This is a genomic window from Massilia sp. BKSP1R2A-1 (assembly GCF_050586525.1).
GTDB lineage: Bacteria > Pseudomonadota > Gammaproteobacteria > Burkholderiales > Burkholderiaceae_D > Telluria.
In genome coordinates, this window is sequence record NZ_JBOBRE010000003.1 from 112,341 (window position 1) to 225,395 (window position 113,055).

At 66.8% G+C, this 113,055-nt stretch carries 97 protein-coding genes and 1 riboswitch (2 of these 98 running past the window's edge); of the genes, 57 read left to right on the forward strand and 40 right to left on the reverse strand.

The genetic code is table 11. The annotated features are described in order from the left end of the window. Positions 1 to 132, forward strand: the 3' portion of a protein-coding gene (locus ACQ7JA_RS06115) for a VOC family protein (RefSeq protein ID WP_430895594.1). Its footprint begins 351 nt before the window's first position; the window shows 132 of its 483 coding nt (coding positions 352-483); its start codon lies beyond the left edge, outside the window; it ends in the stop codon at positions 130 to 132. Between the two features lie 15 nt (positions 133 to 147). Here the strand turns inward: ACQ7JA_RS06115 and ACQ7JA_RS06120 are convergent, their stop codons facing one another. Continuing rightward, the gene (locus tag ACQ7JA_RS06120; RefSeq protein ID WP_430895596.1) at positions 148 to 1,566 is read right to left on the reverse strand and encodes a PLP-dependent aminotransferase family protein; all 1,419 of its coding nucleotides are present in this window, start codon (positions 1,564 to 1,566) and stop codon (positions 148 to 150) included. 114 nt (positions 1,567 to 1,680) lie between these two features. Between ACQ7JA_RS06120 and ACQ7JA_RS06125 the strand changes: the two genes are divergently transcribed. From ACQ7JA_RS06125 to ACQ7JA_RS06140, 4 genes are all read left to right on the forward strand, one after another. Beyond that, positions 1,681 to 2,589, forward strand: a complete 909-nt coding sequence (locus ACQ7JA_RS06125) for a DMT family transporter (RefSeq protein ID WP_430895598.1) — start codon at positions 1,681 to 1,683, stop codon at positions 2,587 to 2,589. A gap of 76 nt (positions 2,590 to 2,665) precedes the next feature. Next, a complete protein-coding gene (locus ACQ7JA_RS06130) occupies positions 2,666 to 3,127 on the forward strand; it encodes a RidA family protein (protein WP_209586060.1) in 462 nt (153 codons plus the stop codon). A 162-nt stretch (positions 3,128 to 3,289) separates the two neighbouring features. Further along, positions 3,290 to 4,483, forward strand: coding sequence for a PLP-dependent aminotransferase family protein (locus tag ACQ7JA_RS06135; protein WP_430895600.1), 1,194 nt, complete (start codon positions 3,290 to 3,292; stop codon positions 4,481 to 4,483). Between the two features lie 179 nt (positions 4,484 to 4,662). Continuing rightward, positions 4,663 to 6,027 (forward strand): diguanylate cyclase, encoded by a 1,365-nt coding sequence (locus ACQ7JA_RS06140; protein WP_430895602.1) that lies wholly within the window; start codon positions 4,663 to 4,665, stop codon positions 6,025 to 6,027. An 89-nt stretch (positions 6,028 to 6,116) separates the two neighbouring features. Here ACQ7JA_RS06140 and ACQ7JA_RS06145 read toward each other — a convergent pair whose 3' ends face one another. From ACQ7JA_RS06145 to ACQ7JA_RS06155, 3 genes are read right to left on the reverse strand one after another with little or no spacing between them, the layout of a single operon-like run. After that, on the reverse strand, positions 6,117 to 7,682 hold the full coding sequence (locus ACQ7JA_RS06145; RefSeq protein WP_430895604.1) for an FGGY-family carbohydrate kinase: 1,566 nt from the start codon (positions 7,680 to 7,682) through the stop codon (positions 6,117 to 6,119). Beyond that, positions 7,672 to 9,219 (reverse strand): glycerol-3-phosphate dehydrogenase/oxidase, encoded by a 1,548-nt coding sequence (locus ACQ7JA_RS06150; protein WP_430895606.1) that lies wholly within the window; start codon positions 9,217 to 9,219, stop codon positions 7,672 to 7,674. The genes ACQ7JA_RS06145 and ACQ7JA_RS06150 overlap by 11 nt, the downstream gene beginning before the upstream one ends. Continuing rightward, on the reverse strand, positions 9,216 to 10,811 hold the full coding sequence (locus tag ACQ7JA_RS06155) for an FAD-binding oxidoreductase (protein ID WP_430895609.1): 1,596 nt from the start codon (positions 10,809 to 10,811) through the stop codon (positions 9,216 to 9,218). The genes ACQ7JA_RS06150 and ACQ7JA_RS06155 overlap by 4 nt, the downstream gene beginning before the upstream one ends. Positions 10,812 to 10,940: 129 nt before the next feature. On the opposite strand from ACQ7JA_RS06155, the gene ACQ7JA_RS06160 reads away from it, so the two are divergent. From ACQ7JA_RS06160 to ACQ7JA_RS06190, 7 genes are all read left to right on the forward strand, one after another. Then, complete coding sequence (locus ACQ7JA_RS06160) at positions 10,941 to 11,945, forward strand: AraC family transcriptional regulator (RefSeq protein ID WP_430895611.1); 1,005 nt, start codon at positions 10,941 to 10,943, stop codon at positions 11,943 to 11,945. Positions 11,946 to 12,155: 210 nt separating this feature from the next. Further along, positions 12,156 to 13,367 (forward strand): succinyldiaminopimelate transaminase, encoded by a 1,212-nt coding sequence (gene dapC / locus ACQ7JA_RS06165; RefSeq protein ID WP_430895613.1) that lies wholly within the window; start codon positions 12,156 to 12,158, stop codon positions 13,365 to 13,367. A gap of 39 nt (positions 13,368 to 13,406) precedes the next feature. Then, complete coding sequence (dapD, locus tag ACQ7JA_RS06170; protein ID WP_430895615.1) at positions 13,407 to 14,234, forward strand: 2,3,4,5-tetrahydropyridine-2,6-dicarboxylate N-succinyltransferase; 828 nt, start codon at positions 13,407 to 13,409, stop codon at positions 14,232 to 14,234. Positions 14,235 to 14,290: 56 nt separating this feature from the next. Next, positions 14,291 to 15,433, forward strand: a complete 1,143-nt coding sequence (locus ACQ7JA_RS06175; protein WP_430895617.1) for a PilT/PilU family type 4a pilus ATPase — start codon at positions 14,291 to 14,293, stop codon at positions 15,431 to 15,433. Continuing rightward, positions 15,433 to 16,317 carry a LysR substrate-binding domain-containing protein gene (locus ACQ7JA_RS06180; RefSeq protein ID WP_430895619.1) on the forward strand — a complete coding sequence of 295 codons (885 nt, stop codon included), beginning with the start codon at positions 15,433 to 15,435 and terminating at the stop codon, positions 16,315 to 16,317. Before ACQ7JA_RS06175 ends, ACQ7JA_RS06180 begins: the two co-directional genes overlap by 1 nt. 113 nt (positions 16,318 to 16,430) lie before the next feature. Beyond that, positions 16,431 to 17,765: a glucarate dehydratase gene (gudD, locus tag ACQ7JA_RS06185; RefSeq protein ID WP_430895621.1), complete on the forward strand. Its 1,335-nt coding sequence runs from the start codon at positions 16,431 to 16,433 to the stop codon at positions 17,763 to 17,765. A 362-nt stretch (positions 17,766 to 18,127) separates the two neighbouring features. Next, on the forward strand, positions 18,128 to 19,633 hold the full coding sequence (locus ACQ7JA_RS06190; protein ID WP_430895623.1) for a DUF6538 domain-containing protein: 1,506 nt from the start codon (positions 18,128 to 18,130) through the stop codon (positions 19,631 to 19,633). A 69-nt stretch (positions 19,634 to 19,702) separates the two neighbouring features. Here ACQ7JA_RS06190 and ACQ7JA_RS06195 read toward each other — a convergent pair whose 3' ends face one another. Continuing rightward, positions 19,703 to 19,948 carry a helix-turn-helix domain-containing protein gene (locus ACQ7JA_RS06195; protein WP_430895625.1) on the reverse strand — a complete coding sequence of 82 codons (246 nt, stop codon included), beginning with the start codon at positions 19,946 to 19,948 and terminating at the stop codon, positions 19,703 to 19,705. Between the two features lie 82 nt (positions 19,949 to 20,030). On the opposite strand from ACQ7JA_RS06195, the gene ACQ7JA_RS06200 reads away from it, so the two are divergent. Then, entirely contained in the window at positions 20,031 to 20,426 is a 396-nt protein-coding gene (locus ACQ7JA_RS06200) for a hypothetical protein (protein ID WP_430895627.1), read from the forward strand. Positions 20,427 to 20,488: 62 nt separating this feature from the next. Here ACQ7JA_RS06200 and ACQ7JA_RS06205 read toward each other — a convergent pair whose 3' ends face one another. Beyond that, entirely contained in the window at positions 20,489 to 21,463 is a 975-nt protein-coding gene (locus ACQ7JA_RS06205; RefSeq protein ID WP_430895629.1) for a hypothetical protein, read from the reverse strand. A gap of 185 nt (positions 21,464 to 21,648) precedes the next feature. Between ACQ7JA_RS06205 and ACQ7JA_RS06210 the strand changes: the two genes are divergently transcribed. Beyond that, positions 21,649 to 22,251, forward strand: coding sequence for a recombinase family protein (locus ACQ7JA_RS06210; RefSeq protein ID WP_430895631.1), 603 nt, complete (start codon positions 21,649 to 21,651; stop codon positions 22,249 to 22,251). Positions 22,252 to 22,584: 333 nt separating this feature from the next. Here the strand turns inward: ACQ7JA_RS06210 and ACQ7JA_RS06215 are convergent, their stop codons facing one another. Beyond that, positions 22,585 to 23,523 carry an STM4504/CBY_0614 family protein gene (locus tag ACQ7JA_RS06215; protein WP_430895633.1) on the reverse strand — a complete coding sequence of 313 codons (939 nt, stop codon included), beginning with the start codon at positions 23,521 to 23,523 and terminating at the stop codon, positions 22,585 to 22,587. Between the two features lie 185 nt (positions 23,524 to 23,708). Between ACQ7JA_RS06215 and ACQ7JA_RS06220 the strand changes: the two genes are divergently transcribed. From ACQ7JA_RS06220 to ACQ7JA_RS06235, 4 genes are all read left to right on the forward strand, one after another. After that, the gene (locus tag ACQ7JA_RS06220) at positions 23,709 to 24,068 is read left to right on the forward strand and encodes an ArsC family reductase (RefSeq protein WP_430895635.1); all 360 of its coding nucleotides are present in this window, start codon (positions 23,709 to 23,711) and stop codon (positions 24,066 to 24,068) included. Further along, positions 24,065 to 25,204, forward strand: coding sequence for a succinyl-diaminopimelate desuccinylase (gene dapE / locus ACQ7JA_RS06225; RefSeq protein ID WP_430895637.1), 1,140 nt, complete (start codon positions 24,065 to 24,067; stop codon positions 25,202 to 25,204). Before ACQ7JA_RS06220 ends, dapE begins: the two co-directional genes overlap by 4 nt. 28 nt (positions 25,205 to 25,232) lie before the next feature. Beyond that, entirely contained in the window at positions 25,233 to 26,123 is an 891-nt protein-coding gene (prmB, locus tag ACQ7JA_RS06230) for a 50S ribosomal protein L3 N(5)-glutamine methyltransferase (protein WP_430895639.1), read from the forward strand. Between the two features lie 123 nt (positions 26,124 to 26,246). Beyond that, on the forward strand, positions 26,247 to 28,220 hold the full coding sequence (locus ACQ7JA_RS06235; RefSeq protein WP_430895641.1) for an ATP-binding cassette domain-containing protein: 1,974 nt from the start codon (positions 26,247 to 26,249) through the stop codon (positions 28,218 to 28,220). 6 nt (positions 28,221 to 28,226) lie between these two features. On the opposite strand, the gene ACQ7JA_RS06240 is transcribed toward ACQ7JA_RS06235, so the two are convergent. From ACQ7JA_RS06240 to ACQ7JA_RS06260, 5 genes are all read right to left on the reverse strand, one after another. Continuing rightward, the gene (locus ACQ7JA_RS06240) at positions 28,227 to 28,688 is read right to left on the reverse strand and encodes a chemotaxis protein CheW (protein WP_430895643.1); all 462 of its coding nucleotides are present in this window, start codon (positions 28,686 to 28,688) and stop codon (positions 28,227 to 28,229) included. 97 nt (positions 28,689 to 28,785) lie between these two features. Continuing rightward, a complete protein-coding gene (locus tag ACQ7JA_RS06245) occupies positions 28,786 to 29,229 on the reverse strand; it encodes an SRPBCC family protein (protein WP_430895645.1) in 444 nt (147 codons plus the stop codon). Between the two features lie 88 nt (positions 29,230 to 29,317). Then, complete coding sequence (locus ACQ7JA_RS06250) at positions 29,318 to 29,680, reverse strand: hypothetical protein (RefSeq protein ID WP_430895647.1); 363 nt, start codon at positions 29,678 to 29,680, stop codon at positions 29,318 to 29,320. A 15-nt stretch (positions 29,681 to 29,695) separates the two neighbouring features. Next, a complete protein-coding gene (locus tag ACQ7JA_RS06255; RefSeq protein ID WP_430895649.1) occupies positions 29,696 to 30,325 on the reverse strand; it encodes an NUDIX hydrolase in 630 nt (209 codons plus the stop codon). A gap of 9 nt (positions 30,326 to 30,334) precedes the next feature. Next, positions 30,335 to 33,193, reverse strand: coding sequence for a PAS domain-containing protein (locus ACQ7JA_RS06260; RefSeq protein WP_430895651.1), 2,859 nt, complete (start codon positions 33,191 to 33,193; stop codon positions 30,335 to 30,337). Between the two features lie 192 nt (positions 33,194 to 33,385). Here ACQ7JA_RS06260 and ACQ7JA_RS06265 point away from each other — a divergent pair, with 192 nt between their 5' ends. The 3 genes from ACQ7JA_RS06265 to ACQ7JA_RS06275 all read left to right on the forward strand — a co-directional run bounded on the left by ACQ7JA_RS06265 (position 33,386) and on the right by ACQ7JA_RS06275 (position 35,318). Continuing rightward, on the forward strand, positions 33,386 to 34,228 hold the full coding sequence (locus ACQ7JA_RS06265) for a DUF817 domain-containing protein (protein ID WP_430896108.1): 843 nt from the start codon (positions 33,386 to 33,388) through the stop codon (positions 34,226 to 34,228). Between the two features lie 114 nt (positions 34,229 to 34,342). Continuing rightward, on the forward strand, positions 34,343 to 34,849 hold the full coding sequence (locus ACQ7JA_RS06270) for a nuclear transport factor 2 family protein (protein WP_430895653.1): 507 nt from the start codon (positions 34,343 to 34,345) through the stop codon (positions 34,847 to 34,849). Positions 34,850 to 34,997: 148 nt separating this feature from the next. After that, a complete protein-coding gene (locus tag ACQ7JA_RS06275) occupies positions 34,998 to 35,318 on the forward strand; it encodes a DUF1330 domain-containing protein (protein ID WP_430895655.1) in 321 nt (106 codons plus the stop codon). A gap of 148 nt (positions 35,319 to 35,466) precedes the next feature. Here the strand turns inward: ACQ7JA_RS06275 and ACQ7JA_RS06280 are convergent, their stop codons facing one another. From ACQ7JA_RS06280 to ACQ7JA_RS06295, 4 genes are all read right to left on the reverse strand, one after another. Continuing rightward, a complete protein-coding gene (locus tag ACQ7JA_RS06280) occupies positions 35,467 to 36,114 on the reverse strand; it encodes a hypothetical protein (protein ID WP_430895656.1) in 648 nt (215 codons plus the stop codon). Positions 36,115 to 36,347: 233 nt separating this feature from the next. Further along, positions 36,348 to 36,683, reverse strand: coding sequence for a hypothetical protein (locus tag ACQ7JA_RS06285; RefSeq protein WP_430895658.1), 336 nt, complete (start codon positions 36,681 to 36,683; stop codon positions 36,348 to 36,350). A 193-nt stretch (positions 36,684 to 36,876) separates the two neighbouring features. Then, positions 36,877 to 38,784 (reverse strand): flagellar assembly protein A, encoded by a 1,908-nt coding sequence (locus ACQ7JA_RS06290; RefSeq protein ID WP_430895660.1) that lies wholly within the window; start codon positions 38,782 to 38,784, stop codon positions 36,877 to 36,879. A gap of 162 nt (positions 38,785 to 38,946) precedes the next feature. Continuing rightward, complete coding sequence (locus ACQ7JA_RS06295; RefSeq protein WP_430895662.1) at positions 38,947 to 39,318, reverse strand: hypothetical protein; 372 nt, start codon at positions 39,316 to 39,318, stop codon at positions 38,947 to 38,949. A gap of 283 nt (positions 39,319 to 39,601) precedes the next feature. Here ACQ7JA_RS06295 and ompR point away from each other — a divergent pair, with 283 nt between their 5' ends. The 6 genes from ompR (at position 39,602) to ACQ7JA_RS06325 (ending at position 44,347) form a co-directional block, all read left to right on the forward strand. Next, complete coding sequence (gene ompR, locus ACQ7JA_RS06300) at positions 39,602 to 40,303, forward strand: osmolarity response regulator transcription factor OmpR (RefSeq protein ID WP_051306146.1); 702 nt, start codon at positions 39,602 to 39,604, stop codon at positions 40,301 to 40,303. Beyond that, the gene (locus ACQ7JA_RS06305) at positions 40,303 to 41,676 is read left to right on the forward strand and encodes an ATP-binding protein (protein WP_430895664.1); all 1,374 of its coding nucleotides are present in this window, start codon (positions 40,303 to 40,305) and stop codon (positions 41,674 to 41,676) included. Before ompR ends, ACQ7JA_RS06305 begins: the two co-directional genes overlap by 1 nt. Positions 41,677 to 41,824: 148 nt before the next feature. Continuing rightward, a complete protein-coding gene (locus tag ACQ7JA_RS06310) occupies positions 41,825 to 42,472 on the forward strand; it encodes an exopolysaccharide biosynthesis protein (RefSeq protein ID WP_430895666.1) in 648 nt (215 codons plus the stop codon). Positions 42,473 to 42,525: 53 nt separating this feature from the next. Next, complete coding sequence (locus ACQ7JA_RS06315) at positions 42,526 to 43,500, forward strand: threo-3-hydroxy-L-aspartate ammonia-lyase (RefSeq protein ID WP_430895668.1); 975 nt, start codon at positions 42,526 to 42,528, stop codon at positions 43,498 to 43,500. Further along, positions 43,500 to 43,874, forward strand: a complete 375-nt coding sequence (locus ACQ7JA_RS06320; protein ID WP_430895670.1) for a RidA family protein — start codon at positions 43,500 to 43,502, stop codon at positions 43,872 to 43,874. The genes ACQ7JA_RS06315 and ACQ7JA_RS06320 overlap by 1 nt, the downstream gene beginning before the upstream one ends. A gap of 95 nt (positions 43,875 to 43,969) precedes the next feature. Then, the gene (locus ACQ7JA_RS06325; protein ID WP_430895672.1) at positions 43,970 to 44,347 is read left to right on the forward strand and encodes a DUF4124 domain-containing protein; all 378 of its coding nucleotides are present in this window, start codon (positions 43,970 to 43,972) and stop codon (positions 44,345 to 44,347) included. 102 nt (positions 44,348 to 44,449) lie between these two features. Here ACQ7JA_RS06325 and ACQ7JA_RS06330 read toward each other — a convergent pair whose 3' ends face one another. The 3 genes from ACQ7JA_RS06330 to ACQ7JA_RS06340 form a co-directional block, all read right to left on the reverse strand. Then, positions 44,450 to 47,332: a putative bifunctional diguanylate cyclase/phosphodiesterase gene (locus ACQ7JA_RS06330; RefSeq protein ID WP_430896110.1), complete on the reverse strand. Its 2,883-nt coding sequence runs from the start codon at positions 47,330 to 47,332 to the stop codon at positions 44,450 to 44,452. Positions 47,333 to 47,499: 167 nt separating this feature from the next. Beyond that, positions 47,500 to 48,297, reverse strand: coding sequence for an N-acyl amino acid synthase FeeM domain-containing protein (locus tag ACQ7JA_RS06335; RefSeq protein ID WP_430895674.1), 798 nt, complete (start codon positions 48,295 to 48,297; stop codon positions 47,500 to 47,502). A gap of 221 nt (positions 48,298 to 48,518) precedes the next feature. Further along, the gene (locus tag ACQ7JA_RS06340; RefSeq protein ID WP_430895676.1) at positions 48,519 to 49,382 is read right to left on the reverse strand and encodes a PhzF family phenazine biosynthesis protein; all 864 of its coding nucleotides are present in this window, start codon (positions 49,380 to 49,382) and stop codon (positions 48,519 to 48,521) included. Positions 49,383 to 49,527: 145 nt separating this feature from the next. On the opposite strand from ACQ7JA_RS06340, the gene ACQ7JA_RS06345 reads away from it, so the two are divergent. Together ACQ7JA_RS06345 and ACQ7JA_RS06350 are read left to right on the forward strand one after the other, a co-directional pair. After that, complete coding sequence (locus ACQ7JA_RS06345) at positions 49,528 to 49,815, forward strand: autorepressor SdpR family transcription factor (protein WP_430895678.1); 288 nt, start codon at positions 49,528 to 49,530, stop codon at positions 49,813 to 49,815. Next, positions 49,812 to 50,453, forward strand: coding sequence for an SdpI family protein (locus ACQ7JA_RS06350; RefSeq protein ID WP_430895680.1), 642 nt, complete (start codon positions 49,812 to 49,814; stop codon positions 50,451 to 50,453). Before ACQ7JA_RS06345 ends, ACQ7JA_RS06350 begins: the two co-directional genes overlap by 4 nt. Before the next feature lie 101 nt (positions 50,454 to 50,554). Here ACQ7JA_RS06350 and ACQ7JA_RS06355 read toward each other — a convergent pair whose 3' ends face one another. Continuing rightward, positions 50,555 to 51,448 (reverse strand): LysR family transcriptional regulator, encoded by an 894-nt coding sequence (locus ACQ7JA_RS06355; RefSeq protein ID WP_430895682.1) that lies wholly within the window; start codon positions 51,446 to 51,448, stop codon positions 50,555 to 50,557. 109 nt (positions 51,449 to 51,557) lie between these two features. Between ACQ7JA_RS06355 and ACQ7JA_RS06360 the strand changes: the two genes are divergently transcribed. Together ACQ7JA_RS06360 and dkgB are read left to right on the forward strand one after the other, a co-directional pair. Continuing rightward, entirely contained in the window at positions 51,558 to 52,763 is a 1,206-nt protein-coding gene (locus ACQ7JA_RS06360; protein ID WP_430895684.1) for an MFS transporter, read from the forward strand. A 23-nt stretch (positions 52,764 to 52,786) separates the two neighbouring features. After that, positions 52,787 to 53,587, forward strand: coding sequence for a 2,5-didehydrogluconate reductase DkgB (gene dkgB, locus ACQ7JA_RS06365; protein ID WP_430896112.1), 801 nt, complete (start codon positions 52,787 to 52,789; stop codon positions 53,585 to 53,587). On the opposite strand, the gene ACQ7JA_RS06370 is transcribed toward dkgB, so the two are convergent. Further along, entirely contained in the window at positions 53,588 to 54,295 is a 708-nt protein-coding gene (locus tag ACQ7JA_RS06370) for a glutathione S-transferase (protein WP_430895686.1), read from the reverse strand. A gap of 286 nt (positions 54,296 to 54,581) precedes the next feature. Here ACQ7JA_RS06370 and ACQ7JA_RS06375 point away from each other — a divergent pair, with 286 nt between their 5' ends. Then, entirely contained in the window at positions 54,582 to 55,604 is a 1,023-nt protein-coding gene (locus tag ACQ7JA_RS06375) for a DUF535 family protein (protein WP_430895688.1), read from the forward strand. Between the two features lie 22 nt (positions 55,605 to 55,626). Next, positions 55,627 to 56,058: a GNAT family N-acetyltransferase gene (locus ACQ7JA_RS06380; protein ID WP_430895690.1), complete on the forward strand. Its 432-nt coding sequence runs from the start codon at positions 55,627 to 55,629 to the stop codon at positions 56,056 to 56,058. Here the strand turns inward: ACQ7JA_RS06380 and ACQ7JA_RS06385 are convergent. After that, positions 56,022 to 57,626, reverse strand: coding sequence for a methyl-accepting chemotaxis protein (locus ACQ7JA_RS06385; RefSeq protein ID WP_430895692.1), 1,605 nt, complete (start codon positions 57,624 to 57,626; stop codon positions 56,022 to 56,024). The two genes, ACQ7JA_RS06380 and ACQ7JA_RS06385, sit on opposite strands and share 37 nt — an antisense overlap. A gap of 204 nt (positions 57,627 to 57,830) precedes the next feature. Continuing rightward, positions 57,831 to 57,939, forward strand: a riboswitch (TPP riboswitch). A 96-nt stretch (positions 57,940 to 58,035) separates the two neighbouring features. On the opposite strand from ACQ7JA_RS06385, the gene ACQ7JA_RS06390 reads away from it, so the two are divergent. Beyond that, on the forward strand, positions 58,036 to 60,171 hold the full coding sequence (locus ACQ7JA_RS06390; RefSeq protein WP_430895694.1) for a TonB-dependent siderophore receptor: 2,136 nt from the start codon (positions 58,036 to 58,038) through the stop codon (positions 60,169 to 60,171). A gap of 153 nt (positions 60,172 to 60,324) precedes the next feature. On the opposite strand, the gene ACQ7JA_RS06395 is transcribed toward ACQ7JA_RS06390, so the two are convergent. Continuing rightward, positions 60,325 to 61,287 carry an HDOD domain-containing protein gene (locus ACQ7JA_RS06395; RefSeq protein ID WP_430895696.1) on the reverse strand — a complete coding sequence of 321 codons (963 nt, stop codon included), beginning with the start codon at positions 61,285 to 61,287 and terminating at the stop codon, positions 60,325 to 60,327. A 267-nt stretch (positions 61,288 to 61,554) separates the two neighbouring features. On the opposite strand from ACQ7JA_RS06395, the gene ACQ7JA_RS06400 reads away from it, so the two are divergent. Then, a complete protein-coding gene (locus ACQ7JA_RS06400; RefSeq protein WP_430895698.1) occupies positions 61,555 to 63,807 on the forward strand; it encodes a TonB-dependent receptor domain-containing protein in 2,253 nt (750 codons plus the stop codon). A 23-nt stretch (positions 63,808 to 63,830) separates the two neighbouring features. Next, positions 63,831 to 64,976, forward strand: a complete 1,146-nt coding sequence (locus tag ACQ7JA_RS06405; protein WP_430895700.1) for a hemin-degrading factor — start codon at positions 63,831 to 63,833, stop codon at positions 64,974 to 64,976. Positions 64,977 to 64,980: 4 nt separating this feature from the next. Here the strand turns inward: ACQ7JA_RS06405 and ACQ7JA_RS06410 are convergent, their stop codons facing one another. Then, a complete protein-coding gene (locus ACQ7JA_RS06410; protein ID WP_430895702.1) occupies positions 64,981 to 65,505 on the reverse strand; it encodes an AAA family ATPase in 525 nt (174 codons plus the stop codon). Continuing rightward, the gene (gene pnuC, locus ACQ7JA_RS06415) at positions 65,502 to 66,095 is read right to left on the reverse strand and encodes a nicotinamide riboside transporter PnuC (RefSeq protein WP_430895704.1); all 594 of its coding nucleotides are present in this window, start codon (positions 66,093 to 66,095) and stop codon (positions 65,502 to 65,504) included. Before pnuC ends, ACQ7JA_RS06410 begins: the two co-directional genes overlap by 4 nt. A 202-nt stretch (positions 66,096 to 66,297) precedes the next feature. Between pnuC and ACQ7JA_RS06420 the strand changes: the two genes are divergently transcribed. Genes ACQ7JA_RS06420 through ACQ7JA_RS06445 form a run of 6 tightly spaced genes read left to right on the forward strand, consistent with a single transcriptional unit; the run spans position 66,298 to position 73,472 of the window. After that, positions 66,298 to 67,545: an efflux RND transporter periplasmic adaptor subunit gene (locus tag ACQ7JA_RS06420; RefSeq protein ID WP_430895706.1), complete on the forward strand. Its 1,248-nt coding sequence runs from the start codon at positions 66,298 to 66,300 to the stop codon at positions 67,543 to 67,545. 18 nt (positions 67,546 to 67,563) lie between these two features. Continuing rightward, positions 67,564 to 68,226, forward strand: a complete 663-nt coding sequence (locus tag ACQ7JA_RS06425) for an ABC transporter ATP-binding protein (protein ID WP_430895708.1) — start codon at positions 67,564 to 67,566, stop codon at positions 68,224 to 68,226. A gap of 10 nt (positions 68,227 to 68,236) precedes the next feature. Next, a complete protein-coding gene (locus ACQ7JA_RS06430) occupies positions 68,237 to 69,484 on the forward strand; it encodes an ABC transporter permease (protein WP_430895710.1) in 1,248 nt (415 codons plus the stop codon). A gap of 50 nt (positions 69,485 to 69,534) precedes the next feature. After that, on the forward strand, positions 69,535 to 70,683 hold the full coding sequence (locus tag ACQ7JA_RS06435; protein ID WP_430895712.1) for an ABC transporter permease: 1,149 nt from the start codon (positions 69,535 to 69,537) through the stop codon (positions 70,681 to 70,683). An 18-nt stretch (positions 70,684 to 70,701) separates the two neighbouring features. Next, positions 70,702 to 72,099 (forward strand): sigma-54-dependent transcriptional regulator, encoded by a 1,398-nt coding sequence (locus tag ACQ7JA_RS06440; protein WP_430895714.1) that lies wholly within the window; start codon positions 70,702 to 70,704, stop codon positions 72,097 to 72,099. Then, complete coding sequence (locus ACQ7JA_RS06445) at positions 72,096 to 73,472, forward strand: sensor histidine kinase (protein WP_430895716.1); 1,377 nt, start codon at positions 72,096 to 72,098, stop codon at positions 73,470 to 73,472. The genes ACQ7JA_RS06440 and ACQ7JA_RS06445 overlap by 4 nt, the downstream gene beginning before the upstream one ends. A 52-nt stretch (positions 73,473 to 73,524) precedes the next feature. On the opposite strand, the gene ACQ7JA_RS06450 is transcribed toward ACQ7JA_RS06445, so the two are convergent. The 10 genes from ACQ7JA_RS06450 to ACQ7JA_RS06495 form a co-directional block, all read right to left on the reverse strand. Continuing rightward, positions 73,525 to 75,660 (reverse strand): S46 family peptidase, encoded by a 2,136-nt coding sequence (locus ACQ7JA_RS06450; RefSeq protein ID WP_430895718.1) that lies wholly within the window; start codon positions 75,658 to 75,660, stop codon positions 73,525 to 73,527. Positions 75,661 to 75,746: 86 nt separating this feature from the next. Beyond that, positions 75,747 to 77,147, reverse strand: a complete 1,401-nt coding sequence (locus ACQ7JA_RS06455) for an efflux transporter outer membrane subunit (protein ID WP_430895720.1) — start codon at positions 77,145 to 77,147, stop codon at positions 75,747 to 75,749. Continuing rightward, positions 77,147 to 80,425, reverse strand: coding sequence for an efflux RND transporter permease subunit (locus ACQ7JA_RS06460; protein WP_430895722.1), 3,279 nt, complete (start codon positions 80,423 to 80,425; stop codon positions 77,147 to 77,149). Before ACQ7JA_RS06460 ends, ACQ7JA_RS06455 begins: the two co-directional genes overlap by 1 nt. Continuing rightward, entirely contained in the window at positions 80,422 to 83,520 is a 3,099-nt protein-coding gene (locus ACQ7JA_RS06465; RefSeq protein ID WP_430895724.1) for an efflux RND transporter permease subunit, read from the reverse strand. Before ACQ7JA_RS06465 ends, ACQ7JA_RS06460 begins: the two co-directional genes overlap by 4 nt. Positions 83,521 to 83,617: 97 nt before the next feature. Then, the gene (locus ACQ7JA_RS06470; protein WP_430895726.1) at positions 83,618 to 84,952 is read right to left on the reverse strand and encodes an efflux RND transporter periplasmic adaptor subunit; all 1,335 of its coding nucleotides are present in this window, start codon (positions 84,950 to 84,952) and stop codon (positions 83,618 to 83,620) included. 269 nt (positions 84,953 to 85,221) lie between these two features. Next, complete coding sequence (gene sppA, locus ACQ7JA_RS06475; RefSeq protein ID WP_430895728.1) at positions 85,222 to 87,078, reverse strand: signal peptide peptidase SppA; 1,857 nt, start codon at positions 87,076 to 87,078, stop codon at positions 85,222 to 85,224. Positions 87,079 to 87,108: 30 nt separating this feature from the next. After that, positions 87,109 to 88,578 (reverse strand): sodium:solute symporter, encoded by a 1,470-nt coding sequence (locus ACQ7JA_RS06480; RefSeq protein WP_430895730.1) that lies wholly within the window; start codon positions 88,576 to 88,578, stop codon positions 87,109 to 87,111. 235 nt (positions 88,579 to 88,813) lie between these two features. Then, a complete protein-coding gene (locus ACQ7JA_RS06485; protein WP_430895732.1) occupies positions 88,814 to 89,254 on the reverse strand; it encodes a hypothetical protein in 441 nt (146 codons plus the stop codon). A 125-nt stretch (positions 89,255 to 89,379) separates the two neighbouring features. Beyond that, positions 89,380 to 90,822, reverse strand: coding sequence for an NYN domain-containing protein (locus tag ACQ7JA_RS06490; protein ID WP_430895734.1), 1,443 nt, complete (start codon positions 90,820 to 90,822; stop codon positions 89,380 to 89,382). A 133-nt stretch (positions 90,823 to 90,955) separates the two neighbouring features. Next, positions 90,956 to 91,375 (reverse strand): DUF1810 domain-containing protein, encoded by a 420-nt coding sequence (locus tag ACQ7JA_RS06495; RefSeq protein WP_430895736.1) that lies wholly within the window; start codon positions 91,373 to 91,375, stop codon positions 90,956 to 90,958. Between the two features lie 63 nt (positions 91,376 to 91,438). Here ACQ7JA_RS06495 and ACQ7JA_RS06500 point away from each other — a divergent pair, with 63 nt between their 5' ends. From ACQ7JA_RS06500 to ACQ7JA_RS06520, 5 genes are all read left to right on the forward strand, one after another. Then, entirely contained in the window at positions 91,439 to 91,657 is a 219-nt protein-coding gene (locus tag ACQ7JA_RS06500; protein WP_430895738.1) for a DUF3820 family protein, read from the forward strand. A 92-nt stretch (positions 91,658 to 91,749) separates the two neighbouring features. After that, positions 91,750 to 92,148: a response regulator transcription factor gene (locus ACQ7JA_RS06505; RefSeq protein WP_430895740.1), complete on the forward strand. Its 399-nt coding sequence runs from the start codon at positions 91,750 to 91,752 to the stop codon at positions 92,146 to 92,148. A gap of 31 nt (positions 92,149 to 92,179) precedes the next feature. Continuing rightward, entirely contained in the window at positions 92,180 to 93,217 is a 1,038-nt protein-coding gene (locus tag ACQ7JA_RS06510) for a HEAT repeat domain-containing protein (protein WP_430895742.1), read from the forward strand. Next, positions 93,214 to 94,638, forward strand: a complete 1,425-nt coding sequence (locus ACQ7JA_RS06515) for a glycosyltransferase family 2 protein (protein ID WP_430895744.1) — start codon at positions 93,214 to 93,216, stop codon at positions 94,636 to 94,638. The genes ACQ7JA_RS06510 and ACQ7JA_RS06515 overlap by 4 nt, the downstream gene beginning before the upstream one ends. Then, positions 94,635 to 96,320, forward strand: coding sequence for a hypothetical protein (locus ACQ7JA_RS06520; RefSeq protein WP_430895746.1), 1,686 nt, complete (start codon positions 94,635 to 94,637; stop codon positions 96,318 to 96,320). The genes ACQ7JA_RS06515 and ACQ7JA_RS06520 overlap by 4 nt, the downstream gene beginning before the upstream one ends. A gap of 67 nt (positions 96,321 to 96,387) precedes the next feature. Here ACQ7JA_RS06520 and ACQ7JA_RS06525 read toward each other — a convergent pair whose 3' ends face one another. Next, positions 96,388 to 99,360: an ATP-binding protein gene (locus tag ACQ7JA_RS06525; protein WP_430895748.1), complete on the reverse strand. Its 2,973-nt coding sequence runs from the start codon at positions 99,358 to 99,360 to the stop codon at positions 96,388 to 96,390. Positions 99,361 to 99,513: 153 nt separating this feature from the next. Between ACQ7JA_RS06525 and ACQ7JA_RS06530 the strand changes: the two genes are divergently transcribed. From ACQ7JA_RS06530 to ACQ7JA_RS06540, 3 genes are all read left to right on the forward strand, one after another. Further along, positions 99,514 to 100,476, forward strand: a complete 963-nt coding sequence (locus tag ACQ7JA_RS06530) for an alpha/beta fold hydrolase (RefSeq protein WP_430895750.1) — start codon at positions 99,514 to 99,516, stop codon at positions 100,474 to 100,476. Positions 100,477 to 100,547: 71 nt separating this feature from the next. Continuing rightward, a complete protein-coding gene (locus ACQ7JA_RS06535) occupies positions 100,548 to 101,054 on the forward strand; it encodes a GAF domain-containing protein (RefSeq protein WP_430895752.1) in 507 nt (168 codons plus the stop codon). After that, entirely contained in the window at positions 101,047 to 101,457 is a 411-nt protein-coding gene (locus ACQ7JA_RS06540) for a response regulator (RefSeq protein WP_430895754.1), read from the forward strand. Before ACQ7JA_RS06535 ends, ACQ7JA_RS06540 begins: the two co-directional genes overlap by 8 nt. Here ACQ7JA_RS06540 and ACQ7JA_RS06545 read toward each other — a convergent pair. After that, the gene (locus tag ACQ7JA_RS06545; RefSeq protein ID WP_430895756.1) at positions 101,454 to 103,742 is read right to left on the reverse strand and encodes an ATP-binding protein; all 2,289 of its coding nucleotides are present in this window, start codon (positions 103,740 to 103,742) and stop codon (positions 101,454 to 101,456) included. The two genes, ACQ7JA_RS06540 and ACQ7JA_RS06545, sit on opposite strands and share 4 nt — an antisense overlap. 123 nt (positions 103,743 to 103,865) lie before the next feature. Here ACQ7JA_RS06545 and ribA point away from each other — a divergent pair, with 123 nt between their 5' ends. The 7 genes from ribA (at position 103,866) to ACQ7JA_RS06580 (ending at position 111,032) form a co-directional block, all read left to right on the forward strand. Next, positions 103,866 to 104,552 (forward strand): GTP cyclohydrolase II, encoded by a 687-nt coding sequence (gene ribA, locus ACQ7JA_RS06550; protein ID WP_430895758.1) that lies wholly within the window; start codon positions 103,866 to 103,868, stop codon positions 104,550 to 104,552. An 87-nt stretch (positions 104,553 to 104,639) separates the two neighbouring features. Further along, positions 104,640 to 106,100 carry a S1 family peptidase gene (locus ACQ7JA_RS06555; protein WP_430895760.1) on the forward strand — a complete coding sequence of 487 codons (1,461 nt, stop codon included), beginning with the start codon at positions 104,640 to 104,642 and terminating at the stop codon, positions 106,098 to 106,100. Then, positions 106,097 to 107,053 (forward strand): FHA domain-containing protein, encoded by a 957-nt coding sequence (locus ACQ7JA_RS06560; RefSeq protein ID WP_430895762.1) that lies wholly within the window; start codon positions 106,097 to 106,099, stop codon positions 107,051 to 107,053. Before ACQ7JA_RS06555 ends, ACQ7JA_RS06560 begins: the two co-directional genes overlap by 4 nt. A 70-nt stretch (positions 107,054 to 107,123) precedes the next feature. Further along, a complete protein-coding gene (locus tag ACQ7JA_RS06565) occupies positions 107,124 to 108,185 on the forward strand; it encodes a sensor histidine kinase (RefSeq protein ID WP_430895764.1) in 1,062 nt (353 codons plus the stop codon). Then, complete coding sequence (locus ACQ7JA_RS06570) at positions 108,173 to 108,919, forward strand: LytR/AlgR family response regulator transcription factor (RefSeq protein ID WP_430895766.1); 747 nt, start codon at positions 108,173 to 108,175, stop codon at positions 108,917 to 108,919. The genes ACQ7JA_RS06565 and ACQ7JA_RS06570 overlap by 13 nt, the downstream gene beginning before the upstream one ends. A gap of 164 nt (positions 108,920 to 109,083) precedes the next feature. Continuing rightward, positions 109,084 to 109,623, forward strand: coding sequence for a GNAT family N-acetyltransferase (locus tag ACQ7JA_RS06575; RefSeq protein WP_430895768.1), 540 nt, complete (start codon positions 109,084 to 109,086; stop codon positions 109,621 to 109,623). Positions 109,624 to 109,811: 188 nt separating this feature from the next. Next, entirely contained in the window at positions 109,812 to 111,032 is a 1,221-nt protein-coding gene (locus tag ACQ7JA_RS06580; RefSeq protein WP_430895770.1) for an acyltransferase family protein, read from the forward strand. A gap of 25 nt (positions 111,033 to 111,057) precedes the next feature. On the opposite strand, the gene ACQ7JA_RS06585 is transcribed toward ACQ7JA_RS06580, so the two are convergent. The 3 genes from ACQ7JA_RS06585 to ACQ7JA_RS06595 form a co-directional block, all read right to left on the reverse strand. Next, complete coding sequence (locus ACQ7JA_RS06585; RefSeq protein WP_430895772.1) at positions 111,058 to 111,627, reverse strand: phasin family protein; 570 nt, start codon at positions 111,625 to 111,627, stop codon at positions 111,058 to 111,060. A 136-nt stretch (positions 111,628 to 111,763) separates the two neighbouring features. Beyond that, positions 111,764 to 112,654, reverse strand: a complete 891-nt coding sequence (locus ACQ7JA_RS06590; RefSeq protein WP_430895774.1) for an ion transporter — start codon at positions 112,652 to 112,654, stop codon at positions 111,764 to 111,766. Continuing rightward, a protein-coding gene (locus ACQ7JA_RS06595) for a VOC family protein (RefSeq protein ID WP_430895776.1) crosses the window boundary here: on the reverse strand, positions 112,651 to 113,055 show its 3' portion. It continues 18 nt past the right edge of the window; the window shows 405 of its 423 coding nt (coding positions 19-423); its start codon lies off the right edge, out of view — the gene reads right to left on this strand; the stop codon is at positions 112,651 to 112,653. The genes ACQ7JA_RS06590 and ACQ7JA_RS06595 overlap by 4 nt, the downstream gene beginning before the upstream one ends.

The following is a 113,055-nucleotide window of genomic DNA, read 5'->3' on the forward strand; positions in this document are numbered from 1 at the left end:
GACCGTTACGGCCAGTTCGTCGATCCCTTCGGCCACCGCTGGGCCGTCGCGACCCACATCCGCGACATGACGGTCGACGAGATCCAGCAAGCGATGGCCAGGGAGATGCCGCCCGAGTGCGGCGGCGCATGAACCTTTGACTTTGATTCAGGCCGCCAGGGCGCGCTCCAGCAGGCGGATCGTGCCCGCATCCTGCAGCGCCGCGACGTTCAGGCGCATATGGGTCGAGGCCAGCTGCTTCGGCGAAAACAGGCTGCCCGGCGCCAGCAGCAGTTCCTCGCGCATGGCGCGCGCCGCCACCGCATTGGTGTCGCGCCCGGCGTCGACCCAGACGAACATGCCCGCGCTCGGCGCGGGATCGGGGCGCAGGCCCAGCGCCTCCAGCTGGCGCAGCGCCTTGGGACGCGCCGCGTCGAGCCGGCCGCGCACCCGGTCGAGGTGCTTGCGGTACAGGCCCTCGGACAGGATTTTATAGACGACGCGCTCGCCGATGTCCGAGGTGGACAGGGTGCACAGCATCTTGCGGTCGGCCAGGCGCTGCGCGCGCTCCTGCGAGGTCGCGATGAAGCCGACGCGCAGGTTCGGCGCCATCGACTTCGAAAAGCCGCCCAGGTAGACCACGCGCTCCAGGCCATCCAGCGCCGCCAGCCGGGTCGCACCGCCCGGGTGCAGGTCGGCATAGATATCGTCTTCCACCACCGTGAAGTCGAACCGCTCCGCCAGGCGCAACAGGCCATAGGCCTTGGCCGCGGACAGCGAGCTCGAGCTCGGGTTGTGCAGCACCGAGTTGATCACGAAGAGCCTGGGATGGTAGAGGGCCGCCAGCTCGGCCAGCTGCTCCAGGTCCGGCCCGTCGGCCAGGCGCCGCACCCCCACCACGTTCAGGCCCAGCGCGGCAAAGGAGCCGAACATCAGGAACCAGGCCGGATCGTCGACCAGGATGGTGTCGCCGGGGCGGCAGAACTCGCGCGCCACCAGGTCGAGCGCCTGAGTCACGCCCAGGGTGGTGACGATGTTGTCCGGCGGCGCCTCGACCTCGATGTCGAGCAGCTTGTGCTGGAGCTGCTGGCGCAGGGGCAGGAAGCCCTGGGGCGCGCCGTAGCCCAGCAGGCCGGCGCTGTTCTGGCGGCTCAGCGAGCGCATGGCGTTCGCGACCGCCGGGCCGTCGAGCCAGTCGGCCGGCAGCACGCCGGCGCCCGGGGACAGCTGCATCGGCGCCTGGCGGAACAGGTTGCGCACCAGCCAGGCGATGTCGAGGGTGGCCGTACTGCTGGGGCCGGGCGCGGCCACGTGCCGGGCCGGCTGCGGGCGTTCGCGCACGAAGAAGCCGGCCCCGCGCCGCGAATCGAGGTAGCCCTGGGCCACCAGGCGGTCGTAGCTGGCCACCACGGTGAAGGGCGAGACGCCGTGCGTGGCCGCGAACTGGCGGATCGAGGGCATGCGCGCGCCGGGACGCAGCAGGCGCTCCTCGATGCGGCCGGCCACAAGACGCACGATCTGGTCGCCCAGCGGCTCGCCGGAGTCGCGCGAGAGGCTCAGGCTGCCTGAGGCGGGTGTATTGGTCATTTCGCCATCACAGTGAATGAATTATATAGGCAAGTGTACTGGGACTGTATTGGTGCGCATCGCTAGCATAGGCCTGTCGTCCTGACTATGCAATTGCCAACACGAAGGAAGTCCATGAGTATCGCTTTCTGCTCCCGCCCCGCCGCTCCCAGCCATACCGGCCGCGCCATGCTGCTCGGCCTGCTGGGGGTGGCCATGTTCAGCCTGACCATGCCGTTTACCCGTATCGCAGTGGCCGAACTCGACCCGATGTTCGTGACCTTCGGCCGGGCTCTGGGTGCGGCCATGCTGGCGGCGGCCTGGCTGGCCTTCAAGCGCGCGCCCCTGCCCCCGCGCGACGCGCTGGCGCCCCTGAGCGCCGTGGCGGCCGGCTGCATCGTCGGCTTTCCCCTGCTGACCTCGTTCGCACTGCGCACCCTGCCGGCCTTCCACGGCGCCCTGCTGGTCGGCGTGCTGCCGCTGGCGACCGCCCTGTACACGGCCCTGCGCGGGCACGAACGGCCCTCGCGCGGTTTCTGGGGCATGGCCGTGCTGGGATCGAGCCTGGTGGCCGCCTATGCGCTGGTGCAAGGCGGCGGTTCGCTGCACATGGCGGACCTGCTCGTCTTCGGCGCCGTGGCCTGCGCGGCGATCGGCTATGCCGAGGGCGGACGCCTGTCACGCAGCCTGGGCGGGCCGGAGACCATCTGCTGGGCCCTGCTGCTGTCGGCGCCCGCCTCCCTGGCCCTGCTGCTCTGGCATGGGCTGCCGGCGGCAAGCGGCGTCGGCCTGCGCGCCTGGCTGGCCTTTGGCTACGTCACCGCCATTTCGATGTTCATCGGCTTCTTCTTCTGGTATCGCGGCCTGGCCCTGGGCGGGGTGGCGCGGGTGGGGCAGGTGCAGCTGCTGCAGCCATTCCTGAGCCTGCTCGGCGCGGCCCTGCTGCTCGGGGAGGCGCTCACGCTCGGCAACTGCGTGTTCGCCCTGGCGGTGGCGGCCGTCGTGTTCGCCGGGCGCAAGATGGCCGTGCATCAGCAGAAATGAGCAGCAGTAAAACTGTATCGCACATGGCTGGCTGGACTTACAATATCGGCTTCCATCAACGCAAGGTATCGAAACCATGTCCGTCTACGACAAACTCAAAGAACTGAACATCACCCTGGCCGCGCCGGCCACCCCCGCCGCCGCCTACGTCATGTACGTGCAGACCGGCAACCTCGTGTTCATCTCGGGCCACATCGCCAAGAACGCCGACGGTTCGCCGAACGCCGGCATCCTGGGCCGCGACAAAACCACCGCCGATGGCCAGGCTGCTGCGCGCTCGGTCGCCATCGACCTGATCGGTACCCTGCAGGAAGCCGTGGGTGGCGACCTGAACCGCGTCAAGCGCATCGTCAAGGTAATGAGCCTGGTCGCGTCGACTCCGGAATACAACGAACAGCACCTGGTCACCAATGGCTGCTCGGAACTGATCGGCGAAGTGTTCGGCGAGGCCGGCAAGCACGCGCGCTCGGCATTCGGCGTGGCGTCGCTGCCGCGCGGCACCTGCGTCGAGATCGAACTGATCGCCGAAGTTGCCTGAACATTTGTTTTCAATTAGATAACATTTGTTGTAAAAGTACCGCTTGCGGGCCGGGCCTACCCGGCCCGGTCCATCCCCGAAGCCGCTACCCGCGTGCTTTATAATGGTCCGGCACTACCCGTGCGGTCCCTTCCAGTGAGAGGCGTCGAGCCTGAGATCAATATGAAAATCGAAAATCCAAACCCCATCCAGTGGCAGTTTTCGGAGCGCGCACAGCAGCTGCAAAGCTCGTTCATCCGCGAAATCCTGAAAATCACCCAGCGTCCGGAGATCATCTCCTTCGCCGGCGGGCTGCCATCGCCAGCCACCTTCCCGGTCGACGTCATGAAAGCGGCCTACGACAAGGTGCTGACCCAGACCGGTAAAGTCGCGCTGCAGTACGGCCCGACCGACGGCTACGGTCCGCTGCGGGAATGGATCGCGAACTCGCTCTCCACGGAAGGCTCGCGCATCCTGCCGGAACAGATCCTGATGACCTCGGGCTCGCAGCAGGCCCTGGACCTGCTGGGCAAGGTCCTGATCGACGAAGGCAGCCGCGTGCTGGTCGAGACCCCGAGCTACCTGGGCGCCCTGCAGGCCTTCTCGGTCTACCGTCCCGAATTCAAATCGGTCGTCACCGACGACCACGGCCTGGTGCCGTCGTCGATCGACGCCATCGCGCAAGGCGCGCGCCTGCTGTACGCGCTGCCGAACTTCCAGAACCCGACCGGCCGTTCGCTGTCGATCGAGCGCCGCCAGGAGCTGGTGGAAACCTGCGCGCGCCTCGGCCTGCCGCTGATCGAGGACGATCCTTACGGCACCCTGTCCTACCGCGGCGAGCCGATGCCGAAGATGGTCGCCATGAACCCGGACGGCGTGATCTACATGGGCTCCTTCTCGAAGGTCCTGACCCCGGGCATCCGCCTCGGCTACGTCTGCGCCCCGCTGCCGCTGGTGCGCCGCCTCGAACTGGCCAAGCAGGCCGCCGACCTGCACACCGCCCAGCTGACCCAGATGGTCGTGCACGAGGTGGTCAAGGACGGCTTCCTGGACCAGCACATCCCGACTATCCGCAAGCTCTACGGCGACCAGTGCCAGGTCATGCTCGACGCGATGGCCGAGCACTTCCCGGCAAGCGTCACCTGGACCAAGCCCGAAGGCGGCATGTTCATCTGGGTCACCCTGCCGAAGAGCATCGACGCGATGAAACTGCTGGACCAGTCGCTGGCCGCACGCGTGGCCTTCGTGCCGGGCGCGCCGTTCTACGCCAACGAGCCGGAAACCAACACCCTGCGCCTGTCCTTCGTGACCGTGCCGCCGGAACGCATCCGCGAAGGCATTGCCATCCTGGGCAAGCTGATCAAGGACATGCTGTAATCCACGCCGGGCGGCGTCCCCGCCGCCCGCTTCCACCGCCGGTTTCGGCCGGCGCGTGACCCAAGGTTGTTTTGCTGCAACATTTGCATGTTTCGTGGATAAAAGGCAACACTCGTTGCCGCAAGCGATGATGATCGGAGTATGATTTCCGGTCACACTCAGCCTTATCCAGCGACTGTATGAATCCCCCCACCTTCGCGATCCCGGCGCCCGCGCGCCAGGCCGCGATCCTGATCGTGGACGACGCGCCCGCCAGCCTCGGACTGCTGCAGGACATGCTGCGCGGCCAGGGTTATCGCACCTTCGTCGCCACTTCCGGCGAACGTGCGCTGGATCTTGCCGAGCGAGTCCAGCCCGACCTGATCCTGCTCGACGTGATGCTGCCCGGCCTCGATGGCCTGGAAACCTGCCGCCGCCTGAAGGCCCAGCCCACGACCGCCGACATTCCCGTCGTTTTCGTGAGCGCCTGTTCGGCGTCCGAGGACATCGTCGCCGGCTTCGACTGCGGCGCTGCCGACTATATCGCCAAGCCGCTGCGCCTGCCTGAAGTCTGCGCCCGCGTGCGCGCCCAGCTGCGCTTGCGCTCCGCCAGCCAGAGCGACACCCGCCAGGCGCGCCACCTGCGCATGATCGTCGAGGGCATGGACGAAGGCCTGATGCTGCTCGGCCTGGACGGCCGCATCCAGTACGCCAACCCGGCCAGCGAGCGCTGCCTCGGCTACAGCGGCAGCGAGCTCGCGGGCCGCCAGCTGGCGGCGCTGCTGGCCGAGCCGGCCGCCAACGACTACGCCGCCTTCTTCGAGCACAGGAGCGGCACCCACGACGGCGCGGTGCTGGAGCGCTGCCGCGGCACCCGCGAAGTGCTGCTGCAGCAGCGCGACGGCACGGTGCGCGCCATGGACCTGAGCCTGTCGCCGATGGCCTCCGGCGAGCAGCTCTTCGTCGCCCTGCTGCACGACATCGCCCACCACAAGCGCTCCGAGGACGCCCTGCAGCGCGCGGCCCTGGCCGACCCGCTCACCGGCATCGCCAACCGCCGCCACTTCGACGCCTGCCTCGACCGCGAATGGCAGCGCGCCATGCGCAACGGCCAGCCGCTCTCGCTGCTGGTGCTCGACGTCGACCATTTCAAGCGCTACAACGACATGCTCGGCCACGCCGCCGGCGACCAGTGCCTGCAGGCGATCGCCAGCACGGTGCGCGCCCAGGCCCTGCGCGCCACCGACCTGGCAGCCCGCTACGGCGGCGAGGAGTTCGTGCTGCTGCTGCCCGAAACGCCCTATGAAGGCGCTGCCAAGATGGCCGAAGCGCTGCGCGCCGACATCGAGCGCCTGCGCGTGCCGCACCCGGGCGCGGACGCCGACTTCGTCACCGCCAGCGTGGGTGCGGCAACCATCGTGCCGACCCAGTTCGACGCCCTGGGCTCGCTGTTCGTGGCGGCCGACCGGGCCATGTACGAGGCCAAGGCGGGCGGGCGCAATCGTGCTCGCGCCGTGCGCGCGGGGTATGCCTGGGAATCGGTACAGCACGCGCTGGCTCGGTAGGGTGGTCGGCTTCGCCGCGCGTTCAGCCAGTTCAGGCGCCGCCACAACGCATCCGTGAGTTGAACGCGCGGACGGGGAACCCGTCCACCCTACAGTTGCTCCGGATAGCCGGTGATGCGGGCGATGTCGCGGTACATCGGCTGCAGCCGCCTGTACATCTTCAGGTACACCTCGCGGTAAAGGCGCTCGTAGATGCGCCGGCTATCTGCGTTCGGCGTGAACACCTTGCCGACCCGCGTCATCGCCCCGATCGCGGCATCGAAATCCGGGTGCAGCCCGAGACCGACGGCGGCATCGATGGCGGCGCCCAGCCCCGAGGTTTCGTACACATGCGGCCGCGCGGTCGGCAGGCCGAAGATATCGGCCGTGAGCTGCATCGCCGCGTCGCTCTGGGAGCCGCCCCCCGAAACGCGCAGTTCCGTGATGCGCACCCCGCCGCGCCGCTCGATGCGCTCCTTCCCTTCGCGCAGCGCATACGCCAGCCCTTCCAGGATCGCCCGGTACACGTGGGCGCGCGTGTGCACGTCGCCGAAACCGATGATGGCGCCCTTGGCTTCGCGCCCCGGCACCCGGATGCCCGGGGTCCAGTAGGGCTGCAGCATCAAGCCCATGGCGCCGGGCGGCACCGCGTTGGCCAGTTCGTCGAACAGGCGCTCGGGCGCCACGTCTTCCAGCAGGGCGCGCGACTGCTCGTGGTGGCCGAACTGCTCCTTGAACCAGTTGACCATCCAGTAGCCGCGGAAGACCTGCACCTCGGTGTTGTAGGCGCCCGGAATCGCGGCCGGATACGGCGGCACGAAGGGCGTCACCTCGACGTAGCGTCTGGTCGTCGTGTTGATGGTGGCGGTGGTGCCGTAGCTGAGGCACCCCACGTGCGGCGCACTGCAGCCGGCGCCGATCACTTCACAAGCCTTGTCGGCGGCGGCGGCCAGCAGGGGCAGGCCGTGGGGGATGCCGGTCTGCTGCGCGGCGTCCAGGCTGATCGCGCCGAGACGGGCGCCGGGTTCGAGCAGCTCCGGCAGCATGCGGGGCAGCACGGCGAGGGCCTGCCATTTCCAGTCGCGCTTCCCGGCCCACCTGCGGCGCCGGTAGTCGAAAGGCAGGTAGGCTACCTGCGAGCCCGAGGAATCGGCGAAGCGCCCGCACAGGCGGTAGTTCAGCCAGCCCGACAGCAACAGGAGCTTGTGGGTGGCCTCCCAGACCTGCGGCTGGTGGGCGCGGATCCAGTTGATCTCGGCCTCGCCGCGGAAGTAGTCGATGGTGGCGCTCACGCGCGCCAGGGTGAAGGCGCCGCGCCACAGCGGTCCGATCGGCGGCACGGTGTCGGTGCGGCGCTGGTCGAGCCAGGTGATCGCCGGACGCAGCGGCCGGCCTTCGGCGTCGACGTTGACGATGGTGCCGCGCTGGGTGGTCACGGCCACGCCCGCGATGCGCGCGCGGTCGGCGCCGGGCTTGCTCCACAGTTCCCGGCAGGCGGCGCACAAGGCTTGCCAGAAGCCTTCCGCATCGTGTTCGGCCCAGCCGGGTTCCGGGCTGCGGTAGTCCAGCAGCGGCACTTGGGCCTTGGCGACGATGTCTCCGCGCAGGTCGAACAAGAGCGCGCGCACGCTCTGGGTGCCGTTGTCGATGGCGAGGATCAGCGGGTCAGTCGTCATGGCTGTCGAGTGGACTGTAATGCGAGCGCCACAGGGCGAGATAGTCGCGCTGTTCGGCGTCCCAGCGCGCATCGTTCCAGCCGAGTTCCGGCTGGCAGATGGCGCGGATGCGGGCCAGGTGCGCGGCGCCGCCCGCCTGCAGCTGGATGCCCAGGCGGGTACGGCGCAGCAGCAGGTCCTCCAGGCGGTGCACGCTTTCAGCACGCGCGGCCCAGCGCAGCTCGGCCCAGGGCGTCAGCGTGCCGGGGATGAGCTCCAGTTCGCCCTCGCGGGCGGCATCGACCAGCTCCTGCGCATGGCGGCCATGGCGCCCGGCGAGGCGCTGCAGCAGCGCGGCCGGCACGCGATGCGTACCGGTGGGAGGCGCCCGGTGCGCGAACACCGGCTGCGGGGCCAGGACGGGCCGCCAGTGGGGCAACTGGCGCGCCACGTGGGCCAGCGTATCGAGGGCGATGGCGCGGAAAGTGGTGAGCTTGCCGCCGGTGACGCCGACCAGGCCCGGCTCCTCCCACACCAGGTGCTCGCGCGTCGCCTTCGAAGGCGCCCCGTGCCTGCCGCTGTCGAGGACCGGGCGCACGCCGGCGTAGGTGGCCACGACATCCGCGCCGCTCAGGTCCAGCTGCGGAAACTGCGCACGCAAGGCGGTCATCAGGTAATCGAACTCGGCGCGGGTCACGCGGGCTTCGTCATGCAAGCCTTCCCCATGGTCGACGTCGGTGGTGCCGGCCAGGGTCACGCCCTCCCAGGGAAAGGCGAACACGGGACGGCCGTCGATCGGGTGCATCAGGCTCACCGCCTGCGCCAGCGGCAGGCGCCAGCCCGGGATCACCAGGTGGCTGCCGCGCAGCGGCCGCAGGCGGGGACTTGTGCCCTGCCCGGCCAGGCCGCCCGCCCAGGCGCCGGTGGCGTTGACGACGACGCGCGCCAACACATCGACCGTGCTTCCGCCACGCGCATCGCGCAGCCGCGCACCAATCACCCGCCCGTCGGTGCGCAGCAGGGACTCGACCGCCACATAGTTGCGCGTCTCGGCGCCGTGCGCGCGCGCCTCGTCCAGCACGCGCAGCACCAGGCGCGCGTCGTCGGTCTTGGCATCCATGTAGCGGATGCCGCCCTGCAGCCCCGCCTGCGCGATGTTCGGCGCCAGCATCGCGAAGCGGTCGGCGTCGAGCCAATGGGGCTCGCGCCGGCCGGCGAGGAAATCGTAGACGGCCAGGCCGGCGAGGAAGCTGCGCCGTTTGCGCCGGCTGGCGCCATAGTCGGCAAAGGCGAAGCCCTGCGGCTCGACCAGGCCGGGCGCGTCGCGCAGCAGGGCTTCGCGCTCGCGCACCGATTCGCGCGTCAGGCGCAGTCGCCCCTCTGCCAGGTAGCGCAGGCCACCGTGCACCAGCTTCGAGGACCGGCTCGAGGTGCCCCAGGCAAAATCGCGCTGCTCGACCAGCAGCGAGCGCAAGCCGCGGCGCGACGCCTCCAGCAGGATGCCGGCGCCGGTTATCCCGCCGCCGATCACCAGCAGGTCCCAGTCGCCGGCCTTCATGAGGCGAGCAGCTTGCCCGGATTCATGCGGCCGTCCGGATCGAACTGGCGGAACAGCGCCGCCATCGCCTTCATCCCGAGCTCGCCCTTCTCGACCTCCAGCCAGGGCGCATGGTCGACGCCCACGCCATGCTGGTGGCTGATGGTGCCGCCGGCGGCGACGATCGCTTCCGACACCCGGTCCTTCAGGCGGCGCCAGCGCAGCATGTCGGCCTCGAAATCGCCCGTCAGACGGAACACGAAGGTCGAGTACACGCTGGCGCCCTGGGGATAGATGTGCGACAGGTGGGTGTAGGCGTGGACCCGCTCGCCGGATGCATGCAGGGCGTTGGCGGCGGCGCGCTCGATGCCTTCCATCGCCTGCGTCACGCGCGGCCAGTCGACCGCCGTTTCGACGGTGTCGATCGCATAGCCCTGGGCCCAGGCCGCGTTGCGCAGGTAGACGTTGCGGAAGCGGTTGCGGCGCCAGCGCTCGCCCAGGCCGCGGCCCACGTGCACGCCGCGGTGACGGCGCGCCAGGCCGAGCGCCGCCCGCAACGCCGGCAGGGCCTGCGCCCGGTCGCCGCTCACCCCGATCATCAGCATGCATTTGCCCTGGCCGCAGCCGCGCAGGCGCAGCCATCCCTCCAGCAGGCGCACCAGCTTCGCGTGGCCGGCGAGGGTCAGCGTGGTCGTGGTCTCGACCGCGTTCGACAGGCGCAGCATCGACAGCGGCAGCCGCGCCTGCGCCAGTTCGCGCACCGCGTTCAGCGCACGTTCCCAGTCGGGGAAGAACACCGCATGGAAGGCTTCATGCCGCGGCAGGCGGCTGATGCGCACCGTCGCGTGGGTGACGATGCCGAGGCGCCCTTCGGAACCGAGCACCATCTCGCGCAGGTCGACCCCGGCGCTCGATGCCGGGAAGGTCGGGATGTCGAGGGTGCCCGCCGGCGTCTCGACCCGGCCGCCGGCGAACAGCTGCTCGATGCGGCCGTAGCGCAGCGACTGCTGGCCAGAGGAGCGCGTCACCACCCAGCCGCCCAGGGTCGAGTATTCGAAGGATTGGGGGAAGTGGCCGAGGGTGTAGCCGTGGGCGCGCAGCTGGGCTTCCAGGTCGGGACCGGCCACGCCGGCGCAAAAGGTGGCCAGCTGGGCCTCGCGGTCGAGCGAGACCATGGCGCGCATGCGGCTCATGTCGATGCTCAGCACCGGCCTGGCCGCATCAATCACGCCGAGGTGGCCGGCCACGCTGGTGCCGCCGCCATAGGGGATGACGTCGGCGCCGCTGGCGGCGGCGAAGTCCAGCAGGCTGCGCACCTGTTCCGAGCATTCCGGGTAGCCGACGCCATCCGGCGCCGCATGCACGCGGCCGTGGCGCAGGCGCAGCCAGTCGGGCAGGCTCTGGCCGAGCGCGTGGCGCAGCCGGGTTTGCGGCGTGGCGTCGACCAGCGGGTGAGCCGGAAGGCGGCCGGGCTGCAGTGCGGCGCAGGCTGCGTCAAAGCTGGCGTCCTGCGGCGCCGTGCCCGGACCGATCCGGGAAGTCAGGAAGGCCAGCGCCTCTTCGCCCAGCGCCATGTCGATCCCATCGTCGCCCCAGCCATTCCACCGCCGCATTGCCATCCCTCTTATATATACTGTTGATTGTCTTTCATGCCAGAGTAAGCATTCGTTCCTCAACCGTATTGCGCTTTCATGACACAGCCTTGCTCCATTGCGTCAACTTTGCCCCCGGATGGCGGCCGGGTGACGGGTTCCTACCTGCAGCCGCTCGTGGAGACGGCCGCGGCGCGCGGCATCACGGCCGAGCGCCTGGCCGCTGCCGCGGGCCTGCCGGCCGGCGTCCTGAGCCCCCTGCCCGACTCGCTCGCCGCACGCGACTACATCGCCCTGCTGGATGCGGGCGCCATGCTGACGAACGACCCGCATTTCGGCCTGCACGTGGGCGAACGGGTCCGTCCCGGCACCTACACGGTCTACGGCCTGGTCCTGATGGCCTGCCGCGACGTCGGCCAGGCGCTGGAACAGACGCAGCGCTACGAAGCGCTGGCCCATGACCTGGGCCGCACGCGGCTCGGCGTCGACGGCGCCGACGCGCTCTACGCCTGGATCAGCCATTACCCCGCCGCCTCGCGCCACCTGGTGGAAAGCGTGTTCGCCGGCATCCGCATCTTCGGCAGCTGGCTGGCCGGACGCCCGCTCAGCCCGCGCCATATCGCCTTCGTTCACCACAGCGACGCGCCACCGGACGAGTACGAGCGCGTGCTGGGCGTACGCCCGCAGTTTGGCGCGGCCGGCAACGTAGGACGTTTCGACGCCGCCATCCTCGCCATGCCGGTGCCGGACGCCGATCCCAGCCTGTATCCGGTGCTGCGCCAGCACGCCGAGCGCCTGCTGGGCGCCCGCAACGCCGCCGGCGACGGCATCCTGGCCCAGGTCCGCTCGCTGCTCATCGGACAGCTCCCGCAAGGTGGCGCGCGCCTGCCCGCGGTTGCGGCGGAACTCGGCATGTCGCCCCGCACCCTGCAGCGCAAGCTGGCCGATGCCGGTTCCAGCTTCCAGGACCTGCTCGACGGCGCCCGCTACGAGCTTGCCCGCGACTACCTGCGCCAGCGCGAGCTGGGCCTGGTCGACATCGCCTTCCTGCTGGGCTACCAGGAACAAAGCGCCTTCACCCACGCCTTCCGCGAGTGGTCCGGCGTCAATCCCGGCGCCTGGCGGGAACATTTCCAACTCCGGTGTCAGGTCTGACAAACAACTCCGGTGTCAGGTCTGACAAATGGACACGAGCTCAGCGCTATGCCCGCCTAATGTTCAGTTCGTGTCCGAATGTCAGACCTGACACCGAGTTTGGACACCGAGTCTGGCCCCAAATCAGGCAGCCTGAGCAGCCGTCCATCGCCCCTTCGTGCAAGGGCTATAATTGCCAGAATATCGAAAGCGCACATACCGGTTACCGACGTGAATCTCCATCTCGACCAGCTCCACCCCTACCCCTTCGAACAGCTGCGCCAGCTCTTCAGCGGGGTGACTCCGAACGCCGCCTACAGCCCGATCAGCCTGGGCATCGGCGAACCCAAACACCCGACCCCGGGCTTCATCGAAAAAGCCCTGGTGCACGCGATGTCGGGCCTGTCGAGCTACCCCAGCACCCACGGCAACGAGGCGCTGCGCGTGGCGATCGCCGGCTGGCTCGAGCGCCGCTACGGGATTCCGGCGGTCGATGCGAACACCATGGTGCTGCCGGTGAACGGCTCGCGCGAGGCGCTGTTCGCCTTTGCCCAGTGCGTCGTCGACGGCTCGCAGGGCGATGCGCTGGTGATGAGCCCGAACCCCTTCTACCAGATCTACGAAGGGGCGGCCCTCCTGTGCGGCGCCCGGCCTTACTACGTGAACTCCGAGCCGGGCCGCAATTTCGCGCCCGACTACGGCAGCGTGCCGGATGAGGTGTGGTCGCGCGTGCAGCTGCTCTACGTCTGCTCGCCCGGCAATCCGACCGGGGCCGTGCTCACGCTGGAAGACTGGAAGCAGCTCTTCGAACTCGCCGACCGCCACGGCTTCGTGATCGCATCGGACGAGTGCTATTCCGAGATCTATTTCGGCTCCACGCCGCCGCTGGGCGCGCTGGAAGCGGCGCACCAGCTGGGCCGCAGCAGCGGCGAGCGTCCCTACGCGAACCTGGTCGTGTTCTCCAGCCTGTCGAAGCGCTCCAACGTGCCCGGCATGCGCTCGGGCTTCGTGGCCGGCGACCCGCAGTTGATGAAGAAATTCCTGCTCTACCGCACCTATTGCGGCGGTGCGATGTCGCCGCCGGTCCAGGCGGCTTCCGTGGCCGCGTGGAGCGACGAGCACCACGTGCAGGACAACCGCGCGCTCTACCGCGAGAAGTTCAACCTCATCACCCCGCTGCTCAAGCAGGTGATGGACGTCGAACTGCCGGACGCCGGCTTCTACCTGTGGGCCGACGTGCGCCGCAGCGGCCTTTCCGACACCGAGTTCGCACGCCGCCTGTACGACGAATATAATGTGACGGTTTTGCCGGGAAGCTATCTTGCACGCGAAGCGCACGGCCTCAACCCGGGCCGCAACCGCATTCGCATGGCGCTGGTCGCGAGCGTCGACGAAGGACTCGAAGCCGCCAACCGCATCGTCGAGTTCTGCAAGAGCCTCTGAGGCAGCACCACTGAAATATCCTAACCAGAGAATCGCATCATGACCCAACAACTCCAGAACATCATCGACACCGCGTGGGAACAGCGCGCGGAGATCAGCCCGAGCAGCGCCAGCCTTGAGGTGCGCGACGCGGTCGCCCACGTGCTCGCGGGCCTCGACGCCGGCACCCTGCGCGTGGCGCAGAAAGACAGCGGCAGCTGGGTCGTGAACCAGTGGATCAAGAAGGCCGTCCTGCTGTCCTTCCGCCTGGAGAACAACGTGCCGGTGCCGGCCGGCGGCGGCATGCAGTTCTACGACAAGGTCCCGACCAAGTTCGCCGACTACACCGCCGAAGACTTCGCCAGGGGCGGCTTCCGCGTGGTGCCGCCGGCCGTCGCCCGTCGCGGCAGCTTCATCGGCAAGAACGTGGTCCTGATGCCGTCCTACGTCAACATCGGCGCCTACGTCGACGAAGGCGCGATGGTCGATACCTGGGCCACCGTCGGCTCCTGCGCCCAGATCGGCAAGAACGTCCACCTGTCGGGCGGCGTCGGCATCGGCGGCGTGCTGGAACCGATGCAGGCCAACCCGACCATCATCGAAGACAACTGCTTCATCGGCGCGCGTTCCGAGATCGTCGAAGGCGTGATCGTGGAAGAGAACTCGGTGATCTCGATGGGCGTGTACATCGGCCAGTCGACCAAGATCTACAACCGCGAAACCGGCGAAGTCACTTACGGCCGCGTGCCGTCGGGCTCCGTGGTGGTGTCGGGCAGCCTGCCGTCCGCCGACGGCAAGTACAGCCTGTACTGCGCCGTGATCGTCAAGCGCGTGGATGCACAGACCCGTTCGAAGACCGGCATCAACGAGCTGCTGCGCGGCGACTGAGCATGACCCGGCCGGCCATGTGAATGGCCGGCCACACGACCAAAGGAGACGATGCCATGGCCATGGACCGCCTGTTCCAGCTGATGAAGGAGAAGAACGCTTCCGACATGTTCTTCGCCGTGAACTCGCCGGTGCACATCAAGATCAACGGGAACCTCATCCCGATCAACCAGCATCGTCTCGAACCGGAAAACATCCTCTCCCTGCTGTCCGAGATCGCCACGCCCGAGCAGATGCAGGAGCTCGAGCGCGAGAACGAACTGAATATGGGCGTATCAAGGCCGAACCTCGGCCGCTACCGCCTGTCGGCCTTCCGCCAGCGCGGCTCGATCTCGGCCGTGTTCCGCTTCGTGCCGGCCACCATTCCGCCGCTCGGCGAACTGGGCCTGCCGCCCGTGCTGTCCGAGCTGATCATGGAAAAGCGCGGCCTGCTGCTGATCGTCGGCGCCACGGGTTCCGGCAAGTCGACCACCATCGCCTCGATGCTGGACCACCGCAACGAACAGCGCACCGGCCACATCCTGACGCTGGAAGACCCGATCGAGTACCTCTTCAAGAACAAGAAGTCGATCGTCAACCAGCGCGAGATCGGCAGCGACGCCACCAGTTTTGCCACCGCCCTGCGCAACTCGATGCGCCAGGCGCCGGACTGCATCCTGATCGGCGAAATCCGCGACAAGGAAACCATGGCGGCCGCGCTGGCCTATGCGCAGTCGGGCCACCTGGTCCTGGCCACGCTCCACGCCAACAACAGCTACAACGCGCTGAACCGCATCATCAGCTTCTACCCGATCGAGAACCGCGCCGCCCTGCTGCAGGACCTGGCATCGAGCGTGAAGGCGATCGTCTCGCAGCGCCTCGTGAAGTCCGCCGCGGGCGGCCAGCGCCAGGCCGCGGTCGAGGTCATGCTGAACACTCGCTACATCGCCGACCTGATCGAAAAGGGCGAAATCGGCCAGATCAAGGACGCGATGGACAAGAGCCTGTCGCCGGGCTCGCAATCCTTCGAGACCGCCCTGCTCAAGCTGGTCAAGGACGGTCTCGTGACGCAGGAAGAAGCGCTGGCGAACGCCGACTCGGCCACCAACCTGCTCTGGCTGCTCAACAACGGGCCGGAAAGCCAGGTCCAGCCCGAGGACGAAAACAAACCGGCCGAACCGCAGGCCACCTCCTTTACGGAGTTCACCCTCAATCCCTGATGTTCGAGCTCAGCCAGCTGCGCTGCTTCGTCGCCGTCGCCGAGGAGCTGCATTTCAGCCGCGCGGCCGAGCGCCTGAACATGACCCAGCCGCCGCTCAGCCGCCAGATCCGGCTGCTCGAGCACCACGTCGGCGTCCAGCTCCTCGAACGTAACAGCCGCACCGTCAGCCTCACGGCGGCCGGCAAGGCCTTCTTCCCGGAGGCGGCGCGCATCCTGCGCATCGCCGAGGAAGCGACCTTCGCAGCCCGCCGCGCCGCCAAGGGCGAACAGGGCAACCTCGCCATCGGCTTCACGTCCGCCTCCGGCTACAGCCTGCTGCCGGAAGTCGTGCGCCGCCTGCGCGAATGCGCGCCCGGGGTGTCGCTCACGCTCAAGGAACTGGTCAGCACCGCGCAGGTCGAGGCCCTGAACGCGGGTGAGCTCGACCTCGGCCTGCTGCGTCCCCACCCCATGAACGGCGAGCTGGAAAGCCGCCTGATCGCCACCGAGTCGCTGATGCTCGCGATTCCCGAAGGCGAGGCCGATGCCTGGCCGCTCGAGCCGGCCTTGGGCGACCTGCACGGCAAGCCCTTCGTCATGTATTCGCCCTACGAGGCGCGGCCCTTCTACCTCATGCTGAGCGAACGCTTCGCCCGCGCCGGCGTCGTGCCGGATATCGTCGAACACATCGGCCAGGTGCACACCATGCTGGCCCTGGTGCGCGCCGGCGTGGGCGCAGCCCTGATCGCGGAAGGCGCCTCGCGCCTGAAATTCGACGGCATCGTCATGCGCCGCCTGGCCACCGAGCCCGTCGAGATGGTCTGCACCTGGCGCCGCGACAACGACAATCCGGTGCTTGCGCTGTTCAAGCAACGCATCCTGCCTGGTTTCGACAGCAACTAACCCCCGATTGATTCAATCAGTGAATCGGTCGCAACACTCTTTGATTTGGTCTTGAATCGATCGGCGCCTATGATCGCTGATAACGAAGCCACCCTTTCAAAGCCAGCGAGATCATGAAACATACCGGCACCCCCATCGTCACCAGCCTGCGCGTCGTCCCCGTCGCCGGCCAGGACAGCATGCTGCTCAACCTCTCCGGCGCACACGGCCCCTGGTTCACCCGCAACATCGTCATCCTCACCGACAGCGCCGGCAACACCGGCCTGGGCGAGGTGCCGGGCGGCGAGAAGATCCGCCAGACCATCGAGGACGCGCGCGAACTCGTCGTCGGCAAGTCGCTGGGCGACTACAACTGCGTGCTCAACGCGATGCGCAAGGCGTTCGCCGACCGCGACGCCGGTGGCCGCGGCCTGCAGACATTCGACTTGCGCACGACCATTCACGCGGTCACCGCGGTGGAATCGGCCCTGCTCGACCTGCTCGGCCAGTTCATGAACGTCCCGGTCGCCGCCCTGCTGGGCGAAGGCCAGCAGCGCGACGCGGTCGAGATGCTGGGTTACCTGTTCTACGTGGGCGACCGCAAGAAAACCGGCCTGGCCTATCGCAGCGAAGAGGATGCGGACAACGCCTGGATCCGCCTGCGCAATGAAGAAGCCCTCACGCCGGAATCCATCGTGCGCCTGGCCGAGGCGACGCGCGAGCGCTACGGCTTCAACGACTTCAAGCTCAAGGGGGGCGTACTGAGCGCGGATGAGGAGATGGAAGCCATCGTCGCCCTGCACGAACGCTTCCCCGAAGCGCGCGTGACGCTCGACCCGAACGGCGGCTGGCTGCTCAAGGACGCGATCCGCGTCTGCCGCGACAAGCACGGCATCCTGGCCTACGCCGAAGACCCCTGCGGCGCCGAAGGCGGCTTCTCGGGCCGCGAAGTCATGGCCGAGTTCCGTCGCGCCACCGGCCTGCCGACCGCCACCAACATGATCGCCACCGACTGGCGCCAGATGGCCCACTCGATCCAGCTGCAATCGGTCGACATCCCGCTGGCCGACCCGCACTTCTGGACCATGCAGGGCTCGGTGCGCGTGGCCCAGCTATGCGAGATGTTCGGCCTGACCTGGGGCTCGCACTCGAACAACCACTTCGACATTTCGCTCGCCATGTTCACCCACGTGGGCGCGGCGGCGCCGGGCAAGGTGACAGCGATCGATACGCACTGGATCTGGCAGGACGGCCAGCGCCTGACCAAGGAGCCGTTCAAGATCGAAGGCGGCATGGTGCACGTGCCGAAGAAGCCGGGCCTGGGCATCGAGCTCGATGCGCTTGAGTTGGAGAAGGCGCTCCAGGCGTACAAGAACATGGGCCTGGGCGCCCGTGACGACGCGGTCGCGATGCAATACCTCGTTCCAGGTTGGAAATTCGACAACAAGCGTCCCTGCCTGGTGCGCTGATCTTGTAGGGTGGTCGGCTCCGCCGACCGCGCGTTCAGCCAGTTCGAGCGCAGCCACAGCGCATCCGTGAGTTGAACGCGCGCACGGCAAAGCCGTGCACCCTACCCCTTCTGTGTACAATCTTCCCCTGCGAAGCTTGTGCTATCCTCGCGCGTTTCCAAATTTTAAGACCCGCGCCCATGACCATCACCCTCTACGGCATCCCCAACTGAAGGACGTCGTCCACATGAGTTGACGCTACTCGCCTAAGCCCTTGATAATGCTTGAGTTTTCAACTCCACCTTGTACCACAACGCAAGCGCAATACATGCCGAACCGATGCGTACGGCACGTCCATGCGGTTGCTACACGTGGTCTATCGAATGTCCGACTATCTCATCAGGCGCGGCGGGCGCTATAGCTTCCGCAGACGGTACCCAACAGACGTGGCAGCAATTCTTGGCAAGGTCGAATTCGTCAAGGCACTTGGCACTGCCGACCGTCGAGAAGCGGAGAAGCTCGCCCGCCTAGTTAATGTCAAATTTGACAACATTTGCGAAGAGAGTCTGATCAGCCTCGCGAGAGAGCCTGCTGAGCCGTCGAAGACCGCAGATGACCCTGTGCCGCCCCAAAGTGACGAAGAGGCCACACGGAGCGTTCTGGCACGTCTGCCGGGCATTATCCGAACCATGACTGAGTCTGTGATTGCCGAGCAATCCCGGAATCGGGCTGGATGGGCCGATGCCCTATCTTGGCAGAGACGAGCGTTGAAGGCCCAGATCGCGGGTCAAATGCCAGCCAGCATAGCGATGGTCCCAGTTGAAGCGCGCGCTGCGCTTGAAGCGCTGGAAGCCGCAGCTCGCGGAGAGCCGATGAATGTGGCCGCTAACCTCCCCTCACCTCCATTAGTCGCCGGAACCCCATCTGTTCGCCCAGTCGAGAAGGAGTCGCTATTGGACCGGGAGATGCTGAATGCTGCCTTTGAAGAATACTCGCTCGGCAAGTCTCCTCGTCGCGTAGCACTCGCACTACGCCAGGCGAACAAGGTCTTGCACCTTCCGTGTAGTCGAGAGGAAGCGGTTGCCGCGATCTCAAAGCGGTGTACTGATGAGCTGTTAAAAGACAAGAAGCGCGCATCTGTCTGGACCGAAGCCTCGGCAGTCATCGCAGTGCTAAAGCAGGTGCCAGGGTGGCACAACTTCGAGGTTCCCAAAGTAGGCGCGCTGAAGCAGCTCAAGGGCGCAGGCAGGGCTAGCCAAGACGCGCGCTCGCCTATGCCGGTTTCTGTCCTTCACACGATACTGGGAAACCTACCCAAGAACTTGCCCCGTGGTGGTGGCTATTGGCATGCCACGCTGCTGTTGTGCGCCCTTTACGGTCTACGTCCCGGTGAATTGCTTCGGTCTGGGCCGGAAGCACTACAAGTCCGCAAGGACGTGTTCGACGTTGAACGCTTGGTGTTCAAGGTGGGATTGAACGGTGCGAAGAATGTTGCTAGCAAACGAGACCTGCCTATCTCGGATGAGGTACGGCCTTTGTTTGAGCTTGCGCTAAGCATGGGCAGCTGCTCATCCGAGACTGCGAGAACTCGGGTTGAGCGCCTGAACGGACTGGTCAAGAAATCCCAGCCGTGTAGCGCTTTTACGCATACGTTGTATAGCGTCCGCCATCTATTCGCTGACGTGGCTCGGTCATGCAACTACAGCGAGGATCAGTTCGGCCCTCTGCTAGGCCATGCATCGAAGGCCGACATTACGCGAGTGTATGGAGGAAAAGCCCCGCTGGACTTCAACTCAGAACTGTTGAGTGCGGTACAGCGCAAGCTGTTCCCGCTTGGCTTAGCCGACTTCTGGCCTGCCGAGCTACGTCGGCCTAAACCCACACCTTAAAATTTTTTATCTCATGCGAGGGGGGTCTCTCTGACTCTCGCGCCTGATCGCCCCCTACTCCCGTCCTGCTTAAAGGCCCGCATCGAGAAGCAAGTCTGAGGGCCGACACGATAACGCTACCGCCAGCTTAGCCACATTGAGCATAGTGACGTTTCGTTCACCGCGCTCGATCTTCCCCATGTGCGAGCGATCGATTCCAGCGTGATCGGCTAACGCTTCCTGAGACAGATTCAATGCCTTCCGACGCGCGCGCACCGCCTCACCTAGTGAAACTAGGAGGTGGTTCTTGTCAGTCGTTCCCGATACCCTTGGCATACTGCCAATGGTCGCGTTATGATGGGTCTATGACCACGGCATTTACGACCCATCCGGATCGATGCTCGGTTAGGAGACTAAATTGAAAGCTGTAAAGCGGCTATGTGCAATTGCTATTCTCACGTTACCTCATCATGCGAACGCGGCGGGTCTAACCGAGATGTGTACGGCAGTCGGTGGGCTGTTCAGGGACGCACTCCTAGCTGAGTCACTCAAGATCGCATTCGATGAAAACCATGAGTGGAAAGCTAAGCTCTATCATAGCCTTCCTCCGAGCTGGAAAGAGCAGCTCGACAAAGACATTGCAGAGATCAAACCTAAGCTGATCCCAGCAACAGCGCTCATCCTAAAGCAAGTACCAGCGTGGAATGAGCAAGGACTAGATGGAATGCGCAGAGCACGGCAGGAAATCTTCACACGGCTCAGGCCGATGGAGGATGCTTATCTCATCGGATGCATTAAGAGGCTGCAAGACTAACCACTATAGTTGCGCGCTTACTCATCGACAATCGCACCTTCGCCACTGGCCTACACGCATGCTCAAACTGGAGTCTCGTCTTCCTCTTCAAGGACAACGGACTCCCACCCACACCCCTGGCAGACGTTTACATACGGTGGCTCGACGTCAAGCTCGGGCACGTAGAAGCTACTTAGTTGGTAAGAAGCGCACTGCGGGCAGCGTTCAGGACGATCCGACTCCTTGCGGATGACAGCAGTAGAGAAGATGTCTAAGACATGACGCGTCGCATCCATCGTCAGTTCCGCGTCGATTAGCAGAGCATTTGATGTATGGGTTAGCCAGTTCGCTAGTTGCCATGCTGAGTTCGATACTTGCTTCAAGTGCGCCCGAATGTCTTTCAAATGTGGGCCAGGTACAGCCCAATCCGCAATCAAGCTGGCCCACTGCGTAAAGTCCCCGCGCTTAGGTTGAGCGACGTTGTCCGGAAGCTCAATGTAGTCGGGCGCAGACCGTACAAACGCCAGCATGCACTCCCTGCATTTCATGCCAACGGCTTGAAAGTCTTCGGCCTCAGCGGCGCTATCAATTGTTGCAGCAGCCTGTTCCCACCGCCGCCAGGCAGGGGCAAAGCGGTGCTTGTTTGGGCTTACGGAAGTCCTCGCATCTCGCGCAGCGACGCGTGCCATGAGGCCGACATGGAATGAAAACAGGTAGTCAAGACTAGGAAACTCGAACTGGGAATACAAGTTGGTAGGGTTCGTGATCACCCACCACCGACCGTTTGAGGCATGTATGTCCCATGCCACGTACTTCCTACCGAAAACCACCTCGGTTTTCATTCGCTCAAGGTGGAGTACCTGTACCTGTTCTCCTCCTTCGATGCCCTTGTTCACTTGCCATTCAAAGTAATCGATGATCTCGCGTTCTTCCCTCTCGGACCGACCTAGCACAACCTGTCGAAGATTTTCAACTGCAGGCCTTGACGGCAGAGTGCATTCACTGTCGCCGTCAATCCCCTCTTGAGTTTCGCGGTCAATGCGTTCGTTGTCGGTCATTGCAGTTCCCCAGAGTAGTCGCGCAGCCGATAGCTTACCTCATTGGCAACACGCAGCTACCGCCCAAAAGTTCTAACTTCTGCACCATAGCGCCAGAGCGCTCACCAATAGCTCACAAGATACTTGACTAGAGTTATGGACTAGGCCACAATGGACACCCTATCTTCTGAACAGTAAGTGAGTACATGAGCCACATTGGGTACTACCGGGTATCAACCCTCGATCAGAGCATCGAATCTCAACGTGCCGCCCTATCTCAAGGCCATCAGATCGACCGCGAGTTCGTGGATGAAGGGGTGTCTGGTGCAGTGCTTGCAGCGGAGCGCCCAGGGTTTCGCGCACTGCTCGATTACATCCGAGAGGGCGATACATTGCATGTCTACGCGGTTGATCGACTAGGCCGGGATGCAATCGACGTTCAAACCACAATTCGGGGTCTCATTACTCGGGGAGTTGTCGTTGAGATTCGCGGGCTCGGTAGGATTGCTAAAGGAGTCGGCGAGCTGATCATTGCCGTGCTCGCACAAGTAGCGGACATGGAGCGTCAACGCATCCGCGAAAGAACAACGGCAGGTCGTGAAGTCGCGCGCAAGTCTCTTGAACTTACGGGGAAGACCCATCGGGGGAAAGTTAGTTTGGGCCGACCAGCGAAGTATGATCCCGGGGTAGTACGTGAATGGCGCATGAAGCATAGCGCTAGCATTCGCAAGACAGCTGAACACTTTGGTCTCTCCGATTCCACGGTCAAGCGGTACTGTTTAGGCTTACCTACGGCAATGTCGTCCTAAGTCTTAAAGAATAAGAGTCGGGTAAAATGGTAAGACCATGGAGCGTTGCGACAAGGGCGTACCGTGAGGCGGGTCTAATCCCGCCATCGACCCAGGTCGCATCCCACCGAAATTGTGAAGCCCTAAAGCCGTAGCAACGCTCCCACTCGATAGCCCGCGCATTTCGTATTGCTTTAAGCCTAACGAAGGCTACACTTAGAGTCGGATAAAGTGATAGAAGATCACAACCGAAGGGCAGGGTCTGAACGAACGGGGCGGGTCCAATCCCGCTTGCTGTTCAATGTTCAGACGCTACAACAGTCGGCGCGTGCGGTATCTGTCTCTTTAATTACGTTACAGCGCGCGCTCCGCATCTGCTAGGAAAACAATCGCAGCTGCAGTCTGATGTAAAGCGAATGCAACGAAGTGATCAGGCACGTCCACTACCTCGCTTCCTTGCCCGTGCCCACTCAACCGATTCCGAGCAGTCGGCACTCCACTTTCCAACATCGAGCGCAATCCAGTGTATTGAGAAGCCCACATGGGCGGGATAAGTTCCTTCTCGAATAAAAGATCGAACAGGTGCTTTGCTGTGGCCTTGGCACTGTATTCCCAGTGATGCTTCTGAGCTATGGTCTTCGCCATGCTTTCCAATGACTTAAGCGCATCAACTAGCGCCTCCTTCGGGCGTTGATGTCGATAGTGTTCGTATGCGCTCAGAAATTCCTCCTGAACTCCACGGTACGCCGGGTCGGCAAGGAGCGCCAAGGCAGGTTTGATGACCTCACTGTGGATGAGTTCTGAATCGATACGAACAACTTGCTTGGATGGCACATCGTATCGATAGCCGACCGCATGCTGTTTGAAACGAAGGTTAAGCTCGTCTAAAGCACTCACCGCTCGCGAGGGGCCGTCGTATCGCCCCAGATAGCTATGGTCTCTAGAATGAACGCTGATTACCCTGCACGCTAACTCAACCGCATCTAACACATGCTCAACATTGAACTCATGCAGAATGAATTCTCGCAGTTCGGTGATTGTATTCCTGCGGCGACGTGTCGAAGGAGGTAACTCAAATACTCCATACTCGCGGCGCAACGTCGCGACAATAGCACCGTAGGCATTCTGTACACTGACCCGCCGATCATAGTCAGTCTCGCTACCCAGAACGTCATTAAAGATGTGTACGATCTGGACGCGAAGAGGCTCCGGCATTTCGTCATACCTAAGAACATCATTGGATAGTCCGCGCTCGTCGCTTTGCCGTCGTGAGAATAGTGCAACTGGGCTCATGGGGTATTAGGCTTAAAATTGTCGGGTGAACGTTCTGATCGATGATAGCACTCAACCTTCATTGCTGAGAACGTCGGAATTTGGCTTAGGTGAATGTGTTATTCTGCCGAGCCTTCTGTACCACAGGTATCGAACATGCGATACATACTGGACAGATCACGATCATCTAAGTGCTTGATTCTACTATGTCTTTTACCCTCTACGGCATCCCCAACTGCGACACCGTCAAGAAGGCCCGCACCTGGCTGGCCGACAATGGCCACGACTTCGCCTTCCACGACTTCAACAAGCAGGGCCTGTCCCGCGACCTGGTGGCCGGCTGGCTCGGGCAGCTCGACTGGGAAGTCCTGGTCAACCGCAAGGGCACCACATGGCGCAACCTGCCTGACGAGCGCAAGGCGCAGATCACGGACAAGGACAGCGCGCTGGAGCTGATGCTGGAGAACCCTTCCGTGATCAAGCGCCCTGTCCTGCAGGGTGTCGGCCCGGTTTCGGTCGGATTCTCCGCCGACGCCTACACGGCCAAGTTCCAGGACGCCGCATGAAACCCTCCCGTACCCTCCTGCTGACCGAAGAGCTGATCGCCCTCGATTCCGTCACGCCCCACGACAAGGGCTGCCAGGAGCGCCTGAAGGAGCTGCTCGCGCCGCTGGGCTTTCATTGCGAGACCATCGAATCGAACGGCGTCACCAATCTGTGGGCGCGCAAGGGTACGACTTCCCCGGTGTTCGTCTTCGCCGGCCACACCGACGTGGTGCCGTCCGGTCCCGAGCACCAATGGCATTCGGCGCCCTTCGTGCCGACCCGGCGCGACGGCAAGCTGTACGGCCGCGGCGCTTCCGACATGAAGACCTCGATCGCCGCCATGGTCGTGGCCTGCGAAGAGTTCATCGCCGCCCAGCCCGACCATAAGGGCTCGATCGCCTTCCTGATCACCAGCGACGAGGAAGGCCCGGCCGTGGACGGCACCGCGGTCGTCTGCGAGCGCCTGGAAGAGCGCGGCGAGACCCTCGACTACTGCCTGGTGGGCGAACCCACCTCCTCCCACGTGCTGGGCGACACCATCAAGAACGGCCGCCGCGGCTCGCTCTCGGGCCACCTGGTCATCAAGGGCATCCAGGGCCACATCGCCTACCCGCACCTGGCGCGCAACCCGATCCACCAGGCCGCGCCGGCGCTGGCGGAGCTGGCCGCCGAGGTCTGGGACGAGGGCAACGAATACTATGCGCCGACCACCTGGCAGATCTCCAACATCGCGGCCGGCACCGGCGCCAACAACGTGATCCCGGGCAGCATGAGCCTCGACTTCAACTTCCGCTTCTCGACCGCCAGCACGGCCGACGGCCTGGAAGCGCGGGTGCACGCCATCCTCGACCGCCACGGCCTGGACTACGAGCTGCAGTGGACGCTGTCCGGCCAGCCCTTCCTGACGCCCAAGGGCACGCTGTCGGACACGCTGTGCAATGCGATCCGCGACGAGCTGGGCGTGCAGACCGAACTGTCGACCACCGGCGGCACCTCGGACGGCCGCTTCATCGCCCGCATCTGCCCGCAAGTGATAGAATTCGGGCCGCCGAACGCCAGCATCCACAAGATCGACGAACACATCGAGCTGCGCTACATCGATCCCCTCAAGAATATCTACCGCCGCACGCTGGAGCAGCTGCTGGCGCCGCAGTAAACAACGACTCAACCGGGAGCCCAGTGCCATGACCAATACCACCTTCAGCACGCCACGCGACCTGCTGCGCTATGCCATCACCCGCTTCAACGGCGCCAAGCTGTTCTTCGGCCATGGCAGCGCCGAAGCCTTCGACGAAGCAGCCTACCTGATCCTGCACACCCTGCGCCTGCCGCTGGACCGCCTCGACCCCTTCCTGGACGCACGCCTGCTGCCGGAAGAAGTGATCCAGGTGATGGAAGTGATCGAACGCCGCGTCAGCGAGCGCGTGCCGGCCGCCTACATCACCAGGGAGGCCTGGCTGGGCGAGTACCACTTCTACGTCGACGAGCGCGTGCTGGTGCCGCGCTCCTTCATCGCCGAACTGATCCCGCAGACCTTCAGCCCCTGGGTGCAGGATCCGGAAGGCGTGGAGAACGTGCTGGAACTGTGCACGGGCAGCGGCTGCCTGGCGATCATGATGGCCGACGCCTTCCCGAACGCCGTCATCGACGCCGTCGACATCTCGAAGGATGCGCTCGCCGTGGCCGAGCACAACATCCGCGAATACAAGCTCGAAGGCCGCGTGAACCCGATCGAATCGGACCTGTACACCAATGTGCCGTTCAAGAAGTACGACCTGATCGTCACCAACCCGCCCTATGTGAACAGCACGTCGATGGGCAAGCTGCCGCCGGAATACCTGCGCGAGCCGCAGATCGCCCTGGCCGGCGGCGAGGACGGCATGGACCTGGTGCGCAAGATCGTCGCCGGCGCGGCCGAGCGCTTGAGCCCGGAAGGCGTGCTGGTGGTCGAGATCGGCAACGAAGCGGAGTATGCGGAAGCGGCGTTCGGTCATCTGGGCCTGACGTGGCTGAGCACCAGTGCGGGTGACGATGCCGTGTTCCTGCTGACCGCTGAACAACTCCAATCGCAGTAAACCGCAGGGTGGTCGGCTTCGCCGACCGCGCGTTCAACTCCCGGATGCGTCGTGGCTGCGCATGATCCGGCTGGACGCGCGGTCGGCACAGCCGACCACCCTACATAACACCAGAAATTTGCAATGATCCGCTTCCAGAACGTCAGCCTGATGCGCGGCACCAAGCCGCTGCTCGAGGACGCCGACCTTACTCTCAACCCGGGCGACAAGATCGGCCTGATCGGCGCCAACGGCGCCGGCAAATCGAGCCTGTTCGCCATGCTGCGCAACGAGCTGCATCCTGACCAGGGCGCGATCGACTTCCCCGCAAAATGGCGCATGGCCTACGTGGCGCAGGAGACCCCGGCCCTCGACCGTCCGGCGCTGGAATACGCGATCGATGGCGACGCCAACCTGCGCAAGCTCCAGGCCGAGCTCGACGAGCTGGAAGCGCACCCGGACCACGCCGCCCACGGCATGCGCCTGGGCGAACTGCACAGCCTTCTTTCCGACGCCGACGCCTATACGGTGCAGTCGCGCGCCGAACAGCTGCTGCTGGGCCTGGGCTTCTCGCTGGAGCAGATGAAGCAGCCGGTGGCCAGCTTCTCGGGTGGCTGGCGCATGCGCCTGAACCTGGCGCAGGCGCTGATGTGCCCTTCCGACCTGCTGCTGCTGGACGAGCCGACCAACCACCTGGACCTGGACGCGATCATCTGGCTGGAGGACTGGCTCAAGCGCTACCCCGGCACCCTGATCATCATCTCGCACGACCGCGATTTCCTCGACGAGATCGTCAACGTCATCGTCCACATCGACGAGCGCAAGCTGAAGCGCTACTCGGGCAACTACAGCGGCTTCGAGCGCCAGCGCGCCGCCAGCCTGGTGCTGGCCGCCGCGGCTTTCGAGAAGCAGCAGCGCCAGCGCGCCCACCTGCAGTCCTTCGTGGACCGCTTCAAGGCCAAGGCCACCAAGGCGCGCCAGGCCCAGAGCCGCATGAAGGCGCTGGCCAAGATGGAAGAACTGGCCCCGCTGCGCGCCGCCGCCGAGTTCTCCTTCGAGTTCCGCGAACCTTTGTCGGCGCCGAACCCGCTGCTGGTACTGGAGGACGTCGACGCCGGCTATCCGATCCTCGATGGCCACGGCGACAAGGTCGGCGGCAAGGCCATCGTCAAGCGCGTCAACTTCTCGCTGCAGATCGGCCAGCGCATTGGCCTGCTGGGTGTGAACGGCGCCGGTAAATCCACGCTCATCAAGACCGTGGCCGGCGAGCTGATGCCGCTGGAAGGCAAGGCGACGCTCGGCAAGGGCCTGTCGATCGGCTACTTCGCCCAGCATCAGGTCGAGATGCTGCGCCACGACGAGTCGCCGCTGTGGCACCTGATGAAGATCGCGCCGAACGTGCGCGAGCAGGAGCTGCGCAACTTCCTCGGCAGTTTCAACTTCCCGGGCGATATGGTGACCAGCAAGATCGCCCCCTTCTCCGGCGGCGAGAAGGCGCGCCTGGCGCTGGCCCTGATCGTCTGGCAGCGTCCGAACCTGCTGCTGCTCGACGAACCGACCAACCACCTGGACCTGGAAACCCGCGAAGCCCTGACCATGGCGCTGGCCCAGTTCGAGGGCACGCTGGTGCTCGTCTCGCACGATCGTCACCTGCTGCGCGCCACCACCGACCAGTTCATCATCGTCGCCGACGGCAAGCTGCAGCCTTTCGACGGCGACCTGGACGACTACAAGGAATGGCTGTTCCAGACCAAACTGGGCAAGGGTACCGACACCCTGCCCGCGCCGGCACCGGCGAAGGAAGCAAGCACGGCTCCGGTCGCACCGGTCGACCGCAAGGAGCAGAAGCGCCTGGAAGCGGAAGGGCGCCAGCGCCTCGCCGCCCTGCGCAAGCCGCTCGAGAACCGGGTCAAGCGCCTGGAAGAGCAGATGGCCAGGCTGAACGCGAAGAAGGCCGAGATCGACGCCCAACTGCTGGAGCCGGGCATCTACGAAGCCGAGAACAAGGAGAAGCTCAAGACCCTGGTGGCCGACCAGGCCTTCGCCTCGCGCGACCTGGAGCAGCTCGAGTCCGAATGGCTGGAGCTGCAGGAGCAGCTCGAAGGCCTGGCCGCCTGAGCGGCATCAAGCCACCCTGGCGTCCTCGCTGGGCGCCAGCGACATCAGGCGGTCGATGTCGATCAGGATCATGCGCCGGTCCTTCATGATCCCCAGGCCGATGAGGTAGTCGGCCTCGCCGCTCGCCCCCGGCAGCGGCGCCACCTGCTCCGGGCGCAGGCGTACGACGCCCGTCACCCTCTCCACCACCACGCCGACGATCCCCGCCGAGACCCGCACGACGATCACGTCGAGGCCCGGCTTGGGCAGGGAGCGCTCGGCCGTGAATGCCACGCGCAGGTCCACCACCGGCATCACCACGCCGCGTGAAAGGGCGACGCCGCCGATGATCCCGCCGTCATTGGAAAAGCGTTCGAGCGAACTGTAGGCCTTGAGTTCCTGCACGGCGGCGTAATCGAGCCCGTATTCGAGCCCGCCCAGGCTGAAACCGAGGAACTGCTGGGGTGCGGCGAGGATATGCTGGTGCATGGCGTTTCCTTTCATGGGCAACGCCTATGCTAAGGGTGTGAACGATTGGAATGTTGACTGCAGTCAACTAACGCACCGTAGCAGGGCGCTTGCCGCCTTACTCCTTGATGTCGGGTTCGACAAGCAGGGCCAGCTGCGCCAGCGACTCCTGCCAGCCGAGGTAGCAGCTTTCGACCGGGATGAAATCCGGAATGCCTTCCTGCGTGATCCGCACCTCGACGCCGCAGGCGACTTCGCGCAGGGTGACGCTGGTCTGCATGTGGCCCGGCATGCGCGGGTCTTCGAATTCGGCCGAGTAGCGCACGCGCCTGCCCGGCTCCAGCTCCAGGTATTCGCCCCCGAAAGCGTGGCTGCCGCCCGTCGTCAGGTTGGTGAAGGACATCCGGTAGCGGCCGCCGACCCGGCTGTCCATCTCGTGGACGATGCCGAAGAAGCCGTAGGGCGGCAGCCATTTCGCGAAGGCGCCGGCAAGGGTGAAGGCGCGGTAGATGCGGTCGGGGGTGGATTTCAGCATGCGGTGCAGTTCGACGGTATTGGACATGGCGGTCTCCTTGTTTGATGTGGCAGAGGACGTCCCTCTGCCATGACGACGAAGAAGCAGGCCGGCTTTCGACATCCGGCGCCGTTTTTTACCCCGGGGCGCTCGGGGGCGCATGGTAGTTGTCGCCCAGCGCGGCCCTGGCCGAGGCCTGGTCGATGTGCTTGAAAAAGGGCCGGCCCGTCCCCTCGGACATGAAGTAGAAGTATTCGCCGTGGGCGTTGCGGGCGTAGCGCGTGACGCGCAGGACCGTGACCATCGCCTTGTCCCGGTACTCGATGTGTTCATGGACGAGCTGCGCGCTGCCGCCGTCGAAGCGCCATGCCGGGTGCTCGGCATCGATGCGAAGCTGGCGGAACTCTTCGGCCGCCAGTTTCAACACGCGCCGGGGATCGACGTGCCGGTTGCTCCACAGGTAGCAGAACAACAGGGCCGCGCAAGGTAGGACAAACACGAGTATTTCCATGGACTACACCAGCAATGCCAGCAGCGGCGCATCGTTCGGATTGACGAGCATGTCGGAAAGCCGGGCGCGCGGCACCAGCGACACGGCCTGGCTCTCCCATCCCATGTCGGCCGGGCAGCCGCCGACGCGGCGGCCGCGATAGTAACGGGTCTTGCTGCGGCTGCGCACCAGGTCGCACAGGAAGCCGCCGAGCACCACACGCAGCCCGCTTTCTTCCCAGGCTTCCCGGATCGCCGTGGCGCGCAAGGACATACCGGGGTCGCGCGTCCCTTTCGGGAAGGTGGCGGGATAGCCGCCGAAGGCGTTCGAGGGATGGACCACCCAGACCCGCCCGTCGGGCTCCTCGACCACGACGCCGGCGGCCACGCGCTTGCCGGGCATTGCTTCGAATGCGGGCTCCGCGAAAGGCGCCTCCTGTCCCTCGACCGCGCTCCAGCCGGCGTTGTCGGCCGGCGCCCCGCTCCATGGCTGGAATGCGATGCCGTTCAAGGAAGCCGGCATGGCCCCGCCGGGGACCACGGTGGCCGTCCGCAGCGGGTCGATCCAGCTGCCGGGTGGCGTCGGCGCGTGTGGCAGCGCGATGCTGACCGGCTTGCCGTTTTCGTCTTGCTTGGGATGGATGGTGGAGGGCATGCGGCCATTCTAGCCGAGCAGCGCCAGCAGCTCGCGGATGTCGACCGGCTTGACCAGGTGGTGGTCGAAGCCGGCGGCCAGCGACGCCTCGCGGTCCTGCGGCCTGCCGTAGCCGGTGACGGCGACCATCAGCGCGCCCGCCATGCCGGGCAGCGCGCGCAGGCGGCGCGCCAGTTCGTTGCCGTCCATGCCGGGCAGGCCGATGTCGAGGATACAGGCGTCGTACGCCGCCCCTCCCTGGGCAGCCACGTAGTCGAGGGCGCTGTGCGAATGGTGTTCGATGTGCACCCTGTGCCCGGCGCTTTCCAGCATCATGCCGAGCAGCTCGGCCGCGTCGACATTGTCGTCCACCACCAGCACCTTGCGCCCGCGGGCCACAGGCTGCAGTGCATCCGGGCCAGGCACGCCGCCGGGGACCGGCTCCACGGACGCCGCCATGCGCGGCAGCAGAACCGAGAAGCGGCTACCCTGCCCCGGCCCTGCGCTGTACACCGACACGCTCCCGCCATGCAGCTCGACCAGGCTCTTGACCAGGGCCAGGCCGATGCCCAGCCCGCCCTGCGAGCGGTCGGCGCTGCGCTTGGCCTGGATGAACAGGCCGAATACATCGTCCTGCACGTCCCGCGTCATGCCGATGCCGTTGTCGCCGACCGAAAGCAGCACCTGCGTTTCCTGCACGTCCATCTCCACCACGATGCGCCCGCCGTCCGGCGTGTACTTGGCCGCATTGTTGAGGAGATTCGCCAGCACCTGCACCAGGCGCTTGCGGTCGCCGGCGACCACGGCCTGCTCCGGCGCCAGGTGCACTTCCAGGCGATGGCGCCGGCCTTCGACCAGCGGACGCACCTGCTCGACCGCGTCGGCCACGGCGTCCTTGACGTCGACCGGCGCGTTCTCGAGCGCCACCAGGCCGCGCGTGACGCGCGAGACATCCAGCAGGTCGTTGATCAGGCTCGTCATGTGGCCCACCTGGCGCGTGACGATAGCGCTCGTATGGCGCACGCCCTCAATATCCAGGCGCCCGAGCGCCAGCAGTTCGGCCGCGGCCCCGATCGGCGCCAGCGGATTTCTCAGTTCGTGCGCCAGCATGGCCAGGAACTCGTCCTTGCGCTGGGCCTCCAGGCGCAGCTGGTCTTCGGCCAGGCGGCGCTTCGTGATGTCGCGGAAAAAGACCGCCAGGCCGCCGTCCATGGCCGGGTACGCCCGCACTTCCATCCAGCGCGGCTGTCCGTCCGCGAGCGGAAACGGATATTCCACGGAATCCGGGGTGCCCGACCCCATCGCGGCGCGCAGCAGGCGCTCGACCTCGGTCCCGAGCGACTCGGGAAAAGCCTCCCAATGATTGCGGCCGACCACCTCATCAAGACTGCGCTCGATCAGCTGCAGGCCGGTGCCGTTCATGCGCGTCACCGTCCACGCGGGGTCGACGAGGGCGAAGCCTTCGGTCATGGTGTCGAAGATGTATTGCGACTGGTCGCGCTCGGCGCGCAGCTCGGCCTGGGCGCTGGCGGCCACCACGGCGGCCCAGGTGCGCTCCGCGGTCTCGCGCGCCATCCGGATGTCTTCCTCGGTCCAGTCGCGCACCGTGTCGTCGTGCAGGCTGAGCACGATGCGCAATGTCCCAGTGTTGACGAGGGGCAGCGTCAGGTGGGCGCGCAGGCCGATGGCCTCGTAGGCCTCGACGCTGGCGCTGCCGCGTTCGTCCCGCGCGACATCGGCGACCACCAGGTCCTCGCCGGCACGCAGGGCGCGCGCGATGCCGGCCCCGAAGGCGTCGAGGGTCGTGACGATGCCCGCGACACTGTCCACGCCGGGCCGGCACCAGTCGCGCCGGATCACCAGGGCGCCGGTGGGTTCACGCACTTCGGCGAACAGCACGCGCGCGACCCGCAGCCATTCGCCGAGCAGCGCGCCGGCCGCGCCGATGATGTCCTCGACCGCCATCTCGGGCCGCAAGCTGTCCGTCAGCGCCAGCGCGAAGGCCTGCTTGCGCTCGACCTGGCGTAGCATCGCCACCTGCTCCTCGACCTGGCGGCGCGCCAGGTGCTGCTCGGTGACGTCGGTGCCCTCGGCGAAGATGCCGGCGATGACGCCGTCCTCCACGATCGGCTGGTAGATCACGTTGATGTAGCGCCGTTCCAGCCCGTCGGCGCCGCGCTCGACGCGGATCGGAATGTCGTAGCCGAGGAATTCCTGGCCGCTCGCGAACACCTGGTCGAGCACCTCGAACAGGCGCTGGTCGGCCAGCTCCGGCAGCACCTCGCGCACCGGCCGCCCGACATAGGCGCGCTCGCCGAGGAGCGCCACGCTGGCCTCGTTGACGAACTCGAAGACGTGCCGGGGACCGCGCAGCACCGCCATGAAGCTGGGCGCCTTCAGGAACAGGGTCTTGAGACGCTCGACGTCGGCCTGCAGGTGCAGGTTGGCGCGGGAAACGTCGCGCGCGCGCTCGAGCAGGCCGCTTTGCTGGGCCAGCATGGCCCTGTCCTGCCCCTCGCCGGTGCCGGCCGCCTGGCGCCGGCGTTCGACCTCGGTCACATCGATCGGATGCTGCAGCACCAGCTCGACCTCGCCGGCCGCGTCGAACACCGGCGTGTGCGTGATGGTCCAGTAGCGCAGCAGGGCCAGGGTGTCGGGCTGGCGATGATGAATCACGCGCTCGATCGAGGCGACCATCTGGCGCTCGGTTTCCGGATCGGTCGGGAAGGCTTGCATGGCCCAGCGTCCTTCAATGTCCTCGAGCAGGCGGCCGGTCGCGGCCAGGTAGGCCCGGTTCGCACCGACGATCATGAGGCGGCGGTCCATGACCAGGTAAGGGTTGGGCGACGCGTCGAACAGCGTGCGGTAGCGGTGGTCAAGACTGGCCATGTCTGGAGTGGAAGGATGATGTATCCCACCATTCTACCGGTGTCCACCTGGACAAGTTTCCTGTTACATCGGAGCATCGCTGCCCGGCCTGGACATTGCTTCCGCCAGCCTTCTGTGACAACATCGGCTGACCTCCCGGATGGGGCATCATCACAGGCCAGAACAATGAACAAGACGCCCGGCTCCTCGCCCATGACCCTCGCGCTCGACAACGTCCTGCTGGACAGGCGCCCGCGCCAGCTCGGCGGCTGGCGCCGCGGCGGCGCCGAATTCCTCTATTTCGGCTTCAAGAACGCGCGCGCCTGCCTCTTCGTCGGCCTGTTCTTCGCCGCCATGATGCTCACGCCGCGCGCCGGGGTGTTCGGCATTCCGCGCTACGACCTGCTCCTGCTGGTGGCTCTCGCCATCCAGCTGTGTATGGTGAGGTCGGGCCTGGAGACCATGGACGAGCTGAAGGCGATCTGCCTGTTCCACGCGATCGGCTTCGTGCTCGAGGCCTTCAAGGTATCGAGCGCCATCCAGTCCTGGGCCTATCCGGACTTCGCATACACGAAGGTGATCGGCGTGCCGCTGTTCTCGGGCTTCATGTATGCCGCCATCGGCAGCTACATCGTGCAGGCCTGGCGCCTGTTCGACCTGCGCATCCGCCACCATCCGCCGCACTGGATGGCGTGGACGATCGCGATCCTGATCTACCTGAACTTCTTCACCCACCACTACATCGGCGACTACCGCTGGTACCTGGCCGCCTGCGCCCTCGGCCTGTACTCGCGCACCACCGTGGTGTTCCGGCCGCTCGACCGCGACCGCAAGATGCCGCTGCTGCTGTCCTTCGTCCTGATCGGCTTCTTCATCTGGCTGGCCGAGAACATCGGCACCTTCTGGGGCGTGTGGCGCTACCCGAACCAGCTGGGCGCCTGGTCGGTCGTGCACGTGAGCAAATGGAGCTCCTGGTCGCTGCTGGTGATCATGACCTTCACCATCGTGGCCAACCTCAAGCACATCAAGGAAAAAATCCACGTTGCGCGTGCCTGAGCAACACTGCACCGGATTTACCGCGCAGAAGCCCTTCGAGAGCTGTCCGGGCCGTTCAGGCGCTGCTATGATGAATGCATGCGGCATGCTCGCGTCCGCATGGAAGGAAGCACCATGAAACCGCTCACCGGCATCGCCCTGTGCCTGGCGATCCAGCTCCTGCCGGGCGCCGCCCATGCGGGCTTGCAGAACGACCGTCCGGCCTTGTCTACCGACACGCCCGCCCACGTGCAGAGCGTGCTGCAGTCGCTTGAACGGCAGCGCTCGAACGCCATCCTGCAGCGCGACATTCCCACCTTGCGCAACCTGATGGACCGCCAGTATTCCCACATCGAAAGCCGCGGTCGCGCACGCAGCAAGACCGAGCTGCTGACCGCCCTCGATCGTGGCGACATCCGCTTCAAGGTGTACGAGAACGAATCAAGCGAGGTGCAGCTGCTCGACAATGGCGAGGCGGCGCTGGTGACCGGGATCTTCCGCAGCGTGCTGGCACAGCCCAATGCGAAGATGTTCCGGGGGCGCTTCGTCCGGGTCTGGGTGCGGCAGCCGGACGGGTGGAAGAATACCTATCACCAGGCGACCGAGATCCGGCCGGCGCAGACCGCCTGCCCCTGCGATTAAGCCCGGCCGGCGTCATCTTGATTACCTACGAGGTAATTGTCGCGGATGACAGCGAAACCGATACTCCAACCGTGACGACTTCCCGACAGGTTTCTTATCTCCTGGACGGGAGTCGCGGTCCCCTTTGCCAACCCACGAGGAGAACGGAATGAGCGCGTATGCAGTCGGTCTGCTGAAGGAAGTCGGCCTTGGCCCTGACATCGTCAAGTATCTTGAACGCATCGACGAGACGATGAAACCGTACGGTGGCCGTTTCCTGATCCATGGCGAAAAGCCCGAAGTCCTGGAGGGAAGCCTGCAGCAGGATCTGGTCGTCATCGAATTTCCCGATATCGCGCATGCCCGCGAATGGTACCGGTCACCTGCTTATCAGGATATCCTGCCCTTGCGCACCAGGAACTCATCCAGCGTCATCTTCCTAGTTGATGGACTCCCGGCAGGCCATCTGGCAACTGATATCTTGAGATAGTAAAGAAGAGCCCCCGAGGTAAAACCTGAAATTTGACTTGCGCTCAGCCTAGATCCATCCACCGAGCGTGGTTTAGGCCCGAAATAGAGCCTGGTCAGCACTCTTGCCTGGACAACGCATCGTCGAGATGCTTGATGTAGCTGCACGACTATTGGCATGCTTCAGGCAAAACGCCATCATGCAGAGAACACAATATTCCATTGTGTAGCCGCTTGAATATATCGCCAGGACTGTCCTCGCCCTGCGTCGACTGCGCGACCACAAAATTTCCTTGCCCGTAGAAATGACCGTGTACGATTCCCAGGACCTCGCAAGCTCCATATTCATTTGGAACCTCGTTCTTCCGGCAGCTGTGCTCAGAAATCACCTGCGAAACTTCGAATGCTCCACCGCGCCGCACATGATACTCAGCGAAATAGTCTCCCATGTTCACCTCTACGATTTGCGCACGAATGTTTCGTTGTCGGCTCATCTTCGTTCGGTAGACAATTGATTCGACAGGTAGCCATCCAATTATCCGCTCGTCTTTACTTCTGCGAACATAGCCGCCAACCAGCACCCATCTTTTCCCAGCAATATCCTTGGTCGCCAGTACGCAGGTACGATCGCCGAAGGAAACACGGCTTATCGTAGAGGTGCGATCATCAGGAACAGCCAACAGTTCAGATACGTTTGCGCTCACGTAAACGGCTGCGGCTGGATTGAATCGAAAGCAGTCAATTTCAGCAGCAATGACCGCGGGACTAAATCCCAACTGGACTAGAACAAGTAGGCACAGCAGGGTACGAATTTTCATATTCATTTTCGCTTTTGCTTCAGTCCTGAAGTCGCATAGAATTCGAGCCAATCGGCGAGCCATCATGCACACCCCAGAAAGCACAAACTCTTCTGCACCGCATTTGGCGCTACCGCCTCTGTCTGCACACAGAGATTTTGCTCTGCTCGCGTTGCACGTGCTCGCCTTGCTTATCCGAGCCGGCAAGTCTCGGTTTGTACAGGCTCAGCCTTGAGTCGACCCGGCAGCTCGGGTCATTGTCGGGCTTTTGACCGCCCACGGATGCTCTGTGCCGACACTGTGCGATTCGCGGCATTCCCGAGTATGCCGACGATGATGAAAAAAGTGAGCAGCCCCAAGGTCGGCAACAGGATCAGCAGATACCGCACGAAGTCCGGCCGATCCGGCGGCAGCACGTCGACGATGCGGCCCGACCTGCGATGAACCCAGGTGGGCACGACGTCGCCTGTCCGACGACGCCTGAAGTACGGGCTGGCCAGTTCGAAGGGCGCGTTCGAATTGAACTCCTGCGGCTGCGCGCCCGGGCGATCCAGGAGACGCACCGTCAGTACCATGGTGGCCATCCGCATAGGAACGCCTCCAACCCCAACCTGGTTGTACCGGATCGCCTCGATGACGCCGCGCCGCTGCTTGAGAGCGTCATACGAGGCGCGCTGCAGGTGGTAGACGTACCCCGCCTACGCCGCGCTGTGCACCAGTGCGGCGAAGGCGCCCCAGGCAAACGCCCGCTTTGCCCAGGGTTCAATCATCGGTCTGTCCGCATCAGGAAGCGACGACGTCCGCCGTGCTCCAGCTGAAGCTCCCGCTGCTGCCCGCAAACAGCAGCTCCGCCCCGCTCGCCTCGCGCAGCCTCGCCTTGATGGTCCGCGCCGGCAGGTCGTAGGGCTTGGCCTCGCTGCCCGAGGTATCCGGCTCGACATTCAGCGCCCGCACCGTGATATCGCCGGCCACCGCCAGGATGCCCACGCTGACCGCGCCATCGTGCGCCGCGCGCTGCGTTTCCAGCCGGCCCAGCACCTCCATCCCCGCCTTCTGTTCCAGCTCGATGTCCTTGACCTCCTGGTTGAGAAGCGCCATCTGCTTGAGGGCCGGCGCCACCGCCGCCGCCATTTTCTTGAATGCCGGCTGCTGCTCGGGCGTGAGCACCAGCTCGCCCTTGCGCACGCGGCCGGCCAGCTTCACGTAGTTCGCGACTTCCGGCTGGGCCGTGAGCGAGGCGATCGCGGCGCGGCGCCCTTCGACCAGCTGGCCGAACTGTCCCACGCGCTCGCGGATCATGCCGATGGCCTTGTCGATGCGCGAGCAGTCCGGACACAGCACGAACACGCGCATCTCGCTGTGCCCGCGCGGCAGGGCGCATTCGATCGACACGCGGCGCGCGGCGATCGCGCAGCCTTCGGCCTGCCCTACTTCGACTTCGTCGGCCATGATGTCGCAGTTGATGGCTTCGACCACCGTCACCTTCGCGCCCGAGATGATGCAGTTCTCGGCGCGCTGCAGTTGCACATTGCCCCTGGCGCTCTGGATCACGGCGCCGGAGGCCACGCCATGCACCACGACCGGCCCGTCGGCATTCTTCGCGCTGCCGCCCATCAGGTTGCGGTTCAGGAGCACCGTGCCGCCGCGCGAGGCAATGTGGCCGTAGACGTCGGCATGCACGGTGATGCTCTCGCCCTCCACCACGCGGTTTTCCTGCACCTCGCCGAATTCCTCGAAGTCGCCGGACAGGTCCAGGTTGCCCGTGGTGCGCACGCTGACGCCGTCGTGGCTGACGATCTTGTCGCCCACCGACACCCGGTTGCTGCCCCGTTCCACGTTGATGAAGCCATCCTGCAGCGCGACCAGGAATTCGCCCTCGGCCAGGCGGTCGATGATGGTGCCCGGCCCGCACCAGCCGTTGAAATCGAGGTCTTCCGGGAGCTCGGGCGGGAGCACGATGCCGGACAGATCGAAGCCCGACTCGCCCGCCACGCGCGGCAGCTTCTGCAGCAGGCGCTTGCCGCGCTGGACCTGGGGGAAGCGGTTCTGGAAGCTCAGCAGGTCGAGCTTGCCGTTGGCGAGCTGGCGCGGCGCGTCGCTGCGGTGCAGGTCGCCCGTGACCTCGACCACGCGCGCATCCTCACCCTGCTTCGGCGGCAGGCGGCGCGCCACCACGATGCGGCCGGCGGCGTTGCTGGAGATGGCGCCACGCACGGCCTCGAGGTCGATGCCGAAGCGGATGCCCTTCATCCACATGTCGGCGACGAATTCGTCGAGGTCCAGGGAGGTGGCCTGCTCCTCGCCCTCCTCGTCGCGCATGAAGACCGGTTCGAAGTAGTACTCGGCCTGCCCGTCGGCGATCTTGGCGGCGCGGTACAGCAGGCGCCGCGCCGGGGAGAAAGGCAGGATGTCGTCGGCCAGGCGCACAAGGGGCTCGCCGCGCGGATGGCGCGGCAGATCGGGGCCGTGGCCGAACAGGGCCTTGACCAGCACCGGATAGTCGAGGCCCGCGAAGTACTGGTTCTTCAGGAAGATGGCGTCGACGGCGGCGACCAGGGCCGGGCCGACGGCGTTCAGGTCGGCATACACGCCGTCGTCCTGGCGCACGATGCAATGGGCAGGCGCCGCGGGGGGCGCGGAAACGCGTGCGGCCGGGCTATCCGGCGAGATGCTTGCTGCGGAGTTGGACACGTAGGCGCCCTCCAGTCTGGTCTAGTGGGCGTACGATAGCATGTTGCGCAATGTAAATAAACATATAGCAACAAGATTTCTCTTAAGAAACGCCATGCGAGCGGGCAAGCCGAAATGAGAACGGCGCCCGCAGGCGCCGTTTTTCCAGCCAGGGCCGCGCGATCAGCGGCGGCGGGCGTTGGGGTAGAGGTCGACGTTGGCCTCGTTGATCTGGCGCTTCAGCTCGCGCCGCTCGTCGGGCGTCAGCCGGCCGCGGCGGCTTTCTTCTCCGCGGCGCATCTGGTCCTCGATCTGCTCCTGCCTGCGCGCATTGTCGCGCATTTCGTAGGCGCGGGGATCGAAACGCTGGTCCTGCGCGCGAGACTCATATCGGTCGCGCATCTGCTGCTGCTGCATCTCGTCGCGGCGCGGGCCGCGGTCTTGCGCCATGGCGCCGGCCGCGGTGCAGGCCAGAACGCAGGCCACGACGCCGGTACGCACCAGGCCCAGTGCCCCGTCTTTTACTGCCTGAATTGTATTGAGCGCGTCGTTCATGGTGTCCCTCTTCCGCGATGCCATATAAACAGATAAGCTGTGTTGACCACTTGCTGCCAGTGTATGTGCATACCGTCCGAGGAGTAAGACTGATTGGGTAAAGTTTGTAACACAATGTAATGCATGAGCAATTCGCGCGCGATGCTCAAGCCATAAGACGTTACCATAGCGACATGCTTCTGACAATTCTGGAATCCATATGAACGCATCGACGAATAACTCGAACAATAGCGCTGCAAATACTGCGAGCCCGGGCGCCACGGGCGGCCACTCCGCCAAGATCATGGTGGTCGACGACGACGTCCGCCTGCGCGACCTGCTGCGCCGCTACCTCACCGAGCAGGGCTTCCAGGTGGTGACCGCGGAAAGCGCGCCGGCCATGAACAAGCTGTGGCTGCGCGAGCGCTACGACCTGCTGGTGCTCGACCTGATGCTGCCGGGCGAAGACGGCCTGTCGATCTGCCGCCGCCTGCGCGGCGCCGGCGACCAGACCCCGATCATCATGCTGACCGCCAAGGGCGAGGACGTGGACCGCATCGTCGGCCTCGAGATGGGCGCCGACGACTACCTGCCGAAGCCCTTCAACCCGCGCGAGCTGGTGGCGCGCATCGGCGCGGTCCTGCGCCGCAAGGGGCCGGACGAGATCCCGGGCGCCCCGAGCGAGACCCCGCAGACCTTCGAGTTCGGCGACTTCGTGCTCGATCTCGGCACCCGCACCCTCAAGAAGAACGGCGAGACCGTACCCCTCACCACCGGCGAATTCTCGGTGCTGAAGGTGTTCGCGCGCCATGCGCGCCAGCCGCTGTCGCGCGAGAAGCTGATGGAACTGGCGCGCGGCCGCGAATACGAAGTCTTCGACCGCTCGCTCGACGTGCAGATCTCGCGCCTGCGCAAGCTCATCGAGCCCGATCCTTCGAGCCCCCTGTACATCCAGACCGTCTGGGGCCTGGGCTATGTGTTCATCCCTGAAGGACAGCCGCGCTAGTGTTCGCACCATTTTCCGCGGCGCGCCGCGCCGCGCGTTTCGCCTGGTACCGCAGCGGCCTGTTCTGGCGCACCTTCCTGTTGATGTCCCTGCTGACCGCGGCCTCGATGGGCTCGTGGATCGGCATGCTCAACATGTTCCAGCGCGGGCCGCAGGTGCAGCAGACGGCCGAGCTGGTGGGCTCGGTGGTAACCCTCACCCGGGCCGCCCTCACCCACTCGGCGCCGGACCTGCGCCGCGAGCTGCTGCTCGAGCTGGTGTCCAACGAGGGCATCCGCATCCTCACGATGAACGACTACGACGTGGTCGAGCCGCCGCCCAATACGCCGCTGATGGCGGACATCGCCACCGCGGTGCGCGAGCGCCTCGGCAAGCAGACCCGCTTTTCCAGCAGCGTGAATGGCGTGCCGGGCTTCTACATCAGCTTCAACATCCAGGAAGACGAATACTGGCTGATGCTCGAGCGCGAGCGCCTGGCGGGCCTCACGCGCGTGCAGTGGCTGGGCTGGGCGACCCTGGTGGGCCTGCTGTCGCTGGTCGGTGCGGCCTTTGTCTCCTCGCTGGTGAACCGTCCGCTGGCGCGCCTGACGGCGGCCGCGCGCGCGATTGCCAAGGGCGAGCGCCCGACCCCGCTGCCCGAGAAGGGCTCGCAGGAGATCATCGAGGCCAACCGCAGCTTCAACCAGATGGTGGAAGACCTGGCCCAGGTCGAGAAGGACCGCGCCGTGATTTTGGCGGGCATCTCGCACGACCTGCGCACGCCGCTCGCGCGCATGCAGCTGGAGGTCGAGATGGCGCACCTGCCGCAGGATGCGCGCGAAGGCATGCAGTCGGACATCAATCAGATGGACGCCATCATCGGCCAGTTCCTCGACTTCGCCAAGCCGACCGACGCCGCCACCTTCGTCGCCGTGAACCTGTCGGAGATGCTGTCCGAGGTCGGGCGCGAGGCGGGCCGCATCCGCGACCTGAAGGTGTCGGTCGACCTGATGCCGGGCATCCACGTGATGGGCAATGCGACCGACCTGCGGCGCGTGGTCAACAACATCATCGAGAATGCGCGCAAGTACGGCAAGACCCCGGGCCAGGACATCACCGAGATCGCGATCCTCCTGCGCGTGAAGGCGACCGGACACGGAAGGCGCGCCGTCATCGAAATCTGCGACCATGGCGTGGGCGTGCCGGAAGACCAGATCGCCCAGCTGCTCAAGCCGTTTACGCGCCTGGACAGCGCGCGTGGACAGGCCAATGGCGCCGGCCTGGGGCTGGCCATCGTCGAACGCGTGCTGTCGCGCCACAATGCCGAGCTGTCGGTGCGTAACCGCGAAGGCGGCGGCTTGTTGCTGCAGATCGCATTGCCGCTGGCAGGTTGAGGGCTCGCCCGTCATTACATAGTAAACTCGTAGGGTGGACGGGTCTCCCGTCCGCGCGTTCAACTCCGGCATGCGCAGTAGCGGCTCGACCGGGAGTCGAACGCGCGGTCGGCATAGCCGACCACCCTACCAACCCGGTACCTCGATCATGAACCACGAACAAGAACAGCTCCTCGACAGCATCCCACTATCCCAGAAAATCCGCGCCATGGTGCGTTCCCTGCCGCGCACCGGCATCACCCTGAGCGAGCTGATCCAGCTGGTCGGCAAGGACGGCCTCCTGATCCTGGCGGGCCTTCTGACCCTGGTGTTCCTGATCCCGGTCTCGATCCCCGGTGTCAGCACCGTGTTCGGCGCGGCCATCCTGCTCATCGGCCTCTCGCGCCTGTTCGGCCGCGAACTGTGGGTGCCGGAGCGCCTGAAGCACCGCGTGATCGGCACCCGCAAGCTGCGTCCCCTGCTGCGCAAGGCCCTGCCCTGGATGGTGAAGATCGAGAAGGTCAGCCGTCCCAACCGCATCCAGTGGCTGGTGGCCAAGGGGCCGATCCAGTACCTGAACGACGCGGCCCTGGTGCTGGGTGCGGTGCTCCTGATGATGCCCTTCGGCCTGATCCCATTCAGCAATACCTTCCCGGCCGTGGCCCTGCTCTTCCTCGCCATCGGCCTCTTGCAGCGCGACGGCGTGTGCGTGCTGCTGGGCCACATCAGCAATCTGCTCACCATCCTCTATTTCAGCCTCCTGATCGGCGGCGGCGGCCTGGCGGCGCGCGAGGTCTTCCAGCGCATGAACGGCTGAGAAGCCGGGCCCGATTCGCTATACTCGGTGCTTTCGACCCAACCGAGAGCGCCATGACCGTCACCGCACCGACCTACCACGACATCGAACTGGCCGCCGAGCGCCTGAAGGGCGCGGCGCACCGCACGCCGGTGCTGACCTCGACCACCGCGAATCGCATCAGCGGCGGCGAGCTGTTCTTCAAGTGCGAGAACTACCAGCGCATGGGCGCCTTCAAGTTCCGCGGCGCCTATAACGCGATCGCGAAATTCGACGACGCCCAGCGCGCGGCCGGCGTGCTGACCTTCTCCTCGGGCAACCACGCGCAAGCCATCGCCCTCTCCGCGAAACTGGCGGGCATCAAGTCGACCATCATCATGCCGCACGACGCGCCGGCGCTGAAGGTCAAGGCGACCAGGGAATACGGCGGCGAAGTCATCACCTACGACCGCTATACCGAGAACCGCGAAGAGATCGGCCGCCGCCTCTCCAGCGAGCGCGGTATGACCCTGATTCCGCCCTACGACCACCCGGACGTGATCGCCGGCCAGGGCACGGCGGCCAGGGAACTGTTCGAAGAGACCGGGCCGCTCGACATCCTGCTGGTCTGCCTGGGCGGCGGCGGCCTGCTGGCCGGCTGCGCGCTGGCTGCGCGCGCGCTGTCGCCGGAATGCAAGGTGATCGGCGTCGAACCGGAAGCCGGCAACGATGGCCAGCAGTCGCTGCGCAAAGGGGAAATCGTGCACATCGCCGTGCCCAAGACCATCGCCGACGGCGCCATGGTGACCCATATCGGCGAGCACAATTTCGAGGTGATCCGCCGCAACGTGGACGACATCGTCACTGTGAGCGACGCCCAGCTGGTGCAGACCATGGCCTTCTTCGCCGAGCGCATGAAGATGATCGTCGAGCCGACCGGCTGCCTCGGCGCAGCCGCGGCCCTGCACGGCGTGGTGGACGTCAAGGGCAAGCGCGTCGGCATCCTGATCTCCGGCGGCAACGTCGACCTGTCGCGTTTCGCCGAGCTGGTATCTAGCGTGCAAGCCTGATGGAATTCGTCCAGGCGCCCGGCCTGCCTCTGCCTGCCGGCCATTACTCGCAGGCCGTCGTCACGCGCGGCGGCCTGGTCTTCGTGTCGGGCGTGCTGCCGGCGCGCGACTTGTCCGACACTTCCTTCGAGGCCCAGTGCGCGTCGGTGTTCGCGCAGTGCGAGCAGATCCTGGGCGCGGCGGGCTGCGGCTTGCATGACGTGGTGCAATGCACGGCCTACCTCGCCGGGGTCGAGCACTGGCCGGCCTTCAACGCCGCGTACGCGGCCGTGTTCGGGGAACACCGGCCGGCGCGGGCGGTCGTGCCGGTACCGACCCTGCATTACGGTTGCCTGGTGGAAGTACAGCTGGTGGCGGAACAGCCGAACGGCTGAGAGATTTTCGAATGCATGCTGCGCACACGTGAGGCAGCGAACAGAGCATTGTAAGACAGACACGGACACTGGAGGCTCCAGAAAAGGAGTCGACCATGAAACGTCATCTCTGCCTCAGCATTCTTTGCGCGGCCCTTGCCTCATTTGCCCCCGCAGCCTACGCCGGCACCGACATCGTCAAGTGCGTGGACGGCGCAGGCCGCGTCACCCTGACCGACCAGCCCTGCGACGGCGGCGCCGCCACGGTGCGCCTGGCCAGCATGCCCGCGGACGAAGCAGTCAACCGCGTACAAGCTTATCCGCTGGCCGTCGAGCACAGCGTGCTGCCGCCTCCGCCCGCCCAACGGCGCGTGATGGCGCCGCGGGCCAAGGCCAAGCCCTTGATGCGCGATGTGGCGACCCTGAAAGCCGCCAGGGCGAATTTCCTGCTGATGGATGCGGGTGGCAGGCAGGCGCTGGCGACCCTGAATTGAATCATCGGCTGAGTTGGAGCCGGTTGAACGCCCACCCTGCCGTAGGGTGTTCGGCTGCGCCGAACGCGCGTTCGACTCACCGTTGAGCAGCCCGAGCGCCGCTCAGAACAAATCGCGTATCTTCTGCACGCTCGCCAGGTGCGGCGTCATCGGCGTGCCCAATACCTTCACCAGTTCCTGCACCGCCGGATCCGTAATGAAATCCGCCGCCGAACGCGCTTCGAGCATGCGCTCGGGCGGCAGCGAACGCGCCACCGCCCAGCCCTGCACGTAGTCCACGCCGATTTCCGACAGCGTCTGCACGGTGGCGGCATCTTCCGCCCACTCCGCGATGGTCTTCATGCCCAGGTTGCCGGCCAGGCTGACGATCGCCTCGACGATCGCCACATTGGCCGGGTGGGCGTTGATGTTCTTGATGAAGTTCCCATCGATCTTGAGCACGTCGGCCGGCAATTCCTTCAGGTAGGAGAAGGAGGTGTAGCCGGCGCCGAAGTCGTCCAGCGCCACTTTCACGCCGAAGCTGCGCGCCTGGTCGATGAAGCGGCGCGTGTTGTCGAGGTCGTGCAGGGCCACGCTCTCGGTGATCTCCAGGCACAGGCGGCTCGCCACGTGCACGAAGCGGCCGAGGATCTCGAAGGTGTCCTGCACGAAGCGCTCGTCGTTGAGCGAGGCGCCCGACAGGTTCATGCACACGAAGCGGGTATTGCCCAGCTGCTCGGCATGTTCGGCGATCCAGGACAGGGTCGTGTTCATCACCCAGCGGTCGATCACGCTCGCGCGGCCGCTTTTCTCGGCGGCCGCGATCACGGCGCCGGCCGGCACGATGCGGCCGTCCGGCTCGCGCATGCGCAGCAGTACTTCGAAGTTCAGCGATTCGCGCGGGTGGCTGAGCGACATGATCGGCTGCATTTCCAGCAGGAGGCAATCGGTCGCGTTGGGACCGGACAGACGCGCCACCATGTCGAGTTCGGCCGCGCGCTGGCGGAAGGCTTCGGCGCCGCGCTCGTAGACCACCAGCCCCTCGCCCTGCCCCGTCTTGGCTTCGCGGCAGGCGCGGTCGGCGGTCGACACGGCGTCCTTCATGGCGATGCTGGGTTCGACTTCGATCAGGCCGACCGAGCCGCGCACGTGGAAGGCCTTGTCGCCCACGCGGTAGGGCGTGCTGCCGAGGCGGTCGACGATGCCGCGGCAGATGATCGAGGCCAGCGGGATGGCCGTCTCCGGCATCAGGATCACGAACTCGTCGCCGCCCACGCGGCCGATCTGCTGGCCGCCGGCCAGCATGGTGGCCATGCGTTCGCAGACCTGCTTGAGCACCTCGTCGCCGGCCGCGTGGCCGAACAGGTCGTTGATCAGCTTGAAGCGGTCGAGGTCGACGTAGGCCAGCGCCATCGGGCGGCCGCTTGCCAGGCCGGCGGCGGCGAGCTGGAATTCCTGCTCGATGCCGCGGCGGTTGAAGACCTTGGTGAGCGGGTCGTTGTTGGCCATGAACTGCAGCTGCTCGGTGGCCTTGTGCTTCTCGGTCGTGTCCTGCAGCACGCCTTCGATGCGCGAGCGCGCGAGGGTCGCGGACACCAGGAAGCGCTGGCTGCCGTCGCGGCTGGTGAGTTCCATCTCGGCCTCTGCCTTGGCGTGCACCTGCTCATGCAGCTCGGTCCAGGTGCTCTCGGTGAAGAACTGGCGCCAGGCGGTGCGGCCGGCATTGAAGCTCGAGATGCCCAGCATCTTCTGCAGGGCCGGGTTCACGCTCAGGAAGTGGCCGTACATGTCGAGCGTGAACAGGCCCACCGGCATGGCCTGGTAGGCGTGCTCCAGCTCCTGCTGGGCCGCTTCGCGCTGCTCGGTCTCGCTGCGCATCTGCTCGGCCACGGCCAGGGCGGCCAGCAGGCTCGAGGCCAGCGCGGCGGTGACGCTGTTGATGATGCCGAGCAGCTCGCGCATGCCCAGCGCGGCCGACGCGACTTCGGCGATGGTGGCGAGGAAGCTGACCACGAAGGACGCCGCGAACCAGGAGGCGACGCGGTTGCGCGACTCGGCGATGATCTTGACCAGGCCCACCGTCATCACCGAGAAGCAGCAGGTACAGATGATCCACAGCAGCGGCAGGTAGACGCCGTAGGGGAGCAGGATGGCGGCGGCCAGCATCGGCATGCACAGCCACTGCATGATGCGGAAAGGCAGTACGTAGCGCAGGGCCGCGATATGGTCTTTCAGCAGCGCTTGGTACAGCGTCAGGGTGGCGATGCCGTACAGGGTGATGCCCACCGAGCGGCTGCGCAGCAGCCAGTCGGCGGGGATGGTCTGGCCCAGCCACTGGATGTCCCAGCCGGCCGACAGCGCGGCCACGCGCAGGTTCAGGACCAGCCAGCCGGCGAACAGCACGTAGACGGGCTGGCGGTTGATCAGGGCCGTGATCAGGATGAACAGGGCCAGCACCACCATGCCGCCGTCCAGCAGGCCGGACTTGCGGTGGTACTGCTCGACCGACAGGGCGTACTGGTCGGCCGGCCACTGCAGCACCGTCAGGCGCGCGGGGCCGGCGAAGTCGGCGCGGCACAGCAGTTCCGACGGCATGGGCGCCATGCGCAGCGCGAAGCCGGCCTTCGAGCCCTCGATGAATCCGGCGCCGGCGCCGCGCACGGCATTGCCCAGCGGAGCCAGGCTGACGGCGTCCCAGCAGGCCACATCGAGCGCGTGGCGCGACGGGAACTCGATCACCTGGGCGCCGCTGCGCGGCATCGGCTCGAAGGCGAACCAGACCGGCGCTTCGGACAGGTGGGTGTCATGGCCGGTGACCAGGCTCGCGGCCTGCGCGCGTGCGAGCGCGCTGCGCGGATCGAGGGCATCCTCGGTTTGCACGGCGACGCGCATCGACAGCGGCACGTCGCCGCTGGTGCGGTACTGGTCGTGCCAGAAGACCAGGGCGATGACGGAAACGAGACCGATCCCGAGCGGGATCAGATAGTACGAAAACAACTTCAACACCCGTTCGACGGCCGCGTGCGCGGCGGCCGTGAACGAAGAACGACGTTGCGGTGTTGGTATGGGCATAAGGTGGTATCGGTGCGAACGAATGCCTTTACCTTTTTAAAGGCAAAGGCGTCAAAGCGCAAGGATACAACCTTACAGTGATGCCGTCATGCAATAACTGATCATGCAGCCGCGAATTCGCGCGACAACAACGGTGAATAACCTTCGACTTTAGTTCGAGGTAGAACCAGTGCCGGCGGAGGCGCTGCCGGACCGATATCGATATCCGGATGGTGCGTGCCGAAGAAGAAATTCAGCAGAGGATGGCGCGCTTTCACATAACGCTGCTCGAACGTCGCGATCTCGAAGGCCATGACGCGGTGGGGAATGTTGCCGACATGGCGCAGCGGCACCGGACCTTGCTCAGGGAACACGTCGGTGAACAGCAACTGCTCGTACTGGCGGTCCACTGGTGGGCGCCCGGTGGCGACCGAATAGTCGATGGCGTTGTCTTCGCAATACATGAAGCAGGCCTTGATCAATGCCACCTTGACCATACGTCCGACGCGGCCTTCGTCGATACCCAGGCGGGTGGCCTCGACCAGGCGGCGGCCTTGCAGCCAGTCAGGCAGCACGATCGATTCCTCGACGCCGAGCGGGCGGTAAAGGTTGGTGCGAATGCGGGTGCTGCCGAGGGCCGAACCGTCCAGCTTCGACTCGGCCAGCAGCACGATGGTGTCGGATTCGTAGTCGGCCGCTTCCGGCTCCGCCAGCGAGCGTGCGAACTCGGGGACGTGGCGCGCATATGCTGCATGACGGATCCGTACGGCTTTCAACAGGTCGGACTCGGTCTCGACCCGGCGAACGGTAAAGGGAAGCCGCTCGACACTGAGGCCGGCAGCGCGTGCCTCGCGCTTCTTGCGTTCAGTGCGCGCCGCGGCGCTGGCGGGAGTGGTTGCGACTGGGTCGAAGAGCGACATCGGGGTTTCCTTAGGATTGAAATTGTGAAACAGAACTTGCCTGCTTCAAATTATCAATCCGTTCAGAAATATTTTAACTGCTGAGCAAGCGTACTTTTTCCCTTCTATTTGTCCTACATCATTGAAAGATTTGTCCTACAACAAAGTACACTCGTGCGTAACTTTGTAGCCACAGTATTGCTTGCAGGCGCTTGGCCTATGCCACCCGCATATTCATGCGCTCACTGCATCGTGCGCGCGCTGCCGGAGACGCGGATCGAGCTGCCCGGTTCGTCGCCGATCTCGGCCGTCAGGCGCGAACGCATGCCCATGTCCTCGCCCTGCACCACCTCGATCCGTCCGCCGTGCGGCCACCCGATGTCGCGCAGGTAGCCGGCGAAGGCGGCGGTGCCGGCGCCGGTGGCCGGGTCTTCCAGTACGCCACCGGAAGCGAAGGGATTGCGGGTATGGAAGCGCTGCGGCGTCTCGGCCCAGGCCAGCACGATGGTGACCAGGCCGTGCCCGTTCATCAGGCGGCGTCCGGCTTCGAGTTCGTAATACATGCGCGCCAGGGCCTCGCGGCTGTTCAGGGCCAGCACCAGATGGTCGTTGCCGCCATGGGCGATCGCCGGCGGGATGCGCGCGTCGAGATCGGCGCGCGTGTAGCCGAACAGGGCCAGCGCGGCCTCGACCAGGGCGGCGGGGGCAGGGCTGCTCCGGGTCGGCGGCGACTGCAGGCTGGCGGCGACACGCTCGCCTTCCTTGCGCCCTTCGACCGAGATCTGCGCCGCATTCAGCGTGAGATCGAAGCGGCCGTCGCCGAAGCGGCGCGCCAGTGCAGCGCCCAGGGCGATGGTGGCGTGGCCGCAGAAGGCCACTTCGGATTCCGGCGAAAAATAGCGGACCCGCCACGCCTCGCCTCGCGGCGCCGCGAAGGCGGTCTCGGAGAAGCCGACCGCGTGCGCCACGGCCGCCATCTCCGCATCCGGCGGCAGGGTGTCGCCGATCCAGACGCCGGCGGGATTGCCGCCGACGTCGCCATCGGAGAAGGCGGCGATGCGCTCGACGTGTTGAAGCGAGCCATGCATATACTGGGCTTCTTTCATGACGGTCCTTTTTTTGTTGGAGGGCCGGCCATCATAATCCGCGCCGGCAAAGCTTGCCGGGACGCGCCCGATTCCTGTCCTGCTTGACCTTGCGGGACAGGGCCGCTAGTATTTAGACATTCATCTAATTAGAAAGCGATCTAACATGGCAGGACCGTTGAACGAGGTGTTCAAGGCCATCGCCGATCCGACGCGGCGCGAGATCCTGCGCCTGCTGCGTCACGAAGAGCTGAGCGCGGGCGAGGTGGCGGCGCATTTCGACATGAGCAAACCCACCATGTCGCACCACTTCGCGGTACTCAAGGGGGCCGGCCTGATCACCAGCCGGCGTGAGGGACAGACCATCTGGTATTCGCTCGACACCACGGTGCTCGAGGACGTGCTGGCCTGGTCGATGGACATGGCGCGCGGCGCCAGGAAGGGCAAACGATGAAGCGTTACCTGTTCGTGTTCGCGGCCGTGGTGCTGCTGGTGCTGGCGATGACCCTGGCCATCTATCCCGCGCTGCCGGCGCAGGTGCCGGTGCACTGGAATGCGGCCGGCGAGGTCGACGGCTGGGGGCCGCGTGTCGACGTGCTGATGCACTCGGTCTTCCTGCTCGGCCTGGGCCTGCTGTGGCCGGTGCTGCCGACGGTGTCGCCGAAGCGCTTCGCGGTGGAGGGTTTCGCGTCGACCTGGTGGTTCAGCGGCATGGCGGTGGTGATCCTGATCGGCTATATCCAGTGCATGCACCTGTGGGCGGCGCACCAGGGCGGCTTCGCGATGGACCGCGCCATCGTCGGCGGGCTCGGGATGTTCTTTGTCCTGGCGGGCAATGTGATGGGCAAGGTGCGGCGTAACTTCTGGCTCGGCGTGCGCACGCCCTGGACGCTGGCCAACGACCGGGTCTGGTATGCGACGCACCGGCTGGCGGCGCGCACCATGGTGGCGGGCGGCGCGCTGGCGGTGCTGGTCGCGCTGGCGGGCTGGCATGGGGTGCTCGGGATCGGGGGACTGGTGCTCGGGGCGATCGTGCCGGTGGTGTTTTCGCTGGTGTACTACAAGCGCCTGGAGAAGGCGGATGCACTGTAGGGTGTTCGGCTTCGCCGAACGCGCGTTCAACTACAGGGTGAAATGAGGCGCACCGCCTACTTTTGCGCCGCTTGGACGCGCGGACGGGGAACCCGTCCACCCTACGACAGTCTATCCTGCAGCCGCTTCGCTAGGAAGTCCACCAGGGCCGACACCCGCGGCGCCAGCGCGCCCTGTTTGTAGAACACCGCCCATACCGGCTGGGTCCAGTGCAAGGTCGCGTCTTCCAGCACCGGCAGCAGCCGTCCCGCCTCGACGTCGGCGCGGGTGAGAAAATCCGATAGCGAGGCGATTCCCGTCCCCGACAGCGCCAGGTGGCGCACCGTTTCGCCGCTCGAGGCCACCACCGAGGGCGTCACCGTCCACCCTTCCGCGCCGGCGTGCCGCAGCGGCCAGGTATTCAGGGACGCCGGCGCCGTGAAGCCGAGCGTGCGGTGGGCTTTCAGGTCCTCGGCCGTGGCAGGCATACCGTGCTTTTCCAGGTACGCGGGCGCGGCCAGCACGCGGATGTGCGATGCGCCGAGGCGCCGCGCGTTCAGGGTCGAATCGGGCAGCGCGCCGATGCGGATCGCCAGGTCGGCGCGTTCCTCGATCAGGTCGACATAGGTCTCGCCGCTCACCAGTTCCAGTTGCACCAGGGGATAGGCTTCCAGGAAGTCCGGCAGCAGCGGCGCGAGCAGGTGGTCGAGCGCCGGGGTGGCTGCGTTCACGCGCACCAGGCCCGAAGGCTGGGAACGGCGCGCGGCGGCTTCCAGCTCGGTGTTGGCCAGGTCGGCCAGCAGGCTGCGCGCCCGGCCCAGCAGCCAGGTCCCCTCTTCCGTCAGTTGCAGGCGCCGCGTCGTGCGGTGCATCAGCGTCATGCCCAGGTGTTCCTCCAGGCGCGAGATGGTGCGCGAGACGCCCGAGGGAGTCTGGCCCAGGCGCTCGGCAGCGGCCGAGAACGATCCTGTATCTATGACGGCAGCGAAGGCAATCAGCGCGTCGACATCGATCATTTGTGACTCCACGTCAAAAGTCAATTGTACGCTAAGGCATTTTTCTGCGCTTGGCAAGCGGGCACACTGCGGGCCTTGCTTCACATCGGCAGACCAAAAGGAGAACACCATGCCACTCGCACTCTGGGCGCTCACGCTGAGCGCCTTCGCCATCGGGACGACGGAATTCGTCATCGTCGGCCTGATTCCCACCATCGCGGCCAGCCTCGGCGTCTCGGTGCCGTCCGCCGGGCTGCTCGTCAGTCTCTACGCGCTCGGCGTCGCCGTCGGCGCACCGGTGCTCACCGCCCTCACCGGCCGCGTGCCGCGCAAGCAGCTGCTGATCGGCCTGATGATGCTGTTCACCCTCGGCAACCTGGTCGCCTGGATGGCGCCCGGCTATGCGGCCCTGATGGCGGCCCGCGTGCTGACCGGCCTGGCCCACGGCGTGTTCTTCTCGATCGGCTCGACCATCGCCACCAGCCTGGTGCCGAAGGAAAAGGCCGCCAGCGCCATCGCCCTGATGTTCACCGGCCTGACCGTGGCCCTGGTGACCGGCGTGCCGCTCGGGACCTTCATCGGCCAGCACTTCGGCTGGCAGGCCACCTTCCTCGCCGTGTCGCTGCTGGGCGTGGTCGCCATCGTCGGCAGCTGGATCCTGGTGCCGAAGGACATCGCCGGCAGCAAGCCGGCCAGCCTGCCGACCCAGCTGGCCGTCCTGAAGAAGCCGCGCCTGCTGCTGGTCTATGCCATGACGACGCTCGGCTATGGCGGCTCCTTCATCGCCTTCACCTATCTGGCGCCGATCCTGCAGGAAGTCTCGGGCTTCGCGGCTTCCAGCGTGAGCCTGGTGATGCTGGTCTACGGCGTCTCGGTCGCGGCCGGGAACATCTGGGGCGGCAAGCTGGCCGACCGCAAGGGCCCGCTGCCCGCGCTGCAGATCGTGTTCGCCCTGCTGGCCCTGGTGCTGCTGGTCCTGGGCTTCACCGCGCCGAACAAATGGCTGGTGCTGGCCACCGTGCTGGCCTGGGGCGCCGTCGCCTTCGGCAATGTGCCCGGCCTGCAGGTCTATGTCGTCCAGCGCGCCGAGCGCGATGCGCCGCAGGCCGTGGACGTGGCCTCGGGCCTGAACATCGCCGCCTTCAACGTCGGCATCGCCCTGGGTGCCTGGGGCGGCGGCCTGGTGGTGGCCCGCTTCGGCCTGATGGCCACGCCACCGATCGGCGCCTTGATCGTCGTCGGCGCCTTTGCTTTGACAACCCTGGCCGGCTGGCTCGACCGCCGCGACGGCCTGCCGGCAAAGGCAGCCGTGAAGACCGCCGTCATCACCCACTGAACACGAAAGGAATGAACATGACCATGACTATGCCCCAACTCGGCCTCGGCACCTTCCGCCTGCAGGGCCAGCAAGCCATCGACTCGGTCGCCGCTGGACTCGAACTCGGCTACCGCCACATCGACACCGCCCAGATCTACGGCAACGAGGAAGAAGTCGGCGCCGCCCTCGCGGCGTCAACGGTGGCGCGCGACGAGGTTTTCGTGACCACCAAGATCTGGACCGCGAACCTGGCCGGCGGACTGGTCGCGCCGAGCCTGAAGGAGAGCCTGCGCAAGCTGCGCCTCGAGCAGCTCGACCTGACGCTGGTGCACTGGCCTTCGCCCGGCGCCCAGGTGCCGGTGCGCGAGACCATGGAAGCGCTGCTGGAGGCGCGCGAAGCGGGCCTGAGCGCCGCCATCGGCATCTCGAATTTTCCGGTCGCCCTGATGCGCGAAGCGATCGATGCGGTCGGCGCGGCCAACATCGCCACCAACCAGGTCGAGCTGCATCCCTACCTGCAGAACCGCGGCGTGGCCGCCTTTGCGCGTGAGATGGGCATCCACGTGACGGCCTACATGCCGCTCGCCTACGGCAAGGTGATGGACGACCCCGTCATCCGTGGCATCGCCACGCGCCACGAGGCGACCGCGGCCCAGGTCACGCTGGCGTGGCTGCTGGCCAAGGGTTACGCGGTGATTCCCTCGTCGACGAAGCGCGCCAACCTGGCCGGCAACCTGGAGGCCCCGCGGCTGGTGCTGGACGCCGGCGACATCGCGGCGATCGATGCGCTCGATCGGGCCGGGCGCCTGGTCAGCCCCGAGTTCGCACCGACCTGGGACTGACTATTCGTCCAGCTCCGGATAGTGGCGGAAGATGCCGTTTTCGTTGAACGGGATGCGCCGGCCCGATGCCAGGTAGGCCGCGATGTTGGGCCGCGCCGCCACCCGGTCGCGCAGGCGGCCCAGGGCGGGATACTCGCCCTCGAGCCGCTTCATCGCGTTCGGGAAGGCGTAGCGCAGGCCCTCGATCACCTGGAACAGCGAGAGGTCGGCGTAGGTCGGCTTGTCGCCCACCAGCCAGTCGCGCGGCTCGGGGTTGCTGAGGATGCGCGAGAAGTAGCCGAAGAACTTCGGCAGGCGCGTCTCGATCAGGTCGGCCGCGCGGCGCAGCGCTTCCGGCTTCTGGTCTTCGTAGTAGAGCGAGGTGGCGATGGGATGGTGGGTGTCGTGGATCTCGGCGACCAGGTCGGCGATGGTCAGCTGCAGCTGGTGGGTCCACAGGCGGCCCGGATCGCTGCGCGGCGCCAGCGCATGCTGTTCGCCAAGGTAGAGCAGGATATTGGCCACCTGGCCGATGGTCATCTCGCCCGCCTTCAGGAAGGGCGGCGCGAAGGAGGGATGGGATTCGGTGTCCAGCGCCGACATCAGGAGGTCCATGCCGCCCTCGCGGCGCGCCAGGTCCACGTAGTCGGCGCCGGCTTCCTCCAGGGCAAGCCGGACAAATTCGCCACGGCCTTGGATACCGGGCCAATAAAAAAGTTCGTACGCCATGGGTTGCCTCCGGGGTGGTTCGGTCTGGCGCAATTATTGACGATGAAAGCCAAGCGTGTCGCCGCACAAACATGGTAATCTTATAGTGCCTGTCAGGCGAAAACAAAAAGTCGCAAATTGGCAAAAAAGCCGATACCGAGAGAGAGACCTATGAACGCAAGCCTTCGCCGTGCTTCGCTTCGAAAATTCCTGACCCACCCCGGCGCCAGTTAGCTCCCGGCCCTTCATGGCAGAATGTCGTTTCTGCCGTGCTAGCCCGTCCTTGTGCGGGCATCCAAGATAAAGAATGTGGCGCCGCACCAAGCGCCCGCAACTTTACGCCGAATGGAGCAGCACCGTGATCTTCGCTCACTTATCCAGAAGTTGGCTGGCCCGCCGCGGCCAGTACACGCCCGCCTCGTGGATGCTCAGCATCGTGCGCAGCCTGCGCGTGCTGCGCTACTGGCGCGAACACCAGGCCCTGTGCCGCCTCGACCTGGTGCGCCGCTTCGTGGCGAGCGCCCCCGGCGACGACCTCTTCCACCACCTGAGCCACCGCAGCTATCTCTCGACAGACCTGAGCCCACGCCAGCGCGTGCAGTGCGTGCTCTCGCACTACCGTTTCGAAGACGCCGCCTTCAGCAATGCCTACCACCAGGCGGTCTACGGCGGCGGCGGGCTCACGCTGTGGCAGCACCTGTCGCAGGACGACAACGGTGAACACAGCTTCCTGATGCGCCTCGAGATGGCCCCGCGCCTCGACGCCGAGGGCGACCTCACCATCTCGCTGGTCGCCGACGGCAGGTACCTGCACCGCCTGTCCTATACCTGGGTAGACGGCCAGCTCGCGGGCGTCGACCTGCCGACGGTGCCCTTCGTCACCCGCAACCAGGGCCGCTGGACCGACTCCGGCGCCGCCTTCGCGGCCTTCGAAGAAGCCTTTCCCAACAACTCGCCGAGCTTCTTCTGCTTCGCCGCCATGCAGGGCGTGGCCCAGGCCATGGGCATCGACCAGGTGGTGGCCATCAAGTGCAGCGCGCACATCGCCTACGACCCGCAGGACGTCAAGCATTTCGAGAACGCCTACGACGGCTTCTGGAAGATCCTGGGCGGGGTCGAGATGCCGGGCCGCAGCTACCTGATCCGCCTGCCCTTTTACCTCAAGCCGCTGGCCGACATGCCGTCCAAGCACCGCAAGCGCGCCGCCCAGCGCCGCGAGTTCTGGCGCGCCATCGGCGACTCGACCCGCAGCACGATGCTGCGCCACATGGCGCCGGCCGCCGCCAGCCAGGCGCGCGCGGTGAGCGCGCCCGCCGTCGCCGAGGCCTGAGGCGGCCGCCTCGGGTTCGCGATTGCCTTCCCCGATCGACATCCTGCCGGCCGGCCCGCAGGACCGTGACGCCATCGCCGGCCTCTACGCCGAGGCCGGCTATGGCGCCGCCCTGGGCGCGGACGATACGGTGATCGTGGCGAAGGCCGGCGCCACCCTGGCCGGCGTGGTAAGGCTGTGCGCCGAAGAAGGCGTCACCGTACTGCGCGGGATGCAGGTTCGCGCAGCCTGCCAGGGCCAGGGCATCGGCGCGCGCCTGCTTGCCGCCTGCGTGCCCCACATGGCGAAGAACGCAACTTTCTGCCTGCCCTACACCCACCTCGAGCACTTCTATGCCGCCGCCGGCTTCGCGCGCGTGCACGGCGCCGCACTCCCTGCCATTCTCAACCAGCGCCTCGCCGCTTACCGGGAACGCGGTCAGGACGTGATTGCGATGCGTCGCCCGGCCGCCTGAGCCGCCCTGCCGCTTGCACCGTCTTCCAGCTGGAAGATGCTCACCACCGCGTGCAGCTCCGCCGCCTGCCGCCGCAGCGATTCAGCCGCCGCGGCCGCTTCCTCGACCAAGGCCGCGTTCTGTCCCGTCATTTCGTCCAGGTGGGCGATGGCGCCGTCCACGCGCTCGATGTCGGCGCGCTGCGAACCGGTCGCCGTGCCGATGCGATCGATGATGTCGTTCAGGCGCTGCACACCGTCCACCACTTTACGGATGGTCTCGCCGGCCTGGCCGACGAGCAGCGCGCCGGTGTCGACCCTGGCCACGGAATCCTCGATCAGGGCCTTGATTTCCTTGGCCGCCGCCGCCGAGCGGTGCGCCAGGTTGCGCACTTCGGCCGCGACGACAGCGAAGCCCCGCCCCTGCTCGCCGGCGCGCGCCGCCTCCACTGCCGCGTTGAGCGCGAGGATATTGGTCTGGAAGGCGATACCGTCGATGACCGAAATGATGTCGACGATCTTGCCGGACGAATCGTGGATCAGCCCCATGGTGGCGACCACCTGCTCGACCGCCGCGCCCCCTTCCAGCGACACCTTCGAGGCGTCGCCGGCCAGCAGCCTGGCCTGCTCGACGTAGTCCGCATTCTGCTGCACGGTCTCGATCAGGTGGCCCATCGACTGCGCCACCTGGGCCAGCGCGGCCGACTGGGTCTCGGTGCGGCTTGACAGATCGACGTTGCCGGTGGCGATCTCGGAGGACGCCGCCGCGATGGTCTCGGTGCCGCTCCTCACCTTGCTGACGATGGCCGACAGCTCCCGGCGCATCGTAGCCATCGCATGGATCATGCTCGCGGCACCCGCGCGCCGGGTATCGATCGGGTGGTACAGGCGCCCGTCCGCGATGGCGCGCGCCACGGCGGTGGCCTGGGCCGGCTCGCCGCCCAGCTGCCCGAGCAGGCTGCGCACGATGACCGCGCCGACCAGGGCGCACAGGATCACCGAGACCGCGCTCAAGGCCGTGATCCAGGTGCGCGCCTGCGCAGCCTCCTCGTTGGCGGCCATGCTGCTGGCGGCGGTGCGCTGCTGGAGCGCCTGTACCAGCGCGTCGATGTCGGCGACGATCCGGCGCCGCAGGGGGCTGCACTCGTTCACAAGGAACTGGCTATAGCCTTCCAGGTCCGCGCTGGCGCGGTAGGCGCGCGGACGCTCGAGCTCCTTCGCCATGGACAGCAGGCCGTCCCTGACCTTGCGGTACTGGGAGTCGCTTCCCATGGACGTGTCGAGCGTCGGCAGCACGGCGAGGTAGTCGGCCTTGAAGCTGTCGACGAGATCGAGTTCGCGCCGGGCGGAAGCCTCGTCCCTGAAGATATAGGCGTTGCGGGCGGCGATCCCGGTCTGGGCCAGGGCTTCGCGCGCCGCATAGAGCGGCTCGAGCTGGGTGTCGCGCACGCCATTCGCGGCGTCCAGCGCGCCCTGGATGCCATTGACCCGAGACACCGCAAACACGGCCAGGACCAGTGTGACGGCCAGAACCAGGCCGAAGGCCGTATAGAGTTGCCGGGCGATGGCAACACGGTGGAGGAGTTTCATGGTTATGGTCAATTAGTCAAAGAATCGGCAATTTAATCACATTTGTTGAATTTATTGCCGCACGATAACGATAATGTCCTTCATTTAATATATCTGCGTTGTATTTATGCTTCTCCTTCTGGCAAGAGAAACAACATTGCCGACTTTCCTTATCGTGGGCCTGTTGCCACCTTCGCCACACCCGCCCGGGTCCGTGTTACACTGCCGCCTCGCTAGGGGTCCTGGCGCGTGCGATCAGCGCGCTGCCGGGTGAGAGATACCCTTCGTACCTGATCTGGATAATGCCAGCGAAGGAAAGCGCAACGCAGTTCCCATCCTTGTTTGCCCTTCCCCCACGTTGGCTCCGGCTTTTTTGAAAAAGCAGCGCGCCATCTCGCATCGAACGTGGCGCGCGAAGACGAGCAAACCCATGACATCCACGCTGAAACAAACCGTCCTCGCCTGCGCAGTCCTGCAGGCCTTCTCCCTGAACGCTTCGGCGCAGCAGGCCGCGCCCGAAGGCGTCACCTCGGTGGTCGTCACCGGCAGCCGCTGGGTCGCCAGCGACCGCGCCAGCATCGGCGGCTTCACCGACGCCCCGCTGCTCGACACCCCGGCCTCGATCACCGCCCTCGGCACGACCCAGATGCTGGACCTGTCGATCCGCAACGTGACCGATGCCGCCCGCTTCGACGCCTCGATCGGCGACGCCTACAACGCGGTCGGCTATGCCGAGCAGTTCTCGATCCGCGGCTTCGCCCTGGACAACGCCACCAGCTACCGCAAGGACGGCATTGCGATTCCCGCCGACACCCAGATCCCGCTCGAGAACAAGGAGCGCATCGAAGTGCTGCGCGGCCTGGCCGGCCTGCAGGCCGGCGTCGCCGCACCGGGCGGCATGGTCAACTTCGTGACCAAGCGCCCCACCAATGCGCCGCTGAGGTCAAGCCTGGTCGAGGTGAGCGAGCGCGGCACCCTGCACGGTTCGATCGACCTGGGCGGCCGCTTCGAGGACCGCCGCTTCGGCTACCGTATCAACGCCGCGGCGGAAGACCTGAAATCCTATGTGCGCGGCGCCGACGGCGAGCGCCAGTTCGTGTCCGCCGCCTTCGACTGGCAGGTCACGCCGGATGCGCTGTTGCAGCTGGACCTCGACCACCAGCACCGTTCGCAGATCACGGCGCCGGGCTACCAGCTGCTGCGCAACGAAGTCCTGCCGTCCGGGATCTCGCCCAAGACCCTGCTGAACGACCAGCCCTGGACCAAGCCGGTCGAGACCGACAGCAGCAATCTCGGCCTGCGCTTCCAGGTCCGCCTCAACGCCGACTGGACCGCCACCGTCAACGCCAACAAGCACTGGTTCAAGCGCGACGACTACACCGCCTTCCCCTACGGCTGCAGCAACGAGGGCGATGGCTTCTATCCGGGCTACTGCTCGAACGGCGACTACGACGTCTACGATTACCAGAGCGTGGGCGAGCGCAAGACCCCGTGGGGCGCGCAGGCCATGCTGCAGGGGCGCATCGACACCGGCGCGGTGCGCCACCAGCTTACCGTTGGCGCCGCGATGTCCGAACGCCACGACAGCTTCGGCGAATACGTCTACGACTACGCGGGCTCCAGCAACATCTATCGGAACCAGGTCGTCGACCCGGCCCCGGGCAACCCGGCGACCGGTCCGGTCATGGAGCGCCGCAACGACCGCGAAAGCGCCCTGTTCGTGCAGGACGTGGCCACGCTGTCCGAGCGGTTCACGCTGCACACCGGCCTGCGCTGGGTAAAGCTCAAGCGCAACGAGAAGGCCGAGGTCGAGCTGCCATGGGCGCATGCGAACGACTCCTTCGTGCTGCCGAGCGTCGCGCTGGTCTACAAGCCGGCGCGCGACTGGAGCGTCTACGGTTCGCTCTCCCACGGCCTGCAGCATGGCGGCATCGCCGAGATGGGCACGACCAACGAGAATACCGTGCTCGACCCGAGCCGTTCGAAACAGATCGAGCTAGGCGTGAAGGGGATCGTCAACAACGCCATGATGGTGTCGGCCGCCGTCTTCGACATCAGGCAGGGCCTGGAATACGTGAACGCGGGCGGCGCTTTTGTCCGCGCCGGCGAGCAGCGCCACCGCGGGCTGGAACTGGCGGCCCAGGGCAAGCTGAACGCGGAACTCAACTACAGCCTGTCGCTGATGGCGCTCGACGCCGAACAGACCGGCACGGGCGACCCGGGCGTGGAAGGCAAGCGCGTGACCAATGTGCCGGAGCTGCGTTCGACCGCCTGGGTGGAATATGCGCTGCCGGCGATCCAGGGACTGAAGGTGGACGCGGTCTGGCAGTACTCGGGCAGCAAGGCCTTCGACCCGGCCAACCGCGCCATCGTGCCGGGCTACCACGTGGCCGGCCTGGGCACGTCCTATGCGCTGCGCGTGGGAGGCATGCACACCATCCTGCGCGCGCGCGTGGACAATGTGTTCGACAAATTCTACTGGCGCGACGTGACGCAGTCGCTGGGCGGCTACCTGCTGCCGGGCGCGCCGCGCACCTTCCGCGTGTCGGCGCAGTTCGACTTCTGAAGGTCAGCTTGATGCTTTTGTAGGGTGGTCGGCTTCGCCGACCGCGCGTTCAAACAGTCTCTGAACAGCGCATCATCCGATCGCAAGGGAGTTGAACGCGCGGTCGGGAGGACCCGACCAACCTACGAAGACCGCATATCCGCCGTCGCGGAATCAATCCCCCAGATCGGCCAGCTTGCCCAGGCAGCGCCGCTGGAAGCCATTCAGTCCGGTGGTGACGAAGCTGTCGTCCTCGTAGATCACTTCCGCGTCGAGCAGCAGGCGCAGCTTGGCGATGCGGTCGCCCTGGGCCAGGGCCTGGGCCAGGTGCGAAGAGTCCGGATCGCCCATGCGGGCGATTGCATCGACCACCTCCACCGGGAACTCCCAGTGCGCGGCGATCACCGATGACAGCAGGCGGCTGGCCGCGAACAGCTCGACACCGAAGGTCCCGGAACCCGGCACCTTGCCTTCGCAGATGCGGTCGGCCACCTGGAAGGCCACCTGCAGGCCCACGTTCTGCATCAGGCCCGCCAGGTAGGATTCGAACACGCCCGCGGACAGGCCGGGCGCCATCACGCTCGCGGCAAAGGCGCAGCGCTCGGAATGCTTCCAGACCGTGGGCGCCACCTGGCGCGCCACGCCCTGCACCTTGGTGCGGATCAGCGGACGCATCGCGATCTTCGCCAGCAGCATGCGCAGGCCGTTCAGGCCAAGCATCGTGACGGCTCCCTCGAGCGTCTCGATCGGCTTGGCCGGGCGATAGTAGGCGCTATTGGCCTCGCGGATCACTTCGGCGACCAGCACCAGGTCGCGTCCCACCTCGGCCGACAGCACGGCCGTCGAAATATTTTCGTCAGACAGCGCTCCCAGCAACTGGGCTACCAGCTCGGGCACGCGCGGGACCAGTCCCGACGCGCCTTCGGGGTCGGCCGCCAGGGCCCGCACCTCCGCCAGTACCCGCTCCTCCAGCTCACGAGCGAGATTACTGCCGCTCGAGGCAGTCAGATAACGGTAATAGGCGGCATCGATTTCCGCCGCCAACGCTACTTCATCCATCGCCACGGCCGTTCCAGCGCCGGCGGCGACTTCTGTCTCCTTGTCGCCGCCTAGCAAGCGGCCGATCCATTTTTTCACAGTACACCGCCTGTCAATATCGGTACAGACAGCTATTTTAATACCACAGGGAAACAATTGATATCTAAAAAAAGTCTCCGCATCCGCGTGGACACGAGCTGGCGCAAACCTTCGGCGAATAATCGTTTGCCAATGAGAATGATTATCATTTAGTATACCTCGCACATTCATTGAGAATGATTCTCATTACGAATGCAGAGTGCCGCCCAGGCGGCGTGACGACCACAACAACACGACTGGACCACCATGGCAGTAACCCCTCCAAGCTTGCGATTCCTACCCGCGCTCATCGCCTTCCTCTTTGTCGCGCCCGCCGGCGCCGCGCCCACCGACGCCGTCCCGCCCGAGACGGCGCCCACCGCCACCAGTCCCGGCACGGTCGTCGTGACCGGCCAGCGCCAGGACCAGTCCGGCAGCGTCACCGTGCTCGATGCCGAGGCGCTGCGCCGCCAGGGCGCCCAGGACATGCAGAACATGGCCCGCTATGCGCCGCTCGTCAGCGTGCCCGGCGCCGCCAGCGGCAGCGGCAATATCTGGGACGGCGCCGGCAACACCGGCTTCAATGTGCGCGGCATCGAAGGCAACCGGGTCAGCCTGGACCTGGACGGCATCGAACTGCCGGACGCCGCGCCGAAGCCCGATGCCTCGACCGTCAACAGCTTCGGCGTCGGCCGCGACTACTTCGACCCCGAGACCTTCCGCAGCGTCAGCATCGTCTCCGGCACCGCAACGGCCGGCCCCGGCGCCCAGGGCCTGGGCGGCGCGGTCTCCTTCGTCACCAAGTCCCCGGACGACTATGTGAGCGCCCAGCGTCCGCGCTACGCCGAATACAAGTTCGGCCTCGACCGTTCGAACGACATGCGCATGCACGCCCTCACCGGCGCCGCCCAGCACGGCGTGCTGCGCGCGCTGGCAGTGGCGGTGCACCGCGAGGGCAGCCGGATGGCCAGCCGAGGCAGCGCCCCCGTGAACCCGGACGACTGGGATTCCGACGCGCTGCTGGCCAAGCTGGCCTGGTCGCCCTGGGCCGGCCACGACTTCACCGTCACCTTCGATGGCTTCCGCGCCCGCCACGAGCGCGCCTACGACAACAAGCAGGGCGCCTCCTATCCGGATGGCGCGCGCCAGGATTCGACCACCCGCCGCGACCGCGCCAGCATCGACCACGTCTACACCGGCGATACGCCCTGGTTCTCGCGCCTGGAAAGCCGCCTCTACGTCCAGGACGCCGAGATCGAAGACCTGACCCATGCGCGCTACGTCACCGGCGGCCAGCCGACCCTGCGCGACATCGCCACCAGCTACGAAACCCGCAGCGTGGGCTTTTCCAGCAGCGCCGGCACATCGATCGGCGCGCATTCGCTCGACTATGGATTCAGCGTCGAGCACACCGGGACCAGCCGTCCATGGGTCGAGAACCGCACCATCGTCGCCACCGGCGCCCGCCAGGTCACGGTCAAGAACCGCATGGCCGACGTGGACACGCTCAAGGCCAGCGCCTTCGTGCGTGGCGTCCTGCGCCTGTCGAACACCTTCAGCGCGATCCCGGCACTGCGCGCCACCCGGCGCGAGATGAAGCCGGACAGCACCGCCGGCTATGCGGTGTCGATCCCGAACGCGGCGCGCGAGCTGGGCAAGGAAACGGACAGCTACGCCACGCCGAGCCTGACCCTGAACGCGCAGCTGAACCGCGACATGCTGGCCTACGCCCAGTACAGCCGCGGCGCCCGCCTGCCCACGAGCGCCGAGCGCACCGGCACCTACGATTCCTTCAGCTACAGCGGCGCCGGCAACGGTTATGCGGTGCTCGGCAACCCGGATCTCGCACGCGAGACCAGCAATGCCTTCGAGATCGGCCTGAAAGGGAATGCGGCCCGCGGACTGAAACTGCACGCGGCCCTGTTCCAGACCCGCTACGAGAACTTCATCGAGTATGCGGCGCAGCCCGCCGATCCGGTCAACTACCCGACCATCACCTTCGGCCTGTACCGGCCCGAGAACGTGGGCGATGCCCGCACCTGGGGTGGCGAAGCGACGCTGGACGCCGAGCTGGGCGCCTGGAACAGCGACTTGCGCGGCGCACGCCTGACGCTTGCCGGCGGCGTCCAGCGCAGCAAGGCGCGCAACACCGCCAGCGGCAAGGAAGGCCCGCTGGCCTCGACCTTGCCGCGCAAGACCAGCTTCATCGCCGCCTGGGACGACCCGCTCGGGCGCGGCGGCGCCTCCTTCGCCGCCGTGTACGTGGCGGCCAAGCAGGCGCAGCCGGACGTGATCTCGGGCGTGACGACGGCGCGCTTCGCCGTCCCCTCGAGCACCGTGCTGGACCTGACCGCCTACTGGAACATCAACCGCCACGCGGCCCTCGGCGCCGGCATCTACAACCTGGCCGACCGCAAGTACTGGGACTACGCCTCTTCGCGCGGCCTGCCCGCGGGAACGAGCGCGGTGGCCCTCGCCGACATCGAACGCCAGGCGCGCCCGGGGCGCTACGCCGCCCTCAGTCTGAAGATCAGCTACTAATCATTCGACTACAAGGAGAACCCATGAAGACCACCCGCCGCATCTTTGTCGCAGCCGCCATCGCCATCGCTACCATCGGCGGCGCCCACGCCGCCACCCTGCTGGAACGCTGGAACACGCTGCGCGCCGAGAAGCCCCACGTGCGCATCCGCGACGCCGCCCGCCAGCTGGGGGTGTCCGAAGCCGAACTGCTCGCAACAGGCATCGGCAGCACCGTGGTGCGCCTGAGCGAGGCGAATCACGGCCCGCGCGAGATCATGCGCCGCGCCCTCGACCTGGGAACCGTGATGGCCTTGAGCCGCAACGACAACTGCGTCATCGAAGTCACCGGCACCGCGATGCGCCTGAAACCCCAGCAGGAAGCAGCGGATGCGAAGGCCGACCCGGAACGCGAGGCGCGCATGCTGAACATCGCGGGCGGCTACCTGGGCGGCCCGATCGACCTGCGCTTCCAGTTCCCGCAGTGGAAATACGTGTTCGCCGTCAGCCAGCCGATGCGCGACGGCGCGGTCAGCCGCAGCCTGCAGTTCTTCGACGCCAGCGGCGTCGCGGTCCACAAGCTGTACGTGAAGAGCGATGCCGGCGTGCCGGTATTCGAGAAGCTGGTGGCGGACTTCCGCCATCCGCGCCAGGATGCGAAACTGGACCTCGCGGCAGCCAGTCCAACACCGGCCGAAAAGCCGGATAGCGCCATCGACGTCAAGGAGTTCCAGCAGGCCTGGCGTGACATGAGCGACGTCCACCAGTTCAACCGCATCGTGTCCGAGTTCGGCCTCACGCGCGAACAGGCGATGCGGCTGGCGCCTGAGGGTGTGGTGCAGAAGCTCGATCCCGCCGCCGTGCGCGGCCTGCTGCAGGGTGCGGCGAAGAACGGCGTCGCCATCATGGCGTTCGTCGGCAACGCGGGCGTGACCCAGATCTACAGCGGCAAGATCGACAAGGTGGCGGACGCCGAAGGCTGGCTCAACGTGCTCGACCCAAACTTCAACCTGCACCTGAACGACGACGCCCTGCGCAGCGGCTACGTGGTGCGCCGCGCCGGCGTGACCTCGGTGGAGTTCTTCGACACTGACGGTAACTTGGTGGTGACCTTCTTCGGCGTGCGCCAGCCGGGCAAGCCGCAGCCGCAGGAATGGCTGGACCTGGCGGCCTCGCTGAAGAAAGCGTAAAGGTTCAGGCGGCGGGGCCGAGCAGTTCCTCGACCCGCCGCAGGCGCTGCGCCAGGTCGCCTTCGAGCAGCACATAGGGAATGGCGCGCGCCGCCAGGGTGTCCAGCAGCATCCGGTGCACCTTCTGGCGCACCTCTTCCGACTCGCGCTGCAGGCCGTCCGGCTCCCAGGGACTGTCCGGCGCCGTCACCAGGGTCAGGGCATAGTCATGGCGCGTGTCCAGGCGCGCCAGCTGCGGGTCGACCCGGCCCCAGTACTGGCGGCTGTAGAGGGCCGTCATCAGGGGCGTGGTATCGCAGAACAGGAAGCCGCTTGCGCGCCTGGCCGCCTCGTCTTCCCGCTCCACCTGGGTGCGGGCGATCGGATACTGGTCGCTCTCGAAGGGCACGCGGCCGCGCGTATCGACGAATTCGCGCAGGTATTCCGGCACCCAGAGGGTGCCATAGCGCGCCGCCAGCGCCTCGGCCAGCGTCGACTTGCCCGAGGATTCGGCTCCGAGGATCGCGATTCTCTGCACGGGCCGGCTCATGCATCCCTCCGCGCGATGTTCGACCAGGCGCGCCAGCCGGTCCAGGCCAGGCCGACGAAGACGGCATACAGCAGCGCCGTCAGCATCAGGCCCTTGTAGACGTAGAGGCCGACATAGAGCACGTCCACCACGATCCAGACCAGCCAGTTCTCGACCTTCTTGCGGCCCAGCAGGAGCTGGCCCACCAGGCTGCCGGCGGTCAGGAAGCCGTCCGCATGCGGCACGTCGGTGTCGGTGAGGTGGTCGAGGAAGGAGGACAGCAGGAGAAAACCGAGCGCCCAGCCGGCGATCCCCCACTGCCACCCGGCGCGCTTGAGGCGCGTGACGACCAGCTGCTGTTCGCCGGCCCCGTGCAGCCACTGGTACCAGCCCCAGACCGAGGCGGCGATGAAGACGAACTGCAGTCCCATGTCGCCGTACAGCTTCGCCTCGAAGAAGACGGCGGCATAGGTCGCAGATGAGGCGATCGAGAACAGCCAGGCCCAGTGCTTCTGGCGGATGTTCAGGGCGACGGTGGTGACCGCCAGCAGGAAGGAGATCAGTTCCAGCGGCGTGGTGAAGAAGCCCAGGAAGGCCAGCTGTTCGTTCATGGGCAGCAGATTGGGTGAAGGTCGTCAGGTCAACAGTGGATTATGGAAGCTGGCGGGGGAATCCGCAAGCCGGACCGTCCGGATCCGGACACGCTTGCCCGCTTGCGTGCATCCGCGGCGCGGGGGAAGCGGCGGCCCCAGAGGGGAACGCGGCTGGCACGGTGCTTGCAATAGACGGCGCAAGACCATTCTCACAAGCACCATGGACCGCGCCCTCGACCCTGCCCTGATTCACCGCCGCCGCCGCATCCGCCTGGGCGGCGCCCTCCTGCTGCTCGCCTGCGCCGTGCTGGCCTGCTGGCAGCTCAACCGCCTGCTGCGTCCCAGCGTCGCCGCCGGCGACATCGTCGTCTCGACCGTGCGGCGCGGCGACGTCGCCAATACCGTCAACGCCGCCGGTGTCGTCATCCCGGTGCACGAGGAAGTCGTCGCCAGTCCGGTGACCAGCCGGGTCGCCAAGGTGCTGGCCAAGCCGGGCCAGCTGGTAAAGGCCGGCGACGTCCTCCTGGTACTCGACGACCGCGAGATCGTGCTGGCCGTGGACACCTTGCGCGAGCAGCTGGCGCAGCAGGAAAACCGCATCGCCACCTCGAAACTGGAGCTGGAGCAGAAGCACAAGCAGCTCGCAAGCAGCGTCGAGCTGCTCGAACTCGACCTGCTCTCCAGCCGCGCGCTGAACGAACGCAACCAGAAACTGCGCCAGAGCGGCCTGGTCTCGGGCGAGAACCTGCTGGCGGGAGAGCTTGCGGTGAAGCGCGCCGAGATCCAGCTGCGCCAGCAGCGCGAACTGATCGCCGACAGCCGCCGCAGCACCGCCACCAGCATCGCGGCCGCCACCCTGCAGCAGGAGATCCTGAAAAAGCAGCTCGCCCAGCAGGAGAACAAGCTGGCCCAGGCGAAGGTGGCGGCGCCCTTCTCCGGCATGCTCACCTCGCTGGTGCAGGAGGAAGGCGCCAGCGTCGCCGCCGGCCAGCTGCTGGCGCGCGTGTCGGAACTGAACAACTACCGGGTCGAAGCCAGCGTCTCGGACTTCCATGCGCGCCTGCTCGCCCCTAGCCAGGAAGTGCGGATCGAGCAGAACGGCGAGCGCTTGCAGGGACGCGTGCACACCGTGCTGCCGGAGATCCAGAACGGCACCGTCAAGCTGCTGGTCGACCTGGACAAGCCCGGCAGCCCGCTGCTGCGCAACAAGATGCGGGTCGACGTCAGCGTCGTCACCGCCCACAAGAAGGGCGCACTGGTGCTCGACAGCGGCGCCGCATTCAACGGCGCCGGCCGCCAGGCCGCGTTCGCGGTGCGCGACGGCGTCGCCCGCAAGACCATGCTGCAACTGGGCGCCAGCGACGGCAGGCTGGTCGAAGTCCTGGCCGGCGCGCGCCCGGGCGAGCGCTTCATCGTCTCCGACACCAGGGCGTTCGCCAACCGGGACACCATCCGTATCACCAATTAACGAGAACAAGAGGGAGTCATGATCAAACTGAACAAGGTCAGCAAGACCTACCGCACCGACAAGGTGGAGACCCTGGCGCTGAAGGACGTCGACCTGCACGTCCAGAAGGGCGAGTTCCTCGCCATGATGGGCCCGAGCGGCTGCGGCAAGAGCACCCTGCTCAATCTCATCGGCCTGCTCGACCGCCCCGGCCAGGGCAGCATCGAAGTCGACGGCGTGCCCCTGACCCGCTACCGCGACAGGCAGGTGGCGCGCCTGCGCAACCAGACCTTCGGCTTCATCTTCCAGAGCTTCCACCTGATCCCCGACCTGCGCGTGATCGACAACGTCGAGCTGCCCCTGCTCTACCGCAGTTTGCAGGCCGGCGAGCGACGCCGCCTGGCGCGCGAGGCGCTGGAAAAGGTCGGCCTGGGTGCGCGCATGGACCACTACCCGAACCAGCTCTCCGGCGGCCAGCAGCAGCGCGTCGCGATCGCCCGCGCCATCGTCGGCCGGCCCCAGGTACTGCTGGCCGACGAGCCGACCGGTAACCTCGACAGCAAGATGGGCGAGGAAGTGATGGACATCCTGCTCAAGCTCAACGCCGAGGGCACCACCGTGGTGATGGTGACGCACGACGAGCGCGAGGCGCGCCGCACCAGCCGCATCGTGCGCGTGTTCGACGGCCAGCTGGTCGCCTAAGGAGTCGGCCATGCTCCGCAACTATCTCCTGACGGCGTGGAAGGTGTTCATGCGCCGCAAGCTGTTCACCCTGATTAACCTGCTGTGCATCGTCCTGACGCTGGTGGTGCTGATGGTCGTGGTCTCGCTGCTCGAGACGGCCTTCCGCCCTTCCGGCGTCGAAGGCAGGAGCGAACGCTTCCTGCAAATCATCCAGATGCGCATGGAGAGCCCGAAACGCGACAGCATCAGCACCTCGCCGCTCGGCTACAAGCTGATCGACAAATACCTCAAGCCGATGCCGGGCGTCGAGCGCGTCGCCATGGTCACGATGGTGCAGCCGGTCTCGGTCTACCAGGGCGAGACCGTCAGCGAGCTGCAGATGCGGCGCGCCGATGCCGACTACTGGAAGGTGCTCGACTTCCGCCTGCTCGCCGGGCGTCTTCCCACCAGCGCGGACGATGCCAACGGCCGCCATATCGCCGTCATCAACGCCACCACCGCACGGCGCCTGTTCCCCGGCGTGCCGCAGGTCGCGATCGGCCAGCGCATCGACGTCGGCGGCGTGGTCTACGAGATCGTGGGCGTAGTGGGCGACGCGATGCACCTGAACGCCTATGCCGACATCTGGGCGCCGGTGTCCACCTTCCCTTCCACGGACTACCGCAACCAGCTCACCGGCCAGTTCATTGCCCTGATCCTGGCGCGCGACGCCGCCGACCTGCCGGCCATCCAGCGCCAGGTGGCGCAGATCGCCGCCAGCATGGTGCACGACGATCCGGCGCAGTGGAAAACCATCCGCTTCTGGGCCGACAGCAAGCTCGATGTGTTTTCCCGCACCCTGGTCGGCAGCAGCGAGCAAGCCGATTCCGGCGCCGGCGCCGTGCTGGCCGGGATCGCCGCGGGCATGCTGCTCTTCATGCTGCTGCCGGCGCTGAACCTGGTCAACCTGAATACCGGCCGCATCCTGGAACGCCGCACCGAGATCGGCGTGCGCAAGGCCTTCGGCGCCACCAGCCGCCAGCTGGCCGTGCAGCTGGTGGTCGAGAACGTCCTGCTGTGCGTCTGCGGTGGGCTGCTCGCCCTCGGCCTCACCGTGCTGGCGCTGCATTGGCTGGAAGCCAGCGCCCTGATTCCCTACCTCGAGGTCGACCTGAACCTGGCTGTCTTCGGCTGGGGCATGCTGATCGCCGCCGTCTTCGGCATCGTTTCCGGCGTGCTGCCCGCCTGGAAGATGTCGCGCCTCGACCCCGTCCACGCCCTGAAAGGAGGCGCATGATGTTCCGCCATTTACTGAAACTGAGCTGGAAACGCAAAACCAGGAACCTGATGCTGAGCCTCGAGATCCTGATCGCCTTCACCATCGTCTTCGGCGTCGCCGCCTTCGGCCTGCGCTACTGGCAGCTCTACAACATGCCGCTCGGCTTCGAGAGCCGCGACCTGTGGGCGGTCAGGATGCACGTCGGCGACGAGGAGAAAACCCGGATCGGCCTCGAGGGCTACGAGGCCCTGCGGCGCGGCCTGATGGAAATGCCGGAGGTGCGCGATGTCGCCTTCGTCAGCTTCGAGCCCTATGTCAACGCGAGCATGTTCAGCAAGCTGCGGCGCAAGGCCGGCGAAGGCGATGGCTTCAATACGGAACTGCTCGACGCCGACGACCGTGCCGCCGCCGTGCTGGGCCTGAAGCTGGTCGAGGGCCGCTGGTTCTCGGCGCTGGACAATGGCAGCGCCGATCGGCCGGCCGTCATCAACCGCAGGATGGCCGAGGCGATGTTCCCGGGCGAGCGCGCACTGGGACAGGTCTTCTTCGACCGCGAGGGGAAGCAGGACGTGCCGCACCGCGTGGTCGGCGTGGTCGACGCCTATCGCGCCAAGGGCGAGCTGGCGGCGCCGCTCAACCATGCCTTCACCCGCTTCGTCGCCGACCAGAACCGCTGGGATGTGCGCACCATCCTGCTGCGCGTGGCGCCCGGCACCGAGCGCGCTTTCGAGAAGCGCCTCAACGAGCGCCTGAAACTGATCCGCAAGGACTGGAGCTACCAGATCACGCCCTCGTCCGCGGCCCGCGCCTCGATGCTCAAGCAGCACATGGCGCCCCTGGTCGTGGTGGGCATCATCGCCGCCTTCATGCTGGTGATGGTCGCCTTCGGCCTGTTCGGCGCCCTGTGGCAGAACACCACCCAGCGCATCCCGGAAATCGGGCTGCGCCGGGCCATCGGCGCCACCGCCGGCGAGATCTACCGCCAGATCGTCCTCGAGCAGTTCCTGCTCAGTTCCGTCGCCATCGTGCTGGGCCTGGCGCTGCTGGTGCAGCTGCCGCTCACCCGGGTGCTGGGCGAACACCTCGACTGGGCGGTCTTCGCCCAGGCGGCAAGCCTGTCGATGGCGGTGATCTATCTGCTATCCTTGCTGTGCGCCCTCTACCCGGGCTGGCGCGCCAGCCGCCTGAGCCCGACCGAAGCGCTGCATCACGAATAAGAACGAAAGAGATCCACCATGGAAGCACCACGCACGCCGCGCATCCTGGTCGTCGACGACGACGGCGCGGTCCAGGTTTCGCTGGCCCTGCTGCTCAAGCAGTCCGGCTTCGACGCGCTCTGCTGCGACGGGCCGGCGGCGGCCCTCGCGCTCCTGGCAAGCCAGCCATTCGACCTCGTCCTGCAGGACATGAATTTCTCCCTGCAGACCAGCGGCGCAGAAGGCCTGGCGCTGCTGGAGCAGATCCGCCAGCGCCACCCTGCCCTGCCGGTGCTCCTGATGACGGCCTGGGGTTCGATTGCGCTGGCGGTTGCCGGCATCAAGGCCGGCGCCGCCAACTTCTTCACCAAGCCCTGGGACAATGCCCAGCTGATGGACCTGATCGCGGCGACCCTGCAACTCAAGGGACCGGATGCGGACGGGCCGGGCCGCAAGGCGCTGGACGCCCAGTTCGATTTCGACGGGATCGTCGGCGAACATCCGAAGCTGCTGCGGGTCCTGGCCACGATCGGCCAGGTTGCGCGCACCCGCGCCCCGGTGCTGATCCTCGGTGAAAGCGGCACCGGCAAGGAGCTGGTGGCCGACGCCATCCACCGCAACAGCCCGCGGGCGCAACAAGCCATCGTCAAGATCAATATGGGGGCGATCACGCCCACCCTGTTCGAAAGCGAGATGTTCGGCCACGTGCGCGGCGCCTTCACGGATGCGCGCAGCGACCGCAAGGGCCACGTCGCCTGCGCCGACGGCGGCACCCTGTTCCTGGACGAGATCGGCGAGCTCAATCGCGGCGACCAGGTCAAGCTTCTGCGCGTGCTGCAAGACCAGCGCTACCAGCCGGTCGGCGCCAGCCGCAGCGAGCAGGCCGACATCCGCGTGGTCTCGGCCACCAACCGCGAGCTGGCCGAACTGGTGGCGAGCGGCGACTTCCGCGAAGACCTGTTCTACCGCCTGAACCTGATCACGATCCGCCTGCCGGCGCTGCGCGAGCGGCGCAGCGACATCCCCCTGCTGGCGCGCCACATCGCGGCCACGGTGGCGGACAGCTACGGCCTGGGTGAGGTCACGCTCACCAACGGCGCCCTCGACTGGCTCACCGCCCAACCCTGGCCCGGGAATATCCGCCAGCTGCGCCAGACCATGGAACGCACCCTGCTGCTGTCGGGCTCCTCCCAGCTGGGCCAGGCCGATTTCGCCGCCGCCGGGCGCCTCGACGATGGGGCCGGTCCTGCCTCCCAGCGGCTCGGTGTGGACGGCATGACGCTGGAGCAGGTCGAACGGCGCATAATCGAACAGGCCCTCGACCAGCATGGCGGCAACATCACCCGCGTCGCCAGGGCCCTGGGCCTGTCGCGCACCGCCCTGTACCGCCGTCTGGAGCGCCACGGCCTGGCCGAACCCGGCGCCGCCGGCGAATGAGTCTGCGCCACCGCCTGGGCGCTTACCTGGTGCTCCTGCACCTGCTGCTGTTCGCGGCCACCGCCCTGCTCCTGAAGGACCGGCCGCTGCTCTTCGTCGGGCTCGAGACGCTGCTGCTGCTCAGCCTTGCGCTGGGCTTCGCCCTGCTGCGCCAGGCCCTCGAGCCGCTCGGCTACACGCGCCGCTTCCACGACCTGCTGCAGGACCAGAACTACGCCAACCAGCTGGCGGCGCCGGCCTCGCGCGAGCTCGACGAACTGGTTTCCCTGTTCAACACCATGCTGGCCGCCCTGCACCGCGAGCGCCTGGCGGCCGGCGAGCAGCAGGGCTTCCTCGACCGCCTGCTGGAGGCAACGCCGAGCGCCGTGCTGGTCTTCGATTTCGACGGCGCGGTCAGCCTGCTCAATGCCAGCGCCCTCTCCCTGCTCGGGCTGAGCGAGGCGCAGGGCAAGCCGCTGAAGGCCTGGGTGGACGGCGCGGCACACTTCGGCCCCGGCCTCGATGCGCGCGCGCAAGCGCGTAGCCGCGACCTGGTCGCCCAGCTCGACGCCCTGCCCGCGGGCGACACCGGCCTGCTCACCGATACCGAGGGGCGGCGCTACCGCGCCCAGCGCGGACACTTCTTCGACCGCGGCTTCGCGCGCCACTTCCTCATGGTCGAGGAACTGACGGCCGAACTGGAAGATTCCGAACGCGCCACCTACGCCAAGCTGGTGCGGGTGCTGGCCCACGAGGTCAACAACACGGTTGCCGCCACCCGCTCGGTGCTCGACTCCCTGCTGTTCTACCGCCGCCAGCTGGGCGAATCGGACGCCGCCGATTTCACGACCGCGATCGAGGCGGTCAAGCGCCGCAACGTCAGCCTCGGCGAATTCATCGACCGGTTTACCCGGGTAGTGAAGATGCCGGCGCCGGAACTGCGCCCGGCCAGCATCAAGGCGATGGTCGACGACATCCTGTGGCTCAGCCGGGAGCAATGCGCACGCAGCAGCATCCGGCTCGGCTGGCGGCGCTGCGACGAGGTGGCGCCCTTGCTGCTCGATGCCGGCTTGATGGAAGGCGCCTTGCTCAACATCGTGAAGAATGCGATCGAGGCGGTGCTGGAAAAAGGAGCGAGCGGCGGCTATGTCGAATTGTCGCTGGAAAAGCATGGAGCGGAAGCGGTGCTGGCCGTGATCGATTCCGCCGACCTCCTGGGCGCCGTGGCGCCGCGCCAGCTATTCACACCCTTCTTCAGCACCAAGCAGGGCGGCCAGGGCATCGGCCTGATGTTCGTGCGCGAAGTCCTGGCCCGTCACGGCCTGGCGTATTCGCTGGCCTCGACCGGCCATGGCGAAACGCGCTTCGAGATCCGCTTCCCGCTCGCTCCATGAAAAAACCGCCGCGGGATCGCTCCACGCGGCGGCTTTTCGGACGATCTCCGAATTACTTTTTCGGATACTTGATCGTCATTTCCTTCAGCAGGTTGTCGGCATGGTCGACTTCCTTCATCACCCACAGCATGTAGCGGATGTCGACGTGGATGGCGCGTGTGATGTCGCTGTCGAAGTACCAGTCCTTGGTGATCGACTCGTAGGTGGAGTCGAAGTTCAGGCCCACCAGTTCGCCGCGCTTGTTCATCACGGCCGAACCCGAGTTGCCGCCGGTGGTGTCGGCGCTCGACAGGAAGTTCACCGGAACGGTGCCCAGCACCGGGTCCTTGAACACGCCATAACGTTTCGCCTTGATCGCTTCGCTCAACGCCGCGGGGACGATGAAGGGATCCTTGTTGGTCGCTTTCTCGACGATGCCTTCGACGGTCGTGAACGGACCCTTGACCAGGCCGTCGCGCGGCGCGTACGGCGACACGGTGCCGTAGGTCACGCGCAGGGTCGAGTTGGCGTCCGGGTAGACCGGTTTGCCCTGCGACTTCTTCCAGGCGATGACGGCGGCCATGTATTGCGGGATCACGCGTTCCAGGTTGCCGTCGATCTCGTTGCGGCGGTTCTCCAGGCTAAGTCCCGTGTCATGCAGGCGCACGGCCAGCTGGATGAAGGGGTCGCCCGACTTGCGGAAGGATTCCGGATCCTTGCCGATCCAGGCCAGGCGCTTGGCGGTGTCGTCCAGGTCGGTCGCCTTGTACATGGCGTTCAGCGCGGTCGGCGCCGGCAGCAGCGCGTCCAGGCCCTGCGGACGCAGCTTCGCATCGATGCGGGCATAGCGCGCCAGGGCGGCGCCGTAGCGGGCTTCGTCGACTTGCGGCACGAAGGACTGTTCGAGGCGGGTCAGGCGCGCCTTGATGAAGGACAGGTCGCGCTCCTGGTAGCCGGCCTCGCGCTGGGCGTCAGGCTTCTGGCGTTCCAGCGCCAGGCGGTACAGGGTGCGCGCGCTCTTGAGCAGGTCGCTGTGGGTAGCTTCGAGCCAGGCGCCTTCCTGGCGCGATTGCGCCATGTCCTGGGCGATCACGCCGTCCAGCTCGGACAGCAGGTTCTTCGCCCCAATGCCCTTCTGCTTGTGCCAGGCGCGGAACTCGGCGTCCTGCACGTCCTTGATCGCGGCGATGTCCTTGCGCGCGAAGCCGTCGATCAGGCCCTGCGTCTTCTTCAGCACGTTGTTCAGGCTCTTGGCCACGCTCGCGTAGCGCACGTCCCAGGCGGCGTTGCCCATGGTGGCGGCCGAGATCACCGACAGGTCGGCGGTGATGCCGGCGGCGCGGCCCGGCAGTTCGACGTCGCGCGCGAAGCGGATCTCGGTCGGCAGCTTGTAGCGGCTGGTGCGGCCCGGGTAGCCGGCCAGCAGGATCGGATCGCCGTTCTTCAGTCCTTCGGCGGATACCACCAGGAAGTCCTTCGATTTATAAGGCACGTTGTTCGGCGACGGGTCGGCCGGTCGGCCGTCCGGGCCGACGTAAGCGCGCAGGAAGGAGTAGTCGCCGGTCTGGCGCGGCCACTCGTAGTTGTCGATGTCGCCGCCGAAGTTGCCGATGCGGTCCGACGGCGCGTACACCAGGCGCACGTCGCGGATCATCAGCTGCTTGATGCGGTAGTACTCGAGGCCGCGGTGGAAGGCCGGCACCGAGCAGCGGGCCGACTTGTCCGTCTCGCACTCGGCGATCAGGGACTTGATGCGCGACTCGACCAGCTCGTGGCGCTCGCGGCCCGACATCGACGGCGACAGCCCCTTGAGCACGCGGTCGGTCACGTTCTCGACCTTTTCGGTCACGTAGACCAGGGTGTTCGGGCCGCCCGGCAGTTCCTCGGCGCGGGTCTTGGCCAGGAAGCCGTTGACGATGTAATTCTTCTCGGGGGTCGAATTGCGCTGGATGGCGCCGTAGGCGCAGTGGTGGTTGGTGACGACCAGGCCGTCCGGCGAAACGAAGGAAGCGGAACAGCCGCCCAGCGAGACGATGGCGCTCATCGGATGCTTGGCCAGGTCGGCCAGCTTCTCGGCCGGAATGGTGATGCCGATGCGCTTGAGCTCGGATTTCAGTTGCGGCAGCTGGTGCGGCTGCCACTGGCCTTCGTCGGCGCTTGCCAAGGCCGAAATGCCCATCAATGCAACGGGCAGGAACGATTTGAACATGTGATCCCAGGTGAAAAAAAAAGCAGCCCGGAGTATAACTTTCTTACGTCTGCATGCGGTCGTTTTTCGGCGTAATGACAATCCGCTTACATCGTGTCCCGGCCCGCGCGCCACCCGCCCCCGAGCGCCTGGATCAGGGTCACGGCCGCAGCCTGGCGGTCGGCCTGCACCTGCACCAGCGAGCGGCGCGCATTGAGCGCCGTGTTCTGGGCCTGCACCACCTCCGAATAACTCACCTGCCCCGCGCGGTAGCGGTTCAGGATCTGCTGCTCGACCTTGTCGGCCGCCTCCGAAGCGACTCGCCGCAGTTCCTGCTGCTGTTCCAGCACGCGCACGGCGGTGAGCTGGTCTTCCACGTCGGCGAAGGCGTTCAGCACCGTCTGGCGGTAGCGCGCGACGGCGGCCTGGTGGCGCGCTTCGGCCCCGGCCACGCCGGCGCGGGTGGCGCCGGCATTGAAGATCGACTGCGCTGCCGACAGGCCGAAGGACCAGGCCGCGCTTGAGGCCGAGAACAGGTCGGAAAAGCGCGCTCCGCCGCTGCCGAGCGAGGCGCTCAGGCCGATGTTCGGAAAGTAGGCGGAACGCGCGATGCCGATCTCCGCGTTGGCGGCGGCCACGTCGCGTTCGGCGGCGGCGATGTCGGGCCGGCGCTGCAGCAGGGTCGCCGGCACGCCCACCGGGATTGCCGGCACGTGTGCCTGCCATGCCGCAGCCGGAGCGAGGGCGAACTCGCTCGGCGCCTTGCCCACCAGGACCGCGATCGCGTGTTCGAATTGCGCGCGCTGGCGCTGCAGGGTCAAGGCGTCGTTGCGCGCGTTGGCCAGCTGGGTTTGCGCCTGCAGCACGTCGGTGCGCGCCACGATGCCGACGTTGTAGCGGTTCTCGGTGATGCGCAGCTCGCGTTCGTAGCCGGCGATGCTGCTCTCGAGCAGGGTGCGCTGGGCGTCGAGCGCGCGGATCGTGAAGTAGTTGGCGGCCACCTCGCCCTGGGCCGACAGGCGCGCGCTGGCCAGGTCGGCGGCGGTCGCCTCAAGGCTGGCCTGTGCGCTGCTCACGCCCGCGCGCAGCCTGCCCCATACGTCCGGCTCCCAGTCGCCGCCCAGGTTCAGGCGGTAGGCCGTGCTCGCGCCCCCGTTGCGTACGCCCGAGCGGTCGGCGCTCAGGCCCAGCGACACGGACGGGAACAGGGCCGCGCGCTCCTGGGCGACGATGGCGCGCGCCTGTGCGTAAGCGGCAACGGCCGCCGCCACGTTCTGGTTCGAGACCTCCACGCTGGCGGCGAGCTCATTGAGGACCGGGTCGTTGAACAGCTGCCACCATGGTCCGCGGTCGAGGGCGTCGGCGGGCGCCGCCGGCACCCAGCCCTGGACTTCCTTGAAGGCGGCCGGCTCGGGCGTCGTGGGCCGCTCGTAGGCGGGCCCCACGGCGCAGCCGGACAGGATGGCAGTGGCGAGGAGAGCGATGGGGTGGAGTCGCATATTCTTCATTATTTTGCAGGGATCGGGTCGGGAGCGTCGGCGTGCCGGGTCAGCTCGTGTTCGTCGGGCTTCTTCTTCCTCAGCTTGTCGAGCAGGACATAGACGACCGGGGTAGTGAGCAGGGTCAGGAGCTGGCTGGCGACCAGGCCGCCGATGATGGCGATCCCCAGCGGCCGGCGCAACTCCGAACCTTCGCCGAAGCCGATCGCCAGCGGCAGCGCGCCGAGCGCCGCCGCGAGGGTCGTCATCAGGATCGGGCGGAAGCGCAGGATGCAGGCCTCGCGCACCGCTTCCGTGGCGCTCAAACCCCTCGCCCGCTCCGCTTCCAGGGCGAAGTCGATGATCAGGATGGCGTTCTTCTTGACGATGCCGATCAGGAGGAAGACCCCGATCAGCGCGATGATCGAGAACTCCATCTTGAACATCAGGAGGGCCAGCACCGCGCCCACGCCGGCCGAGGGCAAGGTGGACAGCACCGTCACCGGGTGGATCAGGCTCTCGTACAGGATGCCGAGCACGATGTAGATGACGATGATGGCGGCGGCGATCAGGAAGGGCTGCTCCTTGTTCGATTCCTCCGCCGCGCGCGCCGTGCCCTGGAAGCTGCCGCGTACATTGGTCGGCATGCCGATCTCGGCCTCGGCCGCCTTGACCGCATCCTGGCCGTCCTCGAGGTTGTAGCCTTCGGCGAGGTTGAAGGAGACCGTGGTCGCGAGCTCGCCGTCCTGGTGGTTGACCGATGTCGGCGTCGAGCTCTCGGCGAAGCTGGCGATCGCCATCAGCGGCACCATGCGGGTGGCGCTGGTCGACAGGGCCGAACCGCTGGAGGGGTCGCGCGCGGCGGTCAGGTTGCCGGAGGCGGAAGAGGTGCCCGTGGACGAGGTGCCGGTGGACGAGGCGCCGGTGGACGAGGCGCCGGCGGCCGTCGTCGACGTGGCCGTGCCGGTGCCCCGCGCCGGCACGTAGACGTCGCGCAGCGCTTCCGGCGACTGGGCGTAGCGCTGGGCCACGCCCATGATCACGTGGTACTGGTTCAGCTCGTCGTAGATATTGGCGACCTGGCGCTGGCCGAAGTTGTTGTACAGGGCGTTGTCGACTTCGCGCGTGGTGATCCCCAGGCGCGATGCCGTATCCTTGTCAATGGTAACAAAGGTCTCGACCCCGTTCTCGGCCTGGTCGGTGTCGACGTCGACCAGGCCCGGCTGGCGCTTCATCGCCTCGGCCAGGCGCGTGGCCCACTGTTTCAGGTCGCCCGCATTGTCGCTTTTCAGGGTGTACTGGTAGGTGGAGTTGCTCGAACGCCCGCCCATGCGCAGGTCCTGCACCGGATTCAGGAAGATCGAGACCCCCGTCACCCTGGCCAGCTGAGGACGCAGGCGGGCGATCACGGCCTGGCCGGCCTCCCCTTCCTTGCGCTCGCTGACGGGCTTGAGGTTGATGAACATGAAGCCGCCGCCGGCGCGCCCGCCCCCCGTGAAGGCGACCACGGTGTCCACCGCCGGGTCCTTGCGGATGATATTCACCAGCTGGCGCAGCTTGCCCTGCATGGCCTGGAAGGAGATGCTCTGGTCCGCGCGGATGCCGCCATTGAGCTGGCCCGTGTCCTGCTGCGGGAAAAATCCCTTGGGCGCCGCCGAGAACAGGTAGACGTTCAGGCCGACCACGAAGACCAGGATCACCATCACCAGGAGTTTACTGTCGAGGGCCCAGTCGAGCGCGTGCTCGTAGCTGCGCAGCACGCCGCCGAAGCTCTTCTCGGACCAGCGCGCCAGCACACCTGGCTTCTTTTCCGTCTTCTCGCGGCGCAGCAGCCAGGCGCACATCATCGGCGTGGTGGTCAGCGAAATGACCAGCGAGATCATCACGGCCACGGAGAGGGTCACCGCGAATTCGCGGAACAGGCGGCCCACCTGCCCGCCCATGAAGAGCAGCGGGATGAACACCGCAACCAGCGACAGCGAGATCGACAGGACCGTAAAACCCACTTCGCGCGCGCCCAGCAGGGCCGCCTTCATGCGGTCCATGCCGGACTCGATGTGGCGCGCCGTGTTCTCCAGCACCACGATGGCGTCGTCGACCACGAAGCCGGTGGCCACCGTCAGCGCCATCAGCGACAGGTTGTTCAGGCTGAAGCCCAGCAGGTACATGACGCCGAAGGTGCCCAGCAGCGAGACGATGGTGGCCACGGCCGGCACCACGGTTGCCCGTATGCTGCGCAGGAAGACGCTCACCACCAGCACCACCAGCACGATGGACAGGATCAGGGTGAATTCGATCTCATGTAATGAGGCGCGGATCGAATTGGTGCGGTCCGAGGCCACCTGCAGGGTCACGTCGCCCGGCAGCTGGGCCTGCAGCGAAGGCAGCAGCGCGCGCACGCCGTCCACCGTCTCGATGACGTTGGCGTCCGGCTGGCGCGTCACCAGCACGATGACGGCCGGCTGGCCGTTGAACAGGCCCAGGGTGTTGATGTTCTCGACGCCGTCGATGACTTCCGCCACGTCCCGCAGGCGGATCGCAGCGCCGTCGCGCCAGGCGACCACCAGGTCCCGGTACTCGGCCGCCGTGCGCCCGCCCTTGCTGCCGGCCGGCTGGGAATAGATCTGGAAGCGGTTGCCCGCGCCCTCGATCGCGCCCTTGGGCCGGTTGGCATTGGTCGACTGGATGGCGGCGCGCACGTCTTCGCTGGAGACGCCGTATTTATTGAGCGCATAGGGCAGCAGCTCGACCCGCACCGCCGGCAGCGAACCGCCGCCGATCTCGACTTCGCCCACGCCTTTCACTTGCGCCAGACGCTGCTGCACCAGGTTCGAGACGGATTCGTAGATCTGGCCGGGCGAACGGGTCCTGGACGTCAGCGCCAGGATGATCACCGGCGCATCGGACGGATTGGCCTTGCGGTAGGTCGGATTGCTGCGCAAGGTCGCCGGCAGGTCGGCGCGCGCGGCGTTGATCGCGGCCTGCACCTCGCGTGCGGCGGAGTCGATCTTGCGGTTCAGGTCGAACTGCAGGCTGACCCTGGTCGAACCGTTGCTGCTGCTTGACGTCATCTCGTTGACGCCGGCAATCACACCCAGGCGGCGTTCGAGCGGCGTGGCCACGCTTGACGCCATCGTTTCGGGCGAGGCGCCCGGGAGCGACGCCGACACCGAGATGGTCGGGTAGTCGACCTGGGGCAGCGGCGAGACCGGCAGCACGAAGAAGGCCGCGATGCCGGCCAGCGCGATCCCGAGCGTCAGGAGGACGGTCGCGATCGGGCGCTCGACGAAGGGCCGCGACAGGTTCATGCGCCGACCTCTTTCGGCTTGTTCGGCGCTTTGCCGGCCCTGCGCCGCGCCAGGCGGTCGAAGGCGAGATAAATCACCGGCGTGGTGAACAGCGTCAGCAGCTGGCTGACGATCAGGCCGCCGAAGATGGCCAGGCCCAGCGGCCGGCGCAGCTCGGCGCCCTCACCCCAGCCCAGCATCAGCGGCACGGCGGCGAACAGCGCGGCCAGGGTCGTCATCAGGATCGGGCGGAAGCGCAGCAATGCGGCCTGGCGGATCGCGTCCAGCGGAGACTTTCCTTCGTCGCGCTCGGCCTCGATGGCGAAGTCGATCATCATGATGGCGTTCTTCTTGACGATGCCGATCAGGAGGATGATGCCGATGATCCCGATCACGCCCAGCCCCTGCCCCGTCACCCACAGGGCCAGCAGCGCGCCGACGCCGGCCGAGGGCAAGGTGGACAGGATGGTCAGCGGGTGCACATAGCTTTCGTACAGCACGCCCAGCACGATGTAGACGCAGACCACCGCCGCCAGGATCAGCCAGAGCTGGTTCGACAGCGAGGCCTGGTAGGCGCCGGACGCGCCCAGGAAGGTCATCGAGACCGAACCCGGCATCTTGATCTCTTCGCCCGCCTCGCGGATGGCGTCCACCGCCGTGCCCAGCGACACGCCTTCCGCGGTGTCGAAGCCGACCGTGGCCGCCGGGTACTGGGCCACGTGGGTGATCTGCAGCGGCGCCTCGGCTTCGCGGATGGTCGCCACGGCCGACAGCGGGGTCGGCTGGCCGGAACCGGTGCGCAGCTGCAGGCGCGACAAGGCTGCCAGGGACATCGCCTCGTCCTGCTGGGCTTCCAGGATCACGCGGTACTGGTTCGTCTCGGTGAAAATGGTCGAGACGATGCGCTGGCCGAAGGCGCTGTACAGGGCGTCGTCGATCGAGGCGGCCGTGATCGACAGGCGCGAAGCGGTGTCGCGGTCGATGTCGATATAGGCGGCCGCGCCGACCGCGCCGGCGTCGGTGGTGACGTTGCGCAGCTGCTTTTTCGTCGCCATCTGGGCCACCAGCTTCCTCGCCCACTCGTTGACGGTGGCGCTGTCGGCGCCCTCGATCGACAGGCGGTACTGGGTCGGGCCGCTTTCGGCGTCGATGGTGAGATCCTGGGTCGGCTGCAGGTAGAGCGTCACGCCGGCCACATTCGCCACCCGGTTGCGCAGGCGCGCCATGATCCCTTCCTGGTCGCCGCGCTCCTCGCGCTTCACGTTGATCAGCATGGTGCCGGTATGCAGCATGGTGTTGTTGGCCGCATCCACGCCCACATAGGAGCTGACCGATTCGACGGCCGGGTCTTTCATGACTTCGGCGATGGCCGCCTGCTGGAGCTTGGCCATCTCGGCATAGGAGATCGACTGGCGGGCCTGCAGGCGGCCCTGCAGCTGGCCCGTGTCCTGGGTCGGGAACAGGCCTTTCGGGATGACCATCCACAGCAGCGCGGTCAGCACCAGGGTGCCCAGGGCCACCAGCAGGGTCAGGCCCTGGCGCGCCAGCACCCAGCCCAGCGCGACATCGTATTTCTGGATCACGCGGTCGAAGAAGGCCTGGGTCTTCTGCGCGAAGCGGCCCGGGCGCTCTTCTTCATGGCTCTTGAGCCAGCGCGCCGACATCATCGGCACCAGGGTGAGCGACACCACCGCCGAGATCAGGATCGTCACGGCCAGCGTCACCGCGAACTCGCGGAACAGGCGGCCCACCACGTCGCCCATGAAGAGCAGCGGGATCAGGACCGCGATCAGGGAGACGGTCAGCGAGATGATGGTGAAGCCGATCTGGGTCGCGCCCTTGATCGCGGCCGCCATCGGCTTCTCGCCTTCTTCGATATAGCGCGCGATGTTCTCGATCATGACGATGGCGTCGTCGACCACGAAGCCGGTGGCGATCGTCAGCGCCATCAGGGACAGGTTGTTCAGGCTGTACCCCATCAGGTACATGATGCCGAAGGTGCCGATGAGGGAAATCGGCACCGCCAGGCTGGCGATCACGGTGGCGCGCAGGCTGTGCAGGAAGGCGAAGATCACCAGCACCACCAGCACCACCGCCAGGATCAGCTCCATCTGCACGTGCTCGACCGAGGCGCGGATGCCGGCGGTGCGGTCGCTCAGGATGTCCATGCGCACCGAGGCCGGCAGGCCCGCCTGCAGCTCGGGCAGGCGCTCCTTGATGGCGTCCACGGTGGCGATCACGTTGGCGCCCGGCTGGCGCTGCACGTTCAGGATGATGGCGGGCTTCAGGTTGGCCCAGGCGCCGATGCGCACGTTCTCGGCGCTGTCGACCACCTTCGCCACCTCTTCCAGGCGCACCGGGGCCCCATTCCTGTAGGCGACAATCAGGTTCTTGTAGTCCGGGACCGTGACCAGCTGGTCGTTGGCATTGATCGCATACGAGCGCGTGGGGCCGTCGAAATTGCCCTTGGCGCTGTTGGCATTGGCCGCCGTGATCGCGGTGCGCAGGGTGTCCAGGCCCAGGCCATAGGAGGCCAGCGCCTCGGTATCGGCCTGGATGCGCACGGCCGGCCGCTGGCCGCCCGAGAGCGAGACCAGGCCCACGCCCGAGACCTGGCTGATCTTCAGGGCCAGGCGGGTGTTGACCAGGTTCTGGACTTCCGTGAGCGGCAAGGAATCGGAGGTGATCGCCAGGGTCAGCACCGGCGCATCGGCCGGATTCACCTTGGCGTAGACCGGCGGCGCCGGCAGATCGGTCGGCAGCAGCGAGCCGCCGGCATTGATCGCGGCCTGCACTTCCTGCTCGGCCACGTCCAGGGTCTGGCCGAGGCCGAACTGCAGGGTGACGACCGACACGCCGGCCGCGCTGGTGGAACTCATGCGCGTCAGGCCCGACATCTGGCCGAACTGGCGCTCCAGCGGCGCGGTGACGGTGCGCGCCATGACCTCGGGGCTGGCGCCCGGGTACAGGGTCTGCACCTGGATGGTCGGGAAGTCCACCTGCGGCAGCGCGGACAGCGGCAGGAAGCGGTAGCCGACCAGGCCGGCCAGCACGATGGCCAGCATCAGCAGGGCCGTCGCAACGGGCCGTTTGATGAACGGGGCGGAGGGGCTCATGGCGCGTCAGTGCGAGCGTGAGTTGAACGCGTGGGCGGAGGACCGCCCACCCTACCGCCGTTATGCCCGCCACTGGCGGCCAGTGAGTTCACCAGCATCATTGCTGCGCCCCTTGCTGGCGACGGCGCTCGCCCTGCCCTTGCTGGCCGCCGCGTGCCCCTTGCGGACGAACGCCCGGCAAGGTCACCTTGGCCCCATCGCGCAGGCGGTCCGCGCCTTCCGTGATCACCTGCTCGCCGACCTTCAGGCCGGTCAGGATCTGCACCTTGTCCACGGTCGCCTGGCCGCGCGTCACGGCGCGCTGCGACACGGTCTTCTCCTTTGCATTGAGCACGTAGACGAAGTCGCCGTTGGCGCCGTGGCGCAGCGCGGTGACCGGCACCACCACCGCATTCTCGATGGTATTGAGCTGCAGGCGCAGGTTGACGAACTGGCTCGGGAACAGCTTGTTGTCGGTGTTGGTGAAGCGGGCCTTGGCGCGCACGGTGCCGGTCTGGACGTCGACCTGGTTGTCCAGCGCGATGAAGGAGCCGCTTGCCAGGGTGTCGGTGCGCGTGCGGTCCAGGGCAATAGCAGGGAGCTTGGCTCCCTGCGCGATACGCCCCTGCAGCGCAGGCACCTGGTCCTGCGGCACGGTGAATTCGACGTCGATCGGCGACAGCTGGGTGATCACGGCCACGCCGTTGGCGTCGCTGCTCCCCACGAGGTTGCCGATGTCGACGGTGCGCAGGCCCAGGCGCCCCGAGATCGGCGCCTTGACCTTGGTGTAGCTCAGGTTCAGCTGGGCCACGCCTTCCGAGGCGCGGTCGGTCATGACGGTGCCTTCCAGCTGCTTGACCAGCGCCGCCTGGGTGTCGACTTCCTGGCGCGCGATGGAGTCCTGCTCCAGCAGGGTGCGGTAGCGGGTGAGCGTGAGGCGCGCGCTTTCCAGCTGGGCCTCGTCGCGCTGGCGCTGGCCGCGCGCCTGCAGCAGGGCCATCTCGAAGGGACGCGGGTCGATCACCGCCAGCACCTGGCCGGCCTTGACCAGCTGGCCTTCGGTGAACTGGATCTTCTGCAGCACGCCCGAGACCTGCGGACGGACAGTGGCCGTCGCCGCGGCCACCACCGTGCCGAGGGCGTCGATGTTCACCGGGATGTCGGTCTGCTCCGCCGTCGCCACGCCCACCGTGGTGGCGGGTGCGCCGCGCCGTCCTCCGCCCGGACCACCGCCCCCCGGCCCTCCCCGCGCAGCGCCGCCCGCGGCGCCCGGCGGACCGCCCGCATCGCCGCCGGCGGGCTGGTGGGTCAGCCGCCACGCCAGCAGGCCCAGGGCGATCATGGCCAGCACCGCGATCACGGTGCCGATGATGCGCCTGCGCTTCCTCGCTTGGGGCGATGGCGGCGGCGGACTGGTGAGGGCGGATTTGGGGGTTGAAGTAGTCGGCTCCATGCTGATCCTTGTTGTTTTTGCCAGAGTGCTATTCGTACAAGACGGACCCGCAAAGCCTAGCATGTCACCTACGACGGATATGTTTCGTAACGTACATTGCGCGCGCCCCTCCTGTTACAAAGCCGGGACTGTCTTCACACCGATTTACACCGTTGCCTCCACAATCGCCGCCGTAAACGCAAAACGGGCGCGAAACACCGTCCGCGCCCGTCTTTCAATTCGTAGCCAGTAGTTACAAACTGGCTACAATTCTTTTCAAGTCTGCTTCCTCAAGGGATGTCGCACAGGCAATGAGTGATGGCCGCGAAAGGCTTGCGGCCGTCCGCCACTTCGTTGAGCCAGGCCATGTCTTGCGCCACCTTGGCCACCGGGCCTGCCGGCAGCGCGTTCTCCAGCAGGCCGAGCTTGACCTGGATGTTGACCGCCTGGACGGTGGATGCCCCCATCATGTTCAGGAAGCGCTCCAGCTTGCCGATCGGACGCTCGACATAGGCCACGCGGTAGTCATTACCCAGCTTGGCGCGCTTCGCGGCCGCCTGCAGGGCATCGCGGTAGCTGCCGAGACGGTCGACCAGGCCGCGTTCCTTCGCCTGGGCGCCGGTCCACACGCGGCCCTGCCCCACTTCGTCGATCTTCGCGGCCGTGGTCTTGCGGGCTGCCGCGGCGCGGGTGGTGAACTCGCCGTAGACGTGGTTGATGCTGCTCTGGACCAGGGAGCCGAAGCGCGGATCGAGCGGGCGCAGCGGGTTGTAGGCGTCGGCCAGCCAGGTGGTGGTATAGCCTTCGGTATGGATGCCCAGCTTGTCGCCTACCTTCTCGGCGGTCGGCAGGATGGTGAACACCCCGATCGAGCCGGTGACGGTGGCCGGGTCGGCGATCACTTCGTCGGCTGCCATCGAGATCCAGTAGCCGCCCGAGGCCGCGACGTCGCCCATCGAGACGATCACCGGCTTGCCGGCTGCGCGGGTGAGTTCCAGTTCGCGCCGGATCAGCTCCGAGCCGTAGGCGCTGCCGCCGGGCGAATCGACGCGCAGCACCACGGCCTTGATCGCGTCGTCCTCGCGCGCCTGGCGGATCAGGTTGGCGGTGGTGATGCCGCCGACCACGCCCGGGCCGCTCGAACCTTCGGTGATGTTGCCCGAGGCGACCACCACGCCCACCGCGTCGCCGAAGGGCCGGGGCTGGTGGCGCTGCAGGTAGTCGCCAAAGCTCACCTGGCGGAAGGACTTGATGCGCTCGTCCCAGGCGCCGCGCTTGACCAGCATCTCGCGCAGTTCGTCGCGGGTCTTCAGGCCATCGACCAGCTTGGCCTGCAGCGCCACCTTGGCCGCGCTGCCGCCCTGCGCTTCCATCTGCTGCGGCAGGGTCTCGATCCAGCCGGCCAGCGCGCCCTTGGGCAGCTTGCGGTTCTTCTCGACCTGGCCCGTGTAGTCCTGCCACAGGGCGTTGTACAGGAAGCTGTCGGCTTCCCGGGCCGCTTCCGAGGGGCCGTTGGCGATATACGGCTCGGCGAAGCTCTTGTAGGTGCCGACCTTGATCAGGTTGACCGTCACGCCCAGCTTGTCGAGGGCGTCGCGATAGTAGTTGCGGCGCCCGCCGAAGCCTTCGATCAGCACCATGCCCATCGGGTGCACATAGACCTCGTCGGCGTGCGAAGCCAGGAGGTAGCGCTTCTGGTCGTAGGTGCCGCCCCAGGCCACCACCTTCTTGCCGGAGGCGCGCACGCGGTCGATGGCCGCGCCGACGTCGCGCAGCATGGCCATGCCGCCGCCGTTCATCTGATCGAGCAGCAGGACCACGGTACTGATGCTCTTGTCCTTGGCCGCCGCATCCAGCACGGTGAGCAGGTCGCGCAGGCGCACCGCGCGCTTGCTGTCGCCGGCCACGCTGTCGAGCAGGGTGTCCTCCAGGCTCGACTGGTAGGTCTCCACCAGGTCACCCTTCAGCTCCAGCACCAGCGCGCTCTTCTCGCCGATCGGCTTGACGCCGCCGGAGGAGAAGATCATCACGATGAGGATCACGAACAGCAGGAAAAGCAGGTTCATGAAGGTGCGGCGGGACACGTCGACCGCATGCCACAGCATGCCGAAGGCGCGCCGCAGCGCACTCAGGGGTTTGAAAGCCATCGAAACTCCGTAATCAAGAATGGTATCGGTTCAGGCTGATGCCAATGCCGCGCCGGGCTTTTCCTTCTGCGAGATCGCGAACAGGCCGGCAAACACCAGTATGCCATTTACTATGAGCAATTCCAGCCCCAGACGATAAGAACCGAGCAAGTGTTCCTGATTGTACTCAAGGAGGGCGCAGAGAATCGGTGCGCCGATCGTAACGTACGGCACCAGGCGGTCCGTCAGGCCGCGGCGCGTCATCATGCCGAAGGCGAACAGGCCCAGCAGCGGCCCGTAGGTATAGGCCGCCAACTTGAGGATGACCACGATCATGCTCGGGTTGTCGGCCGCCTTGAAGCCCAGCACCAGGAAGAGGAAGAGCCCGGCGAAGCCCAGGTGCACGTGGCGGCGCAGCTTTTCCTTGGCTGCTTCCGTGAGGTCGGTGCGGCGCTTGATGCCGAGGATGTCGATGCAGAACGACGACGTGAGCGCCGTGATGGCCCCGTCCGCGCTCGGGAACAGGGCCGAGATCAGGGCGATCAAAAAGATGATCTGCACGGCGGCGGGCAAATGCCCCATGACGACGGCCGGGAAGATCTTGTCGCCGGTGGCCGTCACGCCCACGCTGGGTGCGTAGAGATACAGCAGCCCGCCCAGGAACAGGAAGCTCATCAACACCACCACCAGTACGGCGGTCAGGGTCAGGAGGTTCTTCTGCGAGTCCTTGAGCGTCTTGACCGAGATGGTCTTCTGCATCATCTCCTGGTCCATGCCGGTCATGGTGAGCACGATGAAGATGCCGGCCACGATCTGCTTGAGGAAGAAATTCGGACTGTCGAAGTCGGTGGTGAAGATGCGCGACAGTCCCTGCGACTGCATGGCGTTCAGGCTGTCGGGGATCGACATGCCCAGTTCGCCCAGCAGGAACCAGACGCAGGCGAACAGGCCGAACAGCATGCAGCTGGTCTGCAGGGTGTCGGTCCAGACGATGGTCTTCACGCCGCCCTGGTAGGTGTACATCAGGATCATGCCGAGGATGACCAGGGTCGTGATCCAGAAGGGAATGCCCAGGCTGTCGAGGATGATGGCCTGCAGGATGTTCACCACCAAATACAGGCGCGCGGTGGCGCCCAGCAGGCGCGAGATGATGAAGAAGCCCGCCCCGCTCTGGTAGGAACGGCGCCCGAGGCGCACGTCGAGGTAGTGGTAGATCGAGGTCAGCTGCAGGCGGTAATACAGCGGCAGCAGCAGGTAGGCGACGGCGATGTAGCCGATCACGTAGCCGATCAGGATCTGGGCATAGCCGAAGGCGTCCACGCCCACGGCGCCGGGCACGCTGATGAAGGTGGCGCCGGACAGCGTGGTGCCGACCATGCCGAAGGCGACCAGCATCCAGTTGCTGCTCTTGTTACCGATGAAGAAGCTGTCGTTGTTGGCGTTGCGCGAGGTGGCCCAGGCGACGCCGAGCAGGAGGGCAAAATAGCCGAGGAGGATTGCGAAGAGAAGTGCCGGGGACATGGGGTTCCAGTGCGGGTTGTCGTTTCGCCCAGCAATATACACCGAAGCGAATGCGCCGGAAATGCAATGTCCTTCGTAGGAACATACCTATTGGTTATGCCTTCGTAGGGGTGTTCCAGTCCAGTGGACTGGAACACGCTCCGCCGACCGCGCGTTCAACTCTCGGATGCGCTGTGGCCAAGCATGCCGGAGCTGGACGCGCGCACGGCAAAGCCGTGCACCCTACTTGCACCGCTCAAGCTTCCTCGCCCTTTACCCGCTCGAAGGGCCCGATGCAGGCGTTCATGGTCTCGTCCGCGCACATCAGGAAGATCGCGTTCGAAGGGTGGAAGCGGATGAAATTGGTGGCCGTGGTGCCGGGCTTCATGATGGCGCCGGCGCAGTCCTTCTTGCCGTTGTCCTTGACGATGCGGTCGTCGAGCCGGTAAAAGCCCCTGGCGCTGGGCTTGTCGGGAATGCGGTATTCGCTTTCCGAGACTTCTTCGGCGCTGGTGACGAGGGTGGTGCCGTCCGCGCGGAAGCGGTAGGTTTCATGGCAGCCGAGGTCGGGCAGGCTGAGTTTCCAGATGCCGAGAATGGGATGGTCAGCCGGCGGCGCCGCCAAGGCCGGGTTGGGCAGGCCCAGCGCCGCGCACAGGGCGACGGTGGCGGAAACGACGGCGGCAGGCACACGCATGGCTGGCTCCTCGCGACAGGCGCTTCGTGCGGAGCGGACGCTCCGCCGGTCCGCACCCGGGGCGGACGATGCCATTATGGCATCGCCGCCAGGCTACCGGCGCACGCGCGGTGTCCCTGCCCTGCTCAGCTCTGCTCGGGCGTGGTCTTCGGCTTGGCCGGACGGCGGCTGCGCGGCGCCGCCTTGCGGGCCGGCGCCTTGTGGGCCGGACGGGCCTGCTTCTTGCGGGCCGGCTTGTCGTCCGTCCCGTCGTCCGCTTCTGCCGGCGCCACCTCAAGCTGGGCATCGGCCGGCGCTTCCACCGCCGCCACGTCCGGAACCGGCTCGGCGGCCACCGGCGCCTCGCTGGCCGCTGCCGCCTTCTTCGCGGCCGGCTTGCGCGGCGCGCGGCGGCGTTCCTTCGCGGGCGCCGGGGCCGGCTCCTCCGCGGCGGCGTCCGGCGCCACCTCGAGAGCAGCCGGTGCTTGCGCTGCCTGCGGCTCGGCGGCAGGCGCCGGCGGCACTTCCTCGATCAGTTCCGGCAGGCCCTGCACCGGCTCGGCCTGGGCCGCTTCGCCACGGCCACCCTGCTTGCGCCCGCCACGGCCGCGGCGGCCGCGCTCCGGACGGCCCTCGCCGGCAGGCGCTTCGGCTGCGGGCGCGTCAACGCTCTCCGCCTGCGTCCCGGCTTCCTCGATCGGCGCCTCGGGCACCACCACCATTTCCGGCGCCGGCATCATGACCGGTGCGTTGGCGCTGCGGTAGACATAGGTGCCGGATTTCTCGTCGCGGCCGAATTCGAAGAGGCCGCGCGCCTGCGCTTCCTCGAGCAGGTTGCCGAAGGTGCGGAAGCCGAAATAGGTCTCGTTGAAGTCCGGACGGCGGCGCTTCAGGGTGTCCTTCAGCAGCGAAGCCCAGATCTTGCCGGTATCGCCGCGCTCGAGCACCAGCGCATCGAAGGTCTCGACGACCATCTCGAGGGCCTGCGCCTTGCGCGCTTCCAGTTCTTCCTTGCGCTTGTCGTCGCCGGCCGGGCGGCGTCCGCCTGCCTGCCCCTGCCCCTGGCTCTTCCTCGCTTCGGATTCTTCCTTGCGCTTGGCGGCGGCGCGGTTCTTCTCGCGCACCAGGTCATCGTAGAAGATGAATTCGTCGCAGTTGGCCACCAAGAGGTCCGAGGTCGACTGCTTGACGCCGACGCCGATCACCTTCTTGGCGTTCTCGCGCAGCTTGGAGACCAGGGGCGAGAAGTCGGAGTCGCCCGAGACGATCACGAAGGTGTCGACGTGGGACTTGGTGTAGCACAGGTCGAGCGCGTCGACCACCAGGCGGATGTCGGCCGAATTCTTGCCGGACTGGCGCACGTGCGGGATCTCGATCATTTCGAAGTTCGCCTCGTGCATGGCGGCCTTGAAGCCTTTATAGCGGTCCCAGTCGCAATACGCCTTCTTGACGACGATGCTGCCCTTGAGCAGCAGGCGCTCCAGCACCGGGCGGATGTCGAATTTTTCGTAGTTGGCGTCGCGTACGCCGAGCGCGACGTTTTCGAAGTCGCAGAACACCGCCATGCTGATGTTGTCGGAAGAAGCCATGAATGAATTGTTTCTGTTGGTGAAAGGGAAAACTGAACCGGATTATACGCAACCCGCTCCGCTTTGCTTCCCCTCCGGTGCGCCATGCGGGCCGCATGGGCGGCGGCCACGAGAACGCCGCTGGTCTCCCGGCTCACAGCCGGGCCAGGGTCTCGTCGTCCGGCTCGCCGCCGAAGTACTTGTCGATGCAGTCCTGGAACACCGCCTCGTCCGGCGCCACGTCGGCGAACAGGGTCATCGAGGAACGGAATTTCAGGTCGTCCGGGTGGCCGAAGATCTGGTTCACCGTACGTCCGTCGAGGCTGTCCACGATGGTGGCGCATTCGCGCAGGCGCGGGCCCAGCACCGGGTGGGCCAGGTAGGCGGCCGCCTCGTCGCCCGAGCGGATGGCGTAGCGCCGCGCCATCTCGCTGCGTCCCAGGCCATCGAGCTGCGGAAAGATGAACCACATCCAGTGCGTGCGCTTGTGCCCGGCGCGCAGCTCCTTGAGCACCGTGGCATAGACCGGCGCCTGCGCCTGGACGAAGCGCTCCAGGTCGAAATCGGTTTCCATCGTATCGTCCTCCTCTCGCGAGGATGCTACAACGCCCTTCCTGTCTGTTAAAGTGCGCTACGCATGGATACGAATACCGCTCCCCTCGCCCTGCTGCTCGTCCGCGAAATGCCATATGGCAAATACAAAGGACAGAAGATCGCCGAGCTGCCCGGCCACTACCTGGCCTGGTTCGCCCGCGAAGGCTTCCCGCGCGGCGAGCTGGGCCAGCTGCTCGCCCGGATGTACGAGCTCGACCACAACGCCCTGCGCGGCCTGCTCGACCCGCTGCGCGGGCGCTGAACAGGGCTTGACGCTACCCTAGGGCAACAGTTCGCCCCGCCCCCCTGCCCTTGCGTCTATACTAGGGGCATCGCAGACTACCGCGCCACGCGATGGAAAACCAAACTTCCGCCACACCACTCGTGCTGGTCGTCGAGGATGACGAGCACATCGCCCAGGTCCTGCGCTTCATGCTCGAGCGCCAGGGCTACCAGGTCGTGCACCTCGCCGACGGCCGCGCCGCGAGCGAACATTTCGCCGCCGACCAGGTCCGTCCCGACCTGGTGCTGCTCGACGTCATGCTGCCCTACGTCGACGGCTTCGAGCTCGTGCGCCTGGCGCGCGAGCGCAGCGACTGGGCCGGGGTGCCGATCCTGATGCTGACCGCGAAGAACACCGAGCGCGACACCGTGCGCGCACTCGACGCCGGCGCCAACGACTTCGTCATCAAGCCCTTCCAGCCGAACGAACTGCTGGCGCGCGTGCGCCGCTTCCTCAAGACCGGGCCATGAGCGCACGCGCCTCCTTCCTGCGCCGGGACTGATGGGCGCCAGCACCTCCTTCGTCACGGTCGCGGTCTGGACCGGCACCATCGCCCTGGTCCTGACGCTCCTGCTCGCCCTGCAGATCGTCCAGCTGCGCGTCGCCCTGCGCCGGCGCGAACGGCTGGCCGCCGGCGCCGTGGCCAAATGGCGGCCGCTGCTGAACCAGGCCATCGTCGGCGAGGAGCCGGCGCTGCCGCAACTCGCCGCGCGCGAGCGCCTGCCCTTCCTGCACCTCTGGGCCCACCTGCAAGGTTCGCTGCGCGGCGATGCCGCGGAGAGCCTGAACCGGGTCGCCCGCCGGCTTGGCGTGGACACCTTGGCCCGTACCATGCTCGCACGCGGGGCGCGCGACGAGCGCCTGCTCGCGGCCCTGGTGCTGGGCCACCTGCGCGACCGCGCGGCCTGGGACCAGCTGCTGCCGCTGGCGCGCATCGGCGACAGCGCGCTCTCGCTGACCGCGCTCTGGGCCCTGGTGCGGGTCGATCCGCAGGCCGCAGCCGACTACCTGACGCCGCTCTTCGTCGAACGCGAGGACTGGGCCCTGTCGCACGTGGCCGGCATCCTGCAGCAGGCGGCCGGGCCGGTGGCGCTGGTGCTGGCGCGGCTGCTGCCGCAGCTCTCCGAGGAACGCCTGCCACGCGCCCTGCGCATCGCCGAATCGCTGCGCGTTCCGCTTCCGGGCGGCGCCCTGGCCGGGGCCCTGCGCAGCAACTCGCCCGCCGTCGTGGTGGCCGCCCTGCGCGGCGTCATCGCGCCGGACAGCATCGAGGACGTGCGCCGCCTGGTCGCCCACGAGGACTGGCAGGTGCGCGTGCAGGCCGCGCGCGCCCTGGGCCGCATCGGCGAGCGCGAGGACGCGGCGCGCCTGACCGCATTGCTCGCCGACCCGCAATGGTGGGTGCGCTACCGCGCCGCCCAGGCCCTGCGCGAACTGCCCCTGCTCTCGCGCGCCGACCTGGAAGAAGTACGCGCTTCGCTGACCGACCGCTTCGCCCTGGACATGCTGGACCAGGTACTGGCCGAGGAGGCCGAATGACTCACACCAACTGGGGCCAGTTGCTGGTGGACTTCACGACCTGGTTCGTGTTCTGCTACTTCATCGCGCTCAACGGCGGCTACCTGATGCTCAACGCGATCGCCCTGCGCACCCTGCGCATCAAGGGGCAGGAGCTGTTCATGGCCGACCTGCCGCGCGCCTACTCGGGCCTGGAGCCGCCGGTCAGCATCCTGGTGCCGGCCTATAACGAGGAAGCGACCATCGCCGCCTCGATCCGCTCGATGCTGCAGCTCAGCTACGCGGAATTCGAGATCGTGGTCGTCAACGACGGCTCGAAAGACGGCACCATGGAGGTGCTGGGGCGCGAGTTCGGCCTGCTGCCCTTCCCCGAAGCCTACCGCCGCCAGATCCCGACCGCCGAGGTGCGCCAGGTCTACCGCTCGACCCGCTACCCGAACGTGCGCGTGATCGACAAGGACAACGGCGGCAAGGCCGACGCCCTGAACGCCGCCATCAACGTCTCGCGCTATCCGCTGGTGTGCGGGGTCGATGCCGACTCGATTCTGCAGCGCGACAGCCTGGCCAAGGTCACCGAACCCTTCCTGCGCGACCCGACCGTGGTGGCCGCCGGCGGCACCGTGCGGGTCGCCAACGGCTGCCAGGTCAGCGGCGGTTTCCTCACCAAGGTCGGGCTGCCGCGTAACATCTGGGCCCTGTTCCAGGTGGTCGAGTACCTGCGCGCCTTCCTGTTCGGCCGCCTGGGCTGGTCGGCCATGAACGGCATGCTGATCATCTCGGGCGCCTTCGGCGTGTTCCGCAAGGACGCCGTGGTGATGGCGGGCGGCTACCGCCGCGACACCATCGGCGAGGACATGGAGCTGGTGGTGCGCATGCACCGCCTGCTGCGCGCGAAGAAGCAGCCCTACCGCATCGAGTTCGTGCCCGATCCGGTGTGCTGGACCGAGGCGCCGGAAGACTACCGGACGCTCAAGAACCAGCGCGTGCGCTGGCAGCGCGGCCTGGCCGAGAGCCTGAACGCCAACTGGGGCCTGGTGTTTTCGCGCAATGGCGGCGTGCCGGGCTGGGTCGCCTTCCCCTTCATGCTGCTGTTCGAGTGGCTCGGCCCCCTGGTGGAACTCGGCGGCTACGCCTTCATGCTGTGGGCCTTCTTCACCGGCCTGATCTCCTGGCAAGCCTTCGGCGCCTTCCTCTTCGTGGCGATCGGCCTGGGCATCCTGCTGTCGGCCTCCGGCCTGCTGCTGGAAGAGATGTCCTTCCACATCTACCCGCGCGGCAAGCAGCTCCTGATGCTGGGCCTGGTGGTGATCCTCGAGAACTTCGGCTACCGCCAGCTCAATGCCGTGTGGCGCCTGACCGGCCTGTACCGCTGGGCGATGCAGAAGGAGTCGGCCTGGGGCGCGATGCGGCGCAAGGGCACGTGGAGCGAAGCCGGAAAATGAAAGCCCTGCTCCTGCTCCTTCCCCCCCTCGTCTTCATGAGCACATCCGCCCACGCCGCCTTCCTGCACCTGTGCCCCGTCGATGCGGCGCCGAAGGGCGGCGTCTCCGCCGGCGCCTCCGGGCCGGACGGGACCGAGCTGCGCTTCGTCGTCAATGACGCACGGTCCCTGCCCGGCTGCCGCACGCTTGGCCTGGGTGCGGCCCAGGTCGAGACCCTGCAGGTGCTGGGCCGTTCGGCCCGCCCCGCCACCACCATCCTGCTGCAGGGCGCCGAGAAGGACGGCCGCTTCGCGGTCAGCGAACAGACGCTGCTGCCCGATGTATCCCCCGGCGGCGGCGCGCCGGCGCCAGGCCCGATGCCCGTGCGCGCCAACCTGCTGGCCGGGATGACGGTGCGCAGCTACGGCGTGGAGGAGCGGGTGCAGGCCAGGCTGGAGAACGGCCGGCTGCGTATCGATTGCCGCGCCGGCAGCCGCCCGGCCGGTGTGCTGCTCACGGGCCCCTGGTACCTGCCGCGCGCCCGCGCGGCGCTGCGCGCCAGCTACTCCGGCAGCGGCGCCTTCGCCTGGCAGGTCGCGGACGCGGCCCAAGCGGCGCGCGAATCGGCGCTCGACATGGGGCAGCTCGGCGCGTCGACCGGGCCGGCCGATGCGCGCTTAACCCTGCCCGAGCGCCTTGACCGCGGGAGCTGGCGCCACTTCGTGCTGGCCTGCCCGGGAACGCAGGCCACGCTGGACCTGGACGCGCTCACATTGGAACCGCAGGCGCAGAAGCAAGTGGCGCTGCGCTCGACCTGGATCTGGGACCGCAGCGAATGGCGCGAGCGCGGCGACGCCCTGCTCGACTGGGCCGCGCGCGAGGGCATGAAAGAACTCTTCATCGTGGTGACGCTGGAAGACGGCAGGGTCAAGGAGCCGCAGCCCCTCGGCGCCTTCATCCGCCGCGCGCGCGAACGCGGCGTCGCCATCAGCGCCGTCGAGGGCGACCCGCACATGGCCTTGCCGTCCCAGCGCGCCGCCACCGCCGCGCGGGCGCGCGCCTATGCCGACTACAACGCGAAGGCGGAACCGGCCGCGCGCCTGGCCGGCATCCAGTTCGACATCGAGCCCTACCTGCTGCCCGAACACGTGCTCCCGGCCGCCCGCCTGGAGACGGAATACCTGGCCACGGCGGCCGCGCTGCGCGAAGCGGTCGGCGCCATGCCGCTGGAATTCGTCGTGCCCTTCTGGTGGGACGACCGGCGCGCGCTGCTCGACAGCCTGGCCAGGCACGCCGATGCGCTCTCGGTGATGGACTACCGCACCGAGCCGCAGCAGATCGTCGAATTCGCCGTGCCCTTCCTCGACTGGGCGGCAAACCACGGCAAGCGCGTGCGCATCGCGCTGGAGGCCGGACCGCTGCCCGAGGAAACCCAGCGCCGCTACCGGCGCGCCGGCAAGGACGAAGCCGGCGACATGCTGCTGCTTGCAATCGAAGGCCAGCAGGTGCTCGCCCTGCTGCGCAAGCCGCTCGCCCTGCCGGGAGCGCAAGCCTACAAGCTCGCCGGAGCCCGCCACATCGACGGCTCCAGCACCACCTTCCACAAGAACAAGGACGCGCTACGCACCCTGCTGCCGCGCCTGGAGGCGGACTTCAGCGCCTGGCCCGGCTTCGGCGGCATCGCCCTCCACGAGTGGCGCTAGCTGCGAACTTCGGGGTGAATTTCAGTGCCTGGCCGGGCTTCGGGGACATTGCCGTGCACGAGCGGCCTCAGCTGCCCTCGATCGCTCTGGCCAGCACTTCGTCCACCTGTTCCGGCGAGGCCGGCTTGAGCAGGTGGTGGTCGAAGCCTGCGTCCCGGGTCCGGGCCCGGTCTTCCTGCGCGCCCCATCCCGTCAGGGCGGCCAGGCGCAGCCTGTCCAGGCCGGGCAGGGTGCGCAGCGCTCGGGCCGCCTCGCAGCCGTCCATCTTCGGCATGCCGATGTCGAGGAAGGCCAGGTCCGGCTGGAAGGCGGCGCCGGCCTGCACCGCTTCTTCCCCATCGTAGGCCAGGCGCACCTCGTGGCCCTTCGCACGCAGCAGGTGGGCCAGGGTGTCGGCTGCGTCCACGTTGTCGTCCGCGACCAGCACCCGCAGCGCCCGCTGCGCCGGTGCGGCCTGGATGGCGGGCGCCGGCTGCCAGTGCGGTGCCGGTGTTGCGGCAAGCGGCAGCCGGACGGTGAACGTGCTGCCCTGCCCCGCGCCCTGGCTGGACGCGCGCACGCTGCCGCCATGCAGCCCCACCAGGTGACGCACCAGGGCGAGGCCGATGCCGAGGCCGCCCTTGGAGATGCCGATGCTGTGCGACGCCTGCGAAAACATCTCGAACACGCTATCGAGGGATTCCTGCGCGATGCCGATGCCGGTGTCGCCGACGGTGATGACTGCTTCAAGGCCCTCGGTCTGGGCGCGCATCGTGATGCGGCCGTGCGGCGGCGTGTACTTGGCCGCGTTCGACAGCAGGTTGCTCAGCACCTGGCTCAGGCGCACCGCATCGGCGTCGATCCAGACCGGCTGCTCCGGCACGGCGATGTCCAGCACGTGACGGGCCGCCTCGATGGCCGGCATGCTGGTCTCGACCGCGCTGCCGACGACGGATTGCAGGTCAAGGCGCTCGATCTTGAGCACCACCTTGCCGCTCGAGATGCGCGCGATGTCGAGCAGGTCGTTGATCAGGTGGACCATGTGGCCGACCTGGCGCTCCATCGTGGTGCGGAGTTTTTCCATCAGGGCCGGATTGGCGCCGCCCATGCGCAGCAGTTCGAGCGCGCTGCGGATCGGCGCCAGCGGGTTGCGCAGTTCGTGCGCGAGGGTGGCGAGGAATTCCGACTTGCGCCGGTCCGCCTCCACCAGGGCTTCGGTGGAGCGCACCCGCTCGATGTGGGCCCAGCAGCGATCGACCACGGCCTCCACCAGTGCAATCTCGTCCTGGGTCCAGGCGCGCGGATGGCGCTGGTGCACGGCCATCATGGCCATCAGGCGGCCCTGTCTTACCAGCGGGCAGCAGATGATGGCCTTGATGCCGATCTGGTTGAACATCTCGAAGCCATCGCCCGGCGCCAGTTCGCGGTCGACGTCATCGATGGCGAGTGTCTTCCCGACACGCAGCACCGAGGTAGCGCGCGAGCCAAACAGGTCGAGTGAATACACGCCCACCGTGCTCAGCGCGCCATCCACCCGCCAGTCGTGGCGGATGGTGAAGCGGTCGTTGTCGGGCTCCAGGTCGGCATAGGCGACCCGGGTCACGCCCAAGTACTCGCCGAGCAGCCGGGTGCTGTGCTCCATGATCGCTTTCGGGTCGGCGGACTCGCGCGTGGCCTCGCCGATCGCGTCGAGCAGGCGCAGGCGCGCTTCGACGTGGCGCCGTTCGGTGATGTCGATGCCGGTAGCGGCAATGAAGAGCAGCTCGCCACGCTGGTCGCAGACCGGCGCGATGACCAGGTCGGCAAAACGCCTGGCGCCGCTCGCCACGAAAAACGGCACTTCAGCGCGGAAGGTCCGGCCGCGGGCCGCGTCCTCGACCGCCTGGCGAATTTGTCCTGACAACTCCGCCGAAGGTTTCCACCAGCCGCCCTCGTGGAAAGGTAGCCCGACCTGCTGCTCGCGCACGAAGCCGCAGCCTTCCACGGCAATGCGGTTCACCTCGAGCAGCCTGCCGTCCGGCGCCATCAGGCCGGCGAAGTGGCTGCCCTGCTCGAAGAAGGTATGGAATTTGGCGTTCTCGCGCGCGGCCGCTATCGCCTCGAGCGCCATCGAACGCGTCGACGCCTCGCTCTCCTTGCGGTGGGTGATGTCCTGGCTCGAACCGATCAGGCGCAGCGCCTGGCCGGCGCTGTCGTGCATCAGGCGGCCGCGTGTGGCGATCCAGCGCTGGCGGCCGTCGGCCAGACCCACGGTCCGGTATTCGGACTGAAATTCTGAATGGCCGCCGTCCCCGCGGATGGGCGTGGCCAGCAGGGCCCGCGCCTCCGCCACGACCCGCTCGCGGTCGTCCGGATGCAGGGCCGCCACGACCATGTCGGCCGAGACTGCGCCCGGCCCGATGCCGAAATGGCCGCGCGCGCGCGCGTCGCATTGGATCGCGCCCGTGGCCGGCTCGTAGTCGAACATGCCGAGCCCCGCGCTGTCGGTCGCGATATGCAGCTTCCCGACGCTGGTCGCCACCGCATCCATGGCCCGGTCGCGCTCCTGCTGCGACCGGACCTTGCCGGTGGTCTCGCTGCAGACGCACAGCACGCCGGCGATGTCCCCGGTTTCGCCGCGGATCGGGCTGGTCGAGAAACTGGCATAGACCTCTTCGGGAAAGCCGTTGCGCGTGAGGGTGAAGCGCTGGTCCTCGGCAAAGATCGATTCCCCGCGCATCGTCGCATCCAGCATGGGCCCGACCTCGTGCCAGACCTCGGCCCACACGATGTGAAAGGGCTGGCCCAGCACCGCGGGCACGTCGAAGGTCTTGGCTCCCAGGATCTGGCGGTAGCCGTCGTTATAGAGGAGCAGCAGGTCCGGTCCCCAGGCGACGTACATGGGGTGGCGGGCGCCCAGCATCATGCTGGTGGCGGTACGCAGCGATTGCGGCCAGGTCTCGAGCGCACCCAGCGGCGTGGCCGCCCAGTCGAAGGCGCGCAGCAAGGCGCCCATGTCGCCGCCTCCCAGGGCGAAACGCGGGCAGCCGGTGTCGGAATGAGGTCGTTCTGGTTCTGGCATGTCTGATCGGGGTCGGCCTGGCTGGATGCGAGGCAGAACGATACCATCTTGCGCCGCCGGACGATGCCGGACTGGCCACTTGTGCACTGCACGGTATCTTTTTATCGGTAACCCGCACTATCATGGGCTACCACAACCACCCAGCCGGATACCATGTCGCCCATCCCAGCACTTGCCGCCCTCGCGCTCTGCCTTGCCGCTGCTCCCGTCTTCGCTCAGGCGCCCGCCACGGCCGCCGTCGACGCCACGCCCGCCAGGCAGGTGAACAGCGTCACGACGAGCGACGGCGTCGCCCTCGCCTATACCCAGTCGGGCCAGGGCATCCCCTGCCTCTTCGTGCATGGCGGACCCGGCGCGGGCAGCGAAGTGGTCGAGACGCTGGCGGGCGAGATGCTCGGCAAGCACTTCCGCATGATCTGGCTCGACCAGCGCGGCAGCGGACGCTCGGCCGGCGACCCGCAGAAGAACTATGCGCTCGAGCGCGTGGTGCAGGACATGGAGGAGCTGCGGTCGAACCTGAAGATCGACAAATGGGTCCTGATGCCGCACTCGTTCGGCGGCATCATCGCTACCGCCTATGCCCGCAAACATCCGCACCGGGTCGCCGGCATGGTGCTGATGAACAGCATCCTGAGCCTGCCGGCCTCGATGGAAAGCACCGCCAGCCACGGCTATACCCTGCTGCCGGCGAACGCGCGCCCGCCGATGGATCCGGCCGCGCCCCTGCCCCAGCGTTTCGGCATGGTGATGGCCATGCTGGGCCAGACGAAGCAGACGGGCAGGCTGATGTACGGCGACCCGGCGCTGGAAGCGCGCGTCGGCGCGGCCATGAAAGGCCTGGCCGCCAACCGCGATTTCGCCGCCACCCTGTTCTCCAGCGGCGCGATCGCGCCCTACCTGGAAGACATGGCGCCCGCCACCGCGGCCCTGACCATGCCGGTGCTGGTCGTCGCCGGCCGCGAGGACCATGTGGTCGGCGTCGAGCACTACAGGAGCTTCCGCTTCCCGCGGCAGCAGGTGGTACAGGTAGCAGGCCGGCACTTCTCGATGCTCGAGCAGCCGCAGGAAGTGGACAAGGCGCTCGCCGGCTTCGTGCCGACGCTGGCGAAGCAGTAGACGCAGGGCCATGGCGGCTGCGCGGAAAATCGGCTATCGTTCAGCCATTTCCGCCACCGCCACCGCCGACGATGATCGCCCCTCCCATACCGGAGAACGAACAGGAGCGCCTCGCCCTGCTCTACGAGCTGCTCCTGCTCGACACCCCGCCCGAACGCCGCCTCGACAAGATCGTCGAGTTCGCGGCCGGCGAGTTCGACGTGCCGATCTGCCTGATCAGCCTGGTGGACGCCAACCGCCAGTGGTTCAAGGCGCGCGTCGGCCTCGACGCATGCGAAACCCCGCGCGACGTCTCCTTCTGCGCCCATGCCCTGGGCGGAGAGAGCCTACTGCTGATCGAAGACACGCTGCAGGACCCGCGTTTCCGCGACAATCCCCTGGTCACCGGCGCGCCGCATATCCGTTTCTATGCGGGCGCGCCCCTGATCATGCGCGACGGCCTGGCGATCGGCACCCTGTGCCTGATCGACACCCGGCCGCGCACCCTGGATGCAGTCGCGGTGGCGATCCTGCGCAGCCTGCGCGACCTGGCCGTGCTCGAGCTGGGCGCGCAGGGGGTGGAGGCCGGCGATGCCTAGCGCCGCGCCGCTGCACATCCTGCTCGTCGAGCCCGAGCACCTGCTGCGCCGGACCGTCGCGCTGACCGTACGCAGCCTGGGCACGGCGGAGATCATGGAAGCGGCCACCTATCCGGTCGCGCACGAGCTGTGCGCCCGGCGCGGCTTCGACGGCGCGGTGATCGCGCTCGAGTGGCCGCTGTCGCAGGAACAGCACCGCGGCCTGACTCTCATCCAGCAGATCCGCTCGGGCGACAGCGCCAGCTTGCCCTCGATCCCGATCGCAGTGCTGATCGAATCCTGCACCGCCGAGACGATCCAGCTGCTGCGCTCCTGCGGGGTCGGCCGCATCCTGATCAAGCCCTTCCGGGTGCGCGACGTGGTCGACACGATCGACGGCATGCGCATCGGCGCCAGCGACTAAGCAGCCGGCAGCTCGATCACGAAGCGGGTGCCCTTGCCCGGCGCGGTGGTGAAGGAGATCGAACCGCCGTGTTCCTCGATGATCGCCTTGCTGATCGCCAGCCCCAGGCCGCTGCCGCCGCGCGTGCGCGAATCGGCGCCGTCGGCCTGGGCGAAGCGCTCGAAGATACGCGGCTGGAATTCGGGCGCGATACCCGGCCCCTCGTCCAGCACGGAGAGGCGCACCTTGCCGCCGGCCTGCGACAGGCCCAGCGTCACGGCGTGGTACTTCGGCGTGAACTTGATCGCGTTCGACACCAGGTTGGTCAGCACCTGTTCCATCCGGTCGGGATCGATGGCCGCCGCGATGTGCCCGGCGCCCGCCGCCCAGTCGCGCCGCAGAATTACGTCGCCCTGGCGCGCCTTGGCCTCCATCGCAGCCAGGGCCCGCTCGGCCACCGGCAGCAGCGGCTGCGGGATGCGCTCGAAATCCATCCTGCCCGATTCGATCTTCTGGATGTCGAGCAGGTCGTTCACCATGCGCACCAGCCGCTCGCTGCTCTGGCTGGCGATCGCCGTGAGGCGGGCCGCATCCGGCGGCAGGTCGCCCGCCATGCCGTCGGCCAGCATCGACAGCGATGCCTGGATCGAGGTCAGGGGCGTGCGCAGCTCGTGGGAGACGGTGGAGACGAATTCGTTTTTCAGTCGCTCGACCTTCTTGCGCCCGGAAATATCGTGCAGGAAGACGCTGAAGAAGGCATCCGCTCCCTGGCCTGCCAGGCCGGCCGTCATCTCGATGGTGAATTCGCGGCCCTGACGGTCGATGACGGTGCGTTCCAGGCGCTGACCGAGCAGGTCGAGGTGCCCTGAGCTCCGGAAAGCGTGCAGGGCCTTGCCGAAGCTTGCGCGGTAGCGCTCGGGCAGCACCAGCTCCGACAGGGGCCACCCCACCGCCTCCTGGCGGCGCCAGCCGAACATGCGCTCGGCGGCGCCATTCCAGTCGAGGATCAGGCCGCGCTGGTCGACCGCGATGAAGGCGTCCTGCGCCGCCTCCACGATGGCATTGATGCGCTGCTCGCTGGCCTGCACGGCCGTCAGGGCCCGCTCCAGGTCGCGCGTGCGTTCTTCGACGCGATGCTCGAGGTTGGCGTTCAGGTCGCGCAGCGCGGCGCGTTCCGCCACCAGATCGCGCACGAGGCTGTTGAGTGTGCCCGACAGCGCCTGTACCTCATAGTAATCCTTCGCATTCGGCACCAGTTCCACGGCCTCTCCGCGGCCCATGCGCTCGGCCGATTCTGCCAGCGCGCCGAGAGGGCGGGTAATGCGGCGCGCGACCAGCACGCCGGCCACGGAGAACAGCACCGCCAGCGCCGCCCCGCTCCACAGGGCCCGCTCGCGCAGGCGCCGCACCGGAGCGTAGGCGTCCTGGATTTCCTGGCGCACCAGCACGGTCCAGCCCAGGCCCGGATAGGCGCCGCGCCCGACCGTGGCGCCATAGCCGACCAGGTAGGAAACCCCGTCCTCCCACTGCTCGACCAGGTAGCCGCTCTTCCCCTGGCGCGCCAGCTGCAGGCTGCCGGGAGCGATCGTCTTGCCCTGCAGGGCCTTCGGGCCGAGCAACACCACGCCTTCGCGACTGACGATCAGCGCTTGCACCCGGCCCCGCGCTTCGACCGGGGCGATGATCGAACGTTCCACGTCCTGTGCCCATTGCCAGGACAAATGCACGCCGAGCACGCCGGCGAGCTTGCCGCTCATGTCCGCGTAGGGGAATGCGACGTCGACGAAACGACGTGGCTCGCCCTCCACGCCTGGCAGCAGCTTGGCCAGCTTCACGGCTTCGTGCACGTCGCCGACGTTGATGTTGGCCAGGGCGTTCTTGAACCAGGGCCGCGAAGAGACGTCCACGCCCTCCAGCAGGCCGCGCGCCTCGACGATGACCCGGCCGTCCAGGCCCGTCAGGCCGATCCAGTCGTAGTACCCATAGGTACTCTGCATATCGGCCAGAATCTGGCGGCGCTCATCCATGCTCACGGTCGGGTCGCGCAGGCCGCGCCGCTTCGCCATCAGGCTGACTTCGCGGTAACGCTCGGCCATCCCCCGGTCGAGCTTGTCGGCGGTCTGGATCGCCAGCTCGGCCAGGCCGTGGCCGATGCTGTCCTTGACCTGTTCGGTCGAGGCGCGCTCGACGATTTCGACCAGCGCCAGCGTCAGGACCACGGTCAGCAGGGAGAATGCCAGGGCCAGCCAGGCGCCCAGGCCGCGGCGCCGGCGTTTGACAGGAGAGGGAGCGGGAATCGTGTCCATGATGCCTCAGGAGAAACTTTCCGCCAGCGTAACACAGCGCGGCCACCGCCGGGGCCGCCGCACGGGCGGCGCGGATTTCCGGTAAACTAGGCGGTTACCGCACTACGCATCAAGAGACACGACATGCCCGCCACCTCCGCCACTTCCGCCGCCCCGGCCAACGAGCAGCTGCTCGACTACGTCGCCTCGTGCGCCCTGCCGACGCCGTGGGCGCAGTTCACGCTGCACGCCTTCGTCGAGCATTCGACCGGCAAGGAGCACCTGGCGATGGTGCTGGGCGATATTGGCGACGGCGCGCCGGTGCTGGCGCGCGTGCACTCGGAATGCCTGACCGGCGACGTGCTGTTCTCGCAGCGCTGCGACTGCGGCGCCCAGCTCGAGGGCGCGCTGCAGCGCATCGCCCAGGAAGGCCGCGGCATCCTGCTCTACCTGCGCCAGGAAGGACGCGGCATCGGCCTGGTCAACAAGATCCGCGCCTACCGCCTGCAGGACGCCGGCGCCGACACGGTCGAGGCCAACCTGCAGCTGGGCTTCCACGCGGACGCCCGCAACTACGAGCTGTGCAAGCCCATGCTGGCGCAGTTCGGCGTGAAGAAACTGCGCCTGATGACCAACAACCCGCGCAAGATCGACGCCCTGACCCGCCTGGGCATCGAGGTGAGCGACCGCGTGCCCCTCCTGGTCAACCGCAACGCCTTCAACAACAGCTACCTGAACACCAAGCAGGCCAAGCTCGGCCACATGATGACGCCGCCCGCCGTGCCGGCGGACCAGGCGCCGGCCCCGGCCGCCGCTCCCGACGTGATCTGATCCGCCGGGTTTTTCCGGCCCTAACGCGCGCACCGGGCGCGCTTCCGATGGCAAGATAGGCACTCCTCCTGCCAATGATCGGAATGCATGAAAAGGTTTGCCGCCGCCCTCCTGCTGTCCTGCCTCGCCGCCGCCGCGCTCACGGCGCCGCAGTCCGACCAGGCCAGGGGCAATCGCGCGGCCGCCCGTCCTTCCGCCGCCGCTCCCCCTCCCGCCCCGCCGCCGCACCTGCCGCCGCAAGCGCCGCCCGGCGCCACCCCGCCCGCGCCCGCGCCGGGTGAAATCGACACCCAGGACGCCCTGCCGCCACCCTCCTCGGCCGCCCAGGACCTGTACTCCTCGGCGCGCGGCGACCTGCTGCAGATCCGCATGCTGCTCAAGAACGGACGCACCCAGTCCACGGTCGGCTCGGGCTTCCTGGTCGGCGAAGGCGACCTGGTCGTCACCAACTACCACGTGGTCTCGCAGATGGCGCTCGACCCGGACGTCTACACCGCCGAGTACGTGGACACCGACGGCAACAGCGGTCCGGTCGAGCTGATGGCGGTGGACGTGCTGCACGACCTGGCCGTGGTGCGGGTCGACCGGCAAGGCAGCGGCTTCTTCAAGATGCCCGAGCGGCCCCTGAAGCTGAGCCAGGGACAGCGCCTCTACTCGCTCGGCAACCCCCTCGACCTCGGCTTCGCGATCTCGGAGGGCGCCTACAACGGCGTGGTCACGCGCAGCTTTTACGACCAGCTGATGTTCGGCGGCCCGATCAACTCGGGCATGAGCGGCGGGCCGAGCGTGACCGACAGCGGCACGGTTGCCGGCATCAACGTGTCGAAGCGCCGCGACGGCGAATCGGTGAGCTTCCTGGTGCCGGTCAAGTATGCCCAGGAGCTGCTGCGCAAGGTAGCGCGCCAGCCTGCGCCCCCGAAAGACTTCAATCCCCTGATCGCCGAGCAGCTGCTGGTGCACCAGCGCGCCATGGTCGACCGCCTGCTGGAGGAGCCGCTGTCGATCAAGAGCATGGGGCCCTATCTCGTGCCGGTGCGCGAATCCGGCCAGCTGCGCTGCTGGGGACGTTCCAACGTCAAGGCCGAAACCGCGTATACCTCGGACTCGATGAGTTGCGCGATGGAGTCGGCCATCTACGTCTCTGCGCAGCAGCAGACCGGACACGTGGCGATGACCCACCAGTACATCCGCTCGGACAACCTGCACCCGCTGCCCTTCGCGGCCCTGGCCAGCCGCCTGTTCCGCACCACGCGGCTGGGCAGCGCTAGCTCCGAACGCATGACCAAGCCGGTCTGCACCGAGGGCTTCGTGCACACCCGCACCCTGCCGCTGCGCGCCGTCACCTGCGTGCGCGCCTACCGCAAGTTCGAGGGCCTGTACAACTTCACCCTGCTGACGGCGAGCACCGACGCCGCCGAATCGAGCCTGCAAAGCCGCCTGGACGTCGCCGGCGTCTCGTACGAGAACGGCATGCGCGTGACGCGCGCCTTCCTCGGTTCCTTCGGGCGCAACGTCAGGCGCGCCCCCGCCCCCAGGGACAAGCCATGAGCGGGCCCTGGACCGTCGAGATGCTGGCCCGGAACGGCGAAGTACTGCACCGGCACCGGGCGCCCGCCCTGCCGATCCGCATCGGCCGCGCCTACGACAACGACTTCATCCTCGACGACGAGTATGCCGCGGCCCACCATGCGCTCATCGAGGCGGCTCCGGATGGCGGCCTGGTGCTGCGCGACCTGGGCAGCCGCAACGGCGTCGTCCATGGCCGCAAGCGGGTGCAGCAGCTCCTTCTTTCCGGCGACACCGTGGTACGGCTCGGCCACACGTCGCTGCGCGTGCGGCCCGCCGACTTCCCGGTGCCGGCCGAGCTGCGCGACCGCACCATGCACGGCTGGGAAGGCCTGCTCCCCGGCGCCGTGGGCGTGCTGCTGGCCGGGCTGGTGGCCCTGCTCGTCACCTGGCTGTTCGACGCCCAGCCCTTTCAGCTGCTCAACTACGTGCTTGCGCCGGCGGCAGGCATCGGCGTGGGCCTCCTGTGGAGCAGCCTGTGGGCTTTCCTGAACCGCCTGTTCGGGCGCTATACGCGCCTGGGCCGCCACCTGTTCATCTTCGGCTGCGGCATGGCGGCCCTGGTCGGCTTTCGGCTGCTGGCGGCGGTGGCGGCCTATGCCTTTTCCTGGGAGTGGCTGACGCGCTACGGCTCGCACGTGGCCGTGGCCACGGTGGCCGGCATCATCTACTTCCACCTGGCGACCATCAAGCCGCCGCTGCGCCGGCGCCTGCGGACGCTATGCGCGGGCGCAGCGGTGCTGGCCTCGAGCCTGGTCCTGATCGTCAACCAGCAGCGCCACGGCCGCGTCGCGGACGAACTGTACATGTCGGTGCTGCTGCCGCCGCAGCTGCGCGCCAGCCTTGATACCACCGTGGCCCAGCACATGGCGCAGGTGGAGGCCATGCGCAGGGAGCTCGACGCCGAACGCGAACACAAGGCCGGCGGCCACTAGGGTCAGCATGGCGCTTTGACAAGCGCGGGCGGATGCTGGAAGATCGGGCATCCCAACAGCCCGTTCACCGATGAACTCCACCCGCAGCAAGATCGCCTTCGGCATCGCCTGGGTCCTGTTCTGGACGCTGATGATGCTGGTCGCGGTCGAAGACTACCGGCGCGACGGCGGCACCGCCTGGTGGCAGCCGATGCTGTGGGAAGGCTCGTCGGCGATAGTGGCGACGCTGCTGCTCTTCATCCAGCGCCGCATCGGCGCCCGCTACAACCACCTGATCGCCACCCCCTGGCGCTGGTTCGCGATCCAGGCCTGCATCGTGCCCCTGTACTGGATCGCCTTCGTGCCCCTGGCCTTCGGCATCCGCCACGCCGTGTATGCACTGGCAGGCAGCAGCTACGACCATGAGCCCTGGGGCCAGGTCTTCGTCTACGAGTCGCTGAAGATCACCGTGTTTGCGGGCCTGTTCACCGTGATCGCCTTTGGCTTGCTGTCCTGGCGCGAGCTGCTCGGCGCGAAGCTGCGCGCGGAACAGGCCAACGCCCTGCTGCGCGAGGCCCAGCTGCAGTCGCTGGCGCGCCAGATGCAGCCACACTTCCTCTTCAACGCCCTCAATACCATCTCCTCGCTGATGCACACGGACGTGCAGCGCGCCGACGCCGTGCTGGTGCAGCTGTCGGACATGCTGCGCGCCGCGCTGGCGCTGGGACAGCGGCCGCAGGCGACGCTGGAAGAAGAACTGCGGCTGGCGCGTGCCTATGCCGGTGTGATGGAAGGACGCTTCGACGGCCGCGCGCAGGTCGACTGGCGCATCGACGAGGCCGTGCTGGGCGTGCTGCTGCCGGCCATGAGCGTGCAGCCGCTGCTCGAGAACGTGTTCAAGCACACCGTCGAGCGGCGGCGTGCGCCGACCCGCATCCTGGTCAGCGCCGCGCGCGAAGGCGACTCGCTGGTGCTGCGGGTCGAGGACGATGCCGGGCGGCTCGAGGCCGATCAGGCCGGGGATTCCGGCATCGGCCTGGCCAACCTGCGCGCTCGCCTGGCCGCGCTGCACGGCGAACGCGCCAGTCTGACGCTGAGCCAATTGGCGCCCGGCGGCGTACGTACCGAAGTGAGGCTGCCGTGCGCATCCTGATCGTCGACGACGAGCGCCCGGCGCGCGATCGGCTGCGCCGGATGCTGGCGCTGGAAGCAGGCATCGACGCCATTTTCGAAGCGGCCGATGCGCATGAGGCGCTGCGCTGCCTGCCCGCATGCCAGCCGGACGCCCTGCTGCTCGATATCGAGATGCCGGAGCTGTCGGGCATCGAACTGGCCGCTTCGCTCCCGGAACCGGCCCCGCTGGTGGTCTTCGTGACCGCCTACGACGAATACGCCCTGCGCGCCTTCGATGCGAACGCGATCGACTACCTGCTCAAGCCCTTCGACCAGGCGCGCCTGCGGCGTGCGCTGGATCGCCTGCGCGAGCGCCTGGCGGCCCGTTCGCATGGGAAGACGGCTGCGGCAGCAGGCATGCCGCCGCGCCAGCTGCTGGTGACGGAACGCGGCGCTACCCGCGTGGTGCAGGTGGACGACATCGAGTGGCTGGAGACGGCGGACAACTACGTCGTGCTGCATACGGCGCAGGGGGCGCCGCTGCTGCGGCAGACCTTGTCCGGGCTCCTGGCGCAGCTGGGCGAGAGCTTCGTGCGCTGCCACCGCCGCGCTGCGGTGCGGGTGAAAGCGGTGGAGCGCATCGTCCCGCTCGACAAGGGCGACTGCGAGCTGGTGCTGCGCAGCGGCGCGGTCGCACCATGCAGCCGGCAGTTCCGGCCCGCGCTCATGGCGGCGCTTGGCAACAACCCTGACAAACCTTTTATTCAGGAATAGGAACATTCATTACACGTTGGCATGCGGCCCGAGTTCTGTTTCGCGCAGCCATGCCGCCATCTGCTCCTCTCGGGGAGCTTGTTGCGACTGGTCCGAGCCTGGGGAAGAATTGGATACCAACTTGCTACACTGCGAGCGGTCAGAAATGCCGCTGGGACATTGATATGCGCCTGAACAAGAGGATCATCACACGCCGATTCATGCTACGCGAATTCCTGCCCGAAGATGTCGAACAATTCGTTGCTTATCAAACAGATCCTGCCTTCACCATCTTTCACCGGCAAGACGAATTGGGAGACGCTCAGGCGCAGCGCGTCTTTCAGCTTTTCCTGGATTGGCAGGAGTCTAGCCCTCGCTACAACTACCAACTCGCAATTTCGCCGCTAAATGATGACTCCAAGCTCATCGGAAGTTGTGGCATCCGGATGGATGGATGCGTGCAAGGCGAGGCAGTGTTCGGCGTCGAATTGGCGCGTCCTTATTGGGGGCGTCACCGCTATCCTCAGGAGATTTCGGAAGCATTGATCGGCTGGGGATTCGATGAATTGAAGCTGTCTGCCTTGATTGCGGACACAGCATTCGAGAACACCGCTGTCGCACGCCTGGCTGAATCGGCTGGATTCGTTCGCACGCATGCGGGTGACAAGCAGTGGTGGCACCTCGACCGGTCTGCCTGGATTGCGAGGCGCGCCCGGCAGGGATAGAGGCGGCATGAGCGTGATGCGTCGACCGGGTGAGCGTATGGCCGAGGACCCGCCGCTGGAGTATGCGCAATGCCGTCCTGGGGACGAATGCCGTTTCACCCCACCGCAGGTCCGCTTCGCCCCAAACCGCTCGGCAGAAACGCGCGCCTGCGCAATGCTGGCAGCTCTTCGAACAACGAGAGCGAGCCATGAACAATACCGATCTTTCCCCCAGCGCGCGCCTGTACTTCCTCGACTGGGTGCGCATCCTTGCCTTCTTCCTGCTGATCCTCTACCACGTCGGCATGTACTACGTGACATGGGGCTGGCACGTGAAGAGTCCCTTTGCCAGCACCGGCCCGGAACCCTTCATGATGCTGTCCTCGCCCTGGCGGCTGGGACTGCTGTTCTTCATCGGCGGCGTCGCCGCCAGCATCATGCTGCGCAAGACCGGCACTGCGCCCTTCCTGAAGCGGCGCAGCCTGCGCCTGCTGGTGCCGCTGGTGTTCGGCATGCTGGTGATCGTGCCGCCCCAGGCCTATTTCGAGGTGGTCGAAAAGCTCGGCTATGCCGATGGCTACGGCGCCTTCATGGGCCTCTACCTGCAGGGCTATGGCGGCTTCTGCCAGGATGGCTGCCTGAAGCTGCCGACCTGGAACCACCTGTGGTTCGTCGCCTACCTGTGGATCTACACCATGCAGCTGGGCGGCCTGGTAGCGGCGCTCGGCCCTCGCTTCGACCGCATCGCAGCGCGACTCGGCGCCCTGCTGCGGGGGTGGAAGCTGATCGTCCTGCCGGCCGCCGTGCTGGCGCTGGCGCGCATCGCCCTGGTCGAGCACTTTCCGACCAACCACGCCGTGGTGGGCGACTGGTGCAACCATGCGATGTCCTTCCTGCCCTTCCTGCTCGGCGCCCTGGTCGCGCGGGTGCCGGGCTTCTGGAGCCGCCCGGCGCCGCTGCGCTGGCATGCGCTCGCCATCGCGGCGACCTGCTGGACCTGCTGGGTGATGTGGGACCACGTCACCTGGGACAACGCGACCCCGGCCGCCGTGGCCGTGCTGCGCCCCGTCATGGTTAGCGTGTATGCGCTGATGGCATGGTGCGCGACGGTGGCCGCCTGCGGCTTCGCCGTGCGCCACCTCGACCATGACAGCCCGGCGCGGCGCTACCTGAACGAGGCGATCTTCCCCGTCTACATCCTGCACCAGACACTGATCGTGGTGCTGGCGCATGCGATGAAACCGCTGCGCATCGCGCCGGGACCGGAAGCGCTCATGCTGGTGGTACTGACCACGACCCTGAGCTTCGGCATCTTCGAGCTGGTGCGCCGGGTGGGGGTGCTGCGCCCGCTGTTCGGGTTGAAATTCGAGCGGGCGGCGCAGGCGACCGTGCTCCCGGTGACGGGCACCGTCGCCCACGCCGCCGGCTAGCACCGGCGACGTGCTACCACCCCGCTCAGTGCGTCGGCGCGCCCGCCGTCCGGCCATTCTGGCCGGCGGCCTGCTGGGCGCCCTGGCGCGTCTCCATCTGGCCACGCTGCGCATCACCGTCGCCGCGGGCGTCCCCGTTGCCGCGCGCGAAGGGATCGGTGGCGTTGCGCAACGCTTCCTGCTGGGTGCGGATGTTTCGCTCGGTTTCCTCGGCGGCGGTGCGGGCCACTTCATCGACCAGGGCGCGCGCCGTGCGCGTGGTGTTCTGCACGTGCTGCTCGGTCACGCGCGCCAGCTCGACCTGGGCGCCGGCGGCCAGGCGCGAGATGTGCTGCTGGTAGGCGCGCAGCTTCTCGGTGGCGGGCTGGGCGCGGCTCGACGCCGCCGTGAAGATCTCGGTCTGGCGGTCTGCGCTCAGGACTTGCTGGCTGGCCAGCGTGCTTTCTTCCAGCATGGTCTGGACCAGCTGGATGTTCAGGTCGCAGATTTGTTGGAAGGAACGGAACATCGATTTCGACATGTCGTTGAGGAAGGCGGTCTGCGCGTCCATGTGGGTGCGCACGGCCGGACTCACGGATTGCGGAAAGGGATACATCGTCGACCTCATCGTGTAATGGCTTCGAATGGGCACGCCACGGCCGGACGGCTGAGCCGTCGTCCGCAGCACGAAGCTAGAAGGCTAAAGGGACGATGCGGCGCGCGTTTGACCTGCACCAAACGTGCGCCGGTGCTCAATCCTGCGGAAGCGGCGCCGGCAGTGCCGCTCCGCAATCCTTGCAGAAGCGCGCCCCGGGGTCGTGGCCGCCGCTGCCGCATTCCTCGCAGGCGCGCACGGGCCGGGTGCCATGGCGCCGGTCGACCCGGCGCGCCGTCATCTCGGCCGTGACGATCCCGGTCGGCACCGCCAGGATGCCCCAGCCGAGCAGCATCATGAAGGAGGCGATCGCCTTGCCCAGGGGCGAGTGCGGGGTGATGTCGCCGTAGCCGACCGTGGTCATGGTCACGATCGCCCAATACATTGCGACAGGAATGCTGGTGTAACCGTGTTCCGGCCCTTCGACCACGTACATGACCGTTCCGAGTATCAGCACCGCCATCAGCACCACCGACAGGAAGACCATGATCTTGCGGCGGCTTGCGGCAAGGGCCTCCCCCAGCCGGGTGTACTCTTCGATATACAGGGTCAGCTTGAAAATGCGGAAGACCCGCAGCAGGCGCAGGATGCGGATGTCGAGCAGGGCTTCGCTTCCGGGCACCAGCAGCGACACGTAGGTGGGCATCACCGACAGCAGGTCGATCACGCCATAGAAGCTGAGCGCGTAGCGCAAGGGATGGCGCACCGTGAGCAGCCGCGCCGCGTATTCGACGGTGAACAGGACCGTGAAAAACCATTCGAGCCCGTACAGAACGCCGGCATGGGCACTGCCGATCGACGGCACGCTGTCAAGGATGACCACCAGGATGCTCAGCAGGATCGCGGCCACCAGGGCAATGTCGAAGGCGCGGCCTGCCGGCGTATCGATGCCGAAGATGACCTCGTGTACGCGCGCGCGCCAGCCACCCTCCGGTCCGGCGCACTCGACTGGATGGAACGCGTCGCGCGGCCCCCGTGCCCGCTTCATCGCGCCGGCGGCCCCTTCAGCTCGACGGTGTTGCCCTCCGGGTCGAGCAGGTAGATCGACGGGCCCTCGCCTTCGGCCCCATAGCGCGATTCGACCGGGCCCGCCTCCACGCCGTGCAGGGTGAAGTGGCGCCGGATCGCGGCTTCGTCGAAGGGCTCCACGCGCAGGCACAGGTGGTCGAGGTTGCGCCCTTCGGCGCCGGGCGCCGCGCCGCCTGCGCGGCCCAGCTTGCCGTCGACCGGCACCATGTCGATCAGGGCCATGCCCGCGCGCAGCTGGTACAGGCCGATTTCTTCCTGGCGCCGCTCGACCGGGCAGCCGAGCACCCCGCCGTAGAAGGCGATCATGGCGTCGATGTCTTTCACGCGCAGGACGATGTGGTCGAGTCCCCGCACGGGAAT

What these genes read in the sequence shown, in the direction of transcription:
- dapD (WP_430895615.1), top strand. Translation starts at nt 13,407, where the DNA reads ATGACCCAACAACTCCAGAACATCATCGACACCGCGTGGGAACAGCGC.
- dapE (WP_430895637.1), top strand. Translation starts at nt 24,065, where the DNA reads ATGAAACCCTCCCGTACCCTCCTGCTGACCGAAGAGCTGATCGCCCTC.
- ACQ7JA_RS06175 (WP_430895617.1), top strand. Translation starts at nt 14,291, where the DNA reads ATGGCCATGGACCGCCTGTTCCAGCTGATGAAGGAGAAGAACGCTTCC.
- ACQ7JA_RS06265 (WP_430896108.1), top strand. Translation starts at nt 33,386, where the DNA reads ATGACCCTCGCGCTCGACAACGTCCTGCTGGACAGGCGCCCGCGCCAG.
- ACQ7JA_RS06580 (WP_430895770.1), top strand. Translation starts at nt 109,812, where the DNA reads ATGAACAATACCGATCTTTCCCCCAGCGCGCGCCTGTACTTCCTCGAC.
- ACQ7JA_RS06310 (WP_430895666.1), top strand. Translation starts at nt 41,825, where the DNA reads ATGAACCACGAACAAGAACAGCTCCTCGACAGCATCCCACTATCCCAG.
- ACQ7JA_RS06510 (WP_430895742.1), top strand. Translation starts at nt 92,180, where the DNA reads ATGGGCGCCAGCACCTCCTTCGTCACGGTCGCGGTCTGGACCGGCACC.
- ACQ7JA_RS06575 (WP_430895768.1), top strand. Translation starts at nt 109,084, where the DNA reads ATGCGCCTGAACAAGAGGATCATCACACGCCGATTCATGCTACGCGAA.
- ACQ7JA_RS06470 (WP_430895726.1), bottom strand. Translation starts at nt 84,952, where the DNA reads ATGGAGCCGACTACTTCAACCCCCAAATCCGCCCTCACCAGTCCGCCG.
- ACQ7JA_RS06385 (WP_430895692.1), bottom strand. Translation starts at nt 57,626, where the DNA reads ATGAAACTCCTCCACCGTGTTGCCATCGCCCGGCAACTCTATACGGCC.
- ACQ7JA_RS06410 (WP_430895702.1), bottom strand. Translation starts at nt 65,505, where the DNA reads ATGAGCCGGCCCGTGCAGAGAATCGCGATCCTCGGAGCCGAATCCTCG.
- ACQ7JA_RS06205 (WP_430895629.1), bottom strand. Translation starts at nt 21,463, where the DNA reads ATGACCGACAACGAACGCATTGACCGCGAAACTCAAGAGGGGATTGAC.
- prmB (WP_430895639.1), top strand. Translation starts at nt 25,233, where the DNA reads ATGACCAATACCACCTTCAGCACGCCACGCGACCTGCTGCGCTATGCC.
- ACQ7JA_RS06325 (WP_430895672.1), top strand. Translation starts at nt 43,970, where the DNA reads ATGAAACGTCATCTCTGCCTCAGCATTCTTTGCGCGGCCCTTGCCTCA.
- ACQ7JA_RS06270 (WP_430895653.1), top strand. Translation starts at nt 34,343, where the DNA reads ATGAAACCGCTCACCGGCATCGCCCTGTGCCTGGCGATCCAGCTCCTG.
- ACQ7JA_RS06220 (WP_430895635.1), top strand. Translation starts at nt 23,709, where the DNA reads ATGTCTTTTACCCTCTACGGCATCCCCAACTGCGACACCGTCAAGAAG.
- ACQ7JA_RS06520 (WP_430895746.1), top strand. Translation starts at nt 94,635, where the DNA reads ATGAAAGCCCTGCTCCTGCTCCTTCCCCCCCTCGTCTTCATGAGCACA.
- ACQ7JA_RS06565 (WP_430895764.1), top strand. Translation starts at nt 107,124, where the DNA reads ATGAACTCCACCCGCAGCAAGATCGCCTTCGGCATCGCCTGGGTCCTG.
- ACQ7JA_RS06495 (WP_430895736.1), bottom strand. Translation starts at nt 91,375, where the DNA reads ATGGAAACCGATTTCGACCTGGAGCGCTTCGTCCAGGCGCAGGCGCCG.
- ACQ7JA_RS06515 (WP_430895744.1), top strand. Translation starts at nt 93,214, where the DNA reads ATGACTCACACCAACTGGGGCCAGTTGCTGGTGGACTTCACGACCTGG.
- ACQ7JA_RS06345 (WP_430895678.1), top strand. Translation starts at nt 49,528, where the DNA reads ATGGCAGGACCGTTGAACGAGGTGTTCAAGGCCATCGCCGATCCGACG.
- ACQ7JA_RS06505 (WP_430895740.1), top strand. Translation starts at nt 91,750, where the DNA reads ATGGAAAACCAAACTTCCGCCACACCACTCGTGCTGGTCGTCGAGGAT.
- ACQ7JA_RS06295 (WP_430895662.1), bottom strand. Translation starts at nt 39,318, where the DNA reads ATGAACGACGCGCTCAATACAATTCAGGCAGTAAAAGACGGGGCACTG.
- ACQ7JA_RS06535 (WP_430895752.1), top strand. Translation starts at nt 100,548, where the DNA reads ATGATCGCCCCTCCCATACCGGAGAACGAACAGGAGCGCCTCGCCCTG.
- ACQ7JA_RS06465 (WP_430895724.1), bottom strand. Translation starts at nt 83,520, where the DNA reads ATGAGCCCCTCCGCCCCGTTCATCAAACGGCCCGTTGCGACGGCCCTG.
- ACQ7JA_RS06145 (WP_430895604.1), bottom strand. Translation starts at nt 7,682, where the DNA reads ATGACGACTGACCCGCTGATCCTCGCCATCGACAACGGCACCCAGAGC.
- ACQ7JA_RS06260 (WP_430895651.1), bottom strand. Translation starts at nt 33,193, where the DNA reads ATGGCCAGTCTTGACCACCGCTACCGCACGCTGTTCGACGCGTCGCCC.
- ACQ7JA_RS06135 (WP_430895600.1), top strand. Translation starts at nt 3,290, where the DNA reads ATGAAAATCGAAAATCCAAACCCCATCCAGTGGCAGTTTTCGGAGCGC.
- ACQ7JA_RS06125 (WP_430895598.1), top strand. Translation starts at nt 1,681, where the DNA reads ATGAGTATCGCTTTCTGCTCCCGCCCCGCCGCTCCCAGCCATACCGGC.
- ACQ7JA_RS06435 (WP_430895712.1), top strand. Translation starts at nt 69,535, where the DNA reads ATGCTGAGCCTCGAGATCCTGATCGCCTTCACCATCGTCTTCGGCGTC.
- ACQ7JA_RS06130 (WP_209586060.1), top strand. Translation starts at nt 2,666, where the DNA reads ATGTCCGTCTACGACAAACTCAAAGAACTGAACATCACCCTGGCCGCG.
- ACQ7JA_RS06280 (WP_430895656.1), bottom strand. Translation starts at nt 36,114, where the DNA reads ATGAAAATTCGTACCCTGCTGTGCCTACTTGTTCTAGTCCAGTTGGGA.
- ACQ7JA_RS06430 (WP_430895710.1), top strand. Translation starts at nt 68,237, where the DNA reads ATGCTCCGCAACTATCTCCTGACGGCGTGGAAGGTGTTCATGCGCCGC.
- ACQ7JA_RS06525 (WP_430895748.1), bottom strand. Translation starts at nt 99,360, where the DNA reads ATGCCAGAACCAGAACGACCTCATTCCGACACCGGCTGCCCGCGTTTC.
- ACQ7JA_RS06240 (WP_430895643.1), bottom strand. Translation starts at nt 28,688, where the DNA reads ATGCACCAGCATATCCTCGCCGCACCCCAGCAGTTCCTCGGTTTCAGC.
- ACQ7JA_RS06500 (WP_430895738.1), top strand. Translation starts at nt 91,439, where the DNA reads ATGGATACGAATACCGCTCCCCTCGCCCTGCTGCTCGTCCGCGAAATG.
- ACQ7JA_RS06285 (WP_430895658.1), bottom strand. Translation starts at nt 36,683, where the DNA reads ATGCGGATGGCCACCATGGTACTGACGGTGCGTCTCCTGGATCGCCCG.
- ACQ7JA_RS06555 (WP_430895760.1), top strand. Translation starts at nt 104,640, where the DNA reads ATGAAAAGGTTTGCCGCCGCCCTCCTGCTGTCCTGCCTCGCCGCCGCC.
- ribA (WP_430895758.1), top strand. Translation starts at nt 103,866, where the DNA reads ATGCCCGCCACCTCCGCCACTTCCGCCGCCCCGGCCAACGAGCAGCTG.
- ACQ7JA_RS06340 (WP_430895676.1), bottom strand. Translation starts at nt 49,382, where the DNA reads ATGAAAGAAGCCCAGTATATGCATGGCTCGCTTCAACACGTCGAGCGC.
- ACQ7JA_RS06530 (WP_430895750.1), top strand. Translation starts at nt 99,514, where the DNA reads ATGTCGCCCATCCCAGCACTTGCCGCCCTCGCGCTCTGCCTTGCCGCT.
- ACQ7JA_RS06210 (WP_430895631.1), top strand. Translation starts at nt 21,649, where the DNA reads ATGAGCCACATTGGGTACTACCGGGTATCAACCCTCGATCAGAGCATC.
- ACQ7JA_RS06455 (WP_430895720.1), bottom strand. Translation starts at nt 77,147, where the DNA reads ATGAAGAATATGCGACTCCACCCCATCGCTCTCCTCGCCACTGCCATC.
- ACQ7JA_RS06190 (WP_430895623.1), top strand. Translation starts at nt 18,128, where the DNA reads ATGTCCGACTATCTCATCAGGCGCGGCGGGCGCTATAGCTTCCGCAGA.
- ACQ7JA_RS06590 (WP_430895774.1), bottom strand. Translation starts at nt 112,654, where the DNA reads ATGAAGCGGGCACGGGGGCCGCGCGACGCGTTCCATCCAGTCGAGTGC.
- ACQ7JA_RS06355 (WP_430895682.1), bottom strand. Translation starts at nt 51,448, where the DNA reads ATGATCGATGTCGACGCGCTGATTGCCTTCGCTGCCGTCATAGATACA.
- ACQ7JA_RS06375 (WP_430895688.1), top strand. Translation starts at nt 54,582, where the DNA reads ATGTGGCGCCGCACCAAGCGCCCGCAACTTTACGCCGAATGGAGCAGC.
- ACQ7JA_RS06480 (WP_430895730.1), bottom strand. Translation starts at nt 88,578, where the DNA reads ATGTCCCCGGCACTTCTCTTCGCAATCCTCCTCGGCTATTTTGCCCTC.
- ACQ7JA_RS06235 (WP_430895641.1), top strand. Translation starts at nt 26,247, where the DNA reads ATGATCCGCTTCCAGAACGTCAGCCTGATGCGCGGCACCAAGCCGCTG.
- ACQ7JA_RS06140 (WP_430895602.1), top strand. Translation starts at nt 4,663, where the DNA reads ATGAATCCCCCCACCTTCGCGATCCCGGCGCCCGCGCGCCAGGCCGCG.
- ACQ7JA_RS06275 (WP_430895655.1), top strand. Translation starts at nt 34,998, where the DNA reads ATGAGCGCGTATGCAGTCGGTCTGCTGAAGGAAGTCGGCCTTGGCCCT.
- ACQ7JA_RS06490 (WP_430895734.1), bottom strand. Translation starts at nt 90,822, where the DNA reads ATGGCTTCTTCCGACAACATCAGCATGGCGGTGTTCTGCGACTTCGAA.
- ACQ7JA_RS06320 (WP_430895670.1), top strand. Translation starts at nt 43,500, where the DNA reads ATGGAATTCGTCCAGGCGCCCGGCCTGCCTCTGCCTGCCGGCCATTAC.
- gudD (WP_430895621.1), top strand. Translation starts at nt 16,431, where the DNA reads ATGAAACATACCGGCACCCCCATCGTCACCAGCCTGCGCGTCGTCCCC.
- sppA (WP_430895728.1), bottom strand. Translation starts at nt 87,078, where the DNA reads ATGGCTTTCAAACCCCTGAGTGCGCTGCGGCGCGCCTTCGGCATGCTG.
- ACQ7JA_RS06215 (WP_430895633.1), bottom strand. Translation starts at nt 23,523, where the DNA reads ATGAGCCCAGTTGCACTATTCTCACGACGGCAAAGCGACGAGCGCGGA.
- ACQ7JA_RS06420 (WP_430895706.1), top strand. Translation starts at nt 66,298, where the DNA reads ATGGACCGCGCCCTCGACCCTGCCCTGATTCACCGCCGCCGCCGCATC.
- ACQ7JA_RS06540 (WP_430895754.1), top strand. Translation starts at nt 101,047, where the DNA reads ATGCCTAGCGCCGCGCCGCTGCACATCCTGCTCGTCGAGCCCGAGCAC.
- ACQ7JA_RS06360 (WP_430895684.1), top strand. Translation starts at nt 51,558, where the DNA reads ATGCCACTCGCACTCTGGGCGCTCACGCTGAGCGCCTTCGCCATCGGG.
- ACQ7JA_RS06245 (WP_430895645.1), bottom strand. Translation starts at nt 29,229, where the DNA reads ATGTCCAATACCGTCGAACTGCACCGCATGCTGAAATCCACCCCCGAC.
- ACQ7JA_RS06445 (WP_430895716.1), top strand. Translation starts at nt 72,096, where the DNA reads ATGAGTCTGCGCCACCGCCTGGGCGCTTACCTGGTGCTCCTGCACCTG.
- dkgB (WP_430896112.1), top strand. Translation starts at nt 52,787, where the DNA reads ATGACTATGCCCCAACTCGGCCTCGGCACCTTCCGCCTGCAGGGCCAG.
- ACQ7JA_RS06180 (WP_430895619.1), top strand. Translation starts at nt 15,433, where the DNA reads ATGTTCGAGCTCAGCCAGCTGCGCTGCTTCGTCGCCGTCGCCGAGGAG.
- ACQ7JA_RS06450 (WP_430895718.1), bottom strand. Translation starts at nt 75,660, where the DNA reads ATGTTCAAATCGTTCCTGCCCGTTGCATTGATGGGCATTTCGGCCTTG.
- ACQ7JA_RS06195 (WP_430895625.1), bottom strand. Translation starts at nt 19,948, where the DNA reads ATGCCAAGGGTATCGGGAACGACTGACAAGAACCACCTCCTAGTTTCA.
- ACQ7JA_RS06150 (WP_430895606.1), bottom strand. Translation starts at nt 9,219, where the DNA reads ATGAAGGCCGGCGACTGGGACCTGCTGGTGATCGGCGGCGGGATAACC.
- ACQ7JA_RS06585 (WP_430895772.1), bottom strand. Translation starts at nt 111,627, where the DNA reads ATGTATCCCTTTCCGCAATCCGTGAGTCCGGCCGTGCGCACCCACATG.
- ACQ7JA_RS06545 (WP_430895756.1), bottom strand. Translation starts at nt 103,742, where the DNA reads ATGGACACGATTCCCGCTCCCTCTCCTGTCAAACGCCGGCGCCGCGGC.
- ACQ7JA_RS06390 (WP_430895694.1), top strand. Translation starts at nt 58,036, where the DNA reads ATGACATCCACGCTGAAACAAACCGTCCTCGCCTGCGCAGTCCTGCAG.
- ACQ7JA_RS06460 (WP_430895722.1), bottom strand. Translation starts at nt 80,425, where the DNA reads ATGAACCTGTCGCGGCCCTTCGTCGAGCGCCCGATCGCGACCGTCCTC.
- ACQ7JA_RS06485 (WP_430895732.1), bottom strand. Translation starts at nt 89,254, where the DNA reads ATGCGTGTGCCTGCCGCCGTCGTTTCCGCCACCGTCGCCCTGTGCGCG.
- ACQ7JA_RS06560 (WP_430895762.1), top strand. Translation starts at nt 106,097, where the DNA reads ATGAGCGGGCCCTGGACCGTCGAGATGCTGGCCCGGAACGGCGAAGTA.
- ompR (WP_051306146.1), top strand. Translation starts at nt 39,602, where the DNA reads ATGGTGGTCGACGACGACGTCCGCCTGCGCGACCTGCTGCGCCGCTAC.
- ACQ7JA_RS06155 (WP_430895609.1), bottom strand. Translation starts at nt 10,811, where the DNA reads ATGCGGCGGTGGAATGGCTGGGGCGACGATGGGATCGACATGGCGCTG.
- ACQ7JA_RS06425 (WP_430895708.1), top strand. Translation starts at nt 67,564, where the DNA reads ATGATCAAACTGAACAAGGTCAGCAAGACCTACCGCACCGACAAGGTG.
- ACQ7JA_RS06335 (WP_430895674.1), bottom strand. Translation starts at nt 48,297, where the DNA reads ATGTCGCTCTTCGACCCAGTCGCAACCACTCCCGCCAGCGCCGCGGCG.
- ACQ7JA_RS06255 (WP_430895649.1), bottom strand. Translation starts at nt 30,325, where the DNA reads ATGCCCTCCACCATCCATCCCAAGCAAGACGAAAACGGCAAGCCGGTC.
- pnuC (WP_430895704.1), bottom strand. Translation starts at nt 66,095, where the DNA reads ATGAACGAACAGCTGGCCTTCCTGGGCTTCTTCACCACGCCGCTGGAA.
- ACQ7JA_RS06405 (WP_430895700.1), top strand. Translation starts at nt 63,831, where the DNA reads ATGAAGACCACCCGCCGCATCTTTGTCGCAGCCGCCATCGCCATCGCT.
- ACQ7JA_RS06315 (WP_430895668.1), top strand. Translation starts at nt 42,526, where the DNA reads ATGACCGTCACCGCACCGACCTACCACGACATCGAACTGGCCGCCGAG.
- ACQ7JA_RS06370 (WP_430895686.1), bottom strand. Translation starts at nt 54,295, where the DNA reads ATGGCGTACGAACTTTTTTATTGGCCCGGTATCCAAGGCCGTGGCGAA.
- ACQ7JA_RS06120 (WP_430895596.1), bottom strand. Translation starts at nt 1,566, where the DNA reads ATGACCAATACACCCGCCTCAGGCAGCCTGAGCCTCTCGCGCGACTCC.
- ACQ7JA_RS06350 (WP_430895680.1), top strand. Translation starts at nt 49,812, where the DNA reads ATGAAGCGTTACCTGTTCGTGTTCGCGGCCGTGGTGCTGCTGGTGCTG.
- ACQ7JA_RS06440 (WP_430895714.1), top strand. Translation starts at nt 70,702, where the DNA reads ATGGAAGCACCACGCACGCCGCGCATCCTGGTCGTCGACGACGACGGC.